This is a genomic window from Actinosynnema sp. NPDC053489, from assembly GCF_044544865.1.
GTDB lineage: Bacteria > Actinomycetota > Actinomycetes > Mycobacteriales > Pseudonocardiaceae > Actinosynnema.
This window is the reverse complement of sequence record NZ_JBITXT010000011.1, coordinates 112,709-222,871: the sequence shown is the minus strand read 5'-3', so window position 1 is coordinate 222,871 and position 110,163 is coordinate 112,709. Positions and strand designations below refer to the sequence as shown.

General features: G+C 72.8%; 112 protein-coding genes, 1 tRNA gene and 2 pseudogenes (2 of these 115 only partly in view). 59 read left to right on the top strand and 56 right to left on the bottom strand.

Annotation, left to right across the window (positions count from 1 at the left end; all coding sequences use genetic code 11):
* The 6 genes in view from ACIGNX_RS25190 to ACIGNX_RS25165 are tightly spaced (at most 51 nt apart) and all read right to left on the bottom strand, a layout consistent with a single transcriptional unit that may run on beyond the window.
* Window positions 1-742: the 5' portion of a sensor histidine kinase gene (locus tag ACIGNX_RS25190; protein ID WP_396543150.1), read on the bottom strand. The gene continues 635 nt to the left of window position 1, outside the view; 742 of the gene's 1,377 nt are visible here — the first part of the coding sequence; the start codon lies at window positions 740-742; its stop codon lies off the left edge, out of view.
* A complete protein-coding gene (locus tag ACIGNX_RS25185; RefSeq protein WP_396543149.1) occupies window positions 739-1,428 on the bottom strand; it encodes a response regulator transcription factor in 690 nt (229 codons plus the stop codon). Before ACIGNX_RS25185 ends, ACIGNX_RS25190 begins: the two co-directional genes overlap by 4 nt.
* Before the next feature lie 51 nt (window positions 1,429-1,479).
* Window positions 1,480-2,100: a trimeric intracellular cation channel family protein gene (locus ACIGNX_RS25180; RefSeq protein WP_396543148.1), complete on the bottom strand. Its 621-nt coding sequence runs from the start codon at window positions 2,098-2,100 to the stop codon at window positions 1,480-1,482.
* Window positions 2,101-2,111: 11 nt separating this feature from the next.
* Entirely contained in the window at window positions 2,112-3,242 is a 1,131-nt protein-coding gene (gene eis / locus ACIGNX_RS25175) for an enhanced intracellular survival protein Eis (protein ID WP_396543147.1), read from the bottom strand.
* 9 nt (window positions 3,243-3,251) lie between these two features.
* Window positions 3,252-4,085, bottom strand: a complete 834-nt coding sequence (locus ACIGNX_RS25170; protein ID WP_396543146.1) for a 3-hydroxyacyl-CoA dehydrogenase family protein — start codon at window positions 4,083-4,085, stop codon at window positions 3,252-3,254.
* Entirely contained in the window at window positions 4,082-4,402 is a 321-nt protein-coding gene (locus ACIGNX_RS25165; RefSeq protein ID WP_396543145.1) for an EthD family reductase, read from the bottom strand. The genes ACIGNX_RS25170 and ACIGNX_RS25165 overlap by 4 nt, the downstream gene beginning before the upstream one ends.
* Before the next feature lie 54 nt (window positions 4,403-4,456).
* Here ACIGNX_RS25165 and ACIGNX_RS25160 point away from each other — a divergent pair, with 54 nt between their 5' ends.
* The gene (locus ACIGNX_RS25160) at window positions 4,457-5,110 is read left to right on the top strand and encodes a histidine phosphatase family protein (RefSeq protein ID WP_396543144.1); all 654 of its coding nucleotides are present in this window, start codon (window positions 4,457-4,459) and stop codon (window positions 5,108-5,110) included.
* Here the strand turns inward: ACIGNX_RS25160 and ACIGNX_RS25155 are convergent.
* Complete coding sequence (locus ACIGNX_RS25155) at window positions 5,107-6,150, bottom strand: MerR family transcriptional regulator (protein ID WP_396543192.1); 1,044 nt, start codon at window positions 6,148-6,150, stop codon at window positions 5,107-5,109. The two genes, ACIGNX_RS25160 and ACIGNX_RS25155, sit on opposite strands and share 4 nt — an antisense overlap.
* Before the next feature lie 75 nt (window positions 6,151-6,225).
* Window positions 6,226-6,573, bottom strand: coding sequence for a hypothetical protein (locus ACIGNX_RS25150; protein ID WP_396543143.1), 348 nt, complete (start codon window positions 6,571-6,573; stop codon window positions 6,226-6,228).
* 85 nt (window positions 6,574-6,658) lie between these two features.
* On the opposite strand from ACIGNX_RS25150, the gene bluB reads away from it, so the two are divergent.
* Both bluB and ACIGNX_RS25140 read left to right on the top strand, forming a co-directional pair.
* On the top strand, window positions 6,659-7,291 hold the full coding sequence (bluB, locus tag ACIGNX_RS25145) for a 5,6-dimethylbenzimidazole synthase (protein ID WP_396543142.1): 633 nt from the start codon (window positions 6,659-6,661) through the stop codon (window positions 7,289-7,291).
* A gap of 116 nt (window positions 7,292-7,407) precedes the next feature.
* Window positions 7,408-8,880 carry a diguanylate cyclase gene (locus tag ACIGNX_RS25140; RefSeq protein WP_396543141.1) on the top strand — a complete coding sequence of 491 codons (1,473 nt, stop codon included), beginning with the start codon at window positions 7,408-7,410 and terminating at the stop codon, window positions 8,878-8,880.
* Between the two features lie 204 nt (window positions 8,881-9,084).
* On the opposite strand, the gene ACIGNX_RS25135 is transcribed toward ACIGNX_RS25140, so the two are convergent.
* Window positions 9,085-9,732 carry a response regulator gene (locus tag ACIGNX_RS25135; RefSeq protein WP_396543140.1) on the bottom strand — a complete coding sequence of 216 codons (648 nt, stop codon included), beginning with the start codon at window positions 9,730-9,732 and terminating at the stop codon, window positions 9,085-9,087.
* A 149-nt stretch (window positions 9,733-9,881) separates the two neighbouring features.
* Window positions 9,882-10,352 (bottom strand): peptidoglycan recognition family protein, encoded by a 471-nt coding sequence (locus tag ACIGNX_RS25130; RefSeq protein WP_396543139.1) that lies wholly within the window; start codon window positions 10,350-10,352, stop codon window positions 9,882-9,884.
* A 349-nt stretch (window positions 10,353-10,701) separates the two neighbouring features.
* Here ACIGNX_RS25130 and ACIGNX_RS25125 point away from each other — a divergent pair, with 349 nt between their 5' ends.
* Window positions 10,702-13,893 carry a penicillin acylase family protein gene (locus tag ACIGNX_RS25125; RefSeq protein WP_396543138.1) on the top strand — a complete coding sequence of 1,064 codons (3,192 nt, stop codon included), beginning with the start codon at window positions 10,702-10,704 and terminating at the stop codon, window positions 13,891-13,893.
* 83 nt (window positions 13,894-13,976) lie between these two features.
* On the opposite strand, the gene ACIGNX_RS25120 is transcribed toward ACIGNX_RS25125, so the two are convergent.
* Window positions 13,977-14,723, bottom strand: coding sequence for an FkbM family methyltransferase (locus ACIGNX_RS25120; RefSeq protein ID WP_396543137.1), 747 nt, complete (start codon window positions 14,721-14,723; stop codon window positions 13,977-13,979).
* Window positions 14,724-14,741: 18 nt separating this feature from the next.
* Complete coding sequence (locus tag ACIGNX_RS25115; protein WP_396543136.1) at window positions 14,742-15,596, bottom strand: hypothetical protein; 855 nt, start codon at window positions 15,594-15,596, stop codon at window positions 14,742-14,744.
* Window positions 15,597-15,797: 201 nt separating this feature from the next.
* On the opposite strand from ACIGNX_RS25115, the gene ACIGNX_RS25110 reads away from it, so the two are divergent.
* Window positions 15,798-15,870: transfer RNA gene (locus ACIGNX_RS25110), tRNA-Arg, on the top strand.
* A gap of 289 nt (window positions 15,871-16,159) precedes the next feature.
* On the opposite strand, the gene ACIGNX_RS25105 is transcribed toward ACIGNX_RS25110, so the two are convergent.
* Complete coding sequence (locus tag ACIGNX_RS25105) at window positions 16,160-17,110, bottom strand: tyrosine-type recombinase/integrase (protein WP_396543135.1); 951 nt, start codon at window positions 17,108-17,110, stop codon at window positions 16,160-16,162.
* A 208-nt stretch (window positions 17,111-17,318) separates the two neighbouring features.
* Between ACIGNX_RS25105 and ACIGNX_RS25100 the strand changes: the two genes are divergently transcribed.
* The 5 genes and pseudogenes from ACIGNX_RS25100 (at window position 17,319) to ACIGNX_RS25080 (ending at window position 21,604) form a co-directional block, all read left to right on the top strand.
* A protein-coding gene (locus ACIGNX_RS25100) for an IS3 family transposase (protein WP_396543134.1) occupies window positions 17,319-18,484 on the top strand; the annotation gives its coding sequence in 2 pieces (ribosomal slippage) (window positions 17,319-17,603 and window positions 17,606-18,484; 1,164 coding nt in all).
* A 48-nt stretch (window positions 18,485-18,532) separates the two neighbouring features.
* Window positions 18,533-18,841 (top strand): annotated as a pseudogene (locus tag ACIGNX_RS25095) (XRE family transcriptional regulator); the annotation flags it as partial.
* A gap of 12 nt (window positions 18,842-18,853) precedes the next feature.
* Window positions 18,854-19,325, top strand: a pseudogene (locus ACIGNX_RS25090) (NUDIX hydrolase).
* A 120-nt stretch (window positions 19,326-19,445) separates the two neighbouring features.
* Window positions 19,446-19,961 (top strand): HEPN domain-containing protein, encoded by a 516-nt coding sequence (locus ACIGNX_RS25085; protein ID WP_396543133.1) that lies wholly within the window; start codon window positions 19,446-19,448, stop codon window positions 19,959-19,961.
* 26 nt (window positions 19,962-19,987) lie between these two features.
* Window positions 19,988-21,604 (top strand): ATP-binding protein, encoded by a 1,617-nt coding sequence (locus ACIGNX_RS25080; protein ID WP_396543132.1) that lies wholly within the window; start codon window positions 19,988-19,990, stop codon window positions 21,602-21,604.
* A 768-nt stretch (window positions 21,605-22,372) separates the two neighbouring features.
* On the opposite strand, the gene ACIGNX_RS25075 is transcribed toward ACIGNX_RS25080, so the two are convergent.
* Window positions 22,373-22,711 (bottom strand): helix-turn-helix domain-containing protein, encoded by a 339-nt coding sequence (locus tag ACIGNX_RS25075; protein WP_396543131.1) that lies wholly within the window; start codon window positions 22,709-22,711, stop codon window positions 22,373-22,375.
* A 164-nt stretch (window positions 22,712-22,875) separates the two neighbouring features.
* On the opposite strand from ACIGNX_RS25075, the gene ACIGNX_RS25070 reads away from it, so the two are divergent.
* Both ACIGNX_RS25070 and ACIGNX_RS25065 read left to right on the top strand, forming a co-directional pair.
* Window positions 22,876-23,106, top strand: a complete 231-nt coding sequence (locus tag ACIGNX_RS25070; RefSeq protein ID WP_396543130.1) for a transcriptional regulator — start codon at window positions 22,876-22,878, stop codon at window positions 23,104-23,106.
* A 190-nt stretch (window positions 23,107-23,296) separates the two neighbouring features.
* A complete protein-coding gene (locus tag ACIGNX_RS25065) occupies window positions 23,297-24,151 on the top strand; it encodes a tetratricopeptide repeat protein (RefSeq protein WP_396543129.1) in 855 nt (284 codons plus the stop codon).
* Between the two features lie 44 nt (window positions 24,152-24,195).
* Here the strand turns inward: ACIGNX_RS25065 and ACIGNX_RS25060 are convergent, their stop codons facing one another.
* Window positions 24,196-25,374 (bottom strand): Fic family protein, encoded by a 1,179-nt coding sequence (locus tag ACIGNX_RS25060; protein ID WP_396543128.1) that lies wholly within the window; start codon window positions 25,372-25,374, stop codon window positions 24,196-24,198.
* Between the two features lie 422 nt (window positions 25,375-25,796).
* Here ACIGNX_RS25060 and ACIGNX_RS25055 point away from each other — a divergent pair, with 422 nt between their 5' ends.
* From ACIGNX_RS25055 to ACIGNX_RS25045, 3 genes are read left to right on the top strand one after another with little or no spacing between them, the layout of a single operon-like run.
* On the top strand, window positions 25,797-26,291 hold the full coding sequence (locus tag ACIGNX_RS25055) for a toxin-antitoxin system HicB family antitoxin (protein WP_396543127.1): 495 nt from the start codon (window positions 25,797-25,799) through the stop codon (window positions 26,289-26,291).
* 40 nt (window positions 26,292-26,331) lie between these two features.
* Window positions 26,332-27,171 (top strand): DUF4097 family beta strand repeat-containing protein, encoded by an 840-nt coding sequence (locus ACIGNX_RS25050; protein WP_396543126.1) that lies wholly within the window; start codon window positions 26,332-26,334, stop codon window positions 27,169-27,171.
* A gap of 37 nt (window positions 27,172-27,208) precedes the next feature.
* A complete protein-coding gene (locus ACIGNX_RS25045) occupies window positions 27,209-28,390 on the top strand; it encodes a cytochrome P450 (RefSeq protein ID WP_396543125.1) in 1,182 nt (393 codons plus the stop codon).
* 72 nt (window positions 28,391-28,462) lie between these two features.
* Here the strand turns inward: ACIGNX_RS25045 and ACIGNX_RS25040 are convergent, their stop codons facing one another.
* The gene (locus ACIGNX_RS25040; RefSeq protein WP_396543124.1) at window positions 28,463-29,005 is read right to left on the bottom strand and encodes a peroxiredoxin-like family protein; all 543 of its coding nucleotides are present in this window, start codon (window positions 29,003-29,005) and stop codon (window positions 28,463-28,465) included.
* Window positions 29,006-29,082: 77 nt separating this feature from the next.
* On the opposite strand from ACIGNX_RS25040, the gene ACIGNX_RS25035 reads away from it, so the two are divergent.
* Entirely contained in the window at window positions 29,083-29,691 is a 609-nt protein-coding gene (locus tag ACIGNX_RS25035; RefSeq protein WP_396543123.1) for a TetR/AcrR family transcriptional regulator, read from the top strand.
* A gap of 200 nt (window positions 29,692-29,891) precedes the next feature.
* Here ACIGNX_RS25035 and ACIGNX_RS25030 read toward each other — a convergent pair whose 3' ends face one another.
* The 3 genes from ACIGNX_RS25030 to ACIGNX_RS25020 form a co-directional block, all read right to left on the bottom strand.
* Complete coding sequence (locus ACIGNX_RS25030; RefSeq protein ID WP_396543122.1) at window positions 29,892-30,203, bottom strand: hypothetical protein; 312 nt, start codon at window positions 30,201-30,203, stop codon at window positions 29,892-29,894.
* Window positions 30,187-30,426, bottom strand: a complete 240-nt coding sequence (locus ACIGNX_RS25025; protein ID WP_396543121.1) for a DUF397 domain-containing protein — start codon at window positions 30,424-30,426, stop codon at window positions 30,187-30,189. The genes ACIGNX_RS25030 and ACIGNX_RS25025 overlap by 17 nt, the downstream gene beginning before the upstream one ends.
* A 133-nt stretch (window positions 30,427-30,559) precedes the next feature.
* A complete protein-coding gene (locus ACIGNX_RS25020; RefSeq protein WP_396543120.1) occupies window positions 30,560-31,435 on the bottom strand; it encodes a helix-turn-helix domain-containing protein in 876 nt (291 codons plus the stop codon).
* A gap of 212 nt (window positions 31,436-31,647) precedes the next feature.
* Here ACIGNX_RS25020 and ACIGNX_RS25015 point away from each other — a divergent pair, with 212 nt between their 5' ends.
* Complete coding sequence (locus tag ACIGNX_RS25015) at window positions 31,648-32,481, top strand: SAM-dependent methyltransferase (protein WP_396543119.1); 834 nt, start codon at window positions 31,648-31,650, stop codon at window positions 32,479-32,481.
* A gap of 63 nt (window positions 32,482-32,544) precedes the next feature.
* Here the strand turns inward: ACIGNX_RS25015 and ACIGNX_RS25010 are convergent, their stop codons facing one another.
* Genes ACIGNX_RS25010 through ACIGNX_RS25000 form a run of 3 tightly spaced genes read right to left on the bottom strand, consistent with a single transcriptional unit; the run spans window position 32,545 to window position 34,651 of the window.
* A complete protein-coding gene (locus ACIGNX_RS25010) occupies window positions 32,545-33,351 on the bottom strand; it encodes an alpha/beta fold hydrolase (protein ID WP_396543118.1) in 807 nt (268 codons plus the stop codon).
* Complete coding sequence (locus ACIGNX_RS25005) at window positions 33,348-34,064, bottom strand: SRPBCC domain-containing protein (protein ID WP_396543117.1); 717 nt, start codon at window positions 34,062-34,064, stop codon at window positions 33,348-33,350. The genes ACIGNX_RS25010 and ACIGNX_RS25005 overlap by 4 nt, the downstream gene beginning before the upstream one ends.
* A 2-nt stretch (window positions 34,065-34,066) precedes the next feature.
* On the bottom strand, window positions 34,067-34,651 hold the full coding sequence (locus ACIGNX_RS25000) for an ArsR/SmtB family transcription factor (RefSeq protein WP_396543116.1): 585 nt from the start codon (window positions 34,649-34,651) through the stop codon (window positions 34,067-34,069).
* A gap of 250 nt (window positions 34,652-34,901) precedes the next feature.
* On the opposite strand from ACIGNX_RS25000, the gene ACIGNX_RS24995 reads away from it, so the two are divergent.
* Window positions 34,902-35,630: a DUF2306 domain-containing protein gene (locus ACIGNX_RS24995; RefSeq protein ID WP_396543115.1), complete on the top strand. Its 729-nt coding sequence runs from the start codon at window positions 34,902-34,904 to the stop codon at window positions 35,628-35,630.
* Between the two features lie 344 nt (window positions 35,631-35,974).
* On the opposite strand, the gene ACIGNX_RS24990 is transcribed toward ACIGNX_RS24995, so the two are convergent.
* Window positions 35,975-37,432 carry an AlkA N-terminal domain-containing protein gene (locus ACIGNX_RS24990; RefSeq protein WP_396543114.1) on the bottom strand — a complete coding sequence of 486 codons (1,458 nt, stop codon included), beginning with the start codon at window positions 37,430-37,432 and terminating at the stop codon, window positions 35,975-35,977.
* Between the two features lie 109 nt (window positions 37,433-37,541).
* Window positions 37,542-37,706, bottom strand: coding sequence for a hypothetical protein (locus tag ACIGNX_RS24985; protein ID WP_396543113.1), 165 nt, complete (start codon window positions 37,704-37,706; stop codon window positions 37,542-37,544).
* A gap of 315 nt (window positions 37,707-38,021) precedes the next feature.
* Here ACIGNX_RS24985 and ACIGNX_RS24980 point away from each other — a divergent pair, with 315 nt between their 5' ends.
* Together ACIGNX_RS24980 and ACIGNX_RS24975 are read left to right on the top strand one after the other, a co-directional pair.
* Window positions 38,022-42,080 (top strand): AAA family ATPase, encoded by a 4,059-nt coding sequence (locus ACIGNX_RS24980; RefSeq protein ID WP_396543112.1) that lies wholly within the window; start codon window positions 38,022-38,024, stop codon window positions 42,078-42,080.
* 138 nt (window positions 42,081-42,218) lie between these two features.
* Window positions 42,219-42,722: a DUF2165 domain-containing protein gene (locus tag ACIGNX_RS24975; RefSeq protein ID WP_396543111.1), complete on the top strand. Its 504-nt coding sequence runs from the start codon at window positions 42,219-42,221 to the stop codon at window positions 42,720-42,722.
* Here ACIGNX_RS24975 and ACIGNX_RS24970 read toward each other — a convergent pair.
* Window positions 42,719-45,115: a LuxR C-terminal-related transcriptional regulator gene (locus ACIGNX_RS24970; protein ID WP_396543110.1), complete on the bottom strand. Its 2,397-nt coding sequence runs from the start codon at window positions 45,113-45,115 to the stop codon at window positions 42,719-42,721. The genes ACIGNX_RS24975 and ACIGNX_RS24970 overlap by 4 nt on opposite strands.
* Entirely contained in the window at window positions 45,112-46,398 is a 1,287-nt protein-coding gene (locus ACIGNX_RS24965; RefSeq protein ID WP_396543109.1) for an Hsp70 family protein, read from the bottom strand. The genes ACIGNX_RS24970 and ACIGNX_RS24965 overlap by 4 nt, the downstream gene beginning before the upstream one ends.
* 220 nt (window positions 46,399-46,618) lie before the next feature.
* Between ACIGNX_RS24965 and ACIGNX_RS24960 the strand changes: the two genes are divergently transcribed.
* The 3 genes from ACIGNX_RS24960 to ACIGNX_RS24950 all read left to right on the top strand — a co-directional run bounded on the left by ACIGNX_RS24960 (window position 46,619) and on the right by ACIGNX_RS24950 (window position 50,849).
* Window positions 46,619-47,545 (top strand): IniB N-terminal domain-containing protein, encoded by a 927-nt coding sequence (locus ACIGNX_RS24960; protein WP_396543108.1) that lies wholly within the window; start codon window positions 46,619-46,621, stop codon window positions 47,543-47,545.
* 107 nt (window positions 47,546-47,652) lie between these two features.
* A complete protein-coding gene (locus tag ACIGNX_RS24955) occupies window positions 47,653-49,464 on the top strand; it encodes a dynamin family protein (protein ID WP_396543107.1) in 1,812 nt (603 codons plus the stop codon).
* Entirely contained in the window at window positions 49,461-50,849 is a 1,389-nt protein-coding gene (locus ACIGNX_RS24950) for a GTPase domain-containing protein (protein ID WP_396543106.1), read from the top strand. The genes ACIGNX_RS24955 and ACIGNX_RS24950 overlap by 4 nt, the downstream gene beginning before the upstream one ends.
* 50 nt (window positions 50,850-50,899) lie before the next feature.
* Here ACIGNX_RS24950 and ACIGNX_RS24945 read toward each other — a convergent pair whose 3' ends face one another.
* The gene (locus tag ACIGNX_RS24945; protein WP_396543105.1) at window positions 50,900-51,715 is read right to left on the bottom strand and encodes a LysR family transcriptional regulator; all 816 of its coding nucleotides are present in this window, start codon (window positions 51,713-51,715) and stop codon (window positions 50,900-50,902) included.
* A gap of 76 nt (window positions 51,716-51,791) precedes the next feature.
* Here ACIGNX_RS24945 and ACIGNX_RS24940 point away from each other — a divergent pair, with 76 nt between their 5' ends.
* Entirely contained in the window at window positions 51,792-52,631 is an 840-nt protein-coding gene (locus ACIGNX_RS24940) for a PhzF family phenazine biosynthesis protein (RefSeq protein ID WP_396543104.1), read from the top strand.
* A gap of 18 nt (window positions 52,632-52,649) precedes the next feature.
* Here ACIGNX_RS24940 and ACIGNX_RS24935 read toward each other — a convergent pair whose 3' ends face one another.
* Window positions 52,650-53,075, bottom strand: coding sequence for a nitroreductase family deazaflavin-dependent oxidoreductase (locus ACIGNX_RS24935; RefSeq protein ID WP_396543103.1), 426 nt, complete (start codon window positions 53,073-53,075; stop codon window positions 52,650-52,652).
* A gap of 352 nt (window positions 53,076-53,427) precedes the next feature.
* Between ACIGNX_RS24935 and ACIGNX_RS24930 the strand changes: the two genes are divergently transcribed.
* Complete coding sequence (locus tag ACIGNX_RS24930) at window positions 53,428-54,414, top strand: LysR family transcriptional regulator (RefSeq protein WP_396543102.1); 987 nt, start codon at window positions 53,428-53,430, stop codon at window positions 54,412-54,414.
* A gap of 160 nt (window positions 54,415-54,574) precedes the next feature.
* Here ACIGNX_RS24930 and ACIGNX_RS24925 read toward each other — a convergent pair whose 3' ends face one another.
* Entirely contained in the window at window positions 54,575-55,387 is an 813-nt protein-coding gene (locus tag ACIGNX_RS24925) for an NAD(P)H-binding protein (protein WP_396543101.1), read from the bottom strand.
* Between the two features lie 95 nt (window positions 55,388-55,482).
* Between ACIGNX_RS24925 and ACIGNX_RS24920 the strand changes: the two genes are divergently transcribed.
* From ACIGNX_RS24920 to ACIGNX_RS24905, 4 genes are all read left to right on the top strand, one after another.
* Complete coding sequence (locus ACIGNX_RS24920) at window positions 55,483-55,857, top strand: winged helix-turn-helix transcriptional regulator (RefSeq protein ID WP_396543100.1); 375 nt, start codon at window positions 55,483-55,485, stop codon at window positions 55,855-55,857.
* Window positions 55,858-56,090: 233 nt separating this feature from the next.
* The gene (locus tag ACIGNX_RS24915) at window positions 56,091-57,140 is read left to right on the top strand and encodes a gamma-glutamylcyclotransferase (RefSeq protein ID WP_396543099.1); all 1,050 of its coding nucleotides are present in this window, start codon (window positions 56,091-56,093) and stop codon (window positions 57,138-57,140) included.
* Window positions 57,141-57,469: 329 nt separating this feature from the next.
* On the top strand, window positions 57,470-58,075 hold the full coding sequence (locus tag ACIGNX_RS24910; RefSeq protein WP_396543098.1) for a DUF4232 domain-containing protein: 606 nt from the start codon (window positions 57,470-57,472) through the stop codon (window positions 58,073-58,075).
* Window positions 58,076-58,846, top strand: coding sequence for an alpha/beta fold hydrolase (locus tag ACIGNX_RS24905; protein WP_396543097.1), 771 nt, complete (start codon window positions 58,076-58,078; stop codon window positions 58,844-58,846). It begins immediately after the preceding gene.
* A gap of 94 nt (window positions 58,847-58,940) precedes the next feature.
* Here ACIGNX_RS24905 and ACIGNX_RS24900 read toward each other — a convergent pair whose 3' ends face one another.
* On the bottom strand, window positions 58,941-59,309 hold the full coding sequence (locus ACIGNX_RS24900) for a hypothetical protein (protein WP_396543096.1): 369 nt from the start codon (window positions 59,307-59,309) through the stop codon (window positions 58,941-58,943).
* A 170-nt stretch (window positions 59,310-59,479) separates the two neighbouring features.
* On the opposite strand from ACIGNX_RS24900, the gene ACIGNX_RS24895 reads away from it, so the two are divergent.
* From ACIGNX_RS24895 to ACIGNX_RS24875, 5 genes are all read left to right on the top strand, one after another.
* On the top strand, window positions 59,480-60,334 hold the full coding sequence (locus tag ACIGNX_RS24895) for a hypothetical protein (protein WP_396543095.1): 855 nt from the start codon (window positions 59,480-59,482) through the stop codon (window positions 60,332-60,334).
* A 139-nt stretch (window positions 60,335-60,473) separates the two neighbouring features.
* Entirely contained in the window at window positions 60,474-60,734 is a 261-nt protein-coding gene (locus ACIGNX_RS24890) for a hypothetical protein (RefSeq protein ID WP_141979330.1), read from the top strand.
* A 1-nt stretch (window position 60,735) separates the two neighbouring features.
* Complete coding sequence (locus ACIGNX_RS24885) at window positions 60,736-60,987, top strand: hypothetical protein (protein WP_396543094.1); 252 nt, start codon at window positions 60,736-60,738, stop codon at window positions 60,985-60,987.
* Between the two features lies 1 nt (window position 60,988).
* Window positions 60,989-63,754, top strand: coding sequence for an FtsK/SpoIIIE domain-containing protein (locus ACIGNX_RS24880; protein WP_396543093.1), 2,766 nt, complete (start codon window positions 60,989-60,991; stop codon window positions 63,752-63,754).
* Window positions 63,751-64,179: a hypothetical protein gene (locus ACIGNX_RS24875; RefSeq protein ID WP_396543092.1), complete on the top strand. Its 429-nt coding sequence runs from the start codon at window positions 63,751-63,753 to the stop codon at window positions 64,177-64,179. Before ACIGNX_RS24880 ends, ACIGNX_RS24875 begins: the two co-directional genes overlap by 4 nt.
* Window positions 64,180-64,186: 7 nt before the next feature.
* Here ACIGNX_RS24875 and ACIGNX_RS24870 read toward each other — a convergent pair whose 3' ends face one another.
* A complete protein-coding gene (locus tag ACIGNX_RS24870) occupies window positions 64,187-64,594 on the bottom strand; it encodes a GNAT family N-acetyltransferase (RefSeq protein WP_396543091.1) in 408 nt (135 codons plus the stop codon).
* A 35-nt stretch (window positions 64,595-64,629) separates the two neighbouring features.
* Between ACIGNX_RS24870 and ACIGNX_RS24865 the strand changes: the two genes are divergently transcribed.
* Both ACIGNX_RS24865 and ACIGNX_RS24860 read left to right on the top strand, forming a co-directional pair.
* Window positions 64,630-65,340: a GNAT family N-acetyltransferase gene (locus ACIGNX_RS24865; protein ID WP_396543090.1), complete on the top strand. Its 711-nt coding sequence runs from the start codon at window positions 64,630-64,632 to the stop codon at window positions 65,338-65,340.
* A gap of 41 nt (window positions 65,341-65,381) precedes the next feature.
* Window positions 65,382-66,389 (top strand): NADP-dependent oxidoreductase, encoded by a 1,008-nt coding sequence (locus ACIGNX_RS24860; RefSeq protein WP_396543089.1) that lies wholly within the window; start codon window positions 65,382-65,384, stop codon window positions 66,387-66,389.
* A gap of 65 nt (window positions 66,390-66,454) precedes the next feature.
* Here ACIGNX_RS24860 and ACIGNX_RS24855 read toward each other — a convergent pair whose 3' ends face one another.
* Genes ACIGNX_RS24855 through ACIGNX_RS24845 form a run of 3 tightly spaced genes read right to left on the bottom strand, consistent with a single transcriptional unit; the run spans window position 66,455 to window position 69,934 of the window.
* Window positions 66,455-67,069, bottom strand: coding sequence for a hypothetical protein (locus ACIGNX_RS24855; RefSeq protein WP_396543088.1), 615 nt, complete (start codon window positions 67,067-67,069; stop codon window positions 66,455-66,457).
* A gap of 41 nt (window positions 67,070-67,110) precedes the next feature.
* Window positions 67,111-68,307, bottom strand: a complete 1,197-nt coding sequence (locus ACIGNX_RS24850) for an amidohydrolase (protein WP_396543087.1) — start codon at window positions 68,305-68,307, stop codon at window positions 67,111-67,113.
* The gene (locus ACIGNX_RS24845) at window positions 68,297-69,934 is read right to left on the bottom strand and encodes an FAD-binding oxidoreductase (RefSeq protein WP_396543086.1); all 1,638 of its coding nucleotides are present in this window, start codon (window positions 69,932-69,934) and stop codon (window positions 68,297-68,299) included. Before ACIGNX_RS24845 ends, ACIGNX_RS24850 begins: the two co-directional genes overlap by 11 nt.
* 16 nt (window positions 69,935-69,950) lie before the next feature.
* Here ACIGNX_RS24845 and ACIGNX_RS24840 point away from each other — a divergent pair, with 16 nt between their 5' ends.
* Together ACIGNX_RS24840 and ACIGNX_RS24835 are read left to right on the top strand one after the other, a co-directional pair.
* Window positions 69,951-70,517, top strand: a complete 567-nt coding sequence (locus ACIGNX_RS24840) for a TetR/AcrR family transcriptional regulator (RefSeq protein WP_396543085.1) — start codon at window positions 69,951-69,953, stop codon at window positions 70,515-70,517.
* Complete coding sequence (locus ACIGNX_RS24835; protein WP_396543084.1) at window positions 70,514-71,968, top strand: glycerol-3-phosphate dehydrogenase/oxidase; 1,455 nt, start codon at window positions 70,514-70,516, stop codon at window positions 71,966-71,968. The genes ACIGNX_RS24840 and ACIGNX_RS24835 overlap by 4 nt, the downstream gene beginning before the upstream one ends.
* Before the next feature lie 169 nt (window positions 71,969-72,137).
* On the opposite strand, the gene ACIGNX_RS24830 is transcribed toward ACIGNX_RS24835, so the two are convergent.
* Genes ACIGNX_RS24830 through ACIGNX_RS24820 form a run of 3 tightly spaced genes read right to left on the bottom strand, consistent with a single transcriptional unit; the run spans window position 72,138 to window position 74,605 of the window.
* Entirely contained in the window at window positions 72,138-73,841 is a 1,704-nt protein-coding gene (locus ACIGNX_RS24830; RefSeq protein WP_396543083.1) for a WXG100 family type VII secretion target, read from the bottom strand.
* Window positions 73,838-74,146, bottom strand: coding sequence for a type VII secretion target (locus tag ACIGNX_RS24825; protein WP_396543082.1), 309 nt, complete (start codon window positions 74,144-74,146; stop codon window positions 73,838-73,840). Before ACIGNX_RS24825 ends, ACIGNX_RS24830 begins: the two co-directional genes overlap by 4 nt.
* Window positions 74,147-74,161: 15 nt before the next feature.
* Window positions 74,162-74,605: a YbaB/EbfC family nucleoid-associated protein gene (locus ACIGNX_RS24820; protein ID WP_396543081.1), complete on the bottom strand. Its 444-nt coding sequence runs from the start codon at window positions 74,603-74,605 to the stop codon at window positions 74,162-74,164.
* A 183-nt stretch (window positions 74,606-74,788) separates the two neighbouring features.
* On the opposite strand from ACIGNX_RS24820, the gene ACIGNX_RS24815 reads away from it, so the two are divergent.
* Genes ACIGNX_RS24815 through ACIGNX_RS24805 form a run of 3 tightly spaced genes read left to right on the top strand, consistent with a single transcriptional unit; the run spans window position 74,789 to window position 77,170 of the window.
* Complete coding sequence (locus ACIGNX_RS24815) at window positions 74,789-75,046, top strand: helix-turn-helix transcriptional regulator (protein WP_396543080.1); 258 nt, start codon at window positions 74,789-74,791, stop codon at window positions 75,044-75,046.
* A gap of 28 nt (window positions 75,047-75,074) precedes the next feature.
* Window positions 75,075-75,986, top strand: coding sequence for an ABC transporter ATP-binding protein (locus tag ACIGNX_RS24810; RefSeq protein WP_396543079.1), 912 nt, complete (start codon window positions 75,075-75,077; stop codon window positions 75,984-75,986).
* Window positions 75,983-77,170 (top strand): ABC transporter permease, encoded by a 1,188-nt coding sequence (locus ACIGNX_RS24805; RefSeq protein ID WP_396543078.1) that lies wholly within the window; start codon window positions 75,983-75,985, stop codon window positions 77,168-77,170. The genes ACIGNX_RS24810 and ACIGNX_RS24805 overlap by 4 nt, the downstream gene beginning before the upstream one ends.
* On the opposite strand, the gene ACIGNX_RS24800 is transcribed toward ACIGNX_RS24805, so the two are convergent.
* Window positions 77,167-78,438, bottom strand: coding sequence for a cryptochrome/photolyase family protein (locus ACIGNX_RS24800; RefSeq protein WP_396543077.1), 1,272 nt, complete (start codon window positions 78,436-78,438; stop codon window positions 77,167-77,169). The two genes, ACIGNX_RS24805 and ACIGNX_RS24800, sit on opposite strands and share 4 nt — an antisense overlap.
* Window positions 78,439-78,519: 81 nt before the next feature.
* On the opposite strand from ACIGNX_RS24800, the gene ACIGNX_RS24795 reads away from it, so the two are divergent.
* The gene (locus ACIGNX_RS24795; RefSeq protein ID WP_396543076.1) at window positions 78,520-79,089 is read left to right on the top strand and encodes a helix-turn-helix transcriptional regulator; all 570 of its coding nucleotides are present in this window, start codon (window positions 78,520-78,522) and stop codon (window positions 79,087-79,089) included.
* Window positions 79,090-79,103: 14 nt separating this feature from the next.
* Window positions 79,104-80,078 (top strand): hypothetical protein, encoded by a 975-nt coding sequence (locus tag ACIGNX_RS24790; protein WP_396543075.1) that lies wholly within the window; start codon window positions 79,104-79,106, stop codon window positions 80,076-80,078.
* Window positions 80,079-80,127: 49 nt separating this feature from the next.
* On the opposite strand, the gene ACIGNX_RS24785 is transcribed toward ACIGNX_RS24790, so the two are convergent.
* The 3 genes from ACIGNX_RS24785 to ACIGNX_RS24775 form a co-directional block, all read right to left on the bottom strand.
* Window positions 80,128-81,441 carry a citrate synthase gene (locus ACIGNX_RS24785; RefSeq protein ID WP_396543074.1) on the bottom strand — a complete coding sequence of 438 codons (1,314 nt, stop codon included), beginning with the start codon at window positions 81,439-81,441 and terminating at the stop codon, window positions 80,128-80,130.
* A 268-nt stretch (window positions 81,442-81,709) separates the two neighbouring features.
* Window positions 81,710-82,648, bottom strand: a complete 939-nt coding sequence (locus ACIGNX_RS24780) for a carbohydrate kinase (protein WP_396543073.1) — start codon at window positions 82,646-82,648, stop codon at window positions 81,710-81,712.
* Complete coding sequence (locus ACIGNX_RS24775) at window positions 82,645-83,241, bottom strand: TetR/AcrR family transcriptional regulator (RefSeq protein WP_396543072.1); 597 nt, start codon at window positions 83,239-83,241, stop codon at window positions 82,645-82,647. Before ACIGNX_RS24775 ends, ACIGNX_RS24780 begins: the two co-directional genes overlap by 4 nt.
* A 113-nt stretch (window positions 83,242-83,354) precedes the next feature.
* Here ACIGNX_RS24775 and ACIGNX_RS24770 point away from each other — a divergent pair, with 113 nt between their 5' ends.
* On the top strand, window positions 83,355-84,497 hold the full coding sequence (locus ACIGNX_RS24770) for an acyl-CoA dehydrogenase family protein (RefSeq protein ID WP_396543071.1): 1,143 nt from the start codon (window positions 83,355-83,357) through the stop codon (window positions 84,495-84,497).
* A gap of 232 nt (window positions 84,498-84,729) precedes the next feature.
* Here ACIGNX_RS24770 and ACIGNX_RS24765 read toward each other — a convergent pair whose 3' ends face one another.
* Together ACIGNX_RS24765 and ACIGNX_RS24760 are read right to left on the bottom strand one after the other, a co-directional pair.
* Window positions 84,730-85,920 (bottom strand): amidohydrolase, encoded by a 1,191-nt coding sequence (locus ACIGNX_RS24765; RefSeq protein ID WP_396543070.1) that lies wholly within the window; start codon window positions 85,918-85,920, stop codon window positions 84,730-84,732.
* A gap of 19 nt (window positions 85,921-85,939) precedes the next feature.
* Window positions 85,940-86,815 (bottom strand): aldose 1-epimerase family protein, encoded by an 876-nt coding sequence (locus tag ACIGNX_RS24760; RefSeq protein WP_396543069.1) that lies wholly within the window; start codon window positions 86,813-86,815, stop codon window positions 85,940-85,942.
* Window positions 86,816-86,883: 68 nt separating this feature from the next.
* Here ACIGNX_RS24760 and ACIGNX_RS24755 point away from each other — a divergent pair, with 68 nt between their 5' ends.
* Genes ACIGNX_RS24755 through ACIGNX_RS24745 form a run of 3 tightly spaced genes read left to right on the top strand, consistent with a single transcriptional unit; the run spans window position 86,884 to window position 88,608 of the window.
* Entirely contained in the window at window positions 86,884-87,438 is a 555-nt protein-coding gene (locus tag ACIGNX_RS24755) for a TetR/AcrR family transcriptional regulator (protein ID WP_396543068.1), read from the top strand.
* Window positions 87,435-88,259: an MBL fold metallo-hydrolase gene (locus ACIGNX_RS24750; protein ID WP_396543067.1), complete on the top strand. Its 825-nt coding sequence runs from the start codon at window positions 87,435-87,437 to the stop codon at window positions 88,257-88,259. Before ACIGNX_RS24755 ends, ACIGNX_RS24750 begins: the two co-directional genes overlap by 4 nt.
* Before the next feature lie 52 nt (window positions 88,260-88,311).
* On the top strand, window positions 88,312-88,608 hold the full coding sequence (locus ACIGNX_RS24745; RefSeq protein WP_396543066.1) for a YiaA/YiaB family inner membrane protein: 297 nt from the start codon (window positions 88,312-88,314) through the stop codon (window positions 88,606-88,608).
* 70 nt (window positions 88,609-88,678) lie between these two features.
* Here the strand turns inward: ACIGNX_RS24745 and ACIGNX_RS24740 are convergent, their stop codons facing one another.
* The gene (locus tag ACIGNX_RS24740) at window positions 88,679-90,061 is read right to left on the bottom strand and encodes an APC family permease (protein ID WP_396543065.1); all 1,383 of its coding nucleotides are present in this window, start codon (window positions 90,059-90,061) and stop codon (window positions 88,679-88,681) included.
* Between the two features lie 72 nt (window positions 90,062-90,133).
* The gene (locus tag ACIGNX_RS24735) at window positions 90,134-90,367 is read right to left on the bottom strand and encodes a hypothetical protein (RefSeq protein WP_396543064.1); all 234 of its coding nucleotides are present in this window, start codon (window positions 90,365-90,367) and stop codon (window positions 90,134-90,136) included.
* A gap of 94 nt (window positions 90,368-90,461) precedes the next feature.
* On the opposite strand from ACIGNX_RS24735, the gene ACIGNX_RS24730 reads away from it, so the two are divergent.
* Together ACIGNX_RS24730 and ACIGNX_RS24725 are read left to right on the top strand one after the other, a co-directional pair.
* Entirely contained in the window at window positions 90,462-91,301 is an 840-nt protein-coding gene (locus tag ACIGNX_RS24730) for a helix-turn-helix domain-containing protein (protein WP_396543063.1), read from the top strand.
* Between the two features lie 12 nt (window positions 91,302-91,313).
* Window positions 91,314-91,580: a DUF397 domain-containing protein gene (locus ACIGNX_RS24725; RefSeq protein ID WP_396543062.1), complete on the top strand. Its 267-nt coding sequence runs from the start codon at window positions 91,314-91,316 to the stop codon at window positions 91,578-91,580.
* Here the strand turns inward: ACIGNX_RS24725 and ACIGNX_RS24720 are convergent.
* The gene (locus ACIGNX_RS24720; protein ID WP_396543061.1) at window positions 91,528-92,814 is read right to left on the bottom strand and encodes an MFS transporter; all 1,287 of its coding nucleotides are present in this window, start codon (window positions 92,812-92,814) and stop codon (window positions 91,528-91,530) included. The two genes, ACIGNX_RS24725 and ACIGNX_RS24720, sit on opposite strands and share 53 nt — an antisense overlap.
* Window positions 92,815-92,919: 105 nt before the next feature.
* Here ACIGNX_RS24720 and ACIGNX_RS24715 point away from each other — a divergent pair, with 105 nt between their 5' ends.
* On the top strand, window positions 92,920-93,882 hold the full coding sequence (locus ACIGNX_RS24715) for a GNAT family N-acetyltransferase (protein ID WP_396543060.1): 963 nt from the start codon (window positions 92,920-92,922) through the stop codon (window positions 93,880-93,882).
* 75 nt (window positions 93,883-93,957) lie between these two features.
* Here the strand turns inward: ACIGNX_RS24715 and pdxH are convergent, their stop codons facing one another.
* Both pdxH and ACIGNX_RS24705 read right to left on the bottom strand, forming a co-directional pair.
* Entirely contained in the window at window positions 93,958-94,614 is a 657-nt protein-coding gene (gene pdxH / locus ACIGNX_RS24710; protein WP_396543059.1) for a pyridoxamine 5'-phosphate oxidase, read from the bottom strand.
* Window positions 94,615-94,663: 49 nt separating this feature from the next.
* Entirely contained in the window at window positions 94,664-95,518 is an 855-nt protein-coding gene (locus ACIGNX_RS24705) for an urease accessory protein UreD (protein WP_396543058.1), read from the bottom strand.
* A gap of 77 nt (window positions 95,519-95,595) precedes the next feature.
* On the opposite strand from ACIGNX_RS24705, the gene ACIGNX_RS24700 reads away from it, so the two are divergent.
* A complete protein-coding gene (locus ACIGNX_RS24700) occupies window positions 95,596-96,102 on the top strand; it encodes a DUF4232 domain-containing protein (protein ID WP_396543057.1) in 507 nt (168 codons plus the stop codon).
* Here the strand turns inward: ACIGNX_RS24700 and ureG are convergent.
* The 5 genes from ureG to ACIGNX_RS24675 are packed head-to-tail and all read right to left on the bottom strand — an operon-like array spanning window position 96,072 to window position 99,725.
* The gene (ureG, locus tag ACIGNX_RS24695) at window positions 96,072-96,752 is read right to left on the bottom strand and encodes an urease accessory protein UreG (protein ID WP_396543191.1); all 681 of its coding nucleotides are present in this window, start codon (window positions 96,750-96,752) and stop codon (window positions 96,072-96,074) included. The genes ACIGNX_RS24700 and ureG overlap by 31 nt on opposite strands.
* Before the next feature lie 4 nt (window positions 96,753-96,756).
* A complete protein-coding gene (locus ACIGNX_RS24690; protein ID WP_396543056.1) occupies window positions 96,757-97,407 on the bottom strand; it encodes an urease accessory protein UreF in 651 nt (216 codons plus the stop codon).
* Window positions 97,407-99,104: an urease subunit alpha gene (locus ACIGNX_RS24685; protein WP_396543055.1), complete on the bottom strand. Its 1,698-nt coding sequence runs from the start codon at window positions 99,102-99,104 to the stop codon at window positions 97,407-97,409. The genes ACIGNX_RS24690 and ACIGNX_RS24685 overlap by 1 nt, the downstream gene beginning before the upstream one ends.
* Window positions 99,101-99,412, bottom strand: a complete 312-nt coding sequence (locus ACIGNX_RS24680) for an urease subunit beta (RefSeq protein ID WP_396543054.1) — start codon at window positions 99,410-99,412, stop codon at window positions 99,101-99,103. The genes ACIGNX_RS24685 and ACIGNX_RS24680 overlap by 4 nt, the downstream gene beginning before the upstream one ends.
* Before the next feature lie 10 nt (window positions 99,413-99,422).
* Window positions 99,423-99,725 carry an urease subunit gamma gene (locus ACIGNX_RS24675; protein ID WP_396543053.1) on the bottom strand — a complete coding sequence of 101 codons (303 nt, stop codon included), beginning with the start codon at window positions 99,723-99,725 and terminating at the stop codon, window positions 99,423-99,425.
* 188 nt (window positions 99,726-99,913) lie between these two features.
* On the opposite strand from ACIGNX_RS24675, the gene ACIGNX_RS24670 reads away from it, so the two are divergent.
* The 5 genes from ACIGNX_RS24670 (at window position 99,914) to ACIGNX_RS24650 (ending at window position 104,407) form a co-directional block, all read left to right on the top strand.
* Window positions 99,914-101,026, top strand: a complete 1,113-nt coding sequence (locus ACIGNX_RS24670; RefSeq protein ID WP_396543052.1) for a citrate synthase 2 — start codon at window positions 99,914-99,916, stop codon at window positions 101,024-101,026.
* 147 nt (window positions 101,027-101,173) lie between these two features.
* On the top strand, window positions 101,174-102,307 hold the full coding sequence (gene serC, locus ACIGNX_RS24665; protein WP_396543051.1) for a phosphoserine transaminase: 1,134 nt from the start codon (window positions 101,174-101,176) through the stop codon (window positions 102,305-102,307).
* A 229-nt stretch (window positions 102,308-102,536) separates the two neighbouring features.
* The gene (gene sepH, locus ACIGNX_RS24660; protein WP_396543050.1) at window positions 102,537-103,436 is read left to right on the top strand and encodes a septation protein SepH; all 900 of its coding nucleotides are present in this window, start codon (window positions 102,537-102,539) and stop codon (window positions 103,434-103,436) included.
* 160 nt (window positions 103,437-103,596) lie between these two features.
* Entirely contained in the window at window positions 103,597-103,971 is a 375-nt protein-coding gene (locus ACIGNX_RS24655; protein ID WP_396543049.1) for a hypothetical protein, read from the top strand.
* Window positions 103,964-104,407, top strand: a complete 444-nt coding sequence (locus tag ACIGNX_RS24650; protein WP_396543048.1) for a hypothetical protein — start codon at window positions 103,964-103,966, stop codon at window positions 104,405-104,407. The genes ACIGNX_RS24655 and ACIGNX_RS24650 overlap by 8 nt, the downstream gene beginning before the upstream one ends.
* Before the next feature lie 18 nt (window positions 104,408-104,425).
* On the opposite strand, the gene ACIGNX_RS24645 is transcribed toward ACIGNX_RS24650, so the two are convergent.
* On the bottom strand, window positions 104,426-104,665 hold the full coding sequence (locus ACIGNX_RS24645) for a hypothetical protein (RefSeq protein WP_396543047.1): 240 nt from the start codon (window positions 104,663-104,665) through the stop codon (window positions 104,426-104,428).
* Between the two features lie 92 nt (window positions 104,666-104,757).
* On the opposite strand from ACIGNX_RS24645, the gene ACIGNX_RS24640 reads away from it, so the two are divergent.
* Entirely contained in the window at window positions 104,758-106,521 is a 1,764-nt protein-coding gene (locus ACIGNX_RS24640) for an ABC transporter ATP-binding protein (protein ID WP_396543046.1), read from the top strand.
* A complete protein-coding gene (locus ACIGNX_RS24635) occupies window positions 106,518-108,374 on the top strand; it encodes an ABC transporter ATP-binding protein (protein ID WP_396543045.1) in 1,857 nt (618 codons plus the stop codon). Before ACIGNX_RS24640 ends, ACIGNX_RS24635 begins: the two co-directional genes overlap by 4 nt.
* Window positions 108,375-108,384: 10 nt before the next feature.
* Here ACIGNX_RS24635 and ACIGNX_RS24630 read toward each other — a convergent pair whose 3' ends face one another.
* Window positions 108,385-109,050, bottom strand: a complete 666-nt coding sequence (locus tag ACIGNX_RS24630; protein ID WP_396543044.1) for a DUF2537 domain-containing protein — start codon at window positions 109,048-109,050, stop codon at window positions 108,385-108,387.
* A 36-nt stretch (window positions 109,051-109,086) separates the two neighbouring features.
* Window positions 109,087-109,863, bottom strand: a complete 777-nt coding sequence (locus tag ACIGNX_RS24625; protein ID WP_396543043.1) for a TrmH family RNA methyltransferase — start codon at window positions 109,861-109,863, stop codon at window positions 109,087-109,089.
* A 205-nt stretch (window positions 109,864-110,068) separates the two neighbouring features.
* Between ACIGNX_RS24625 and ACIGNX_RS24620 the strand changes: the two genes are divergently transcribed.
* Window positions 110,069-110,163, top strand: the 5' end (the start) of a protein-coding gene (locus ACIGNX_RS24620; RefSeq protein ID WP_396543042.1) for a glutamate-cysteine ligase family protein. It continues 1,405 nt past the right edge of the window; the window shows 95 of its 1,500 coding nt (coding positions 1-95); it begins with the start codon at window positions 110,069-110,071; the stop codon falls past the right edge of the window.

Below are 110,163 nucleotides of genomic sequence, written 5' to 3'. Positions count from 1 at the left end.
GCAGCTCGTGCCCCGCGTCCGCCACGAGCCGCCGCTGCCGCTCCTGCGACTCCGCCACCGCGCCCAGCATCGCGTTGAACCGCTGCGACAGCAGGGCCAGCTCGTCGTCACCGGACACCGGGATGGGCCGCAGGTCACCGGTCAGCGCCACCCGCTCGGTGGCCTCCGTCAACCGCTGCACGGGCCGCAGCCCGGTCCGCGCCACCGCCGTCCCCGCCACCGCCGCGACCAGCACGCCCAGCCCGCTGATCACGAACAGCACCACGGACAGCTTGCCCAGCGTCACGTTCAATGGCTTGGTGGACTGCGCGATCACCATCGCCTGGCCGTCGCCGTACGGCACCGCGATCACCCGGAAGTCGGTGCGCAGGTCGGTCCAGATGTTCTCCAGCCGCGTCCCGCGCGCCACGTCGAGGTCGGCGGGCTGGGTGGGCGGCGCGACCGTCCCCTTGGGGTAGAAGATCTGCCCGTCCACGTCCAGCACGCCGATCCGGATGTCGCCCGCGGCCAGGAACGCGCCGGGGATCTCGGTGACGTCGTTATTGACCTTCGGCGCGTTCACCGCGGCCTGGGCGCGCTGCCGCAGGTTCTCGTCCATCTGGTCGTGCAGGTTCTGGCTCACCGTCATGTACGCGCCCAGCGACACGAGGGCGACGGCTCCGGCCACGCAGAACGCGGCCAGCAGGGTCACCCTGGCGCGCAGCGACACCCGTTGGAGCCGCCCGTTGGCGGCACCGATCACGGAGGGGTCTCCCGCAGCACGTACCCGACACCGCGCACGGTGTGCAGCAGCCGGGGCTCGCCCTCGGCCTCGGTCTTGCGCCGCAGGTAGCCGACGTAGACCTCCAGCGCGTTGCCGGAGGTGGGGAAGTCGTAGCCCCAGACGTCCTCGAGGATGCGGCCGCGGGTCAGCACCTGCTTCGGGTGCGCCAGGAACAGCTCCAGCAGGGCGAACTCGGTGCGGGTGAGGCTGATCGGCCGCTCGCCGCGCCGCACGTCCCGGGTGCCCGGGTCCAGCTCCAGGTCGGCGAACCGCAGCACCGCGCCGGCGGGCTCCTGGGCGTCGGACGCGGCACGCCGCAGCAGCGCGCGCAGCCGGGCCAGCAGCTCCTCCAGCGCGAACGGCTTGGGCAGGTAGTCGTCGGCGCCCGCGTCGAGGCCCGACACCCGGTCCGACACGGCGTCACGGGCGGTGAGCACGAGGATCGGCAGGTCGTCGCCGGTGCTGCGCAGCCTGCGGCACACCTCCAGCCCGTCGAGCCGGGGCATCATCACGTCCAGCACCATGGCGTCGGGGCGCTGCGAGAGGACGGACTCGAGTGCCTGCTGGCCGTCGCCGGCAAGGTCGACCTGGTAGCCGTTGAACTGCAGTGAGCGGCGGAGCGACTCACGCACGGCCCGGTCGTCGTCGACAACGAGGATGCGCATGGGGTCAGTCTTGCCCCTGGTCCTGAGAGCCGCCTGAGAAGCCGGTGTGAGCTACCCGTCAAGTCCGGGACCCCTGCGGGCCACCGGGGCGTTCCACCGCCGCCACAGCGCGAGCAGCCGCAGGCCCACGATGGCCGCCGACCCGACGAGCGCGACCGGCGCGGCGGGCAGCCGCAGGTGGTCGCCGAACGCCACCACGACCGCGCCGCACAGCGCCGCCACCGCGTAGATCTCCCGCCGCAGGACCAGGGGGATCTCCCGCAGCAGCACGTCCCGCAGCGCGCCGCCGCCGATGCCGGTGGTCATGCCGACCAGGCACGCGGCGTACGGCGGGGCGCCCAGCCGGAGCGCGGTCGCGGTGCCCGCCGTGACGAACAGGCCCAGGCCGACGGCGTCCAGCAGCAGCACCGCCCGCCGCAGCTTGGTCACGGTCGGGTGAAACCGGAAGACCACCAGTCCGGTGGTCGCGGCGACGGCCAGGTACCGCCAGTTCACCAGCGCGGCCGGCGGGTGCACGCCCAGCAGCACGTCCCTCAGGACGCCGCCGCCCAGCGCGGTGGTCAGCGCCAGCACGATGACGCCGAACACGTCGAGCCGCGCGTGGACCGCCGCCACCGCCCCGGAGGCGGCGAACGCGGCGATCCCGACCAGTTCCAGGACGGCGAGGAGCACGGCTGACCAGGTTAGAAGGAATCCGCCAGACGCGGGATGCCGGGTGCTCCGACCAGCCGGTCGAGCAGCGCGCCGTCGCCGTCGAGCAGCCCGGCGCGGCGCAGCGCGTGGCTGTCGTGCATCCCGCTGAACCACGGCCCGAGCGCCCGCGCGCGCAGCCGGACGGCGCCGCTGCCGCCGGGCTCGACGCGCACCCCGCCCTCGTCCACCACGAGCCGCTGCCGCCCCGCGTGCCACGGCGCGTGCTCGTCGACCACGTCGAGGTCGACCGCCGCGGGCTTCAGCCACCGCGCCGCGGGCCACCCCCGGGCCGCGACGGCCGCCGGCAGGTCCACCACGCGCAGCAGCCACGTGGAGGCGGTCACGGTGTACTCGATCGCCTGGTTCGTCAGCAGGCCGGTGACGGCCGGGTCGGTGACCCGGACGACGGCCCTGTCGAGCACGCCCGCCCAGCTGCGCAGCTCGCGCAGCAGCCCGAGCTGGGTGGCGAGGTCGCGCCCCACCAGGTCGAGCACCCGCAGGCCGCGCCGGTCGCGCCGGGCGGTGAGGTAGCCGCGCAGCTCGCCGTCGTGGCCGGGCACGACCGTCGCCACGTCGAGCCCCAGCACGTCGGCGACGTCCACCCCGGGCGCGCCGCGGTCCACGAGCCCGTTCACCGTGGACGCCAGGTCGACGTAGCACGCGTGCAGCGCCGGGAGGTCGCCCGCGACGGCGGGCCGGGACGCGATCCGCTCCCCGGCGGGCAGCCGGTCCAGCGGGAACTCCAGCTCCTCGTGCACCCCGCCGGCGTCCCACCCGCGGGACCGGTAGACCGCCGGCGCGGTCGCGAACAGCGCCGACACGACCTGGCCCCGGTCGCGCATGTCCCGCAGCGCCGCGTCGAGCAGCGCGCCGGCCACGCCCCGCCCGCGGGCCCACGGGTCGACGGCCACGCCCGCGACCCCGCCCATCGGGACCGGCTCGCCGCCGTGGAACTGGTGGAAGTCCTTGATCGCGAGCACGCCCGCGACCCGCCCGTCCAGCTCGGCCAGCAGCCCGCGCCGCCCCGGCCGCAGCGACGGCTCGCCCAGGCCGCCGAACGCCACCCGGCGCAGCCGGTCGGCCTCGGCCACGTCGTCCTCGGTCAGCTCGCGGATCCGCACCCGTCCTGCTTACCAGGTGAAGAACCCCTGGCCGGTCTTGCGCCCCAGGTGGCCCGCCGCGACCTTCTCCCGCAGCAGCGCCGGAGGCTCGAACCGCGGGCCCAGCTCGGCCGCCAGGTGCTCGGCGATGGCCAGCCGCACGTCCAGCCCGACGAGGTCGGTCAACCGCAGCGGGCCCATCGGCCACCCGTAGCCCAGCCGCATGCCGGTGTCGACGTCCTCGGCGCTCGCGACGCCCTCCTCCAGCATCCGGATCGCCTCCATGCCGACCGCGACGCCGAGCCGCGACGTGGCGAACCCGGGCGCGTCCCGGACCTCGATCACGGTCTTGCCCAGCTCCTCGGCCCAGCCGCGGACCCGCGCCACCACGTCGGCGGCCACCCCGGCGTGGTGCACCAGCTCGACCAGTCGCTGCACGGGCACGGGGTTGAAGAAGTGCATGCCGAGCACCCGTTCGCCGGGCAGCCCCTCGGCCAGCGCCGAGATCGACAGCGACGACGTGTTGGACGCCAGCACCGCGTCCGGGCACGCGTCGGCCGCCGCGGCGAGCACCCGGCGCTTCAGCTCCAGGTCCTCCGGCACGGCCTCCACGACCAGCTCCGCGCCGCGCCCGACCCGCTGGTCGAGCCGTTCGACCACCACCAGCCGGCCCATCAGGTCGTCCGGCGCGGCGTCCAGCCTGCCCCGCTCGGCGGCCTTGGCCAGCGACGCGCCCACCGCGGACCGCGCGGCCGCCACCCGGTCCGCACCCGCCTCGACCAGCACCACGTCGTGCCCGCCGGCGAGCAGCAGGTGGGCGACGCCCGCGCCCATGGTGCCGCCGCCGATCACCACCGCGATCATCGCTCGACGACCTCCGCGGCGAACATGGCCACCAGCTCCACGCCGCCGATCTCGCTCAGGTTCGCGCCGGCGGCCTGCCACTCGGGCGACGCGAAGGCGTCCCTCATCGCGTCGGCGGACTCGAAGTACATCTCGGCCACGAGGTGCGGCTCGTGCTCGCCGAGGAAACCGGGCACGAACACGCGGGACACCTTCGCCACCTCGGCGCGCAGCAGCCCCGGCGTGCGGTCGACCAGGGGCAGGTGGGACTCGAAGTACGCCTCGTCGAACGCCTCGACGTCGGCCGGCTTCCGGTACAGGGCGACGTACTTGATCATGTGACACCTTCCGTCCGGTTTCGCCCCGAAATGTAACACCGGCACGATGGAGGGGTGCGGATCATCCTGCTGCGCCACGGGCAGAGCCTCGGCAACGTCGACGAGCTGGCCTACTGCCGCGTACCCGACCACGCCCTGCCGCTGACCGACCTGGGCGAGGCCCAGGCCCGCGCCGCCGGGCCGCGGGTCAAGGAACTGCTGGGCGGCGGCCCGGCGGCGGTCTACGTCAGCCCGTACGTGCGCACCCGCGCCACCCTGCGCAACCTCGACCTCGGCGACCTGGTCGAGCGCACGGTGGCCGAGCCGCGGCTGCGCGAGCAGGACTGGGGCAACCTCCAGGACCCCGTCCAGCAGGAGGTCCTCAAGCACCAGCGGCACGCGTTCGGGCACTTCTTCTTCAGGCTGCCCAACGGCGAGTCCGGCGCGGACGTGGACGACCGGCTGGCCGCGTTCCTGACCGACCTGGAGGGCCGGATGCGGGAACCCGGGCACCCGGCCACCGCCCTGGTCGTGTCGCACGGCCTGACGATCCGCCTGCTGTGCCGCCGGCTGTTCGGCTGGAGCATCGAGCTGTTCGAGTCCCTGTCGAACCTGGAGACGTGCGAGGACCGGGTCCTCACGCACGACGGCACGGCGTGGCGGCTGGACCGCCCGTTCGACCAGTGGCGCGCCTCGCCGGACGGGGAGGCGCAGGGCCCGATCGGCTAGGCGGGCACCACGTCGGCGACGACGCACACGACGTTGTCCGGGCCGCCGCGCGCGTTGGCCAGGTCGACCAGCCGCCGCGTCGCCTCCTCCGGCTCGGCCGCCGACGCCAGCACGTGCCGCAGGTCGGCCTCCGGCACCACGGTGTGCAGGCCGTCCGAGCACAGCAGGTACCGGTCGCCGGGCAGGGCGTCGTGCAGCGCGAGGTCCGGCTCGACGGCCCCGCCGCTCAACGCGCGCACCAGCAGCGACCGCCGCGGGTGGCTGACCGCCTCCTCCTCGGTCAGCCGGCCCTCCGCGATGAGCGACTGCACGGCCGTGTGGTCGTGCGTGATGCGGAACCACCCGTCGCCGCGCAGCAGGTACACCCGCGCGTCGCCGACGTGCACCAGGCCCAGCCGCGACCCGGACAGCACCATCGCGGTCAGCGTCGTGCCGCTGCACCCGTCGGCGGGGTTGGCCGACAGGTACTCCCCCACCGCCGCGCCGGCCCGCTCCACGGCGTCGGCCAGCGCGTTGAGCAGCTCGCCCGCCGGGATGGCGGTGTCCAGCGGCGCGAGCGTGTCGATGGCCACCGAGCTGAGCGGCTCGCCGCGCGCGCCGAACCCGTCGGCCACGGCGAGCAGCCGTTCGCCGGCGTAGCCCACGTCCTGGTTGGAGTCGCGGACGAGCCCGCGGTCGGTCCGCACCGCGTACCTCAACGTGACGGTCATGGTCGTGTCCTCCCCTGAGAGCTGTTCGACGAGGAGGGAGGCGAGGCTCCGCCGCGCCGCGGTGTCGGCCTCGACCTGCGCCCAGTACGCGCGCACCTCGGCCGCCGCGTCCGCCGGCGCCAGCCCGCACACCCCTCGGATGCGGGCCAGCGGCATCCCGAGCCGGCGCAGCCACGCCACGAGCCGGGCCCGCTCCAGCTGGTCCGGCGAGTACCGCCGGTAACCCGACAGCGGGTCGACCCGCGCCGGCGTCAGCAGGCCCAGCTCGTCGTAGAGCCGCAACGCCTTCGGCGACAACCGGGCGGCCCGCGCGAACGCGCCGATGGTCATCAGCTCCACGGTCCACCCCTCCCCGGCCGGGCGTCCCGGCCGAGACCCACCGTGCCCCTTCACCCGGGGTGAAGGTCAACCCGCGACGGGATCCACAGCGGCGGGATCCACAGCGGCGGGATCCACAGTGGAGGGGCGGTCGCGCACCAACCCGCTCAGCGACGCCGTCGCCGCCACGGCCAGCACCGCCAGCGCGGGCCAGTCCGCCACCAGGTGGCCCCCGTCGCCGACGACGAAGCCGCCGTACAGGCCCCAGCACTGCGCCGCGGCCAGCGCCGCGCCCGCCACCGTCGTCCACCAGGACACCACCGCCACGACCACGACGAGCAGGACCAGGGCGAACACCGGCCACCCGGCCGCCACCGCCGTCACCACCACGCCACCGGCGAACCCCAACGCGGACCCGTGCACCGTTCCGACCATGACCGGGGATTCAACGCCCGGTTGAGACGGACGCCACCCCCGGCCGGACCAGGTTCACCGGAAGGCGTGAGGCACGATCGTTCGAATGAGCTTCTACGACGTCCTGCACCGGCGACGGGACACCAGGGGCGAGTTCACCGGCGCCCCGATCCCGCCCGACGTGCTGCGCCGGGTGCTCACCGCCGCGCACGCCGCGCCCAGCGTGGGCCTGTCCCAGCCGTGGGACTTCGTGGTCGTGCGCGACGAGCACACCCGCCGCGCGTTCCGCGACCACGTCCACGCCGAGCGCAGCGTGTTCGCCGCCGAACTGGACGCCCGCCAGGCCGAGCTGTTCGCGCGGATCAAGGTCGAGGGCATCCTGGAGTCGACGCTGGGCGTGGTCGTGACCTACGACCCCGACCGCGGCTCGCCCGCCGTGCTGGGCAGGCACGCCATCGCCGACGCGGGCCTGTACTCGGTGTGCCTGGCGATCCAGAACCTGTGGCTGGCCGCCACCGCCGAGGGGCTGGGCGTGGGCTGGGTCAGCTTCTACCGGGAGGACGTGCTGCGCCGCCTGCTGGGCATCCCGCACCCGGTGCGGCCGGTGGCCTGGCTGTGCGTCGGCCCGGTCTCCTGCCTGCCCGGCACCCCGGACCTCGAGCGGCACGGCTGGCGGCACCGGCTGCCGCTGGAGGAAGTCCTGCACGAGGAGCGGTACACGCGGCGTTCCGGCCGGTAGCCTGTGGTAGCCGTGCCGGCGGCGAGCGGTCCCCGCGTACCGCCTCGCCGAGTCGGAATGGAGTGTCAGCAGGAGTGGAGCAGCGAGATCGCCTGGTAGCGGATCAGGTTCCGCGATTGGACCTCGAGGTCAAGGCGTTGCTGAACGCTGGCCGCCTGGCGGAGGCCAACACCCTGTTCGACCAGGTGGTCAGCCGCGTGCCCCCCGGCGCGGACCGCTGGCAGCGCTCCGCGGTGCTGGTCGGCCGGGCCAAGCTGGCCTGGCGGCTGGGCCGCATCCCGCTCGCCCTGGAGCTGGCCGCCGAGGGCTGGACCGACCTGGACGGCGAGCACGGCGACAACCCGGCCGCCGCGCAGGCCATGCACGCCCTGGCCTACCTGCTGGAGGGCATCGGCAACCGGCGGGCCGCCGTGGACATGCTCCGCCTGTCCGTGCAGGTGGCCCGCCGCGCCGCCGAGACCGAGCCGGCCGCCACCGAGATCCTGTCCCACTGCCTGCAAGGGCTGGGCGGCACGCTGAACTTCCGCGCCATCTCCTCCGACCCCGACCGCGCCCCGGCGATCTTCGAGGAGGCCCGCGGCCACCTCAAGGAGGGCCTGGTGCTCGCCAAGGACGAGCAGATGCGCCGTGCCCTCCTCGCCGCCTACAGCCGGTCGCTGGCCGGCGTCGGCGAGCTGGAGGAGGCCGAGGAGAACGCCCGGGAGGCGCTGCGCCAGGCCAAGGGGGCGGGCGACAAGTGGACCTCCGCCGTCGCCGGCTGGGTCCTCGCCGTCGTGCGCCGGGAGCAGGGCGACCTGGTCCAGGCCCGCACCCTGGCGAGCCGCGCGGTGGCCGCCTCCGAATCGATCAACGACCCGTCCCTGCTGCTCCGCTTCTCCCTCGACCTGGCCGACATCTGCGCCGAGATGGGCGACCACGTCGGCGAGGCGGCGGCCCTGCGCTGCTCCGTGGCCGCCGGCCGCACCGCGACCGAGACCCTCCAGGAGGGCCTCGGCCAGGCCCTGGAACAACGCCGGGTTGCCGTCCAGGCGCAGCGGATGGCCGTCGCCGCCCAGGAAGCCGCCGCCCGCGACCCGCTGACCGGCCTGGCCAACCGCCTGGGCCTGGAACGAGCCGCCGCCGGCCTGCTGGAGAGCACCGCCGCCCGGGGTCGCGTCCCGTGGCTGGTCCTGGTCGACGTGGACCGCTTCAAGGGCGTGAACGACGACGCCGGCCACGCCGCGGGCGACGCCACGCTGCGCGAGATAGCCCAACTCCTGCGCCGCGAGTGCCGCGCCGCCGACCTGGTGGCCCGCTGGGCGGGCGACGAGTTCGTCGTCCTGCTGAACGACGAGGGCACCAGCGCCGAGGTGGGCCCGACCGTCGCCGAGCGCATCCGCGCCGCCGTCGACGGCCACGACTGGACCGTGGTGCTGGGCCCCACCCGCCGTCCCACGGTGAGCATCGGCGTCGCCGCCGGCCCGGCCAAACTGGACCAGCTCTTCGCCGCCGCCGACATGGCCCTGTACCGCGCGAAGCGCCACGGCCGCAACCGCGTCGAAGTCGAACCCCACCTGATCACCCCGGGCCCGCTCCCCCGCAACAACTGACCCCACCAGCCACATCGGACCCGCAGCCGGCCGCCGAGGCTCGATGTGACATGGGTTCGGGCGCCACAGGCAGGCCGAAGCCGGGCAGGCTCGGCGGACGCTCTTCCCACCGCGCCTGCCCGGCTTCGGCCTGCCCGGGGCACCCGTAAGGGCCCCGTGTCACATCGAGCCGGACTCAACCACCGAGCCGAACCCGGACCCGGATCACGCGATCAATCCTCCGCGAAACGCGACCAACGCCGCCTGCACGCGGTTCACCGCTCCGATCTTGCCCAGGACCGACGACACGTACCCCTTCACCGTCGCCTCGGACAGGTGCAACGTCCCACCGATCTCCGCGTTGGACATCCCCTGTCCGATCAGGACGAGCACCTCGCGCTCCCGTTCGGACAGCGACGCGAGCAACCGCCGCGCCGGCTCGGCCGCCCGCTCACCGTCCGCGACGGCCGCGAGCACGCGCGCCGCCACACCCGGGTCGAGCACCGCGCCACCCACCGCGAGGTCGCGCACGGCCCGGACCAGCTGTTCCGGCTCGGTGTCCTTCAGCAGGAAGCCGGAAGCGCCCAACCGCAACGCCTCCGACACGTACTCGTCCACGTCGAACGTGGTCAGCATGGCGATCTTCGGCGGGTCCGGGATGGCGCGCAGCCTGCGCAACGCCATCAACCCGTCGGAGGACCGCATCCGGATGTCCAGCAGCACGACGTGCGGGCGGTGCCTGCGTGCCAGGTCGGCCACCAGGTGCCCGTCGTCGCACTCGGCCACGACCTCGATGTCGCCTGCGCTGCCGAGGATCATGCGAAGGCCGGACCTGACGAGGTCTTCGTCGTCGGCCAGCATCACCTTGATCACGACGCCTCCCCGCGTTGGCGTTTCGTGCTCGTACCCGTCAAGCGTCGCGCACGAACACGCAAGCTGACGTTAATTCACCGTTATCTCACCACGGGAGGACGCGGGATCAGCCTGTTCACAGTTGCCAGGACACCTCCGAGCGGCACCGCCTACGCGCCCAGGACGCGGGCGACTTCCTGACGCAACCGGGGCAGCAGGGCGTAGAGGCGGTCGCCCGGGCAGAGGGTGTCGCGGTAATCCCGGTGGCCCTGGATCTCCGTGGGCGGGATGCCGTACTGCTCGCACGTGTAGACGCAGAAGGACACCAACGAGTCCCATTGCAACTTCGGCGGCTCCACGTCCATGTAGAGCCCTTCGTTCTCGATCCCGATGGCGGCGGTGTTCTGGCCGGGGCAGTGCGCGCCCACGACGACCCGGTCGCCGGCCCGCAGCGCGGCCAGGCTGCCGTGCCTGCCCTCCAGCAGGAAACCGCCCCGGCTGTTGGTGAAGTGCTGGCCGGAGTCGATCCAGCCGTTGGTGTCCATGTGCAGGTCCTGGATCCAGTGCGCGTTGGCGTACGCGGCCGCCTGCGAGTAGTCCGTGACGTTCGCGGAGGCGGTGTGGTGGATGAGGATCCGCACGGGCCGCTCGTTCACAACGCTCGTGGGTTGCGACGGCGGTCGCGCCCCCCAGTCGGCGCAGCCGCGGATCGGCAGGACGGGGGAACCGAGTGCCGGAGGAGCGCCCAAGCCCACGAGCACCCCCGCGCCGGCCAGTCCGGTGAGCAGCGATCGACGTCGCATCATGTGAACCATTGGCTCAATCACCTTCAATCACGTCAACAACCAACACCCATTCAGCGCACTCGCACCCGCGTCCGCACCTCCGTCCGCACCCCACTCCCGCCCACGAACGCGAAGACCTTTCGCGAATCTGCGCCCTGCCAGTAACGTGCGTCACACGATCCCTGCCTGGAAGGAGCTTCGCGTCATGCGGAGAGCCGCCCGATCGCTGGCCGTGGCCGCACTCCTGGCCGCCGCGGCCGTCACCGCCCCCGCCGCCTCGCACGCCGAGACCGCCCCCGTCCGGACGACGGCGTTCGCCCCGGACGACTACTGCCTCGGCCAGTGCCGCGACGTCCTGCCACCCGGGCAGAACGGCAACGCGACGCTCACCGACATCCTGGCCCACAAGGCGTTCGGCACCCGCCCCGCGCACTCCGCCGACCAGCTGGGCCGCTACGACTCGCTCGCCTCCGGCTACGGCGGCCTGACCAACGACCAGCTGGGCGCGTTCTTCAACGACGCCTCGTTCGGCGTGCCGGCCGACCAGGTCGAGAGCACGATCCGGCCGCGCTCGGACGTGACCATCGTGCGCGACAAGGCCCTGGGCGTGCCGCACATCTACGGCACCACCCGCTCCGGCACGGAGTTCGGCGCGGGCTACGCCGCCGCGCAGGACCGGCTCTGGCTGATGGACCTGTTCCGCCACCTGGGCCGCGGGCAGCTGTCCGGGTTCGCCGGCGGCGCGGAGGGCAACCGGGCGCTGGAGCAGAGCTTCTACAACCAGATCCCCTACACCGAGGCCGACCTCCAGGCGCAGATCGACCAGGTCGCCACGCAGGGCCCGCGCGGCGCGCAGGCGTTGCAGGACGTGAAGGACTACATCGCCGGCATCAACGCCTACCTCACCACCTCGGTGAACAACCGGACGTTCCCCGGCGAGTACGTGCTGACCGGGCACGCCGACGCGATCACCAACTGGAACGACATCGCGCCGTTCCAGCCGACCGACCTGGTCGCGATCGCCGCCGTGGTGGGCGGGCTGTTCGGCGCCGGCGGCGGCGGCGAGGTGCAGAACGCGCTGGTGAAGCTGGCCGCGCAGAACAAGTACGGCGCGACCGTCGGCGACCAGGTCTGGCGCTCGTTCCGCGAGCAGAACGACCCCGAAGCCGTCCTCACGCTGCACGACGGCCGGCGCTTCCCGTACGCCACCACGCCGTCCTCGCCGCAGGGCGTGGCGCTGCCCGACGGCGGTGTGGTGACGCCGGAACCGATCGTCCACGACCAGACCGCCGCCCCGCAGTCCACTGTGGACGTACCGGCCGAACTCCGCCCCCTGCGGGGACTCTTCGCCGACGGCGTGCTCCCGCGCGACCTGCTCACCAAGAAGCACGGCATGTCCAACGCGCTCGTGGTGTCCGGCGCGCACACCGACACCGGCAACCCGATCGCCGTGTGGGGCCCGCAGACCGGCTACTTCGCACCGCAGCTGCTCATGCTCCAGGAGCTGAACGGCCCGGGCCTGCGCGCCCGCGGCGTGTCGTTCGCCGGCGTGTCGATGTACGTGCAGCTCGGCCGGGGCGTCGACTACTCGTGGAGCGCGACCTCGGCGGGTCAGGACATCACCGACACCTACGCCGTGGAGCTGTGCGAGACGTCCGGCGCGGCGCCCACCGCGAACTCCACCGGCTACCGCTTCCGCGGCCAGTGCCTGCCGATGGAGCGGTTGGAGCGCAAGAACTCCTGGAAGCCCACCGTCGCCGACCCGACCCCGGCCGGATCGTACGCCCTGGTCGTGCACCGCACGAAGTACGGCCTGGTGCAGAGCCGGGCCAAGGTCGACGGCAAGTTCGTCGCCTACACGTCGTTGCGCTCGACCTACCGGCACGAGGTGGACTCGATCCTCGGGTTCCAGGAGTTCAACGACCCCGACGCGATCAGGTCGGCCGCGGACTTCCAGCGGGCCGCCGAGCGCGTCGGGTACGCGTTCAACTGGTTCTACGTGGACTCGCGCGACACCGCGTACTTCAACTCCGGCGCGAACCCGGTGCGCAAGGCCACCGTGGACCCGCACCTGCCGGTGAAGGCGGAGACCGCCTACGAGTGGGAGGGCTGGGACCCCGACCGCAACACGGCGACGTACACGCCGTTCGCGCAACACCCGAACTCGGTCAACCAGGACTACTACATCAGCTGGAACAACAAGCAGTCGCTCGACTACTCCGCGTCCGGCTACGGCATGGGCTCGGTGCACCGCGGCGACCTGCTCGACGACCGCGTGCGGGCGCTCATCGGCCGCGGCAAGGTCACCCGGGCCTCGCTGACGCAGGCGATGGCCGAGGCGGGCCTGGCCGACCTGCGCGCCGAGCAGGTCCTCCCCGACCTCCTGCGGGTCATCGACACGGCGGCCGTGACCGATCCGGCGCTCGCCGCCACCGTCACCAGGTTGCGCGACTGGCAGCGGTCGGGCTCGCTGCGCAAGGAGACCTCGCGCGGCAGCAGGACCTACGCGCACGCCGACGCGATCCGCGTCCTCGACGCGTGGTGGCCGCGCCTGGTGGAAGCCCAGTTCAAGCCCGGTCTGGGCGACCCGCTCTACGCCGCGCTGACCGGGGCGCTCCAGGTGGACGAAGCGCCGTCGGACACCCACGGCGCGGCGCCGCACAAGGGCTCGTCGTTCCAGAACGGCTGGTGGAGCTACGTGGACAAGGACCTGCGCGCCGTCCTCGGCGACCAGGTGGCCGGTCCGCTGCAGAACCGCTACTGCGGCAACGGCGACGTCACCGCGTGCCGCCAGGTGGTGCTGAACAGCCTCGCCGCCGCGGCGGCGACGCCCGCGACCACCGTGTACCCCGGCGACTCGTCCTGCGCGGCCGGAGACCAGTGGTGCGCCGACACGATCATCCACCGCGCCATGGGCGGCATCACGCAGGACAAGATCGGCTGGCAGAACCGGCCCACCTACCAGCAGGTCGTGCAGTTCCCGTCCCGCCGGGGCACCGCCGTGGCGAACCTCGCCGCCGGCGCCACCGCGACCGCCAGCAGCCACGAGCGCGGCTGGTTCGGCTCACCGCCCGGGAACGCGGTAGACGGCAGGCCGGACACCCGGTGGGCCAGCGACTGGTCGGACGGGCAGTGGTTGCGGGTCGACCTGGGCTCGACCCGCCCCGTGGGCCGAGTGGTGGTGTCGTGGGAAGCGGCTTATGCCAAGGCGTATCGCATAGAGCTGTCGGTCGACGGTCTGACGTGGAAGACGGTGTACACGACTTCGGCGGGAGATGGCGGCCAGGACCTTGCGTCATTCCCACCCGATGCGGCACGATTCGTACGAATGACGGGTATCCAACGGGCGACCGGTTACGGATACTCGGTCTACGAACTTGAGGTCTACGGCACGTAGACCGGCCCACAGGAAGACCCCGGTCCACCCCCAGGGACCGGGGTCTTCCGCTGTCCGGGGCCGGTCGTGCGGCTGACCAGGCGTTACCGGGCCGTGAAGAGGTAGTTGCGGGTGCCGTCGTCCACCTGGTCGACCAACCGCCACGCGTTGCCGCGCCAGGCGTGCATCCGGTAGCCGCGCTCGGCGAGCCAGTCCCGCACGTCGTGGGCGCGGTAGCCGAAGCGCCGCACGTGCCGTTCCTCGATCTCCAGCAGCAGCTTCGGCCGGAACCGCTCGATCGTCTCCTCGCCGCCCTGGAGCACCCGCAGCTCCGCGCCCTCGACGTCGGCCTTGACGAAGTCCAGCCGGTCGACGGCGTTGGCCGCGCAGAACCGGTCCAGCGTGTCCGTGCGGACCAGGACCTCCAGGTGCTCGGCGAACTCGACGTTCGACCCGAGGCCGTCCGCGCCGGAGGTGAGGAACGAGCGACCGGTGACCGGCGTGCCGTGGCGGACCGGCACGCTCATCACCTCGCGGCCCTCGCTGACCCCGAGGGCGACCGAGTGCCGCACGACGTTGCGGCCCTCGCGCGGGCGCAGCAGGAACGACAGCGCGGGGTGCGCGAACACCAGCGGCTCGATGCTGTGCACCGTCCCGTGTGGACCGACCAGGCGGGACAGGGTGACGGTGTAGAGGCCGAGCGCGGCGCCGACGTCGACGCACACGTCACCGGGCCGCACCACGTCGCGCAGGCCGATCAGCTCGGGTTCGACGAACGGCGTGAGCCGGGCGAGGACGCGCAGCGCGCCGGCCACGGCCGCGCCGCGCACCTCGGTCAGGTTGTGGGTCACGATCACCAGGTTAGGGAATCAGGGCAGCGGCTTGGCCCCGTTCTGGTTGTGCGGGAGCTGGGGCGGCAGGCCGACCTGCTCGGCGAACTCCGCGGCCACCGTCGAGCCGCCGTAGATGCCCAGCGCCTTGGCCAGGTGGAGCCGGACGTCGGCGCGGTGCCCGTCGTCCAGGCGCGGCAGGGCGCTCTCGAACGAGGTGACCAGGGTGTCCGCCCAGTGCTGGTCGCGGCGCTGCGAGGCGATGCCGACGAGCTCGGCCAGGTGCCTGCTCAACTTGACCGCCTGCTCCACCTCGTAGCCGTTGCGGATCAGCCACCAGATCGTGGCGCTGGACAGGTCGGTCAGCACCTCGTCGCGGAGGTACTTGATCTCGGCCCGCTCGGCGTCGCGTTCGGCTTGCCGCATCGTCGTGGTCTGGAGCAGCTCGATGTGCTTGCGCGCCATCGCCAGGTCGTGCTCCTCGACGGTCAGCTCGATCGCGTCGGCCCGCGCCCAGACGTGCGTGCCCTCGACCTGGCGCTCGGCCGCCAGTTCCGCGCCGAGCTGGTGCTGGAGCGGGGCGTGGTGGACGAGCATGGCCCGTTCGGTGAGGGCCTTGGCGCGGTGGATGATGTCGTTCACGGCGGCGCTGCGCGGCGCGTTGTGCCGCATGCCGGTCGTCAGGTCGACGCGCCAGTGGATCGTCATCTTGGCCCGGAAGTCGAGCCCGTAGACGGCGCTGGGCAGCGGTGACTCGAACGGGAGCTCGTGGGAGGTCGAGGCCGGGACGAAGGTGTACTGCTCGGCGTCGGGGCGGGCGCGGAGCCGCCGCCACCAGGCGCCGAGGGAGCCCAGCGGGCCGGGACGGAAGTCAGGCCAGGGTCGGCTGCTCATGCGGGTGCTTTCGCGTAGGGAGGGGATATGCCCCTTCTGTACCCCACCGGGCCGGGACGGAGAAGACGGGGTGGCCCACTTCGCCCGTACAGCCGACCCGGGGAGCCGGAACCCCTGACGGAAGGTGCACGGCCCTAGGCCCACCGAGTGACAACCCCGCCGCCGTGGGCCCACCGGCCGACCGGGTAGGCTGACCCCCGCGCCCTCGTAGCTCAGGGGATAGAGCATCGGTTTCCTAAACCGTGTGTCGCAGGTTCGAATCCTGCCGGGGGCACTCACCTTTCGCCGGGTGAATCAGGCCCTGAGCTGCGACAACGCGCTCGGGGCCTGATCTTTTCCGTCAGTCGCCGTCGGCTGGAATCTGCCCCCGTCTGCCACCGCTCGCGAAACCACTGCGAAACGGGATCGGCCCCCTGGGGCGGTTCCCAGGGGGCCGATGTGAGACCTTGGCTACTCGTTACTGAACAGGTCTTCGATCAGCTTGTTGATCGTCTCCCGCTGCCCGTCGATGCACTTCGCGTAGACCCTGAGCAGCACGTCCACCGAGTGCCCGGCACGCTCCGCTACTTCGGTGGCCGCGACGCCCCGTTCAGCCAGAGCGACACTGCGGCGTGCCTCAGGTCATAGGGCCGTCCAGCCAGCGGAGAGGCCGCCTGAGCAGGCGTCAGGGCGTACCGGCGAGCCTCCTCCCACACCCGGTAGTAGGTGGACGAGGACACCACCCCGCCACCCGGCGAGCGGAACAGCCGCCCGTCCGGCCCGGTCCCGAACCGGTCGAGGTGATCACGCAGGATGCGGACGAGAACCGGCGGGATCGGCACCGGCCGGACCTCCTTCACCCCTCGATGCTTCAGCCCACGCCGGTCGTGAACCTCTCGGGAGTCCGTCCACCGCTTCCCCGCCGCCGGCCGCGACTCGCCGAGCATCAGGAGGCCCCAGCCTTCCCGAGGCAGGGTGCAGTCATCCTCTCGGAGCGCCAGGCCCTCAGCGGGCCGAGCAGCCGCGTAGTAGCCGGTCGCGAAGAACGCCGCCAGGTGCGCGCCCCGCTCCTGGTTCCGCCGCCCGACGTAGGTCACCGCCGTCAGCAGCCGGGCAACCTGCACCGGGTTGGCCACCACCCGAGGGTCAACCTGCTCGACCACCTTCGCGACCTTGCGCTTCACCCTGGTCAGCGGGTTGTCCGGGATCAACTCCCGCTCCACGGCGTAGGCCAGGAGGTTGAACAGCACCGCCCGTTTCCGCTGGTAGACCGTCGCAGCCGCCGCCTTGCCGTCGAGCTTGGCCGCCAGCGCGTCCAACACCCCACGAACCGCCACCGCGTCCGTCAGGTCCACCAGCGGACGTGAGTTGCGGACAAGCCAGTCAGCCGCTTCCTGAACCGCCGGCGGCACCTCAGCATCCCGCGTGGTCGGAGGCAGCAGGTAGCGCGTCAGCACGCCCCGCAGCTCCGCCACATCCGGCCGTCCCACTCCATCCCGGACGAACGCCGCACCAGCCGTAGCCAGCGCCTCCACGGTGCTCCCCCCGAGTCGTAGCCGCCGCGTCCGGCCACTTCATATCCATGTAGGACTGCGAGAACTCCAGGAAGGACAACGAGTTCCGCCGCTTCAGCTCCGACACCGGAAGCCCTGACTCCACGTCGAACGGCTCACCCGGGTCTGCTGCACGGATTGGTGACATCTGAGTTGGCTTGCCGTGATGGTGAGCTGGGAGGATGTCGCTGTGCCCAAGCCCTACCCCCGGGAGTTCCGCGAGGATGTCGTGCGGGTCGCCCGTGACCGCGAGCCCGGTGTGACCGTCGAGCAGATCGCCAAGGACTTCGGGGTCCATCTGGTGACCTTGTTCAAGGGGCTGCGCCAGGCCGAGGTTGACGACGGCGCCAAGCCGGGTGTGAGCCGCAGCGACTCGGCCGAGCTGCGCGAGGCGCGTAAGCGGATCAGGCTGCTGGAGCGGGAGAACGAGGTCCTGCGCCGCGCGACGGCGTACTTGTCGCAGGCGAACCTGCCGGGAAAAGGCTCTACCCGCTCGTGAACGAGCTCGCCGCGGACGGGATCCCCGTCGCGGTGGCGTGCCGGGTCTTGAACATCGTTCGACAGCCGTACTACCGCCGGCGTGCCAGGCCGGTCACCGCCACCGAGCTCGAGCGGGCTCATCGGGCGAACGCGTTGTTCGACGCCCACCGCGACGATCCGGAGTTCGGCTACCGGTTCCTGGCCGACGAGGCCCGCGACGCCGGTGTGTCGATGGCGGACCGGACCGCGTGGCGGATCTGCTCGTCCATGGGCTGGTGGAGCGCGTTCGGCAGGAAACGCGGCCGCAACGGCGCGAAGGCCGGTCCGCCGGTCCACGACGACCTGGTCCGCCGCGACTTCACCGCCACGGCGCCGAACCGGCTGTGGCTGGCCGACATCACCGAACACCGCACCACGGAGGGGAAACTGTATCTCTGCGCGATCAAGGACGTCTATTCCAACCGGATCGTCGGCTACTCCATCGACTCCCGGATGAAGTCCCGCCTCGCCGTCACCGCGCTCACCAACGCTCTTGCCCGCCGTGGTGACGTCGCCGGCTGCGTGGTCCACACCGACCGCGGCTCGCAATTTCGATCCAGGAAATTCGTCCGCGCACTTGCTCGTCACGGCCTGTCCGGCTCGATGGGCAGGGTGGGCGCGGCGGGCGACAACGCAGCCATGGAGAGCTTCTTCGCGTTGCTGCAGAACAACGTTCTCGACCGACGCACCTGGCCCGCCCGAGACGCCCTCCGGACCGCGATCGTCACCTGGATCGAGCGCACCTACCACCGTCGCAGACGCCAAGCCGCGCTCGGCCGGTTGACCCCCATCGAATACGAGACAATCATGACCACGCCAGCCAGCCAGGCTGCGTGACTACCACTGTCACCTACTTGTGCAGCAGACCCCCCGGCGAGTCGGGAGGTCGCGCGTCGAAGCGAGGAGGAGCAGCTAGGCAAGAGCACGCTCGGCTCACGCATCCGGAACGCTCTCGCCTTCTACCGCCCACTTCAGAGCGTTGAGGGCATCGAGGTGCGCTTCCACAAGACGACGCTCTACAACTCGATCTTCCGGTTCGATGACGAGATGGTCGTGAACACACACGTCTACGGCTTCCAGGGCGCACACGCCCCAGCCCTGCACCTACGCCGACTCTCTGCGGGCGACCTCTTCGAGACCTACTCTGAGAGCTTCGAGCACGTCTGGAACCTGTCCAAGCCAGCAACGTTCTAGGGAGCCACCCACATGGCCCGCGTGGACTACTTCCACGACCCGAACGCCCCGAAGGCCAATAGCCTTCATCCGGCCGTCAGCGCATTCGTGCAGGATGACAAAGGTCGCATCCTTATGATTCGTCGCACAGACAACGACTTGTTCTCCATACCAGGAGGTCAGCAAGAAGTTGGTGAAACACTATCACAAAGTGTAGTTCGTGAAGTTTTGGAGGAAACCGGAATTGAGGTCGAAGTCGCTGATCTAATCGGCCTATATTCTGATCCTGCACATGTTATCGCTTATAGCGACGGAGAAGTGCGTCAAAAGTTCTCAATCTGCTTTCGCAGCCGTAGCGACAGGAGGCACCATCCGTACAAGCTCCGAATCGAGAGAGGTGCACTGGGCACACACAGAGCAACTGGATCGAATGAACATCCACCCGTCGATCCGTTTGCGCATTGAACACGCGTTGTCTCCACGCACAAAGCCATACTTTACGTGAGTTCGGATCGGGGAAGCAGGATCGGAGGTGCCCATTATGAACGATGCTCGCTTTGCGTGCCGGCCGAGGTTGATCTTCTGCTATGCTGACCGGCTACGCTCGCCACCGAAGGGGTTTCACGTGCCAGCCTTGACACCAGCCGATCAGGTGGCGCTGCACATCTCCACCCTCAAGAAGGCCGGAGTACAGAGCTACACGGCTGCCAACCCTAGCGGTCGGCACCCCTTCCCGTTGCCGTTGTTGATGAAACAGGTCGTATCGGATCGGCTCATGCTGGCAGGAGAACAGCTCGGCGTGGGGGACCACATGCTCAACAACCAGCAATTCCGGTCTTCGATCAGCCGTCATTACTATGCGATGTACCATGCAGCTCGCGCAGTGGTGTTTGCCGTAGAACAAGGGGACGACTACGAACGCCACAATGAGCTGCCGCGTCACCTCCCACAGGGGATGCCGAACGTAGCGAAGCACGAGATCTCGCTAACAGAGGCTCGACTATTGCGCAATCAAGCGGACTACGACCCCTACCCGGTTAGCGCTGCCGACTGGGAGACCGACGCTCGCGCACTTGCCGCCACCGCAGCTCAGTTTGTCAACGATTTCGAGAGCTTCGCCATCACGAACGGATACGTGTGATGCCCACATTTGATTACCATGAAGCGATGAGGCGCATTCTCACGGACGCCGGGGTAACGGTGGTTAAAATCGACGAGCGCTCTTTTCCAGGCGAGCGCTGGCTGATCGCTTTCGTACCGGAGGAGTTTCTGGCGTTCGCTCAAAGCCTTGCCGGAGACATTGAGCAGCAGCTCAATACCTCCCTAGCTGATGAGTCATACTCTTTCGCCGTCACTTTTCGCCCGCAGAAGACTGACGTCGAGGTTCCCGATAAGGCCACCGAAGGTGGCCGCCTAGCACAACCGAACGTAACTCAATTGATTCAACTCCTTGAAGCTCGGTCACGGACCTCGGATGCGCTACCTAGTCTTTCCTACGTAGAGGACCCTCGAGCCAGCCTGGCCGCTGTCGCCGCCTCTCGGCACCATTTGATCTACGGAAGGCGCGGGGTTGGAAAGACCGCCCTTCTACTAGAAGCGAAAAGAATCGCAGAAAGGGATGGCCATGTAGCGGTATGGATGAACGCGCACACCCTGCGCCATCTCGATGCCGCGAGCGCATTTACCGTAATTGCTGACTCTATCCTCGATGCCCTCCAAAAGCAGTCCGGCACGTCACAATCTCCTACTATCAAGCGACTCGAGCAAGAGCATGAAGAAATCCGAGCCCTGTATAAAGAGCGCAGTATAGACAACCGCGCCGTCGCCGTTCGACTGCCTGCGATCAACCAAGCCCTGCGCGGACTACTACGCCAAGGAATTGCCCGGCTATACCTCTTCCTTGACGACTTCTATCTGATGCCTTCTGCGGAACAGCCGCAACTGCTAGATCATATCGCTGGGATGCTGCGCGACTGCGACGCCTGGATCAAGGTAGCTAGCATCGAGCGACTGACTCGACCCTTCGAGCCATCCACAAAGGTTGGTCTCGAAATTCCACATGATGCATCGAAGATTGACCTTGATGTAACTTTGGAAGATCCGGCCGCCGCTCAATCCTTTCTCGAGGCCGTACTATCGAATTACGTTACAGCGGCGGGCATTCGACAGCCTTCGTCGATTGCGAAGCCAGAGGCTCTTGGGCGCTTGGTCATTGCCTCTGGCGGTGTTCCGCGCGACTACTTGAACCTATTCGCTTCGTCTATCGTATTCGCTAGGCAATCTCGGCCACAGGCACGGGAGATCGGCAGAGAAGACGTTGCGAAAGCTTCCAACGAATCATCGCGCAGTAAAAAGCGCGACTTGGAACAAGATGTTTCTTCGGAAACGTCTAGCACTCTCCTTTCTGCCCTGGAGAAACTTTCCAGCCAAGTCAAGGCCCAGGGCTACGCGTACTTCCGAGTCGACATGGCGGAGCAAGACAGGCCGGGCTACGAGATACTTGCACAGCTAGTCGACCTTCGGTTCACCCACTTGATCCAGGCAGGACTTTCAGACCAACACAAGGCTGGCAAGAAATATGAGGCCTACATGTTGGACCTTAGCGAGTACGCAGATGTTCGTCTCAAGCGCAGCCTGGAAGTCCTGGACCTCGAGACAGGAAAATGGGTTCGTCGACTTACAGGAAAGGCGGGCACTAAGCAAAAACTGGCCGGCACTCAGCTTCGCGACTATCTTCGGCGCTCACCTCTCGTTCATCTTGATTCGATTGATACACCTCGTTAGGTTGCCGAATCTGGCTCTACGGGATCAAGGCGCGCCGCCTGCGGCCGCGCACGGCCGGGCGGTCCTCACGTGGCACCGACTCTCCGCATCACGGCACGCCGGGCTCCCGCTTCGCTCCGCCCGGTGGCCGTGCGCGGAGTCGGTGCACGTGGACCGGAGGCGGCGCGCAGTGTGACGGCGAGCTGGAGGCCCAGGACTTCGGAGGCGTGCCGGTCGGGACGATCGCGCGGTTACCCGGCTAGCGCGGGCTGAGCGCGGTGATCGGCTGCCGCGACGGCTTCGCCGTCTTGCTGACGATGAGGTGGGTCGGCTTCGAGCACCAGGACGAACCCCGGTGCGAAGCACGAAGCCACTGCGAAACGAGGTGACGACAGCGCAGGCTGGAGCGATGCTCAGGTGCAGGTCACGGGGTACGGCGTGTGCGCCACGGGCCTTCCTAAACCGTGTGTCGCAGGTTCGAATCCTGCCGGGGGCACTCACCTTTCGCCGGGTGAGTCAGGCCCTGAGCTGCGGCAACGCGCTCGGGGCCTGTCCCTTTCCCTCACCTGGCACCCGCTCCGTCACGGAATGGCCTCGGATGGCGGACGGGGTTGGTTGCCACTCGTTTCGCGGCGCGCCGAGGTCCACCGAGCTTCGGGTGAGCAACAGGTAGTCGAGCCTCCGGTCGCCGATCTCGATCTGCTCGCCCTCGAAGTCGAGCGGAACCACGCAGTCGGCCCGGGAGGAACGGGGACCGGCCCGAGTGGACGGGCCGGTCCGGAGCGTGGGTCAGGACTCGGCCGTGCGCTTCAGCCTCCGGCCCAGTTCGGCCAGCAGTTGGTGATCCGTCAGGGCTCCCGGGTCCGGGGTGGAGACGCCGCGCAGGCCCGCCTCCTCCGCCGTCAGCAGCTTGGCGGCCACCATGACCTCCAGCGGGCTCATGTCGAACGCCTTGGCCACCACCCTCGCGGTGTCGAGGGTCGGGCGCTCGCCCTTGCGCCACGCGGTCAGGCGGCTCCGGTCGAAGCCCGTCTTCTCCGTCAGGTCACTCGTGCTCATCCCGCGGTCGTCCATGTGCCTCTGGACGAAGTCCGACCAGGACGAGTCCGCACTCTCGGCTTTGGTCACGACCACATCGTACGTGCGCGCACGCAACGTTCGTTGGGCGCTCCCCCCAGGCACGACCTGACCTGCACGTTGCCCCAGCACAACATCAGTTGCGCACACAAAACCAACTGCCTACCGTTGCGCGCACAGCACACGCGTTTGGTGCGCACGACACAAGGCAGGCCATGCCGAACACGATCAAGCTCCGCACCGATGTCTTCACCAGAGCCGCGCGCCTCGCCGGCTACCGGTCGGACTACGCGCTCGCCAAGGCGATGGACGTCAACCGCTCCACCGTCGCACGCGTCCTGAGCGGTGACCTCCAGCCCGGCCCCGCGTTCATCGGCGGCGCCCTCACCGCGCTCGCGCCGATGCAGTTCGACGACCTCTTCGAGATCGTCCCCACCCAGCGGTGATGACGGACCGTGGTGTCGCCGTCCCGCGCACGTGTGACCCGTTCCGCCGAGAGTCCGCCACTTCAGCGGTGTCCCGACTCACCCGTTTGGTTGACACTCGTGATCAAGTGACGTCGCACAGCGATGAGACCAGTGGTCCACCACCTGGAGGTCGGTCCACCGACCCGGGGACGCGGAAGGATGGCACGAGGTGAGCGACGAGCCACGGCACGCGGTCGCGCGGTTGCGCCAGGAGCTGCGGACCACCGGCCACGACTGGTTCGACGCGCACCGGGACGAGGTGCTGGCGGCGTTGCGCGACGCGGTGGCCGAACCCGAGACGGCGGTCGCCCTGTTCGCCGACGTCTGGCCGGCGGTGCCGCCCGAGACCGACGAGGGGTGGGCGCGGCAACTGCTGGACGTCGGCACCGACCTCGCCGCCGCGCTGCCCACGTCCCTCCTGCTGGCCACGGGCTTCCGCCGCGCCGCCGAGCACCTGCGCGCGAGGGGCGCGCTGCGGCTCGCGGCCGTCGCCGGCATGCGCGAGCTGGCCGTGCACCGCCTGCGCGACGACGACCCGGACGCGACGGCCGCCGCGCTGCACGACCTGGCCGCCACCTACCGCGCCCAGGGCCGCATGCACAAGGTCGTCGGGTGCGCCGACGAGGTGCTGGAGCTGTACCTGCTGCACGACGACCGGCCGGGCGCGGCACGGGCGCTCGCGCACCTCGGCGCGCTGATGGTCGAGGTCGGCCGGTTCGACTCGGCGATCAAGTACCTGTCCCGCGCGGACCGGCTGTTCGAGGACCTCGCCGCGGACCCCGCCGAACGCGCGCGCACCCTCACGCTGCTCGGCCGGGCGTTGTGGCTGTCCGACGACCGCGCCACGGCCCACCGGCGCTTCAACCGCGCGCTCGGGCTGTTCCTCGGCACGGACGACGACGCCGCCCAACGGGTGCGCGACCTGGTCGCGGAGCTGGAGTCGACCCCGGAACCGGTGCGGCGGGGCGACACCGACCCGGATCAGCCGGCCGAGCACGGGGCGGACCGCCACCTGGACCCCTGAGCGGCGGTGGGAGCGGGGTGGTCGTCGTCGGTCCTCCCGGGAGGTCAGGCGGTGGTGTCGGGGTGGTCGGTCAGCAGGCGCAGCACGTCGCGGCACAGGAAGACCCTGCGGTAGCCCAGGAATTCCCACGGCACCAGGACGTCCAGCTCCACCAGGCGCGAGGTGAGGTCGGTGGCGGCCTTCGCGGTGATGCCGTAGCGCGTGCGCAGCGACCTGTTGTCCACCACGGGGAAACCGATCAGCTCCGCCGCCACCAGCGGCAGCTTCCCCTTGCGCGGCAACCGCACGGCGTACTCGGCGGCCAGGTCCGCCAGGTGCTCGATCAGCCGCAGCTGGGCCAGGGCCTGCTCCCGCACGGCGATCGCGAAGAAGTCGACCCAGCGGTCCACCCGTCCGGTGTCGACCACGGCGCGGATCTGGCGCTGGTACTCGACCAGGGCCGTGTCCAGCCACACCGACAGCGGCAGCACCTGGTCGCGCACGAGGCCGGACCGCACCATCTCCAGCGTCGAGAACGTGCGCGCGACGTGCCCGTTCGCCGTCGGGAACGGTTGCAGCACCTCGAGCTGGTAGTGCGCGAGCGCGATCTTGGCGATCCTCGGCTGCTCGGCCTCCTCGCGCACCCACGTCGACCACTGCTCCAGCAGCGCGACGAGGTGCGCGCCGGTCGCGGTCAGCAGGTACGCGCGCTCGTCGTCGATGCCCAGCCGGCCGGGCGCGTCGCGCAGCACGTCGGTCAGGCGCCGACCGGGCTCGCCGCCGGTCATGATCGCCGCGACCTCGCCGACCAGCTCGGCGTCGACGGTGGCGCCGGCCCGGACGCGCGCCAGGCCGTGCGCGTACGCCTTGAGGAACGGCGCGACGAGCTGGGTGGGCGCGGCGCTGTCGGTGGGCGGCGGACCTCCTTGCGCGGCCAGCAGGTCCGCGGCGAACGTCTCGCGCAGCCCGACGGCCACACCGGACAGACCCGCGGAGCTGTTGGCGTCGCGGACCTGGGTCGAGCGCACCAGGGCGGGTCGCACGCCCAGCCGGTCGGCGGCCTCGTCCAGCCGGCCGAGGGCGTGCTCGGCCTCCGCGCAGCGGCGGTAGGTCGTCACGGGCAGCGTCAGGTCGGAGGGCAGCGGTGGTGGCAGGTAGGCGCCTTCGCGCCGGAGTGCTTCGGGGATGCCGGGCAGCTCGGGCACCGGCGACCACTGCCCGTCGGGCAGGGGGCGGTAATCCATGGGCGGAACCCTGGCACGAGGGCCGACGCCTTGGCAAGACATTCTCGAAACGATGTGAAGTCGTACGTCCGTTCACTACACATCGCGGATGATGGTCCGGCTAGTCCATTCGAGTCACGGACGTGGCGGAAGTCCGCAAAATTACGGGGCGCACCCGCGACAACTGAGTATACGCAGCTCAGAGGGGGTTTGCCTCTGGTTTGACCATTTCCGTCCCCAGGCCGCCTGAGCTGCATTATTCCACCTCTGGGAGAACACCGCTAAAAATGATCAACCGAGCGGTGGGCACCGGAATGGGGCCACCGGTCCCACCACGGCGCCGTTTCACTCGAACGTGTATGAACGGCGGCCGGTCGACCCGCGCCACCCCGTGACACCACGAACGCTTGCGAGTGGCGTCACTGTGGTGCCATAGTGGTGCCATGGACCTGACGCCCTACGTCGACAACCTCCGCCGGGAACTCGCGACGGCCGCCGGGGCGGGTGGCGAGGAGGCACGCGCCCTGGCGGAGCGGCTCGCCGCGCCGCTGGAGTCGGCCACCCGGCTCACGCTGCTGGAAGCCCTTTCCACCGCTATGGACGAGATCACCCGGGAGCTGGCGCCGGGTTCGGTCGACGTGCGGCTGCGCGGGCGCGACCCGGAGTTCGTGGTCACGCTGCCCGATGATGCCACCGTGAGCCACGGTGGTGCCACCGAGCCGCCACCGGTGGTCCCGGAGGAGGGCGCGGTCGCGCGCATCAACCTCCGGCTGCCCGAGGCCCTCAAGCTCCGGGTCGAGGAAGCCGCGAACCGGGAGGGCGTCTCCGTCAACGCCTGGCTGGTGCGCGCGGCCGCCGCCGCCCTCGGGCACGGCACCGCCACCCGCCCCACCGGCCGCAGCGCGTCCGCCCAGCGCTACACGGGCTGGGTCCGCTAGCAGCCCGAACCCCCACCAAACCCGTTCCGAGGGGACAGCCATGCCTTCTTTCGCCACACCCACGCCCATCGCCCTCGCCCTCGACGTGGTCAGCGGCGCGGCCCTGATCACCGCCGCCGACCGCACCGACACCGTGGTCGAGGTCAGGCCCGGAGACCCCGGCAACCCGGTCGACGTCAAGGCCGCCGAGGGCACCGCGGTCGACTTCGCCGGTGGCCGCCTCACCGTCCGCACGCCCCGCCACCGCGGCGTCTTCGGCCGACCCGGCTCGGTCGACGTGGTCGTCCACCTGCCCACCGGCTCGGACGTCGTCGCGCAGGGCGCGCTCGCCGACTTCGACGCCGAGGGCGCCCTGGGCGAGTGCCGCTTCACCACCTCCGCCGGCCACATCCGGCTGCACGCCACGGCCGCACTGAAGGCGGGCACGTCCACCGGTGACGTGGTGGTCGAGCGCGTCAGCGGCCGCGCCGAGCTGTCGACGGGCTCGGGCGAGCTGCGCGTCGGCACGCTCGACGGCTCCGGCACGGTGAAGAACTCGAACGGCGCCACCAGGATCGGCGAGGTCACCGGCGACGTGCGGGTCAGCGGCGCCAACGGCGACATCCTCGTCGGGCACGCCGCCGGCGACCTGACCGCCAAGACGTCCATGGGCGACATCCGCGTCGCGGAGGTCGTGCGCGGCTCGGTCGTCCTGCACACCAGGGCGGGCGAGCTGGAGATCGGCATCCGCGAGGGCACGGCCGCCTGGCTGGACGTCCGCTCCGTCGCCGGTCGCGTCCGCAACGAGCTGTCCGCCGCCGACGCGCCCGCCGAGACCGACGAGCGCGTCGAGGTCCGCGCCCGCACGTCGCTGGGCAACGTCCTCGTCCACCGCGCCTGAATCACCGCGCCTGATCACCGCGCCTGACCAACCAACGATGGGGGAAACCATGTGGGACACCGACCCGCAGCACTTCTGGCTGCGCGGCGAACGGCCCGAGCACACCGTCGTCCACGACGAGGAGCTGGGCTTCTGGAACGTCTACGGCCACCCGGAGTCGGTCGAGGTCCTGGCTGACTGGAGCCGGTTCTCGTCCGACACCTCGCGGCTGTTCCCGGCCGTCGAGGGCGGGACGACCGAGGGCAACATCCTCCAGCTCGACCCGCCGGAGCACCACGAGCTGCGCCGCCTGGTCAGCCGCGCGTTCACGCCGAAGGTCGTGGCCGACCTCGAACCGCGCATCACCGAGCTGACCGGCGACCTGCTCGACGAGGCCACCGGCGACGACTTCGAGCTGGTGCGGGACCTGGCCTACCCGTTACCGGTGATCGTGATCGCGGAACTGCTCGGCGTGCCCGCCGACGACCGGCACCTGTTCCGGGACTGGGTGGACGGGCTGTTCGAGGGCCAGGGCCGGTTGTCGCTCAAGGACGACCGGGCCACCCAGGAGGAGGCGCTGCGCGGCGGCGTCGAGGCGATGCGGCCGATCCTGGACTACCTCGGCGAGCACGCCGCCCAGTGCCGCCGCCGCCCCCGACCGGGGCTGTTGAACGACCTCGTGCGGGCCGAAGTGGACGGTGCGCGGCTGACCGACGCCCAGGTGGTCAACTTCGCGACCATCCTCTTGGTGGCGGGCCACATCACGACCACCATGCTGCTCGGCAACACCCTGCTGGCCCTCGACGCGCACCCGGACCGGTTCGCCCAGGTCCGCGAGCACCGGGGGCTCCTGCCGTCCGCGATCGAGGAGTCGCTGCGGTTCCTCACCCCGTTCGCGGCCGTCGCGCGCACCACCACCGCGCCCCAGACCCTCGGCGGCGTGGAGGTCCCCGCCGACCAGCTGCTGATGCTGTGGGTCGGCGCGGCCAACCGCGACCCGCGCGTGTTCGCCGACCCGGACGCCTTCGACGTCACCCGCGACCCCAACCCGCACCTGGGCTTCGGGCGCGGCGTGCACTTCTGCCTCGGCGCGCCGCTGGCCCGGCTGGAGGGCCGCCTCGCGCTGGACGTCCTGCTGGACCGCTTCCCGCGGCTGCGCACCGACCCCGCCCGACCGCCGGCCTTCTTCGACTCGGTCAACCTCACCGGCGTGCGCTCGCTGCCGCTGCTCATCGACTAGGCACCGCGCCCCGCAGGACCGGTCGAACGCGTGTTCGACCAGTCCACAACTGGGGACAACCCTGTGGACAACTCAGTCCTCGCTGGTCAACGCCCGTGCGTGATCGAGCAGTTCGGTCACCGACCACTGGTCGTAGGCGTGTTGTCCACGCTTCTGCGCGACCACCTCGCCGTCCGGCGCGATGAGGAAGTCGGCGGGCAGGCCGAGCCGACCGCCCTCGGGCCGGGGCGGCGGGCGGTGGCCGCGCAGCACCGGGGCGAGGTCGCGCGCGAGGCCGCGGGCGATCGCGCCCCACGCGCGCGGGTCGAGCAGCGAGCGCGGTGCCGACTCGACCCCGAACTCCGCGTAGAGCCGCTTCGCCGGGTCGCCCACCACCGCGAACGGCAGGTCGGCGACGTGCGGGCGCAGGTCGGCGGCCGAGGAGTGGAACACGACCACCTCGGTGATGCCGTGGGCGGTGATCTCGTCGTGCCGCCGGACGATCGACCGCAGGTGCAGGTTGCACACCGGGCAGCCGGCGAAGCGGCGGAACTGCAGGTGGACCAGGCGGTGCGGGTCGGGCACCCGGACGGTGCCGCCGAGCACGGTGACCCGGTCACGTGCGCTGATCTTCATCGGTCCCCGGGAGGTGCGGTAAGCGTGCGCTGTACGCCTACGCAAGTTATGCGCGTAACTTGTACGCTGTCAAGGACATGCCACGCCCGAAGTCGCTCACCCCGTCCGCGCTCGCCTCCGCCACGCTCGCCGTGCTGGACCGCGAGGGGTTGGCCGCGCTGTCGATGCGCGCCGTCGCCGCCGAGCTGGGCATGGGCACGATGTCGCTCTACCGGTACGTCGCCGACCGCGACGGGCTGGAGGCGCTGGTGGTAGAGCACCTGCTGTCCGGTGTGGACACCGTGCCGCCGAGGGCGTTGTGGGACAAGCAGGTCGCGGTTCTGGTCGAACGGGTCCGCGCGGCGGTCTCCGCGCATCCCGAAGCCGTGCCGCTGACGATGGCGCACCGGCACCGCAGCCCCGGTCTGCTGCGCTGGTCGGAGTCCGTGCTGGCGGTGCTGACGGCGGCCGGGTTCACCGGCGAGCAGCGGGTCGTGGCGATGCGGGCGCTGCTGAGCTACCTGATCGGCGCGATCGGGCTGGAGCACCGCGGGCCGCTGTCGGGGGTGGGCACCGACGCGATGGCCACGATGGGTGAGCAGTACCCGCTGCTGGCCGAGACCGCCGCCACCGCGCGGGCGATCCCGCCGGACGTCGAGTTCCGCCAGGGCCTCGACGTGGTGCTGAGCGGGCTGCGCCGACCCTGAGCGGGAGAGGTGCCGGCGTGGAGGCCGAAGCCGACCTCGGCCTCCACGCCGCAACGCGACGAACACGGAGTTGCGCTCCGAGCGTGGCGTCGACGATTCCGGCGCGGAGTCGACTCCCGCTGCGTCTCCAGGTCAGGTTCGCCGGTGAGAGGGCTCTCCCCTCTCGTCCCGTCCGCCACCGCGGCTCGGACGGGAAGTCCTCACTGGGGCCGGTCGTCGTCGTCCGGGAGGTCCAGCAGCTCTTCCAGCACGTGCGTGGCCGGACCGCGCCGGCGCCACGAGAACCTGCTGGGCGACAGGACGTTCACCTCGTCGGCGGGCATCCGCATCGCCACCACGTCGTCCTCGGTGTGCAGCCGCACGACGTCGATCACCGCGTCGTGGGCCCGGACGCCGACGACCGCGGCGAGCTCTCCCCTGGCGTCGCGCGGGTGCAGGAACTGGAACCCGCGCGCGATCAACTCGCGGAGCTGGAACGTCGTCCGCGAGGCGAGGTCAGTCGACGAGGTCATCGAACTCCCCGTCCCTGGCTCCGGCCACGAAGGCCGCGATCTCCGCGCGCGTGTAGACCAGCGCGGGACCGTCCGGGAACCGGGAGTTGCGCATCGCGACGTCGCCGCCGTCGAGCGCGGCCAGCTCGACGCAGTTGCCGATCGCGTCGCTGTAGGAGCTCTTCGTCCACGTGACGCCGTTCAGGTCGGCCGCGGACATGCCGTTGAGAACCTTGGTGGCCATCGACTCACCCTCCGAGCCAGAGATGCGTGCACCTGCACGTGCATCCGGTTGTGCACGGACCGTAGCATCGGGACGTGCACGGGTAAATGCACGTGCAGATGCGGAGCGTGAATCCCACCCGGTCGGACGACAGCTACAGCTCGGCCCGCCGCTTGGCCAGCATCTGACGGCTCCGGTCGGGCGTCTCGGCGTCCACCGTCAGGCGGTCGAAGACCCGGCTGTAGATCTCCAGCTCCTCGAGTTTGTCGAGGTAGAGCGCACCGGCGAGGTGTTCGAGGTACACGATGTCCGGCAGGTCGGGCTCACCGAAGCGCAGCATCGCGAACGGGCCCTTCGCCGCGTAGCCGGCCAGCGGGAACGGCACGATCTGCAACGTGACCGGGCCTTCCTTGGTGACGCTGAGCAAGTGGTCGATCTGGTTGATCAAGACCTGGCGGCCGCCGATCGCCCGGTGCAGGACCGACTCGTCCATCACCGCCCACACCCGCGGCGCGCCCGGCCGCGCGAGGATCCGCTGCCGCTGCATCCGCAGCGCCACGCGCCGCCGCACGTCCGGCGTCACCAGCTCGGGCCGCCCGTGGCTGGAGATCGCCATCGCGTAGTCCTCGGTCTGCAGCAGGCCGGGCACGAACTGCGTCTCGTAGATCAGGATCCGCGACGCCGCCTCCTCCAGGCCCACGTAGTCCTGGAACCAGTCGGGCATCAGGTCGGTGTAGCGGTGCCACCAGCCCGGCGAGTTCGACCGCCGGACCATGTCGAGGAACTTCGCCCGCTCGTCGGCGTCCTCGACGCCGTACATGGTGAGCAGGTCCTTGACGTCGCGCTCCTTCAAGCCGACGCGGCCCAGCTCCATCCGGCTGATCTTCGACTCCGAGCCGCGGATGGCGTAGCCCGCGTCGGCCCGGCTGATCTCCGCCGCCTCGCGCAGCCGCCGCAACTGGGCGCCGAGCACGATCCGCAGGGCGGTCGGCCCGCTCTCCCGCTCCGGCGTGGACTCGCCCGTCGCCATCGCCGATCCTCCCGACCGTCGTGCCGCCCCACCCGAACAGCGGTTGTGCCCGAGGTGGGCCGGCTCGCATCGTCACCGAACGTACACCCATGATCTTGCCCGGTCAGTCGCACGAGCCGCGTTCGCGCGTTGAGCCCATACCCTTACGCTGACCGGACTGTGACGCGGTGCACAGACATCACTTCCCATCCCCGTAATGCGAGGTCACCACAATGCCGGGTACGTCCTCGGACGCCGCCGCCCCCGTCTACATCGACACGACGAAGGCCAGCATCGCCAGGGTCTACGACGCCTTCCTCAACGGCAAGGACAACTACGAGATCGACCGCGAGGTCCTGCGCCGGGTGCAGGAGGTCGCGCCCGAGGCGGCCACCCTGGCGGTCGACAACCGCAGCTTCCTGATCCGCGCCACGCGGTTCGTCGCGAGCCAGACGGGCATCACCCAGTTCCTCGACTGCGGGTCGGGGTTGCCCACCGCCGAGAACACTCACCAGGTGGCCCAGCGGATTAACCCGGATGCCCGAGTCGTCTACGTGGACAACGACCCTGTGGTGCTCGCGCACGGCCGGGCGCTGCTGGAGGAGAACGACCGGACGCACTTCTCCGCGGCCGACATCTTCAAGCCGCGCGACATCCTCGAGGACGAGGTCGTGCGCAAGCACATCGACTTCTCCGAGCCGCTGGCGCTGTTCCAGCTCGGCACGCTGCACCACTACAACGGCGACTCGCCCACGTCGGCGGAGATCATGGCCGAGTACATCGAGGCCCTGCCGTCCGGCTCGTACGTGGCGATCTCGCACTTCCTCGACCCGGAGACCGAGGAGCACTCGGCCATCGCGCGCCGCATGGAGCAGACGTTCCTGCACTCGCCGATGGGCAGCGGGCGGTTCATCACCATGCGCGCGCTGCGGGAGCTGTTCCACGGCCTGGAGCTGGTCGAGCCGGGCCTGGTGATCTGCGCCGACTGGTGGCCGGACGGGCCGCGGCTCAAGGAGCTGGACGCGGTGAGCTACTGCATCGCGGGCGCGGTGGGCCGCAAGCCCTGAACCCGGCGCGCGCGGCGGTGGTGGACGGGGTTCCCGCCCACCACCGGGTTCTCGCGCGCCCGTTCAGCTCCGGCGCAGGAAGAAGTCGACGAGCACGGGGACCGTCGCCTTCGGTTTGACCAGGTGCGTCTGGCCGGGCAGCACGACCAGCTCGCCGTGCGGCAACGCCGACGCCAGGAACCGCTGCGCGTTGCGCAGGTACTCGGGGCTCTTGCCACCGGCGATCACCAGCGCGGGCACGTCCGCGCCGGACCACCGGTCGGCGGGCGGCGGCGTGCCCCGCTGGAACTCGCCGACGAGCGCGAAGTCGTTCGGCAGCGTGTGCGCGACGGCCTTCAGCCTGCGCCACGGCGGCATGAGCGCGATCAGCGCGACGAACAGCGCGGGCGTGCCCACGTAGCGCATGAACAGCTTCACCGCGTCGCCGCGCCGGCCTTCGGCGACCGCGCGTTCCACCCGGGACGGCAGGTCCGCCGGCATCGGCTCGTGCGTGCCGTCGACCACCATCGGCGACTCGTAGATCGCGATGCGCTCGGCCGCCACGCCCCGGTGCGCCGCCTCGGCGACCAGCGTGCCGCCGGAGGACATGCCGAACAGGTGCGCCGACCCGCCGGCGTGCTCGACCAGCGCGGCGACGTCCTCCACCTCGCGCTCCACGTCGGGTGCCGGGCCCGTCCCGCTCTCGCCCCGGCCGCGCCGGTCGTAGGTGTAGACGGTGAAGTGCCCGGCGAGCGCCCGCGCCAGCGCGGTGGCGGGGCCGAAGGCGCGGTGGCAGAGCGCACCGTCCACGACGATCAAGGCCGGTCCGGAACCGGTGCGGGTGAAGGCGATCCCGGTGCCGTCTTTGGAGACGACGCGTCCGGTGGTCATGACAGGTCCTCCAGCCAGGCCGACCAGGACCGCTCGTCGCGGCCGTCGTCGGCGAACACGTGGTGCATGGCGATCACGCCGCCGGTGACGCCCCGGAAGAAGCGGTACAGCGCGCCGTCCGTGCGGACGCCCGCGGTTTGGCTGTTGGCGAAGTAGACGACGCCGGGCGTGCCGTCGACCGTGACGGCGTCACCGGTCCTCGGCGCGCGGTCGAGGCCGAGCCGGCCGCCGAGCCGCCGCCACAGGGCGGGCCAGTCCGCCACGGGCGGGCCGAAGGCGGTCAGCGGGCGGGCCGTGCGGCCGGCGAAGTGGCGCAGGTAGGTGACCAGGGTCTGCCAGAACATCTCGCCGCCCGCCGTCATGGCCTCGAACTCGTCCTCCCAGTCGTCGCCGGGCAGGAAGCCGCTCGCCACCATGCGCAGGACGGTGCTGCCACCGTCCCGCGCCTCGACCAGGAACTCGTAGGCCGTGAAGCGGCCGTCGGGCTCCTCGTCGCCGCCGTAGGCCAGGCGCTTGCCCGGTTCCCAGGCCGTGATCGGGTGGGCGGGCCGGTAGTCGCCGAACGCCTGCCGGACCACGGCGCCCGGCTCGACCTCGTTGACGCCCATGAACCAGGAGTCGATGCCGGGGCCGGTGGCGATGGCGTCCCAGACCTGCTCGGGCGTGACGCCGGCCAGCTCGACCTCGTTCACGCCCTCGAACGCGTGACCCATCATCACTCCTTCGGGAGACTCGGGTGGACGGCGAGGACGACCCGGTGCGGGCGTCCGCCGGGTGCGTTCTCGTCGTGGTACTTCGCGACCAGCGACGTGACGGCGGTGGCCAGCTCCTCGGCGAAGGCGGCCCGGTCGGCGGCGGAGGCGAAGCGGACCTCGCCGTCCAGCGCGAAGGTGGCGACCCTCTTGTCCGCCTTGGCCGCGCCGGTGATCAGGTTGCCGACGTCGCGGACCAGCCGTGCGGCCAGGGCCAGGAGCCAGCGGGCCGACAGGCGGTCCGGGGAGCGGGCGGGGTCGGGCTGCACGGCGGCGAGCGCCGCGGGCGAGATGACGTAGGACGCGGCGGTGGCGCGCATGACCCGTTCGGTCATGTTGCCCTTGCGGCGTTCCTCGGCCAGCTCGACCAGCCCGTGCTGCTCCAGGGTGCGCAGGTGGTAGTTCACCTTCTGCCGGGGCAGGCCGACGCGTGCCGCCAGCGTGGTCGCCGAGCCGGGTTCGGCCAGTTCGGCCAGCAACCTGGCCCGCACCGGGTCCAACGAGACCTCGGCCACCGCCGGGTCCTCTATCACCGCAACGTCCAACATGCCCCCACCCTCTCACCGACAACTATCCTCGTCAAGACAACAAACCTTGTCGGCCGCGAGAGTCCTACGTTCACGCCGCGAGAGTCCTACGTCCAGGACACGTGAGTTCAACGCTCAGACACGCGTCCGCCGTCGTGAGCGTTGAACTCGGGGTGCCTGAACGTAGGACTCTCGCGCGCTGAACGTAGGACTCTCGCGGTGGTGCGTGGGTGGTGCGTTGGTGGTGCGTGGGGTCGGGGATGGTGCGGGCATGGGGAAACAAGGGCAGGTCAGGCAGGGGAAGCGGTGGTACGCGAGGGCGTGGGTCGCGCCGCTCGCGGTGGTGGTGGCGGCGTTCGTGGCGTTCTCGGTGCCGCCCTACCTGGCGGTGGACCCGGGGTTGTCACGGGTGCCGGCACCGCCGGGGAACGGGTGGCACTTCCCGGTGCTCGTGGCGCACGTGGTGTTCGGGTCGGTGGCGATCCTGACCTGCGTGGTGCAGGTGTGGCCCTGGTTCCGGCAGCGATACCCGGTGGCGCACCGGCGGGTCGGGCGGGTCTACGTGTTCGCCGGGGTGCTGCCCGCCGGCGCCACGGCGCTCGCCATCGGCGCGGTCTCGCCGTTCGGGCCGCTCAACCAGGTCGGCAACGTCCTGATGGGCGCGCTGTGGCTCGCCTTCACCGTCACCGGCTACCGGATGGCGCGGCGGCGCCGGTACGTCGACCACCGGCGGTGGATGATCCGCAGCTTCGCGCTCACCGCGTCGATCATGAGCAACCGGGTCTGGGCCGTCGTCGCCACGATCGCGCTCACCCCGCGGCTCGACACGACGTTCGGCGGCAGCCCGGTCGCGCTGTCCCAGGCGGTCTCCGGGCTGGCCGCGTGGCTGGGCTGGGTGGTGCCGCTGCTGGTCGCCGAGTGGTGGCTGGAACGCGGTGACGCCCGCGCCCGCCGCCGCCGCGTCGAGGAGCGGTCACCGCGGCAGCCGGTAGGCGTCTGAGCGCTGCTCGAAGTCGAGCAGCCGCCGCTTGCCGGTCCGGGCGGCCCGGGCAGCCGACGGACGGCCCAGCCGCCGCGCGAGTTCGCCGCACGTCGTGGTCTCGCCGAACGGGCTCTCGCCACACGGCGCGCTGGAACGGCGTCCCGACCGGGTCGAGGGGCTGCTCGGAGCGCGTCCGCGCGCCGGCGAAGTACTCGGCCGGCTGCGCGACGACGTCCCCGAAGGGTGAGGGGTCTTCGGGGCCGGAACGTCGCGCCGGCCGGCCGGGTACAGCCTGGACGGCACGCCGGGGTGAGCGGGCCGACGGGGCCGTCGACCGCGGTGTGGCTCATGGGGCGTTCCTCTCAGGCGGGCATCCGGTTGACCGCGTGGTCGCCGGTGGCCCAGAGGTGCTGGACGGCGTAGGCGCGCCACGGGCGCCACGCCTCGGCCCGCCGCACGAGCGCGGCGGGCGTGCCGGGCAGGCCGAGGGTGCGCGCGGCGGCGCGGATGCCGAGGTCGGTGGGGAGGAACGCGTCGGGGTCGCCGAGCGCCCGCATCGCGATCACCTCCACCGTCCACGGCCCGAACCCGGGCAGCGCGAGCAGGTCGGCGCGGGCCCGGTCCCGGTCCGCGCCGACGCCGAGGTCGAGGGAGCCGTCGGCCAGCGCCTCGACCAGCGCCCGGAACGCGGTCTTGCGGGCCCGCGGCACGGCGAGCACGGTGGGGTCCAGCGACGCGAGCGCCTCGGGCGTGGGGAACAGGTGGGTCAACCCGACGTCGCCGATCGGCTCGCCGGCCGCGCGCACCAGCCTGGCGGCGTGGGTGCGGGCGGCGGCGGTGGACACCTGCTGCCCCAGCACGGCCCGCACCGCGAACTCGGCGGCGTCCACCGTGCCCGGCACGCGCCGTCCCGGCGCCGCGTCGACCAGGGGCGCGAGCAGCGGGTCCGACCGGAGCCGCTCGTCCACGGCCGTCGGGTCGGCGTCGAGGTCGAGCATCCGCCGGCACCGGGCGATGGCGGTCGACAGGTCCCGCAGGTCGCTCAGCGCCAGCTTGCACGCGACGTGGTCCTCCTGCGGCGCCAACGACACGACGGCGTGCCCGTGCGGCAGCCGCAACGTCCGCCGGTACGCGCCGTCGCGCCACTCCTCCACCCCCGGCACGCCGGTGGCGACGAGGTGGCCGAACAGGTTGTCGGGCCGCAGCGGCGCGCGGAACGGCAGCCGCAGCGACAGCACGCCCGACGTGTCCGGAACGGGCCGGCGGCGGGCGCGCAGGTCCGTCGGCGACAGCGCGAACACCTCGCGCACGGTCTCGTTGAACGCCCGGACGCTGGCGAACCCGGCCGCGGCGGCGACCTCGGTCATCGGCAGCGCGGTGGTCTCGATCAGCAGCCGCGCGGTCTGCGCGCGCTGCGCCCTGGCCAGCGCCAGCGGTCCGGCGCCCAGCTCGGCGAGCAGCAGCCGTTCGACCTGCCGCACGCTGTAGCCGAGGCGGCCGGCGAGCCCGGGCACACCATGGCGGTCGACCACGCCGTCGGCGATGAGCCGCATGGCCTTGGCCACCGAGTCGGCGCGGTGGTTCCACAGCGGAGAACCGGGGGACGCGTCGGGCCGACACCTCTCGCAGGCGCGGAATCCCGCTTGTTGGGCGGCCGCCGCGCTCGGGTAGAACCGCATGTTCCCGACCTTGGGCGCAGCGACCGGACAACTCGGCCGGCAATACACCCCGGTGGTCAGGACGGCGGTGAAGAACCACCCGTCGAACCGGGCGTCTTTCGACCGCACGGCCCGGGCACAACGTTCCGCGTCTTCGTGCACCGCACCAGCATCGGGCAAAGGCCGGCCGCGTGGCCGGCGGAAATCCGACATGGGCGAAAAGCGCCGCACCGCGGTGTGCGGCGCTCCGGCGGGCGCTGCGGGCGGACGGCTAGCGGTGCGCCGGGGCGGCGAGCCGGGCCAGGAGGTCCAGCCCCACCTCGGCCCGCTCGCGCCCGTTCGCGTCCAGGACCGTCCTCAGGATCGGGCAGACCCGTGCTTCACCGGGGACACCCCGGTCCTCACGGGCCGTGACCGGTGGCCGGGTGGTCCGCACGGGGTCAACCCCGGTCGGCATGGCAGGTCGCCGCACCGTTCCACCGACCGGGTCGGTTCGGAGCGCACCGCTGAGAAGACCCCCAGGACTCCTCAGCGGGGAACGAGCTGCCACTCGCGGTAGTTGCCTGCGAAACCACTTGGACCGGTCCCTTCGCACAACCGTCGACGTCACCCGCAACGTCCCGACCACCTTGTCAGCGCAAGTCGTTAGGGTGGACCGAGAAGGGCTACACCGGTCGGCAAACGACCTGTTCACGCGCTCACATCCGGTTTTCCGGTCCGGAACACCGGATCTCTAGGAGGCTCGCCGCGGATGGCTGGTTCCGGTCAGGGGTCGGGTCCCCGTGCCGTGTTCGCCGAGCGGTTCGCGCTGCTCTACGCCGAAGCCGGTGATCCACCTCTGAAGAAGGTGACCGAGTCCGTCAGCCGGGCGCGCCGCACCGACGAGCGCGGCCGACCGGTGCGCGCCACCGCGCAGCGGGTCAGCGACTGGCGACGCGGGCGCAACGTCCCCGCCCGGTTTTCGGCACTCTCGGTAGTGCTTGAAATTTTGATCGGTGAGGCGCGGAAGTCCCGCCCCCAGCCGCCGGCGGCCGGGTTGTACGACCTCGAAGCCTGGCGGGCGCTGTGGGAGGAGGCCCTGGCGAGCCCCGTGTCCGCGCCCGACGACGAGGAGCCGCCCAGTTCCGACGAGATCGGCGTGTGCCCTTATCGGGGATTGGCCGCGTTCCAACCCGAGGATTCCAGTTGGTTCTTCGGCCGGGAACGCAGCACGGCCGCACTCGTATCCCGGTTGGGCAGTGCCGCGGAAACCGGCGGAATCGTGATGCTGGTCGGCGCCTCCGGTGCCGGCAAATCGTCACTGGTGCGCGCCGGCGTCATTCCGTCCATTCGCGACGGCGCGTTGGCGGTGCCGGGATCGACGAAATGGCCGGCCGTCGTCGTCACGCCCGGCGCGGACCCGGTGCGCGAATTGGTCCGGGAGATCCCGGAATTGGCCGACATCCTCGACATGGCGCTCGCCCTGGACGGGATGGACCACGACCTGGTGGCTTCCGGGCACGGTCCCGACACGTTCCTCGGGCAGACGTTGATGGGCGTGATGCGGTTCGCCGGGCAGATCCGGGCGGCGTTCGCGGCCTACGCGGCGCGGCACGGCGGCGACCGCGTGGTGGTCGTCGTGGACCAGTTCGAGGAGGCCTTCACCCTGTCCCCGGACGAGAGCCGGGTGCAGGTGTTCGTGCAGGCGCTGCACGTGGCGTGCACGCCCGCGGTGCCCGGCGGCACGGCCCCGGCGGTGGTGCTGGTGGGCGTGCGGGCCGACTTCTACGGCCGCTGCCTGGCGTTCCCGGAGCTGGCCGACGCGTTGCAGGACCGGCAGATGGTGCTCGGGCCGATGACGTCGGCGGAGCTGCGGGAGGCGGTGTCGCGGCCGGCGAAGGCGGCGGGCCTGCACCTGGAACCGGGCCTGGTCGAGCTGATGCTGCGCGACCTGGGCGTGCGCAGCGGGCGGGCGCAGGCCAGGGCCGGGCAGGGCGCGTACGACGCGGGCGCGCTGCCGCTGCTGTCGCACGCCCTGCTGGCCACCTGGCAGCGCAGGCAGGCGGGCAAGCTGACGATCGCGGGCTACCGCTCGGCGGGCGGCATCCAGGGCGCGGTCGCGGCCACCGCGGAACGGGCGTGGGCCGACCTCGCGCCGGACGCGCAGCAGGTCGCGCGGCCGTTGCTGCTGCGGCTGGTGCGCGTCGGCGAGGACACCCAGGACACGCGTCGCCGCTCCACCCGGGACGAGCTGGTCGAGCAGGCCGCGAACCGGGACGCGGGCGAGGAGGCGCTGGAGGTGCTGGCGCGGGCCCGGCTGGTCACGCTCGACGCGGGTTCGGTGGAGATCACGCACGAGGCGCTGCTGCAGGCGTGGCCGCGGTTGCGGAGCTGGATCGACCAGGACCGGGAGGGCCAGCTCCTGCGGCAGCGGTTGGAGGAGGACGCGGCCACGTGGGCGGCCCAGGACCGCGACTCCTCGCTGCTGTACCGGGGCGCGCGGCTGGAGACCGCGCGGCACTGGGCGGACGCGGCCGGCCCCGAGGGGCTGACCGGCACCGCGCAGGACTTCCTCGCCGTCTCGATGCAGCACCGCAGGCGCGCCGCGTGGGGCAGACGCGCGGCGGTGACGTGCGTGGTCGTCCTCGCGCTCATCGCCGCCACCGCCGCGGTGCTGGCCGTGCGCCAACGGGACGACGCGGTGTTCCGGCAGGTCGTGGCCGAGGCCGACCGGTTGCAGGAGTCGGACCCGTCGCTGTCGGCGGAGCTGGCGCTGGTCGCGCACCGGATGCGGCCCGACGACCGGGACGTGCGGACGCGCCTGCTGGCCACCCAGGCGATCCCGCTGGCGATCCCGCTGACCGGCCACACCGGACCGGTGTACCTGACCTCCTACTCCCCCGACGGCAGGTTCCTGGCCAGCGCGAGCTTCGACCAGACCGTGCGGCTGTGGGACCTGCGCGACCCGGCGAACCCCCGGTCGCTCGGCTCGCCGCTGCCCGGCCACCGCAGCTGGGTCACCTCGGCGGTGTTCAGCCCGGACGGCCGCACGCTGGCCACCGCGGGCAACGACACCACCGTGCGCCTGTGGGACGTCAGCGACCCGGAGCGCCCCCGCTCGCTCGGTGAGCCGCTCAACGGCGGCGACGGCACCGTCTACCTGCTGGCGTTCACGCCGGACTCGCGCACCCTGGCCACCGCCAACGAGAACGGCACCGCGCGGATGTGGGACGTGGCGGACCCGGCCGCGCCCCGGCGGTTGGGCGAACCGCTGGGCGGGCACACCGCGCAGGTGCGCTCGATCGCGTTCAACCGGGCCGGGACGCTGCTGGCCACCGGCGGCGACGACGGGACCGCGGTGCTGTTCGACGTGCGCGACCGGGAACGCCCGGCGCGGGTCGGCGAGCCGCTCGGCGGGTTCGACACCACGGTGCACTCGCTGGCGTTCAGCCCGGACGACCGGTTGCTGGCCGGCGGCGGCGAGGACCACAGCGTGCGGCTGTTCGACGTGTCGACCCCGGCGGCGGCACGGCCGGTCGGCCGCCCGCTGACCGACCACGGCGAGGGCGTGTGGTCGGTGTCGTTCAGCCCGAACGGCCGGGTGCTCGCGTCCGCGGGCGGCGACGGCACCACGCGGATGTGGAACATCACCGACCCGGACCACGTGCAGCCGCTGGGCAGGCCGATGGCCGGGCGCAGCGGCACGGTGTACGCGGTGTCGTTCAGCCCGGACGGCCACAGCGTCGCCACGGGCAGCCACGACGGCGTGGTGCGGGTGTGGTCGTTGCCCGGCAGCGTGCTCGTCGGGCACTCGGCGCGCACCATCGGCCCGCGGTTCACCCCCGACGGCCGGCACCTGGTGTCGGCCAGCGAGGACCGGACCATCCGGGTGTGGGACACCGCCGACCCGGACGACCCGCGGCCGGGCCCGGTGCTGTCGCACGGCAAGGGCGTGTGGTCGGTGGCGCTGTCGAAGGACGGGTCGACGCTGGCCAGCGTGAGCGACGACGCGGTGCGGCTGTGGGACTTCGCCGACCCGGCGCACCCGCGGCCGCTCGGCGGGCCGATCGCGGTCGGCACCCGCTACACCTCCCCGGTGGCGTTCCGGCCCGACGGCAAGGTGCTGGCCACCGGTTCCGACGACTACTCGGTGCAGCTGTGGGACATCTCGGACCGGGAACACCCCAAGTCGTTGGGGCGCGCGCTGGTCGGCCACACCGAGTACGTGTACTACGTCGGGTTCACCCCGGACGGCCGCACGCTGGTGACGGCGAGCGCGGACAAGACCGTGCGGCTGTGGGACGTGGGCGACCCGGCCGCGGCGCGGCCGATCGGGCAGCCGCTGACCGGGCACGACGACGCGGTGCGGGCGGGTGACATCAGCCCGGACGGCCGCACGCTGGCCACCGCGGGCGACGACCGCGCGATCCGGCTGTGGGACCTGACCGACCCGAACCGGGTCGAGCCGATCGGGCAGCCGCTGACCGGGCACGTCGAGGAGGCGGTGGCGGTGGCGTTCAGCCCGGACGGGCGGACGCTGGCCAGCGGCGGCGAGGACCGCACCATCCGGCTGTGGGACGTGCACGACGTGCGGCGGCCCGTCGCGATCGGGCAGCTGCTGGCCGCGCACGACGGCGGGTTGCGCGACATCGCGTTCAGCCCGGACGGCCACCGGTTGGCGTCCACCAGCTCGGACAGCACGATCCGGTTGTGGGACCTCGACCTGGGCCACGTGATCGGGCGGATCTGCACCAAGACCAAGGGCGTGCTGCCGGAGCAGCGGTGGCGCGAGCACCTGCCGCAGCTGGAGTACGACCCGCCCTGCCCGTGACCCCGGACCTGCCGCGACCCCGAACCCCTCGCGACCCCGAACCTCCCGGTGGTCCAGACCGCACGCGGGGCGGGGAACAACCGTGGACTTCCGGTGGATCGTGACTAGGTTCTACAGGTCATGCGTTCACTTGCCCGGGTGGGGAGCCTGCGCGCGGCGATCACGGCGCTGACCGGGATCACCGCGCTCTACATGGGTCTCGTCGTGTTCGGCAACGTCACCGACTACGGGACCAACCACGCGTTCGTGCAGCACGTGCTGGCGATGGACACCACGTTCGGCTCGCCGAACACGTCGTGGCGGGCGATCACGAGCCCGACCGCCGTGACCGTCGCCTACCTGCTGATCATCGCGTGGGAGGCGGTCACCGCGCTGGCGCTGCTGGCGGGCCTCGTCGCCTGGCTGCGCGGCCGTGAGGCGGTGGGGCGCGCGTTGTCGTCGACGGGCTGGGTGATGCAGGCGCTGCTGTTCGGCGGCGGGTTCATCGCGATCGGCGGCGAGTGGTTCGCCATGTGGCAGTCGAAGGACTGGAACGGGCTCACGCCAGCGTTCCAGAACTTCGTGGTCGCCGCGCTCGGCCTGGTCCTGCTGCACGCCGGCCGGCGCGAGGCGGCGCCGGTGCGCGACGGGGCGGCGGTCTAGCCGACGATCCGGCGGAGCTGGTCCAGCAGCTCCGCCCGGCTGGCGCAGCCCAACCGCTGCCTCATCCGGGCCACGTGGTGCTCGACGGTCTTGGCCGAGATGAACAGCCGGTCGCCGATCTGCTTGTAGGTCAGGCCGTTGACGACCAGCTCGGCCACCTCGCGCTCGCGGTCGCTGAGCTTGCCCGCGTCGACCTCGGCGGCGGGCTCCGGCTGCCTGCGGGCGCCCCCGGCGGTGCGGCCCTGGAGCAGCCGCGCGCAGTCCAGCAGCCGCACCATCGCCTGCCGGTCGGACGTGCGGATCGCCGCCTGGCCCGCGAGCCGGGCCGCGTCCCACCACTGGCCGACGGCCTGGAGCCCGCGCGCGGCCTCCTCGACCTGGTCGGCGTCGACCTTGCCCGCGACGACGTCCAGCCAGCTCTCCGCGGCCGTCGACACGATCGCCGCGTACCGGCTGCTCCCGCGGCACGCGGCCAGCGACGCCGCGTGCTCCTCGGCGACGGCGGTCTCCTCGGCGATGATCGCCGCGTGCAGCGCGCTCCAGTGCAGCGGCACGGCCCATAAGCAGGGATCACCCAGGTCCCGCAACAGGTCGCGCGCCGCGGCGAGGTGCGGTGCGAGCCGGTGCTGGTCGCGCAGCCGTGCCGCGGCCGTGGCGAACTCGCCCAGCGGCAGGAACGCGAACAGGTCGACGGGGTGGCGCAGCACCGCCTCGCACGCCTGCTCCCACGTCCGCTTCAACGTGGCCAGGTCGCTGTCGCGCCGGGCCACGCCGATCTCCAGCGCCACCGCGAACAGCCAGTCGCGCGGCTCCAGCGGCCGGCCCGCCTTGCGCAGCGCCACCAGCGCCTCCCGCGCCTGCGCGAGGTTGCCGCGCTGCATGGCGATCCACGCCCGCAGCAGCCGGTGCCGCACGGCCATCAGCGCGCCGCCCGACGAGGTCGCCACCGCCCGGTCGAGCACCGACTCGGCGATGCCCGGCTCGCCGCTGTGCACCGCGACCAGGGCGGCCAGCGCGGCGGGCGTGTCGGGCAGCAGCACGGACCGCCCGGCCGGTTCCAGCAACCCCGCCGCGCGGACCAGGGTGGACAGCGCGGTGGTCGCGGACGACGTCACCGACTCCACCACGCCCTGCGCCATCAGCGCCGCGCCGCCGTCGAGCAGGGTGGGCGGCGCGACGGGCAGCGGCGCGGCGGGCAGCCGTCCCGTGCCGACCTGGCCGATCACCGCGAACGCCGCCGAGGTCGCGCTGGGGGACCAGCGGTGCAGCTCCGTGCCGCGGGCGAGCTGGCCCCGGTGCGCCAGCGCGATCGCGGCCACCTCCGCCGCCGCGCCGCGGTGCCGCGGGTCGCCGCCGGAGAGCACCTGGTCGGCGAGCCGCAGGGCGGCGTCGAGGTCGCCCGCCATCGCCGAGGCCACGGCCCGCCGCACGGCCACGTCGTCGCCCGCCGTGCCGATGGCGCCCAGCAGCCGGGCCGCCAGCCCCGGGTCGCCCGGCAACGCCTCGTCGGCCGCCGCCAGGAACGCCCGCGCCATGTCGGGCCCCGCGACCGGGGTCTGCGCGCCCGTCCCGCCGACCGCGATCAGCGGCCGCACGAGGTCGAGCACCGGTCCGCCGGACCGCAGTTGCAGCTCGGCGAGCCGCTGCCGCACGGCGATCCGCCGGTCGGCCCGGGTCAACGACGCCACGGCCAGCCGGACGACGGGCGGCAGCGCGCCGTCGGCCGCGACCAGGCCGGTGGCGCGGCCCGCCTCGATCACGTCGCCGACCGCGTCGGCGTCGGCGTCGAGCAGCCCGCGGAGCAGGTCCAGCCGCAGCGCCACCCCGGCCTCGGCGGCCAGCAGGTACTTGCGCACGTCGGCGTCGAGCCAGTCGAGGTCCGCCCGGAACGACGCCACCACCTCGGGCGGAACCTCCGCCGCGGTCAGCCCGGCCAGCCGCCGCACGAACCGCGGCACGCCCCCGGTCTGCTGGTGCACGAACTCCGCCAGCCCCCGCGCGGGCGGCGGCAGCACCGCCCGCACCTGCTCCCGGGTGAACGGCTCCAGCGCCACCGCCGGTCGCGCCCGGCCCAGCGACTCCGCCAGCGCCGCGAGCGCGCGCGACCGCGGCCAGGGCCGGTAGGCCACGACGACGTTCCCGTCACCGCGCTCGACGCGGGCGCGCAGGTCCAGCAGTTCCGCGTCGGGCAGCAGGTGCGCGTCGTCGACCACGGCGGCCGACGCGCCGGCGTCCTCGAACGCGCGGGCGACCTCCCGCAGCACGGTGGTCTTGCCGTGCCCGCCGGGCGCCACGACGCCGAGCCGCACCGCGGCACCCGCCGCGATCGCGTCCAGCACCTGCGTGACCGGCTGCGGCAGCAGCACGGGGTGGGCGGTCGTGCTCGGGCTCAACGGCCATCCTCGCTGTCACGGGCCCGACGCGCGCCGGTCGGCACGAGGCCGCGCACGACGCGCTTCACCGTGCGCCGCTCCGGCAGGTCGAGCGGGGTGATGTCGACGGGCGGGCGGGGCGGCGGCGCGGTGAACTCCACGTCCGCCGGCTCCAGGCCGCCCACGGGGAACCGCAGCAACGGGTCGTCGTCGCGGACCAGGACTGAGGTCTCGATCGGCTCCGGCTCGGCGTCGGGCCCCATGACGAGCCGGCGCGCGGCCAGCGCGGCGCCCTTCACCACCGAGGTCTCCGGCGCGGCCTCCAGCACCACGCGGCCGGGCACCGACGCGGCGATCAGGGGGATGCGGGCGCTGCCGCCGACGAGCACGGTCATCTCCACGCCGGTGGCGACCCGGGAGAACACCGAGACGGCCTGCTCCACGTGCGGCCGGATCAGGTCCTCGAACCGGGCGCGGGTGATCGGCACGTCGACCCGCCCGGACGGCAGGTGCACCGGGATCGACGTCTCCACCGTGCCGGACAGCACCCGCTTGGCCGCCTCGCAGTCGCGCCGCAGCCGGGCGAGCAGGCCGCGGGTGCGGGGGTCGTCGGCGACCGGCTCGGCCAGCGCCCGGCCGAGCGAGCCGCGCACGTGCTCGAACACGGCGTCGTCGAAGTCGACGCCCGCGGCCTGGTCGACGCCGTCGACGGTGTGGAGCAGGTCGAGGCCGCGCCCCACCACGGAGGCGCTGAACGCGTGGCTGCCCAGGCTGAACACGCCGAGCGACCCGGCGAAGGACCGGGTGAACGCGTGGTTCTCGGCCGCGGCGACCGGTTCGGGCACCAGCGACGCCTCCACGCCGACCGACCGCAGCGCGCGGTGCACCAGGCCCTTGGCGTAGGGACCCCAGGCGGGCGGGTGCGCCAGCACGACGTGCTCGGGCCGTTCGCCCTCGCGGGCGGCGACCTGGTCGGTGACCCACATGACCAGCAGCGCCGTCAGCTCCTCGGGGGTGAACCGCTCGCCGCCCGCGTCCGTGCCGAGGACCACGGGCACCGCGTCGCCGACCCGGCGGGCGAACCCGGTGGCCGTCCACCGCGGGTCGCCGGGCTCGCCGACCGCGAACGCGCCGTCGGGGGTGAGCTGCAACGACGTCGCGACACCGCCGCCCGGTCCGCCGAGGCCGACCGGTTCGGGTTCGCCGCGCCCGGCGCCGCCCAGCCGGCAGACGGCGGCGGCGGTGCGCGTGGTGCCCACGTCGACCCCGAGGACGTACGGCAACTCGGCGGCCTCCTCACTCACCTGAACGAAGTACGGCCAGTAGGTACACGGACCGCGATGCGGTCACAAGGTCATCCCCTAATCCCCTAGGGAGTGAACGAGAACCACCCCATAGTGGTTGCGCGATCTACGGGGAGTAATCCCCGATGGCCGGTGATCCCCCCGGACCTAGCGTTGTCCGGGCCGGACCCACCCTGCCGGGCCGGCTGCCCGCGCCCTACCTGACCAGGAGATAGCCATCATGGGCTCCAGCCCCACCACGCTGCACGACTTCGTTCTCGACCTGCTCAGCGACCCGACCGCGCTGGCCGACTTCCAGGCCGACGCCGAGGGCACCCTGGCGAGGGCGGGCCTGAGCGACATCAGCGCCCTGGACGTGCAGGAAGTCATCCCGCTGGTGCTCGACTACGTGCCGACCGGGAGCCTGCCCGCTCTCGACGGCTCGCTGCTCGAGGACCTGCCGCTCGACCTGGCCGACGCGGGCCAGGCCGGCGCGATCTTCCGGCTCAAGGCCGTCGCGGACCAGCTCGCGGTGTCGGGTGCCACCGGCGCCGGGGACGTCAAGGCCGCCATCGCCGGCACGCTCAGCGCCGATGCCGACGGCATCACGCTGTTCGGCGGCGTGTCGAGCTGGGACCTGGTCGACGGCGCCGCCTCGGCGAAGCTGACGGTCGCGGGCGACTTCTCCGCGGTGGGCGACGTGACCGACACCCTGGACGGCACGCTGCTCACCGCCCACGGTCAGGTCGGGGACCTGACCTCCACGGCGACCGGCACGCTGGACGGTGCCGCCGCCACCGCGGGTGGGGTCACCGGCTCGCTGCCGGTCGCGGACGGCCTGACCAGCACCGCGTTCGGCGCGCTCGACACGCTGCACGGCGTCGTCGGCGGGGTGACCGGTGGCCTCACCAGCTCCCTGCCGGTCGGCGACCTCGGCAAGGTCGCCGACCTCGACCACGTGACCGACCTGGGCGACTCGCTCGGCGTCACCGCGCACGGCAACGCCGGCGTCGGCAACGCCGCCCCCCTGTCCGGCGTGACCGGCGCCGTCGAGGACGTCGCGGACCACGCGGGCCTCGGCGGCGTGGTGAGCAACGTCACCACCACGGTCGACCACCTGGACCTGCCGGTGGTCGACTCGCTCGGCGTGGACGACCTGCTCTTCTGAGACCGGTGCACCACCAGGGGGCCGGTTCCGTCCGCCGGACGGGACCGGCCCTCGCCGTGTCCCGGACTTCCACCCGGACGGGTTTTACCGGCACACTCTGCCGGGTGATGTCCGCGCCCTGGCTCGACGTGCTCGACGACACGATCCGGGCTTGCGCTGCGCACAACCGGCCTGACCTGGCCGAACGGTTGCGCGACAAGCGCGCCCGCCAGCTGGACCCCAAGCTCCGCGTGCTCGTCATCGGCGAGCCGAAGCAGGGCAAGAGCCAGCTCGTGAACGCGATGGTGAACGCCCCGGTGTGCGCGGTGGGTGACGACCTCACGACCACCGTTCCCACGTTCGTGCAGCACGCGGAAACGCCGTCGGCGGCGCTGGTGCGGGGGGCGTCCGTGGCGAACACGCCCACCGAGCGCATCCCGGTCCCGCTGGACCAACTGGCCAGCCAGGTCAGCGGCGCCGGCTTCCACGGCGGCGACCTGGTGCGCGCCGAGGTCGGCATCCCGCGCGCCCTGCTCGACTCGGGCCTGGTGCTGATCGACACGCCCGGCGTGGGCGACCTGCGGCCCGCGCACACCGCGAGCACGTTCGCCGCGCTGCTCCAGGCCGACGCGGTGCTCATGGTCTCCGACGCCACGGCCGAGCTGACCCGCTCCGAGCTGGAGCTGCTCAAGCAGGTCATGACCTCGTGCCCCAACGTGGTCCTGGTGTTGACCAAGATCGACATCGCGGCGCAGTGGCGGCGCGTGGTCGAGCGCAACCGGGCGCACCTGGCCCGCGCGGGCGTGACCGCGAAGCTCATCCCGGTCTCGGCCGCGCTGCGGCTGCGCGCGGCCAAGACCGGCGACAAGGCGCTCAACGCCGAGTCCGGCTTCCCCGAGCTGCTCGCCTGCGTGCAGCAGGACATCGTCGCCGCCGCCGACCTGCTGGCCCGCCGCTCGGTCGCGGTCACCGCCGCGTCGGCGATCAAGCAGCTCGTCGCGCCGGTGCGCGAGGAGCTGTCCGCCCGCGCCGCGCGGGGCGCGGAGGACACGATCGCCGCGCTCAACGAGGCCCAGCGCCGCGTCGACGAGCTGCGCCGCCGGTCCGCGCGCTGGCAGACCGTGCTGGCCGACGAGATGGCCGACCTGGTCTCCGACATCGAGTACGACCTGCGCGACCGCACCCGCCGGATCCTGCGCGAGGTGGAGCGGACCTTCGACACCGCCGACCCCGCGCTGGGCTGGGACCGGTTCGAGACGTGGCTGGAGGACAGCCTCACCGAGGCCGCGACCACGAACTTCGCCTGGCTGCTCGACCGCTCGGAGTGGGTGGCGGAGAAGGTCGCCAAGAGCTTCCCGGTGGCCCGCGACGACCTGCTGCCCGAGTCGATCTTCCCGGACGACGTGCTGGACCGGGTCGCGCCGATGGACAAGCCGGTGATCGAGAAGTTCGGCCTGGTGCAGAAGGCGTTCACCGGGTTGAAGGGCTCCTACGGCGGCGTGCTGATGTTCGGCCTGGCCACCAGCCTGGCCGGGATGCCGCTGATCAACGCGATCTCGCTGGGCGCGGGCGCGCTGTTCGGCGGCAAGTCGATCATGGACGAGGGCGACCAGCGGCTGCGCCGCAGGCAGGCCGCCGCCAAAGCCGCCGCGGCCCGGCACGTGGACGACTTCTTCACCAAGTTCAACAAGGACTGCCGCGACGCGGCCCGGCACATCCAGCGCAGCCTGCGCAACCACTTCGCCACGCTGGCCGAGGAGCTGCAGGAGACGCTGCTGGAATCGGCCCGCAGCGCCCGGCGCGCGGTGCAGGACGACAACACCGAGCGGGAGCGCCGCAACCGCGACGCCAAGCGCGAGCTGGACGACCTGGTGGCGCTGTACCAGCGCGTGCAGGCGTTGGCGGGGGGTCAGGCGCCGCCGCTGGGGATCAGCGCGTGACGCCCGCCGGCCCGGCGCTGGAGGACGAGGTCCGGGCGCTGGTCGAGGACGCCCTGTCGGTCTACCGGGACAGCCCGCGGGCGGTGGCGTGGCTGCGCGGGCACCTCGCCCGGTTCGACGAGCCGGTGCGGGTCGCCGTCGCGGGCGCGCCCCGGTCGGGCAAGTCCACCGTCGTCGGCGCGCTGATCGGCGAGGAGTTCGCGCCGACCGGCGCGACCACCTGGTACCAGGACGGGCCGCGACCCGCCGCGCACGTCGGCCCGCACGAGGTGCCGGTGCTGCGCCGCGACGGCAAGGCGTTCGTGGACGCGCCCGACGCCGAGCGCGTCACCGTGCACTGGCCGTCGCGGTCGCTGCGCGACCTGACGCTGATCGACACGCCCGCGGGCGCGCCGGTCGAGCAGGTCTACGGCGAGGCCGACGCGGTGCTCTACCTGACCCGGCACATGCACACCACGGACGTGCGGTTCCTCCGGGCCGCGCACGACCACCCGGTCGCCCGGGTCGCGCCGGTGAGCACGGTGCTGGTGCTGTCGCGGGCCGACGAGATCGGCGGCGGCCGGATCGACGCGCTGTCCTCGGCCAAGCAGATCGCCCGCCGCTACCGGCGCGAGGCGGCGGTGACCCCGTTGTGCCAGAACGTGGTCGCGGTGGCCGGGTTGCTCGCCGTCGCCGCGCGCACCCTGCGGCCGGAGGAGTTCGCCGCGCTGGCGGCGCTGGCGTCGTTGCCGCGCGCGGAGCTGGACGACCACCTGCTGTCCACCGACCGGTTCGTCGGCGAGGACTTCCCGGTCCGGCTGGAACCCGCGGTGCGGCGCGGCCTGGTGGACCGGTTCGGCATCTTCGGGGTGCGGCTGACCACGACGTTGATCCGGCAGGGCTTCGACACGCAGGTGAAGCTGACCGGGCAGCTCGTGCAGCGCAGCGGGCTGGGCGAGCTGCGCGACTCGATCGGCGTCTACTTCACCGAGCGGCGCGAGGTGCTCAAGGCGCGGTCGGCGCTGCTGGGCCTGGACGTGGTGCTGCGCGCCGAGCCGCGACCCGGGTCGGTCGGGCTGGCCGCGGCGGTGGAGCGGATCGTGGCCACCGCGCACGACTTCCGCGAGCTGCGGCTGCTGGCGGCGTTGCAGGGCGGCCGGACCCGGCTGCCCGGCGACCTCGACGCGGAGGCGTCCCGGTTGGTCGGCGGGCTGGGCACGAACCCGGTGGTGCGGCTGGGGATGGACTACGAGCCGACCGGCGGCGAGCTGCGGCTGGCCGTGCTGGAGACGCTGGGGCGGTGGCGGGAGCTGGCCGTCGACCCGGCGCTGGACCACGGGCAGCGACGGGCGGCGGCGGTGGTCGTGCGCAGCTGCGAGGGGATGCTGGGGCAACCGGTCGGGTGACCGCGCCCAGGCCGGCGCGGGGTCGGGTTCGGGTTCGGGCCGGCGCGGGGTCAGCCCAGCGCGGCGGCGACGGCCCGGACGGCGGCGGACGGGGTGCGGCGCGGGTCGGTGACCAGGAACAGGGTGCTGTCGGGCAGTTCGCGCACGCGCTGGAGCGTGCCGGCGTCGAGCTGCTCGGCCACCGCCACGCGCGGCAGCACGGTCCGGCCCAGGCCCGCCACCACGCACGACCGCACGGCCTCGATGCTGCCGAACCGGGTGATGCCCGGCGTCGCCGGCAGCTCGCGCACGAACCGGTCGCTGTAGGAGCAGCCCTCCTCCAGCAGGAAGTACCGCTCGTCCGGCACGACGCCGGGCGCGGACACCAGCTCGATCGGCTCCACCCCGATGGCGGTCACCTTCAACCCCGGCGCGACCAGCGAGTCCTCCAGCACCAGCGCCAGGTCCAGCGTGCCGTTGCGGACGCCGGCCAGCGCCTGGCGGGTGCCCGCGGGCGAGAGGTGCACCGAGATGCCCGGCCAGCGCAGCGCCACGTCGGCGATCCGCTGCGGCAGCCGGTAGGCGCACACCGACTCGGGCGCGGCTATCCGCACGTCCCCCTCGACCGCCGTGCTGCCGCGCACCGCGTCGCGCAGGCGTTGCTCGGAGGTCAGCACCTCGCGGGCGTGCTCGACGGCCTGCCGACCCGCCTCGGTCAGCCGGGCGCCGCTGGGCAGCCGGTCGAACAGGCGGGCGCCCAGGTGCCGCTCCAGGGCCTTGACCTGGCTGGTCACCGTGGATTGCACGAGGTGCAGCTCCGCCGCGGTGGCGGTGAAGCTGCCCGTGCGCGCGAGCACCAGGAGGGTGCGCAGGAGGCGGGTGTCCACCGCATCGACAATACCGATCGGACACATCGCAGGGAATCGTTGGACTCGATGCCGTCCGGTGGGGGACGCTGTCGGCATGAATGACGTGCCCGAACCGGCGGTCCTGCGCTACTCCGCCTTCACCACCGACCCCGCCGGCGGCAACCCGGCCGGTGTCGTGCTCGACGCTACCGGCCTGGACGACGCCGGGATGCTCCGGATCGCCGCCGCGGTCGGCTACTCCGAGACCGCGTTCCTGTTCCCCCGCGCGGAGGGGCGCGAGTTCGACGTGCGGTACTTCAGCCCCCTGGTGGAGGTGCCGTTCTGCGGTCACGCGACCGTGGCCTCCGCCGTCGCGCTGGACGTCACCGGCACGGTGCGGTTCCACACCAGGTCGGGGTTGGTCGAGGTGGACGCGGCACCCGGTCGGGCGAGCCTGACCAGCGTGCCGACGTCCTCCGCGCCCGCGCCGGCGGGCGATGTCGCCGAGGCGTTGCGGGCGCTGCGGTGGTCGGCGGAGGACCTGGACCCGCGCTACCCCGCGCACTGGGCGTTCGGCGGGGCGCGGCACCTCGTGCTGGCCGTGCGCACGCGGGAGCGGTTGGCGGACCTGGACTACGACTTCGACGCGTTGGCGGGGTTGTTGCGCGCCAACGACGCCGTGACCGCGCAGCTCGTGCACCAGCGGTCCGAGGACGTGTTCGACGCGCGCGACCCGTTCCCGGTGGGCGGGGTGGTCGAGGACCCGGCCACGGGCGCCGCCGCGGCGGCGTTCGGCGGCTACCTGCGGACCCTCGGGCTGGTCGGGCGGCCCAGGTCGATCACCATCCACCAGGGGGTGGACCTGGGCCGGCCGAGCCTGCTGGAGGTCGCCGTCTCCCCCGACGACCCGCGCGTCACCGTGACGGGGGCGGCGGTGCCGATCCCGGTGGGGTGACGCGGGGTCCGGGCGCGGTCAGGCGCGTTCGAGCACCACGACCGGGATCTCGCGGTCGGTCTTCCGGGCGTACTCGTCGTAGGCGGGCCAGACCTCGGTCATCAACTTCCACAGCTCGGCGCGCTCCTCGCCGGTCGCGGTCCGGGCCCTGGCCCGGAACACGTCGGACTTCACCTGCACCTCGGCCTCATTGCGCTCCAGCAGGTTGCGGTACCAGGCGGGGTGCTCCGGGGCACCGCCGTAGGACGCGACGACCACGTAGGCGTCGCCGTGGGGTTGGTAGATCAACGCGGTGCGGCGGGGTTTCCCGGACTTGCGGCCCACCGTGGTCAGCAGCAGCGTGAAGACGCCGGGCTGCCACTCGTGACCCTGCTCGCCACCGGTCTCGACGTACTTGCGGATGTGCTCGTTCACCCACTCGACGGGGCTGTCCTGTACCGACATGCCCCGAAGCTACCGACAACGCGGCGGGGCCGCCGGTCGTCACTCCGCAATGACGACCGGCGGCCCCGAGCGGGGTGGGGACGTCCGCCTCGCACCCCCGGCGCGCCAAGCCCCGGGCGACTCCCGGCACCCCCGCCCGCGTAAACGGTGTGCCGGGCCGCTCGGCCGCGTCATGGGGGACGCGGCGTGGGACGTGACGGCCGAAGAACGGTCAGTAGATCTGGCTGCGGGTCCGGTGGTGGACCGCGGTGGCTCGGCGCATCCGCATCTCCTCGGCGCTCGACGGGAACTCCGCCAACTATGGCCGCGGCGAGGGCTGGCGGCTCATACGAAAGGGGGATAGAAGAGCGTTATGCCCGAGCTTGAACTACGTCACCTGCGCGCGGTGTGCGCCATCGCCGAAGAAGGCAGCCTCACCAAGGCCGCCGCGCGCCTGGGACTCACGCAGCCCGCGATGAGCGCCCAGCTGCGCACCGTCGAGCGGATCGTCGGCGGTCGCCTGTTCGACCGGACCACCGCCGGTTCCCTGCCCACCGACCTCGGCAAACAGGTCGTCGGCACGGCGAGGCTGGTGCTCGACGAGGTCGACCAGCTGGTCTCGCTGGCGCGGGAGCGGGCCGGTGGCGAACGGCCCGGGCCGCTGCTGGTGGGCGGCGTGCCGACGTTGTTCTTCGGGCACTTCGTCGAGGAGCTGCGGCGGGTGATCCCCTGTTCGGAGGTCCGCACCGAGATCATGCCCGGCGCGTCGGACCTCGTGGAGCTGCTGGTGACCGGTCAGGTGCAGCTCGGCGTGCTGGACCGGTTCGAGGGCCTGGAACGCCGGGAGCTGCGCGGGCTGGAGCTGCGCAGGCTGGTGAGCGAGCCGCAGTTCGTGGCGCTGCCGGAGACCGACCCGCTGGCCGAGCAGGACGACGTGGAGCTCGGGCAGCTCGCCGACCGGGACTGGGTCGCGCCGCCGGACGAGTTCGTCGGCAACCGGCTGCAGATCTTCACGGCGTGCGCGGCGGCCGGCTTCACCCCCCGGTTCACCCACCACGTGAACGAGGCCAACACCGCCCGCAGCCTGGTGGCCAACGGCGCGGTGTCGTTCGCGCTGCCCCAGTCCCGCGGCGGCGACGGGATCGTGATCCGGCCGCTGCGCGGCGCACCGCTGATGGTGGACCTGATGGTCGCCACCCGCCGCGACGGCCCCGCCGCCGGCCGGGCCCACGACGTCTTCGCCGCCGCCGCGCGGGCCTACTGCGCGGTGCTCCCCCGCAACCCGGGTTACGCGAAGTGGTGGGAGGAGCACCCCGAGGCCCACCGGGAGATCGACGCGGCGCTGCTCGCCGGGGGCTAGCCGGGGGGAAGGTGCCCGGCCGCGCGAGACCGGCGGACAGCGGTCGAGCGCGGTCCGGCGGCCGGGCGCGGTCCGGCGGAGCACGGTTCGGCCGGGCGCGGTCCGGCGGACCGCAGTTCGGCGGGGAGCGGTCCGGCGGGGCGGGGTCGGCGACCGGTGGTCACGCCGGGTTCGCGGCGCGCACGGCGTCCTCGATCGTGGTGGCGGGGCGACCGATCAGCTTCTCCAGGTCGGGGCGGACCTCGGCGAGCGCGCCGCGGGCGATGTTGGTCTCGACGTCGGCGAGCAGCTCGACCAGGAACCCCGGCAGGCCGAAGCCCTCCAGCGCGGCCACCCGGTCCGCCGCGGCCACCCGCTCGTGGGTCGTGCCGGCGAGCGCGGCCAGCTCGTCGAAGCTCCACGCCCGCGGCCCGGTCAGCTCGTAGGCGGTGTTCTCGTGGCCGGGCGTGCTCAGCACGACGGCGGCGGCCAGGGCCAGGTCGTCGCGCGAGGCGCTGGCGATGCGGCCGTCGCCGGCGGCGCTGACGATCGGGCCGGGCCCGTGCGGCAGGTAGTTCTCGTGGTACATCCCGTTGCGCAGGAACGTGAACGGGATGCCGGTGGCGCGGATCGCGTCCTCGGTCGCCTTGTGGACCCGGGCCAGGAGGAGCGGCGAGGTGTCCGCGTCGGTGACCGAGGTGTAGACGATGTGCCGCACGCCCGCGTCGGCCGCCGCCCGCACCGCGGCGAGGTGCCGGCGCACCCGGATCTCGTCCGGGCCGTCCACGGACACCATCAGCAGCGTCTCCACGCCGGCGAACGCCTCGGCGAGGGGCCCGTCGAAGTCGCCCGGCCGGACCTCGACGCCCAGGCCCTCGGCCTTGCGCGGGTCGCGGACGGACACGGCGAGCCGGTCGGCGGGCAGGCGGGTGAGGGCGTGGCGCAGGATCAGGGAGCCGAGGTGGCCGGTCGCGCCGGTGATCAAGGTCGTCATGCCGGCAACGCTAGGTCGAGCGCTAACGAATCGTAAGTACCTACCCGTTCATCAGGTACTTACCCGGCGGAGAGCGTGCAGGTAGGTTGGTCGCCATGTACTCGCGAGGTGACGTGTACGACCGCAACTGCCCGTCCCGGACGATCGCCAACCACGCCACCGGGCACTGGGGCAGCCTGGTGCTCGGCAAGCTCCTCGAGGGGACCATGCGGTTCAGCGAGCTGCGCCGGGCGGTCAGCGGGGTGAGCGAGAAGATGCTCGCCCAGACGTTGCAGGCGCTGGAGCGGGACGGGCTCGTGCACCGCGAGGTGCACCCCGTGATCCCGCCGCGGGTGGACTACTCCCTCACCCCGTTGGGCACCCACGCGGCAGAGCGGATCAGCGAGCTGTTCGGCTGGATCGAGCGGAACCTGCCGGACTTCCTGGCGGCGCGCGAGGAGTACGACGCGCGGCGGGCCGAGAACGTGTGACCCTGTGCTCCAGGTCACGTCCAGCCCTCCGACGTCTGAGGTGTTCAGGGTGAGGGTGATGACTTATCGGGGCAACGGACCAGCAGAGAGATCGGACGTATCCCGGCTTCCGCAAACCAACAACCGGTGAATTGGAAGGGTGGTTTGCCAGAATGGGAGCCATGACGCAGCCCTTCACAGACGATAGACACCCGGCCGAGCCCTATCCGGGAGCTCGGCCGGGACACTGCTTCGTGCACCTCGACGGCGCCGGCTGGCCGGTCACGCCCGATCCCGGTGCCGATTCCGGATGGCGGGTCGCCCCCGACGGGCAGGACCTGGACGACTGGCTGGCCGAGCGCGGCGAACCGCCGCTCGCCGGTCGGATGCCGGTGCTGGCGTACGGCTCCAACGCCAACCCCGCCAAGGTGACGTGGCTCCGCGAGGAGCTGGGGCTGACCGGCCCGGCGGTCGTGCTGCGGGCCCGGTGCGAAGGGCTGGCGGCGGTCTGGGCCGCGGGCCTGCGCAAGACCGACGGCCAGCGGCCGGCGACCCTCGCCGCCGCGCCGGGCGTCGAGGAGGAGCACGCGGTGTGGTTCGCCACCGCGGAGCAGTTGCGGGTGCTGGACCGGTGCGAGGGGCGCGGGCTGCGCTACCGGCTGGTCCGCCTGCACACCGGTCGGGTGACGCTGTTCAACGGCGGGGTGGTCGACTCGGTGCTCGCCTACACCGGCGCGGGGACGCGGCGGATGCCGCTGCTGGTCAACGGCAGGCCCGTGCGGTGCGCGGAGGTCGACCAGGCGCGGGCGCGGCGGTTCGGCGGCAGGCCCGCGGACGGCGACGGGCTGGACGTGACGCCGGTGCTCGGCGACCCCTCGCCGGACGACTGGCCGGACCGGGTCTTCGTGTACGGGACGCTCCAGCCGGGGATGCCCGCCTGGCCGCTCGTGGAGCGGTTCGTGAGCGGCGGGCCGGCGCGGGCGTCGCTGCCGGGGACGCTGCACGACACCGGGCGGGGGTACCCGGCGTTCCGGCCCGGGGGCGCGGGGGCGGTCCCGGGGTACGTGCTGCGGGTGGAGCGGCCGGAGGAGGCGCTCCCCGCGTTGGACGAGTACGAGGGTGACGAGTACCGGCGGGTCCGGGTGACGCTGGCCGACGGGCAGGTCTGCTGGACCTACGTGTGGGCGGGGTCGGTGGGCGACATGCCGGTGCTGTCGGGCGGCTGGGTCGGGGCGGGCGCGGGAGGCGCCCCGGGCGTGAGCGCCGCGGCGGGTGTCGAGGCCGAGCGGCGGGTCGGTGGTTGAGGCCCCGACCGGTGCGACCCGGGGCCCTCACGGGCACCCGGCAGGCCAAGGCCGACGGGCCCGGCGGGGCGTTCTTCCCCACCGGGCCCGTCGCACCTGCCGAACGCGTGTGTCGTACCTCCAGGTCCCGTGTGTCGTACCTCCAGGCCGCGTGAGTCCTGCGTTCAGGTCCCGTGAGTCCTACGTTGGCGCACCCCGAATTCAACGTTCGAGGTGTTGGTTGGCATCGGCCGTGCGCCCGATCCGGTGAATTTCTCGCCGATCGACCCAACCGAACGGCCGTTGGGTACGTCCTCCACGTGAGGACCGTTCCCCAGCAGGAGGTGGACATGAGGCGACTCGTGGCGCTCGGCGCCCTCACGGTCGCGCTTGCGGCATGCGGGAGTCCCCGGCAGCAGGAGGTGGCCGGGCAGTCGACGCTGCCGGTGCAGCCGACGCCCACCTCGTCGTCCCCGGCGGCGCCGGTGCCGCCGTCGTCGCCGGCTCCCCCGACCTCCGCCGCGGCCACGCCCGCGTCCGGGCGGTGCAGCGCCGCCGTGCTCGCCGGGACCGTCGAACCGGCCGAGGCGGGCGCCGGGAACCGGTACGGCAAGCTCGTGGTCACGAACAGCGGCTCGACGCCGTGCACCCTCAACGGGTACAGCGGGTTGCAGTTGCTGGACGCCGCGGGCAACCCGGTGCCCACCGACCTCCAGCGCTCGCCCGACCCCGGGCCCGCCCCGATCCTCCTGGCGCCCGGTCGGGCGGCGGCCGCCAACCTGCACTGGACCGTCGTGCCCACGGGTGACGAGCCGGTCGACCGGCCCTGCCAGGCCGAGGCCGCGCGGGCGGCGGCGATCCCGCCCGACGAGACGCAGCCGGTGGACCTCCGGTGGGGCCTGGGGCCGGTGTGCGCCGGCGGGAAGATCGAGATCAGCGCGTTCTACGCTGCCTAGGTGATCGAGTCCAACGTTCCCGGCCACGCCGGGGAGCTCGCGGTCCGCACGTGGCCCAACCTGGACGCCGCCTGGCTCGCCGTCATCGTGCACGGCTTCGGCGAGCACGGCGGCAGGTACGCGCACGTCGCGGACGCGCTGGTGCGGGCCGGTGCGCTCGTCGTCGCCGCGGACCAGGTCGGGCACGGCCGGTCGGAGGGGGAACGGGCGGTGGTCGCCGACCTCGACGGCGCGGTGGCCGACGTCGGCGCGGCGATCAGCTCCGCCGCGTCCGACCTGCCCACGGTGCTGATCGGGCACGGCGAGGGCGGGTTGGTCGCCGCGCGGTACGCGCAGCTGCACCCCCTGGACGCGTTGGTGCTGTCCGCGCCGGTGCTGGGCGCGTGGGAGGGGCTGGACGACGATTCCGGCGAGCCGTTGGACCCCGCGCTGCTGTCCCGCGACCCGGAGGTGGGCAAGCGGTACGCGGCGGACCCGCTGGTGTGGCACGGGCCGTACCCGCGCGAGACGTTGGCGATGGTGGAGCGCGCGCTGGACGAGGTCAACTACGGTCCGGCGCTGGAGCACCTGCCGACGCTGTGGCTGCACGGCGACGCGGACGAGCTGGTGCCCCTGGCCGACACCCGCACGGGCACGGACCGGTTGCGCGGCCTGCTGTTCGAGGAGCGCGTGTACCCGGGCGCGCGGCACGAGGTGTTCAACGAGACGAACTCGGCCGAGGTGCTGGCCGACGTGGTCTCCTTCGCGCGCCGGGTGCTGGAGCTGGGCTGAGCCGGAGGTGCCGGCCGCGGCACCACCCGCGGCCGGCACGCGTCACCGGGTGTGCGGGGCGGCCGACGAGGCGCCGCCCCACCGCACGGGTGATCTAGTCATCATCGTCCGCGCCGTCGTGGCCGTGGTGCGAGTTCGCGTGCGCCGAGGTGTCACCGGTCCACGCACCCTCGTGGCCGGAGAAGGCGTAGTCCTCGAAGTAGCCCGCGTCGCCGTGGTAGGTCCACGCCGCCTGGAGGTAGGAGCCGGCGCCGTACGGGCCGGCTGCCTCGAACACCTGGACGAAGTACGAGTTGCCGTGAGCGTCCGCGCCCGACGCGAGGTCGTAGACGGTGGCGCCGTCCGCGGTGGCGGACGCGGCGTTCTGGTCGAACTCGACGTCGGCCGACGCGATGCCGGCGGCGCCGAGGACGAGCGGGAGCGAGAGCGCCCCGGCGGCGACCAGACGGATGATGCTGCGCATGGTGGAACCTCCTTGGAGTAGATGGCCATGCGCTGACATCGTTACCTCGCACGACGCGCCGCCGGACATCGCCGACCACATCGTGTGAACGGGGGTTGAAGTGGGCAAAAGGGCCTGATCAGCGGACATCACGAGGGGTGGGCGCAAGTCCCTGCTTATGGGTGACATCAATGGCACTCTCACGAGTGCCGCGCGCGTCGTGGACAATTCGGGTCGACATGGTGGGCGAGGACCTGGAGCTGCTGATCACCGCGGTGGTGGCGGCCGACGACGAGCAGCAGGCGCGGGCCGCCTGCGCCGCACTGCTGCGCCAGGTCGGCGGGCGGGTGGTACGGGCCTCCGACTGCTCCGACGAGGAGCCCGGTTGCTGGTCGGTGACGATCAGCCGGGTCAGCGGCGAGCGGGCGACGCAGAACGTGGCGGGCGCGCTGGCCCGCGCGGTGCGCACGTTCGTCCGGCAGCTCGGCGAGCGGTTCCCCACGCCGCGGGTGTCGTGCGAGCCGCCGACGGCGTGGACGGTGCTGGAGGACCCGGTGCTGCTCGACGACCTGGTGCCGGGGGCCGAGCGGTTGCTGGTGGAGGCGTGGGCGGGCGGCGACCCGCAGACCCACTCCGGGGCGCCGGCGGCGGCGGGCGGCCGTTCGGGGGGCGAGCCGGAGCCCGAACGGGGCAGCACGCGGTTGGCGCTGCGCGTGGACGTGGCCACCGACCGGAGCGCGGGCGCGGAATGGCAAGCGCGGGCGGTAGCGAGCCGGGTCGCCAGGAGTGGCAAGATCACCCGGGTGGCTCCCCACGGGCACCTACTGAGCGTGCACATCGACCTCGGCTCAAGCGTTAATTCGCCCACGGTGGCGCTACGCGACGCCGTGGTGTCGTTGGGCCGTTCGGGGTGGACCGACGTCGAGTGGTCCGGTTCCGCGGGCACGATCCGCTGGTCGGCGGCACCCGCGCCGGGCACCGGGATCGCGGCGCTGGAACTCACAGCGACACCGGATTCGGCATTCGTGTGGACGGTGCCCGACTGAGATCCACAACGCTGGCCCGATCGAGTGGATTTGCAGTGCCACCCGGTCAGCCGATCTTGCTTGTGAATCGTGAAACTTTAGGTACTACTTTCAACTACAGGCACTCGAGCGGTTTTGCCAGGAGGGGTCGGGATCCGACATGGCCAGCATCGAAGAGGTCCGCGCCGCGATCGCACAGGCCGTCGAGAAGGCGGGCCAGAGCGTGAACGCGCTGCAACAGGCCGCCGACCTGGCCGAGGACGCGCAGGCCCTGCTCAGCACGGCGACCCAGGGCAGCGTCCAGGCCGACGTCGAGCAGGCGAACGCGCGGTTCGCGGAGGTCGTCAGCGGCGTCACCGACCTGCAGAAGCACCTCGGCGCCGGGATCTCCCAGGCCGAGAGCATCAATTCCAGGTTGTGACGTGACCTCGGTAGGCGAGATCAAGCTCGCTCTCGAGCAGAGCTGCGAGTTCCTCCGGGACGCCTACCGCAGCGTCCGGGAGGCCCAGAACGCGTTGGACGAGGCCGTCGACATCCTGCTCGACGCGAGCGCCCAGCACCACGAGTCCCTGGTGCCCGCCGGGTTCGTGGCCGCCGGGGAGAGGTTCGCCGACGAGCTGGAGCTGATCGTGGGCAGCCTGGAACTGGTCCAACGCCTAGCCGTGGAGCTGTGACGTGAGCAGGCGTGACGAGCGCCGCAGGAGGATCGAGGGCTCCTTCGAGGAGTTCCGCAGGGCGGTCGCCGCCGCGCTGGGCAACGCCTCGCGCGAGCACCGCCTGCTGGCCGCCGAACGGGCCCGCGACATGTTCGAGGTCATCCTGCGCGGCGACGGCGTCGACCGGGCGCTGGCCGACCCGCTGCTGGCGGGCGCGCTGGCGAACCCCCTCTTCGGCGACCTGGTCGCGCAGGCCATGGTCGACCGGGTCGAGGCGTTCCGCGAGTGGTCCGAACGCGGTCCCGACCAGCTCGCGGCGCTGGTGGGCGCCGCGGCCGAGGGCCCGGCGTCGTGGCCGCCGGAGACCTGGCTGGGCACACCGGGCACGGCCGACGGCAGCGACGGCGTGCCCGAGCTGTGGCGCATCGGCACGGGCGTCGTGCGCGGCGCGCCGGAGCCGCGGCGGTTCCCGGTGGCCGTGCCGCTGCTGGACCACTCGCACCTGCACGTGGCGTCGACCCACGAGAGCCGCGCGACGGCCGAGGCGCTGGTCGAGACGTTGCTGCTGCGCGTGCTGAGCCACTTCCAGCCGGGCCTGGTGCACGTGCACGTGTGGGACGTCGGCCAGCTCACCGGCGCGCTGCCGGGCCTGTACCCGCTGACCCGCGCGGGCCTGCTGACCGTGCACGACCCGGCCCGGCTGCACGAGCTGCTGGACGAGCTGTCCGACCACATCCGGCGGGTGCACACGGGCGTGCTGACCGAGGGCCACCAGTCGGTGCGGGCCGCGGGCGGGCGGCGCACCGAACCGTGGCGGGTGGCGGTGCTGTTCGGCAACCGGCAGCCGTTGCGGGAGGAGCACCAGCAGCAGTTGCAGCGGGTGGCGCGCAACGGCCTGGCGGCGGGCATCCAGCTGCTGATCGTCGACATCCCGGTCACGGTCAACTCGCCGATCGAGACCGTGACGATCGCCGCCGACCACAGCGCGACCTGCACGATGACGGGCCGGCACGTGGCGGTGGCGCTCGACCCGCCGCTGCCCCGCGGCCAGGTGCCCCGGGCGTGCGCGGCGATCGCGGACAAGCGCGAGGAGCGCCGCACCCGGCTCAGCACGTTCGCCGACCTGCTGCCGGAGCGGTTCTGGCAGGAGACGTCGGCGGCGGGCGTGGTCGCGCCGGTGGGGTTCCTGGAGGGCGAGCCGGTGCACGTGGGCCTGGGCGACACCTCGCCGCACGCCCTGGTCGGCGGGCCGAGCGGCTCGGGCAAGACGAACTTCCTGTACGCCATGCTCGGCAGCCTCGCCGCCCGGTACGCGCCGGACGAGCTGGAGCTGTACCTGCTGGACTTCAAGGAGGGCGTGTCGTTTGCGCAGTTCGCGCCGGGCCGCAAGGACCCGACGTGGCTGCCGCACGCCCGGCTGGTCGGCGTGAACGTCAACACCGACCGCGAGTTCGGCGTGGCGCTGCTGCAGTTCCTCGCCGACGAGATGCGCCGGCGGGCGGACGCGGCGAAGCGGCACGAGGTGACCAAGCTGGAGCAGCTGCGCGAGGAGGACCCGCACGGCCACTGGCCGCGGATCGTGGCGGTGATCGACGAGTTCCAGTACCTGTTCGGCGAGCGCGACCAGGTGACGGCGCAGGCCACCCAGCTGCTGGAGGACGTGGCGCGGCGGGGCCGGTCGCAGGGCATCCACCTGGTGCTGTCGAGCCAGGACGTGTCCGGCATCGAGGGGTTCTGGGGCAAGTCGGCGATCTTCGAGCAGTTCACCGTGCGCATCGCGCTGCCCAAGGCGCGGCGGGTGCTGGCCGAGCCGCAGAACGACGCCGCGGTGGAGCTGCCGCGCTGGCACGCCGTGGTCAACCACGAGTCGGGCGTGCGGCCGGGCAACGAGGTCGCGCGCGTCCCCGACGCCACCGCGAAGGGCACGTTCGACGCGTTGCAGGCCGAGCTGCACCGGCTGCGCCCGGCGGACCTGGCCGAGCCGATCCTGTTCGACGGCGGCAAGGTGCCGGTGCTGGGCGCGCTGCCGGACTTCCGGGCGCTGCGACCCGGCACCGGGAGCCCGACCGTGCTGCTGGGGCAGGTCATCGACGTGGCGGGCAGCGCGGCGAAGGTGCGGTTCGCCCGCACGCCGGGCCGCAACATCGCGGTGCTCGGCTCGCTGGCCGACGACGCGGCGGCCGTGCTGGGCGGCGCGGCGCTGTCGCTGGCCCGCCAGCACGAGCCGGACGAGGCCCGGTTCACCCTGGCGTGCCTGGCCGAGGACGCCTGGTCGCACGCGGAGCGGCTGGCCAAGCAGCTGCGCGACGCGGGCCACGCGGTGGACCTGTTCGGGTTGGACGGCGTGCGGCGGTTCGTGGACGACACGGCCGCGCGGATCACCGCGAGCATGACCGCGGAGACCGGCGCCCCGCTGCCACCGCACTACGTGGTGGTTTACGCGGTGGACGCGGCGCACACCCTGTTGGAGGCGAAGGACCCGACGACCCGCGCCTCGGGGCTGGACGGGCTGCGGACCGTGCTCAAGCACGGCCCGGAGAACCGCACCCACGTCCTGGGGTGGTGGCGCGGCGCGCAGCGGCTGAAGAACAGCCTGCCGCCGGGGGTCTACGACGACGTCGGCGCGTGGATCGCGTTCGACATCCAGGGGAAGGAGCTGCTGTCGTTCGGGCCGGAGCAGGTCATGGCGTGGTCACCGCGACCGCGGCGCGGCCTGTTCTTCGACCGGTTCGAGCACTCGCGGCCCCAGGTCGTCATCCCGTTCGACACCGGGGAGGAACCATGATCAGCCACGCCTCCGCCGTTCCCGCGCAGCGCACGAACGGGCACGGCGGCCACGAGGTCGAGGCGGTCTCGGCGATCGAGCGGTACCGGGAGCTGATCGCGCTGGCCGGCGAGTCGGTCGAGCGGATGCGCGCGACCGACCGGGCGCGGGTGCGGGTGCTGCTGGAGCGGCTGGCCGCGTCGCAGGACCGGATGGCCGAGGTGATCGACCGGGAGAAGCTGGTCAAGCAGGTCGTCGCGGAGCACTGGGAGGCCGTGGTCGGGCTGCTGTGGGACGAGCGGTGGTTCACCATGACCACGGTGCCCGCGCCGGACGAGTCCGTGCCGCCGCGCGACCAGGACGAGTACGACACCGCCCTCGACCTGGCGTTCCGGGCGCTGGAGGACTCGCTGCAGAAGCGGGCCCTGTTCCGCAAGGGCGCCTAGAAGCCGCCTAGAAGCCCCAGGAGACGGCGACGGTGTCGAAGTCCAGCTCGGCGCCGGTCCGGCGGTAGGTGGCCAGGGCGGGGGCGTTGTCCTTCTCCGCGCCGGTCCACGCGCCGGTGCAGCCGCGCGACCTGGCCAGCTCGATCAGGCCCTCGACCAGCGCCGTGGCGACGCCGCGACGGCGGTGGGCCTCGTCGACGCCCAGCTCGTAGAGGAACATCTCCACGCCCTTGTCGGGGTGGATGGTCTCGACGCCGGACGCGAACCCGGCCGGTTCGCCGCCGACGTAGGCGACGAGCAGGTGGTGCCGGTCGTCGGCGAGGAACGCGCGGGTGGCGTCCTCGCGCGGCGCGTCGTCGAACAGGTGGCTGGCGGCGACCACCTCGTCGACCGTGGTGACCCGGCGGATGTCCATGCGGGCGAGGGTAGCCGTTGGGCGATGATGCGGTCATGCGCGCGCTCCCCACCCCCGCCGACGTCTCCGCCGCCACGCCCGACCCGCTGGTGAGGTGGGCCGCCCAGGCCCTGCTGCCCGGCCGCGGCGGCGCGGCGTGGGCGCACGGCGGGGCGGTCGGCGTGCTGGCGCCGGCGCTGTACCGGTTCGACCGGCTGGTGCTCACCGGTCCGGTGGCCGACGTGGCGGCGTTGCTGCGGGCGCACGTGCGGCCGGACGTGCGGCCCGTGGTGGCGACGGCCGTGGCCGACGAGCTGGGGTGGCCCGTCCGGGGCACGTTCGGGTGGATGGAGCGGTCGGGCGCGCTGGCGGCCCGGGGCCGGGCGCGGTGGCTCGCCGAGGACGAGTGGGACGAGGTGGAGTCGTTGCTGCGCAAGGCGAACCCCGACTCGTGGGCGTGGCCGCGCGAGCCCGGCCCGGCGCGGTGGGCGGGCGTGCGGGCGGACGGGGTGCTGGTGTCCGTGGCCGCGGACGCGTGGGGCGCGCCGGGCGTCGGGTTCGTCGCGGGCGTCGCCACGCACCCGGACCACCGCGGTCGGTCGCTGTCCGCGCAGGTGTGCTCGTTCGTGGTGGGCGAGCTGCTGGCCGAGCGCGGGACGTGCGGGCTGATGGTCGACGCGGCGAACGCGACGGCCATCCGGCTGTACGAGAGGCTCGGTTTCGCCTACCGGAGCGTCACCGCCCTGCGGGATTCAGCTCACACCTGAGCGGCGGAACAGCGCCACGTGACCGCGGTGTTGCACGCGGTATGACGCTGCCGAGCACCGCGCGCGAGATCCGCCTCGCCTCGCGCCCCGTGGGTTTCCCGACGCCCGAGGACTTCGCACTGGCCGAAGTGGCCGTCCCGGCGATCGGCGACGGCCAACTGCTGGTCCGCAACCGGGTGATGAGCGTCGACCCGTACATGCGGGGCCGGATGAACGCGGGCAAGTCCTATGTGGCCCCGTACGAGGTGGGCAAGGCCCTCGAAGGCGGCGCGGTGGGCGAGGTCGTGGCGTCCGAGGCCGCCGGGTTCGAGGTCGGCGACACCGTGCTGCACGGGTTCGGCTGGCGCGACTACGCCGCGGTCGACGCCGCGCACGCCACGAAGGTCGACCCGGAGGCCGCTCCGTTGGCCGCGTACCTGGGCGTGCTCGGCATGCCCGGGATGACCGCGTACGTGGGGCTGCTGGAGGTCGCCGCGTTCCGCGAGGGCGACGTGGTGTTCGTCTCCGGCGCGGCGGGCGCGGTCGGCCAGGTCGCGGGCCAGATCGCCCGGTTGCGCGGCGCGAAGCGCGTGATCGGCAGCGCCGGCAGCGACGCGAAGGTGGCCTACCTGCTCGACGAGCTGGGCTTCGACGCGGCGTTCAACTACAAGGACGGCCCGGTCGGCGAGCTGCTGGCGCAGGCCGCCCCCGAGGGCGTGGACGTCTACTTCGACAACGTCGGCGGCGAGCACCTGGAGGCCGCCATCGACTCGTTCAACGACTTCGGCCGCGCGGCGCTGTGCGGCTCGATCTCGAACTACAACACCACGACGCCGACCGGCGTGCGCAACCTCGGCCTGGCCGTGGGCAAGCGGCTGTCGCTGCGCGGCTTCCTCGTGCTGGACCACGGGGACGTGCGCGAGGCGTTCCTGCGCGAGGTCGGCGGCTGGGTCGCGTCGGGCGAGCTGCGTTACCGGGAGACCGTGACCGACGGCCTGGAGCGGGCGCCGGAGGCGTTCATCGGCATGTTGCGCGGGGAGAACCTCGGCAAGGCCCTGGTCACGCTGTAGGTGGTCGTCGTGGCACGCCGGCGGTGCGCGAGCCGCGCCGCCGGGCCGTGCCGCGCGCGCGGGGGTCAGGGGTGCCGGGCGAAGACCGCGCGGACCTCGGCCAGTGCCGCCGCGCGGTCCGCCTCGTCCTCGTACCAGCCCTTCCGCACGCGGTCGGCGACCACGGCCTCGGGCGTGAACCCGCGACCGAACAGGTAGGCGTCGAGGCAGTAGTCGAACCCCGACTCGACCATCGCGTCCAGGCCGTGCTCCGCGCAGTGCTTGAGGAAGCCGTCGGCCTCCCGCCAGACCTCGCCGTCGAACCAGAACACCCCGCCTGCGTAGTGGATCGTGCGGCCCGTCGCCTCGTCGGTGAGGTTCAGCGACTCGTAGTTCTCGGGACGGTCGCGCACCAGCCGCACGAGGTCCTCCGGCACCCCTCCGTAGAGCGACTCCTGCGCCGCGTAGTCACCCTCCGCGTACAGGTTGAGGTCGGTCTCGTGGTCGAACGTCAGCAGCAGCGCCCGGCCCTCCGGGGTGAAGTACCAGACGGCCGACTGCCCGCCCCGGTCGTTCCACGCCCACCGCTCCGCGTCGTCCACCGCCATCGGCGCCACCTCGGCGAGCTCGCCGACGACCGCGGCGCGGCGCCGCGTCTCGGCCAGGGGCGTCGCCTTGAGGGCCTCCCAGGTCTCTGTCATGCGCGAAGGCTACTGACCTGGCGTGATCCGCGGCGGTTCTGTCACACGACCCGACCATCCGCGGCCACGACCCGGCCCCCGTGCACGACCAGCGTGCGCGGCGCGCGGTCCATCACGGCGGCCGTCACGGTGTCGCCGGGCACCACCACGAGGTCGGCGGGCGCGCCCTCGGTCAGGCCCAGGGCGCGGCCCAGCACGGCGGCGCCGCCCCGGGTCGCGATGTCGACGCACATCTCGACCAGCTCGTCCCGGCGGAACCCGCCGCGGTAGGCGAGCTGCCACGCCCGGTCGAGCATGTCGCCGTTGCCGTAGGGCGACCAGTAGTCGCGGATGCCGTCCTGACCCAGCCCGAGCCGGATGCCGGCCAGCCGCAACCGCCGCAGCGGCAACGGCTCCCGCGCGCCCGGCGCGACCGTCGTCACCGCCACGTCGTGCTCGGCCAGCAGCTCGACCAGTTCGCGCTGCCGTTCCTCGTCCACTGTGGACAGCGCGAACGCGTGGCTGATCGTCACCCGGCCGCGCATGCCCAGCGCGCGCACCCGCTCGCAGATCAGCTCCACCTGGAACGCGCCGAGCGTGCCGGCGTCGTGCAGGTGCACGTCCACCCCGCGCTGGTGCTTCTCCGCGAGCCCGAACACGACGTCGAGGTGCCGCACCGGGTCGCGGTCGTAGCCCGCCGGGTCGAGGCCGCCGACCAGGTCCGCGCCGGCCCGCAGGGCGGCGTCCAGCAGGTCGGCGGTGCCCTTCTCGCGCAGGATGCCGCACTGGGGGAACGCCACCACCTCGACGTGCGCGCGGTCGGCGTGCTCCTCGCGGGCCGCCAGCACGCCCTCCAGCTTGTCCAGCCCCGAGTCCACGTCGACCTGCGCGTGGCTGCGCACGTGCGTCGCGCCGGCGGCGATCGTCCGGCCGAGCGTGTGCGTGGCGCGCTCCGCGACGGACGCCTCCGCGGACCGCCAGTTGCGCCGGTCGTTCTCGATCAGGCCGGCCAGCCCCCCGTCGGCCGTGTGCGGGCGGAACGGCAGGCCGAGCCGCGTGGAGTCGAGGTGCGCGTGCGCGTCGGTGAACGCGGGCAGCAGCACGCCGCCGCGCCCGTCGGCGACCGGCACCCCGGGCGGCGCGTCGAGGTCCGGGCCGAACGCGGCCAAGCGGCCGCCCTCGCAGAGCACGTCGACCGGGGGTGTGCCGGGGGTGCCCGGCCACGGTCGCACGGAACGGATCAGCAGGTCACCGGTCACCAGGTGACGCTAGCCCCGCCGGATCGGTCCCGCCAGCGAGGAGCTTGCCCGGGTTGAGCACGCCGGTCGGGTCGAGCGCCCGCTTCACCGACGCCAGCACGTCGAGCCCGAGCCGGCCGATCTCGGCCTCCAGGTAGGGCGCGTGGTCGGTGCCGACGGCGTGGTGGTGGCTGATCGTGCCGAGCCCGGCGACGGCCTCCGCGGCGGCGGCCTTGGCGACCTGCCACTGGCCGATCGGGTCGGTCGCGTCCCGGGCCGCCAGCACGGTGAAGTACAGCGACGCGCCGGTCTCGTAGGCGTGCGAGACGTGGCACATGACCACGCACCGCCCGAGCGCGTCCACCAGGGCCTCGCGCACGGCGAGGCGCAGCTCGGAGAGCTTCGACCAGTGCGTCGCGGTCTCCAGCGTCTCCACGCACGCGCCGATCTCCATCAGCGCGTCCCGCTGGCGCGGACCGTTGAACCGGCCGTGCCGCCACGCCTCGCCGAGCGACCGGCCCAGGGGGACCAGGTCCCGGCCGCGGACGGCGTCCGCGCGACGACGCCGGACCTCGCGCTCGGACGCGCCGTGCCACCCGAGGACGAGCAGGCACGGCCGCCGCACCCCGCGCGCCGCGAGGTATGCCTTGAGGGCGTTGACCTTCCAGCCGCCCGCCAGCGCCAGCGTCACCTCCGTCTCGTCCACATCGGACAGACGGGTCACGTCGGCGAGCACCCGCCGCTGCGCCAGGTCCCGCACGACCGCCGAACCGCGTTCCCAGCCGTCCACGACGAACCCCTCGTACCGCTCCACCGCGGGCCGCGGCCGCACGCGCAGCGCGACCTCCGTGATGACGCCGAACGCGCCCTCGCTGCCCACGACGAGCTGCCTGAGGTCCGGCCCGGCGGCGGACGCGGGCGCGGCGCCCAGCCGCCACTCGCCCACCGGCGTGGCCAGCCGCACGCCCTGCACCAGGTCCTCGAACCGGCCGTAGCCGGAGGACGCCTGGCCGGCCGACCGGGTGGCGGCGAACCCGCCGATGGTGGCGCGCTCGTAGGACTGCGGGACGTGCCCGGTGGTCAGGCCGTGGGCGGCGAGCAGCCGTTCGGCGCGGGGCGCGGGCAGCCCGGCCTGGAGCACCGCGAGGCGGGACACCGGGTCGACCTCGACCAGCCGGTCCAGCCGGGCCAGGTCCAGCGCGATCACCGCCGCCTTGTCGCCGCGCAGTGCCGTGACGCCGCCGACGACGGACGTGCCGCCGCCGAACGGGACCACCGCCACGTCGTGCTCGACGCACGTCCTCAGCACCTCGACCACCTGCTCCGGCGACGCGGGCAGCACCACCGCGTCGGGCACGGCCAGGTCGCCGTCGCCGCGCTGCCGCAGCAGGTCCGAATAGGACAGACCGCCGGCGCGGCCGAGGCGGGAGTCGCGGTCCACCCGCACGTGACCGGGCCCGACGACCCCGTCGAGGGCGACCCGCGCGGCCTCGTCCAAGGCCGAGGCGGGCACCACCGGGGCGCGGGCCGGCGTGCGGACGTCGCCCAGGCCGATCCGGTCGCGCAGCCACTTCGCCGCGTGCGGCGGGAGCGTGCCGACGGTCGGGGTCCAGCTGCCCCGCAGGGTGTGGTCGAGGTGCTCCGTCACCGCTACAGTGTGACACATGCCGTCTCAACGTCACAGTGATGACGCGCTCCTCGACGCGGCCCGCGACTGCGTGGTCGAGGTCGGGGTCCGCCGCACCACGCTGACGGACATCGCCAAGCGCGCCGGCGTGAGCCGGATGACCCTCTACCGCCGGTTCCCGGACGTGGGCACGCTCGTCCGGGCGTTGATGACCCGCGAGTTCACCTCGCTGCTCGGGCGCGTCGAGGTGACCGGCGACAACGCCCGGCAGCGGCTCGTGGCGCGGGCGATCGCGGGCATCCGGCTGCTGGCCGCCGACCCGCTGCTGCGGCGCGTGCTCGACCTGGACGCGGAGCTGATGCTGCCCTACCTCGTGCGGCGGCTGGGCAGCACGCAGAAGCTCGTCGAGGCGTTCCTGGTGGGGCAGGTCGAGGAGGGTCACGCGGACGGCTCGATCCGGCCCGGCTCGGCCGCCGCGCAGGCGCGGCTGGTGCTGCTGACGACGCAGTCGCTCGTGCTGTCGATCCGGCCCGCCACCACGGACCTCGACTTCGAGGAGCTGCTCGCCGAGCTGGCGGCCTACCTCGACGCGGCGCTGTCGTGAGCACGTCCCTGAACGCCGCCCGCCGGCGCGCGGACCTCGACCACCTGTCGTCGTCGGCGGTGGACGTGCTGGTGGTCGGCGGTGGCGTGACGGGCGCCGGGGTCGCCCTGGACGCGGCGTCGCGCGGCCTGTCGGTGTGCCTGGTGGAGGCGCACGACCTGGCGTTCGGCACCTCGCGGTGGTCGAGCAAGCTCGTCCACGGCGGCCTGCGGTACCTGGCGCGGGGCGAGGTCGGGCTGGCGCACGAGAGCGCGGTGGAGCGCGGCATCCTGATGACCCGCACCGCGCCGCACCTGGTGCGGGCGCTGCCGCAGCTCGTGCCGCTGCACGGGCGGGCGCACGACCCGGTCGTGATGGCGGGGCTGCGGGCGGGCGACGCGTTGCGCCGCCTCGCGGGCACGCCGTCACGCGTGCTGCCCGGGCCGCGGCGCGTGCCGGCGGCGGAGGCGCTGGCGCTGGTCCCGGGGTTGCGCCGGGAGGGGTTGCGCGGCGGGCTGCTGGGCTTCGACGGCCAACTGGTGGACGACGCCCGGCTCGTCGTGGCGCTGGCCCGCACGGCCGCCGGTTTCGGCGCCCGCGTCGTCACCCGCGCGCGGGTTACCTCGCTGAGCGGGCGCGGGGCGCACGTGGAGGACACCCTGACCGGCGCCTCGCTGCACGTGCGGGCGCGCGCGGTGGTGAACGCGGCGGGCGTGTGGGCGGGCGACCTGGTGCCGGACGTGCGGCTGCGGCCGTCGCGGGGGTCGCACCTGGTGCTGTCGGCCGGTGCGCTCGGGCTGTCGGGCACGGCGCTGACCGTGCCGGTCCCGGGTGCGCGCAACCGCTTCGCGCTCGTGCTGCCGCAGCGCGACGGGCGCGTGTACGTGGGGCTGACCGACGAGCCGGTGGACGGCCCGATCCCGGACGTGCCGACCGTGCCGCGGTCCGATGTGGACTTCCTGCTCTCGGTGGCGTCCTCGGTGCTGGAGCGACCGCTCACCGCGGCCGACGTGCTCGGGTCGTTCGCCGGCCTGCGCCCGTTGCTGGACACCGGCGCCGGACCGAGCGCCGACCTCTCGCGCCGGCACGCCGTGCTGACCCGCGACGGCGTGACCACGGTGGTGGGCGGGAAGCTGACCACGTACCGCCGCATGGCCGCCGACGCCGTGGACGCGACCGGGCTGACCGCCGTCCGCTCCCGGACCGCGCGCCTGCCGCTGGTGGGCGCCGGCCGTCCCACGGGCCCGCCGCACCTGGCCGCGCGCTACGGCGCGGAAGGCGCCGCCGTGGCGTCGGTCGGCGAGGTCGCCTGGGCCGTCCGCCACGAGGGCGCGCTGACCCCGGACGACGTCCTGGACCGCCGCACCCGGACCGGTCTGGTGCCGGCCGACCGTGCCGCCGCCGAACCCGCCGTCACCGCCGAGGTGACCGCCGAACTGGCCGCCCAGGCACCCAAACGCCCCGAGCGTTGAACTCACCCACCCTGAACGTAGGACTCTCGCGCCCCGAACGTAGGACTCTCGCGAGAGTCGTACGTTCAGGGCTCGTGTGTCGTACGTTCAGGACCCCCGAGTTCAACGCTCAGGTCCGGTCCGGGCACGGAAAAGGGGCCTCCGCGGAGGCCCCTTTCCGTTCTCCAGGTCACTCGCCGATGATCGGCTTCGCGGCCTTCGGCGGCTCCTCGATCAGGGCCTCGCCCTCCAGCCGCACCTTGCGCTGGTGGTCCTTGCCGTCGCCGCCGCCCTGGCCGGGCGCGCCCATCATCGGCGCGCCCATCATGCCCGCGCCGCCCGCGGCACCGGGACGCCCGCCCGCCGCACCGGGGGCGCCGCCCGGGCCTCCGGTCGGCGTGCCCGCCGCGCCCAGCACGCCGGACGAGCCACCGGACTGGAGCGTCGCGCCACCGGCGCCGGGGCCACCCGCGCCCGCGCCACCGGCGAAGCCGCCGCCACCGGCGAACCCACCGCCGCCGCCACCGGCGAAGCCGCCACCGCCACCGCCGCCGAAGCCGCCGGCACCGCTGAAGCCACCGGCGCCACCGGCCGCGCCCGCGTGCGGAACGCCCGGCAGGTCGGTCGACGTCGGCCGCACGGTCGGCACCGTCGGCACGGACGGCGTCGTGGTGCCCGTCGCGTACGTCGTGCCGCTGTTGAACGTCGGCGGCGCGGGCACGCGGCCCGTCGTCCCGCCCGTGCCCGCGGCCGGCACCCACCGGCCCGGCTCCCAGTGACCGCCGCTGCCCGACCCGCCGGACCCGCCGGAACCACCCGTCCCGCCACCGGTCCCGACCGACGGCGGCCGGCTCACCACCGGACCGCTCGGCCCGCCCGGGTACGTGCGGACCGGCTCCGTCGTGCCGCCGCCCTCACCCGGCCCGTACCCGGTGCCGACCGACGGCGGCCGGCTCACCACGGGACCGGCCGAACCGCCGCCGCCCGAGCCGGACGGCACGGTCGTGCCACCGGGGTTGTTGGTGAACCGCTGACCCGTGTCGCGGTGCACCTGGTCGAGCTGCCGCTCGTCGAGGCCGACCCCGCCGCGGGTCAACCGCGGCCCCGAGCCGCCACCGCCGCCGGCGCCCTTGTTGGACGACGTCATCGCGGTGATCGCCTGGAGGATCTGCTTGGCGGTCTGGGCGATCTGGGCGACCGACTTGATCAGGTCGATCAGCTTCTTGAGCGAGTTGCCGAGCTTCTGCAGGAAGTCGGCGAGCTTCTTGGCGTAGTTGCACGCCATCTGCACGATGTCCGCGATCGCCGCGCCGATGGCCGCGCCGAAGGTCAGGAACGACGCCGCCAGCCACTGGATGATCTTCATGACCATCTCGGAGACGGCCTTGCCGATCAGGTCCATGATGGTCTTGCGCACGGTCGCGACCAGCTCGCCCGCGCCCTTGGCGGCGCGCGAGATGCCCTGCGTGGCCTTGGACAGCGTCTCCAGCCCGGCCGCGTGCCGCTTGCTGGCCGCCCGGTACCCGTCGGCGGAACGGCCGAGCCAGGTCCGGGTCTCCTCCACCGACGTGCGCCGGTAGTCCGCGACGATGCCCTCGATCTGCTTGGACGCGGACAACCAGTTGTCCGACATCCGCTGGATCGCCTGCGGGTCGCCCAGCAGCGCGTCGAACGGCTCGCGCAGGAAGTCCACGTGCTGGATGGCCCAGCTGAACCCGGCGGACAGGAAGCCCGACAGCGGGTTGGCCGCGAGGCCGACGATGCCCATGGCGGTGTTGGCCATGCCGAGGCCCGCCTGGACCCAGTCGCCGCGTTCGACCGCCGCGACCGTGCCCTGCACGTCGCCGATCAGGTACGAGGGGTCGCGCCCCTGGCTGGTGGCCTGCCCGCTCATCCCCGTGCCTTTCCGGTGAAGCCGAACGCGTTGTCGAGGTCGACGTTCTCGTAGAGGTCGGCGACCTCGCGGAGGCCCTGGCACATGTCGGCGACGGTCTCCGCGGCCTGGCCGAGGACGTCCTGCGAGGAACCCGCCGTCTTGAGCAGGAACTGCGCCAGGAACGAGCCGAACACGCCGAAGGCGTCGGTCGACAGCGACGGGTCGGCGGTGCCGGCGGCCGACACCATCCGCTGCGTCAACTGGTCGACCGTGCTCGCGTGGGCCCGGATCTCGTCCGGGTTCACGTGGAACGACTGGAACATGGTCTAACCCCCTGCTCAGGCCATGACATCGGGTGGGTTGGTGAAGTAGTCGTCGTCGGGCCTGGTGTCTCGACGCTGCAGCTCCGGCTCCGGTTCCACGGCGTCCGTGCCGTCACCCGAATAGCCGTTGGGCATCTTCGACTTCACGAACTCCAACGCCGGGCTGTCCCCGACGAACTCCGTCATGATCTCGACGACCTTGCCGGCCGCGGCGCGCTGCGCCTGCGCGACGGCGGTCATGATCGCGCCGGAGATCCGCTCGGGGTCCTCACCGCGCAGCTGCGGCCGCAGGATCAGGTCGGTCAACGCGCCCGAGGCGTTGACCGAGACCGTGATCAGGCCGTCCGGCGACGTCGCGCTGCCGCCCACGCCACCGAGCTGCGTCTCGGCCTGGGCGGCGTTCCGCTTGGCCTGCTCGATCTTCTCTCCGTACTGCGCGAGCCACTGGTCCGGCTCCATGTTCACCCCTCACGTGGGCCCCTACTGCGCGGTTCGACCCGTCGACACTCGATTCGGTTCCCGGCGACGTATCGTTTCACCGAAACGTGATTTCCGGGGCGAAGCACCCCGGATACCGCCGTTCGGCCCATCCCGCGAATCGTTTGCTTGCCGTTCTGTTGGGTTTTCGCAACACTTCGTAACATGAGTCCGGTGCGCCGAGGCCCCGGGCAGCCCATCCACAACAGGATCGGGGTGCTGCGGGCCGAACGGGGTATGACCAGGGCGGGGTTGGCCGCGGCGGTGGGGGTCAACACCCAGACGATCGGGGCGCTGGAGCGGGGTGACCACTACCCCAGCCTCGACCTGGCGCTGCGGATCTGCGACGTGTTCGGCCTGCCGGTCGAGGCGGTCTTCAGCCGCACGCCGTTCGAACCGTTGTCCACCCGGGTGTACGGCTAGGCGACCGGGCGCGACAGGAGGAGGGCACGTGGCGGAGGCGGTGCTGGAGGTCGACCGGGTCTCCAAGCGCTACGGGGAGGTCGTCGCGCTCGACGGGATGACCTTCGACGTGCGGGCGGGCGAGCTGTTCGGGTTCGTCGGCAGCAACGGCGCGGGCAAGACCACGGCGATGCGCATCGCGCTGGGCGTGCTGGCCGCCGACTCCGGCGAGGTCCGCTGGAACGGCGCGCCGATCACGTTCGAGACGCGCCGCCGGATCGGCTACATGCCCGAGGAGCGCGGCCTGTACCCGCGGATGAAGGTGCTCGACCAGCTCGTCTACCTGGCCGAGCTGCACGGCGTGGCGACCAACGCCGCCCACCGCTCGGCGGAGGACTGGATCGCCCGGCTCGGCCTGCGCGACCGCCGCGGCGACGAGGTGCAGCGGCTCAGCCTGGGCAACCAGCAGCGCGTGCAGCTCGCCGCGGCCCTGGTGCACGCGCCGGAGGTGCTGGTGCTCGACGAGCCGTTCTCCGGCCTGGACCCGGTCGCGGTGGACGTGATGAGCGGCGTGCTGCGCGAGCAGGCGGCGCGCGGGGTGCCGGTGGTGTTCTCCAGCCACCAGCTCGACCTGGTCGAGCGGTTGTGCGACCGGGTGGGCATCGTGCGCAGCGGCACGATGGTGGCGTCCGGCTCGGTGGACGAGCTGCGGGCGGGCGGCCCGGCGCGGCTGGTGGTGGACGCGCCGCTCGCGCGGTCGGGCTGGGCGGACCACCTGCCGGGGGTGCGCTCGGCGAGCACGGCGGCGGGCCGCACGGTCCTGGAGGTCGAGCCGGGCGTGGACGACCAGGCCGTGCTGCACGCCGCCCTGGGCACGGGCCCGGTGCACGAGTTCTCCCGGCAGCGGGCGTCGCTGGCCGAGTTGTTCCGCAGCGTGGTGACCGAGGAGTCCGCCGCATGAGCACGCTCACCCCCGGCCGGGCGGTGTTCCTGGTCGCGCGCCGGGAGTTCCTGGGCAAGGTCCGCGCGAAGTCGTTCGTGTGGGGCACGGTCGTGATCGTCGCCGTGATGGCGGGGTACGTGCTGCTGCAGTCCGTGCTGTTCGCCGACGCGGGGCGCGACCGGGTGGCGCTGAGCGGGCAGGCGACCGTGCTCGCGGAGCCGTTGCGGGAGACCGCCCGGTCGTTCGGCCGCGAGGTGGAGGTCGTCGACGTGGCCGACCCGGCGGCGGCCGAGGAGCGGGTGCGGTCCGGCGAGCTGGACGCGCTGATCACCGGCGCGTCGGACGACCTGCGGGTGGTGGTGGAGGAGTCGCTGGGCGACGCGCTGCGCAACTCGCTCGACCTGCTGGTGAAGCAGCAGGTGCTGGACGCGTCCTTCGCCGAGGCGGGCGTGGACCCGGCCGAGGTGGCCCGCAACCTCGACCGGGCGCGCGTCGAGGTGGTGGCGCTGGAGCCGCGCGACGAGCGGCGCGGCGAGCGGTTGGCGGTCGGGCTGGTGGTCGCGGCGCTGCTGTACTACTCGCTGCTGGTCTACGGGACGATGGTGGCGCAGGGCGTGGTGGAGGAGAAGTCCAGCCGGGTGGTGGAGCTCCTGCTGGCGACGCTGCGGCCGTGGCAGCTGCTGCTGGGCAAGGTCACCGGGCTGGGCCTGGTGGGGCTCGCGCAGCTCGTGGTGATCGGCGCGGTGGGGCTGGTGCTGTCGTCGGTGTCCGGGGTGCTGGACGTCGCGGGCGTCGCCGGCGGCGCGCTGGCCACCGGGGTCCTGTGGTACCTGCTCGGGTTCTTCCTGTACGCCACCGTGTTCGCCGCGGCGGCGTCGCTGGTGTCGCGGCAGGAGGAGGTCCAGTCGGTGCTGACGCCGATCAGCGCGTCGATCGCGGTGGCGTTCGTGGTCGGCATCAACCTGATGATCACCGACCCGACCGGGATCGCGGTGACGGTGCTGTCGCTGCTGCCGCCGTTCGCGCCGATCCTCATGCCGGGCCGGATGGCGATGGGCGTGGCGCCCCCGTGGCAGGTGCTGCTGGCGGTGGTGCTCGCGCTGGTCGCGGCGGCGGCGATCACGTGGCTGGGCGGCAGGGTGTACTCGAACGCCGTCCTGCGCACGGGCGGGCGCGTGCGGCTGCGGGACGCGTTGCGCTAGCCCTTCACGGCCTCGTAGCGCGCGAGCGCTTCCCGGCGCTCGTGCGCGTGGTCCACGATGGGGTCGCGCGGCCGGTGCACGGCCTTGCCCGGCACGTGCCGCAGCTCCGGGACGTACCGGCGCACGTAGTCGCCGTTCGGGTCGAACTTCTCCCCCTGCGTGACGGGGTTGAACACGCGGAAGTACGGGGCCGCGTCCGTCCCGGTGCCCGCCGCCCACTGCCAGCCGTGCTGGTTGGACGCGAGGTCGCCGTCGACCAGGTGGCGCAGGAAGTGCCGGGCGCCCCACCACCACGGCAGGTGGAGGTCCTTGACGAGGAAGCTCGCCACCACCATCCGGACGCGGTTGTGCATCCAGCCCTCGGCGAGGAGCTGGCGCATCCCGGCGTCCACGAACGGGTAGCCGGTGCGGCCCGCGCACCACGCCTCGAACCGGCCCCGGTCGGCGTCCAGCACCATGCGGTCGAACGCGCGGTTGTAGTTGCGCCGCGCCGAGTCCGGCTGGTGCCACAGGACGTCGGCGTAGAAGTCGCGCCAGGCCAGCTCGGTGCGGAACGCCGTCGCGCCCGCACCGCGCCCGAGGTCGGCGAGCAGCGTGCGGGGGTGCACCACGCCCCACTTCAGGAACGCGGAGAACCTGCTGGTGGCGTCGAGGTCCGGCCGGTCCCGGCGGGCGGCGTAGTCGGGCAGCTTCTCGTCCCGGAACGCCTCCCACAGCTCCCGCACGTCCGGCAGCGCGTCGCCCGGTTCGAGCGGGTCGCCGAGGTCGGACCCGATCCAGTCCACGGTGGAGGCGTCGGTCTCGGCCGGCGTGTGCCAGCCGTGGTCCAGCCAGGCCCTGAGGAACGGCGTGAACACCCGGTAGGGGGTGCCGTCGGCCTTGGTGACGCGGCCCGGCGTGACCGCGTAGGGCGAACCGACGCGCACCAGCTCGACCCGTTCGGCGACGGCCGCGTCACGCCTGCGCCCGTACGGGCCCGCGTCGGCGGAGACGTGCACGGAGGACGCGCCGACCCGCGCCGCCACCCGCGGCACGACGTCCACCGGGTCGCCCGGGACGACGACGAGCCGCCCGTCCAGTTCGGCGTCCAACGACCGCAGGCACCGGTGCAGGAACTCGACCCGCGGCCGGCCGGACGCCCCCAGCAGCACCGGGTCGAGCACGAACAGGGCCAGCGCCCGGGACGCCCGCGCGGCGGCGGCCAGGAGCGCGGGGTGGTCGGCGGTGCGCAGGTCCCGCCGGAACCACACCACGGTCGAGGAGTCCACGGACCGACCCTAGGAGCGCCGCCGGCGGCCCGCACGACGAGCGCGTTGCCATTAGTCGATTTCGACTGTTAGATTTCGACCATGCCACGCCGAGCGCTCGACAACCCCCTGGTGCTCGCGGTGCTGGGCCGCCTGCTGGAGCAGCCCGCGCACCCGTACCAGCTGCTCACCGACCTGCGGACCCGCGGCGGCGACCAAGCCGCCGTGATCAACCGCGGCACGCTCTACGACGTCGTGGAGGCCCTGGCCGCCGCCGGCTGGATCGCGCCGCGGGGCACCGAACGCGCGGGCAACCGCCCCGAGCGGACCGTCTACGCGCTCACCGACCTCGGCCACTCCGAGCTGGTGCGCCGGCTGGACGAGCTGATCCGCACCCCGCACCGCGAGTTCACCCGGTTCCTCGGCGCGGTCGCCCACCTCGGCGCGCTCGGTCCGGACGGCGCGGTCGCGGCGCTCGCCGAACGCGCGCGCCGGCTGACCGACCGCATCGCGGCCGACGAGCGGCGCCTGGCCGACGTGCTGGCGGCGGGCGTGCCCCGGCTGCACGTCATCGAGGCCGAGTACGCCCTGGCCCAGTCCCGCGCCGAGCTGGCGTGGCTCGGCTCGGTCGCGGACGAGATCCGCGCCGGCTCCCTGACCTGGCCCCGTTGACGAGAGGCGGCACCGTGCTCTTCGGCATCTACCCCGGCGGCGTCGCCGGTGACGACCTGGGCGGCCTGGCCGCCGGCGCGCCCGACGACCCCGTCCGCGTCACGGCGGCGCTGGAGGCGTTGCAGGGCGCACCCGGCCGGCCGTTCCTGGTGCGCGCCTACACCCCGTTCGACGACACCACCACGGTCGGCGCCGCGCACCCCACCGCGGCCCCCGCCGACGCCGCCCGCTACGCGCGGGACGGCCGCCGCCTCGACCTCGTCGCGCAGTACCGGTCGGCGTCCGGCGACGTCGCGGGCTACTGCGCGTTCCTGCGCGACCTCGTGGCGCAGTACGGCGCGGTGACCCACACGCTCCAGGTCACCGAGGAGCCCAACGTCACCGGCAACCCGATCCTGGACGGCCACTACCCGCGCGTCGTGGACGCGATCGTCGCCGGGGTGGTCGCGGCCGGCGAGCACGCCCGCCGCCTCGGCCACCACCACCTGAAGGTCGGCTTCAACACCACACCGCTGTTCGGGCCGTCCGCGACGTTCCTCGCCGAGGTGGCCGAGCGGGGCGGCGGAACCTTCACGGCGGCGGTGGACTACGTGGGGCTGGACTTCTTCCCCGACGTGTTCCAGCCGGTCGCCGCGGCGGACCTGGCGGACGGCGTCGCCGGCCTGCTCGCGCACCACCGGCACGCCGTGATGGACCCGGCCGGGCTCGGGCACGTGCCGCTGCACATCACCGAGCACGGCTGGCCGACCGGTCCGGACCGCCCGCCGCACCGGCAGGCCGAGGTCGTGGACACCGTGGTGCGCACCGTCGCCGCCCACGCCCGGCGGCTGCGCGTCAGCGGCTACACGCACTTCGCGCTCCGCGACGCCGACAGCGCGAACCCCGGCCTGTTCCACCGCTTCGGCCTCACCGCGGACGACTACACGCCCAAACCCGCGTTCGAGACCTACCGGGCGCTCGTCGCCGAACTGGGTGACCGGACCCCGTGACGGCGAAGGCCCGCGCCGGGAACCGGCGCGGGCCTTCGCGGAACGGTCGTCAGCGCTGGTCGAGCGGCACGAACGAGCGCTCCGGCGAGCCGATGTAGACCTGCCGCGGGCGGCCGATCTTGGTGGCCGGGTCGTTGATCATCTCGCGCCAGTGCGCGATCCAGCCGGGCAGCCGGCCCAGGGCGAACAGCACGGTGAAGAACTTCGTGGGGAAGCCCATCGCGCGGTAGATCAGGCCGGTGTAGAAGTCGACGTTCGGGTACAGCTTCCGCTCGACGAAGTAGTCGTCGGCGAGCGCGGTCTCCTCCAGCGCCTTGGCGATGTCCAGCAGCTCGTCGGACGCGCCCAGCTTGCCGAGGATCTCGTCGGCCGTCTTCTTGATGATCGCGGCACGCGGGTCGTAGTTCTTGTAGACCCGGTGGCCGAAGCCCATCAGGCGGACGCCGTCCTCCTTGTTCTTGACCTTCTTCACGAACGCGGCGACGTCACCGCCCTCGCGCCGGATCTTCTCCAGCATCTCCAGCACGGCGGAGTTCGCGCCGCCGTGCAGCGGGCCGAACAGCGCGTTGATGCCGGCCGAGATGGACGCGAACAGGTTCGCCTCCGACGAGCCGACCAGCCGCACGGTCGAGGTGGAGCAGTTCTGCTCGTGGTCGGCGTGCAGCACGAACAGCAGGTCGAGCGCCCGCACCAGGTCGGGGTCGACGTCGTAGGGCTCGGCCGGGAAGCCGAACGTCATGCGGAGGAAGTTGTCCACCAGGCCCAGGCTGTTGTCCGGGTAGAGGAACGGCTGGCCCACGGACTTCTTGTAGGCGTAGGCCGCGATGGTGGGCACCTTGGCCAGCAGGCGGATCGTGGAGATCTCGACCTGGTTGGCGTCGAACGGGCTGAGGCTGTCCTGGTAGAACGTCGACAGCGCGGACACCGCCGAGGACAGCACGGGCATGGGGTGGGCGTCACGCGGGAAGCCGTCGAAGAACCGCTTCAGGTCCTCGTGCAGCAGCGTGTGCCGGTTGATCTTGGAGGAGAAGTCCTCCAGCTGGGCCTGGGTCGGCAGCTCGCCGTAGATCAGCAGGTAGCTGACCTCGATGAAGTTCGACTTCTCGGCGAGCTGCTCGATCGGGTAGCCGCGGTAGCGCAGGATGCCCGCGTCACCGTCGATGTAGGTGATCTCGGACGAGCAGGACGCGGTGTTGACGAATCCGCTGTCCAGCGTGACCAGGCCGGTGGTGGCCAGCAGCTTGCCGAGATCGATACCGGGCGCACCCTCGGTGGCCGGTACCACCTTCATCTCGTGCTCTCCGCCCGGATGGCGCAGCGCGACGGTACGGGTGTCGTTCGGCGCAGTCGTCGCGTCGGGCATGCAGAGTCCCTCTCACGCTAGGGCGGGGTGGCTCATGCGGGTCTCGCACGCACGCGCGCGGGCGTGGGATCACCCCGCACCGCAGCACCACCCCGTTGGGGTCCTGTCAGTTCTCCCACGCTAGTCAGAGGACGACCCTCCGCACAGCCGCGGTGTGAACCGATTCTGCGAGGTGGGACCGGCATCACATCCGGATGCATGGGTGGCTAGCGTGCATCCACCACCGTAGCCCTTTTGGGCTGTTTCTCCACCTCAAGAGGGGTGAGAGCTAGGTCATCTCCAGCTCTCGTTTGAACGGGGGCTCGGCGCCGGCGCGGGAGCACGTGACGGCCGCCGCCGCGCCCGCGTAGGCCAGCGCCCGGCGCCACCGCTCGGCGTCCAGACCCCGGACGGCCTCGGCGGACAGGGCGTCGTGCGCGTGCAGCCAGGCCAGCAGCGCGCCCTGCACCGTGTCGCCCGCGCCGATCGTGTCGACGACGTCCACGGGCGTGGGTGGGACGCGGATCACGTCCCCCGCGGCGGTCAGCACGGCCAGCCCGTCGCCGCCGCGCGTGAGCACGACCGCGGCCGGGCCCGCGCCGCGCCAGTCGCGCACGACGTCCAGCACCTCGTCCTCCGACGAGTCCTCCGGCAGGTCGGCCAGCCACCGGGCGTCCTCGACGGACAGCTTCAGCAGGCCCACGTGCGGCAGCCACGAGTCGTACCGGTCGCGGTAGGCGACGGGGTCGTGGATGAGGCTCGCCCGCACGTTCGGGTCGAGGACGGTGAGCGCGCCGCGCTCGGCCTCGCGCCACAGCACCCGCTCGTAGGTGCTCGCGCCCGGCTCCAGCACCAGCGACAGCGTGCCGAAGGACACCGCGCGCGTGCCGGCGGGCAGCGGGCCCGGGTCGGTCACCTGGCGGTCCGCCGTGCCCTCGACGTAGAACGAGTAGCGGGCCGAGCCGTCGTCGGCCAGCCCGACCACGGCCAGCGTCGTCGGCTGGTCGCCGCGCTGCACGAGGTCCGTGCGCACGTTCGACGCGTGCAGCCGCTCCAGCAGCCGGTCGCCGAACAGGTCGGTCGACACCCGGGACAGGAAGCCCACCGGCGCTTCCAGGCGCCCGGCGGCGACGGCCACGTTGTAGGGCCCGCCGCCCAGCCTCGGCGCCAGGTCGCCGCCGGGCGTGGGCACCAGGTCGACCAACGCCTCTCCCGCAACCACGATCACGACTGGCTCCGTTCTCTCCGCAACCCGTCCAGCAGCAGTTCGCCCAGCGCGGTGAACGCCTCGGCGTCCGACACGCCCGCGCGCCGGGTCAGCACCCCGGTCTGGATGCCCTCGATGAGCAGACCGGCCATCTCGGCGATCAGGGTCGCATGCACGTCCCGGAACACCCCGTCGCGCACACCCTCCTGGATGAACTCGCGGATGCGCTCGGCGGCGGCGCGGGCGTTGCGCTCGTACGTGCTGCGTGTGGGCGCGAACGCCGACACGTCCTCGATGAACCGGGCCGACGCGCGCCGCAGCTCCTCGGCCGCGCCGGCCAGGTACGTGCCGACGCGGGCCCGGACGTCCTTGACGTCGGCGATGCGCTGCTCGATGCGCTCGGCGGCGCCCTTGAAGTACCGGCCGACGACCTTCACGGCGAGCTGCTCCTTGCTCGCGGCGAGGGTGTAGAGGGTCGATTTGGAGCAGTGCAGGCGCGCGGCGAGGTCGTCCAGCGTGAAGTGCGCGAACCCCTCGGCGAGCACGAGCGACTCCAGCCTGCCCAGCAGCTCCACCTGCCTGGGCGTCGGCGGTCGGCGCGCGATCGAGGTCATGGGCGGCAACTCTGTCACAGTGCCTGGCTCCAGTACTGGAGTACGTCCTACAGTACTGGTGAGCGTACCCCGCCGTGTTGTGCCCGTGCCGTGCCGTGATCCGGAGGTCGACGATGCCCGCCGAGCGCCTTTTGCCCACCACCGAGGCCGAGGACCTGCTGGCCCTGGTCCGCGAGATCGCCCGCGAGGAACTCGCGCCGCACGCCGCCGAGGCCGAGGAGCACTCCCGGTTCCCGCGGGAGGCGTTCCGGCTGCTCGGCAAGACCGGGCTGCTGGGGTTGCCGTACCCGGAGCGGTTCGGCGGGGGCGAGCAGCCGTACGAGGTGTACCTCCAGGCGTTGGAGGAGGTGGCGTCGGCGTGGATGTCGGTCGCCGTCGGGCTGTCGGTGCACGTGATGTCCAGCTACGCGCTGGCGACGTTCGGCACCGAGGAGCAGCGGGCGCGGTGGCTGCCCGACGTGGTCGGGGGCGACCAGCTCGGCGGGTACGCGTTGTCGGAGTCGCACGCGGGGTCGGACGCGGCGGCGCTGTCGACGCGGGCGGTGCGTTCGGGCGACCACTACACCGTGAACGGGACCAAGGCGTGGATCACGCACGCGGGCGTGGCCGACTTCTACACGTTGATGGCGCGCACGTCCGACGACGGCGGGAAGGGCATCAGCTGCTTCTTCGCGCCCGGTCGGGCCGACGGGCTCACCGCCGCACCGCCGGAGCGCAAGATGGGCCTCACGGGGTCGGTCACCGCGCAGCTGTCGTTCTCCGGCGTGCGGCTCGACGCGGACCGCCTGATCGGGGCGGAGGGCGACGGGTTGCGGATCGCACTGTCCGCTTTGGACTCCGGTCGGCTCGGGATCGCCGCGTGCGGCGTGGGCCTGGCGCAGGCGGCGCTGGACGAGGCGGTGGCGTACGCGAAGCAGCGGACCCAGTTCGGGCGTCCGATCATCGACTTCCAGGGGCTGGAGTTCCTGCTGGCGGACATGGCCGCCGCCGTGGAGTCGGCCCGTGCGACGTACCTGGAGGCGGCGCGGCGGCGTGACCGGGGGCTGCCGTTCCACCGCCAGGCCGCGATCGCGAAGCTGGTGTGCACCGACACGGCCATGAAGGTGACGACGGACGCCGTGCAGGTGCTCGGCGGCGCGGGCTACACCCGCGACTTCCCCGTGGAGCGCTACATGCGCGAGGCGAAGGTCCTCCAGATCTTCGAGGGCACCAACCAGATCCAACGCCTGGTCATCGCCCGCACCTTCCGCCCCTGACGGCGAGAGTCCAACCCTCAACCCTCGAGAGTCCAACCTCCAGCACGCGAGAGTCCAACACCCAGAGCGCGAGAGTCCAACGCTCAGGGCACCTGAATTCAACACTCGGCACCGGCGGCCCGTCGCGAGCGTTGAATTCGGGGTCTCTGAGCGTTGGACTCTCGCGCTCCGAACGTTGGACTCTCGCGCCTTGAACGTTGGACTCTCGGCGTCCGAGCGTTGGACTCTCGGGTCAGGGGTGGTGGAAGGGGTTGGTGACGATTTCCTCGCCGTCGGAGTAGCGGTAGACCTCGCGGCCCTCGACGAACACCTTCAGGGCCCGGCTCATCACGTCCAGCGGGTCGCCCGACCAGATCACGACGTCGCCGTCCAGGCCCGGGCGCAGGGAGCCCACGCGGTCGTCCAGGCCCATGATTGCCGCCGGGTTGGTGGTGATCGACTCCAGGCCGACGCGCGGGTCCAGGCCCTCCTTCACGGCCAGCGTCACCTGGTGCACGAGGAAGTGGATCGGCACGACCGGGTGGTCCGTGGTGATCGCGATCCGCACGCCCGCCCGCGCCAGGATGCCGGGGTTGCGCAACGACCGGTTGCGCACCTCCACCTTCGACCGGGTCGTGAACAGCGGCCCGATGATCACCGGGATGTCCCGCTCCGCCAGCAGGTCCGCGATCAGGTGACCCTCGGTCCCGTGGTTGACGATGAGCCGGTAGCCGAACTCGTCGGCCAGCCGCAACGCCGTCGCGATGTCGTCGGCGCGGTGGCAGTGCTGGCACCACGGCAGCTCGCCCGACAGCACCCGCGCCAGCACCTCGGACGTGGTGTCCCGGTCGAACGGCCCGTCGGCCGCGTCACGCCTGGCCGCGTAGTCCTGCGCCTTGGTGAACGCGTCCCGGATCACCGCCGCCACCCCCTGCCGGGTGGACGGCAGCTTCTTCTGCTCCCCGTACACCCGCTTGGGGTTCTCGCCCAACGCGCTCTTCACGCTGACGGGGTGGCGCACGAGCATCTCGTCGGCCGTCCGCCCCCAGCACTTCACGGCCACGGTCTGGCCGCCGATGACGTTGCCCGACCCGGGCTTGACCACCGCGGTCGTGACGCCGCCGGCCAGGGCGTCGGCGAAGCCCTGGTCGGCGGCGTTGATCGCGTCCAGCGCCCGCAGCCGCGCGCCGTTGGGGTCGGTCATCTCGTTGGTGTCCTGCCCGGCCCAGCCCTCGCCCTCCTCGTGGACGCCGAGGTGGCCGTGCGCCTCCACGAACCCGGGCAGCACCCAGCCGCCCGCCGCGTCCACGACCGGGACGCCGTCCGGCACCTCGACGTCCGCGCCGACGGCGACGATCTTCCCGTCCCGGATCAGGACCGTGCCGCCGTCGACCGGCTCCCCGGCCACCGGGACGACGTACCCACCCGTGATAGCGACGTTCATAGTTAGCGACGCTAACGGCCTACGACAACGGGCGCAAACCCCACCGGCCGGCCCACGACTCGCCGGGCTCCAGCCACAGCAGGTCGACCCCGCTGTTCAACGCGTCCGGCGGGCACGTCATCGGCTCGACGGCCACCGCGCGCCCCCGGCCGGGGAAGTCGTCGGGCGTGTAGACCTGCACCCACTTGAAGTCCGGGTCGGCCCACAGCTCGACACCGCCCGCCGGCCCCTTCAGCACGTGCCGCACCAGCCCGTCCACCGGCACGCAGCCGCCGAACGCGGTGTCCAGCTTCACCCCTTCGAGCAGCCGCGCCACCCGGAAGTCGTACTCGGTTCCCTCGACGGGGGTCGCCGGGCCGTTGGGGATCATGGTGTCGGCGTCCACCGGCAGCACGGTGGTGGCGGCCAGCGACAGCGACGTCTCGTCGGTCAGCGACGCGCCGGCCCGCGGGTACGGGTGCGTGCCCACCCCGAACGGGGTGCGCTTGTCCCCCACATTGGTGACGCCGTGCGAGACGGTCAGGCCGTTGTCGTCCAACGCGTACGTGATGGTCGTGCGCAGCTCGACGGGCCAGCCGAGACCGGCGACGGGCGTCTCCAGCGAGATCAGCGACCCGGTGTGCTCCACGGTGGTCCAGATCGCCCGGCGCACGAGGCCGTGGATGGCGTTGCCGCGCGCGGGCTCGCCGATCTCCAGCTGCTGCTCCTCGCCGTCGAGCACCCAGCGGCCGCCCGCCGTGCGGTTGGGCCACGGCACGAGCACCGCGCCGCTGCCCATGGGCGGTTCGTCGTCGTACGTCTCCACGTACGGCACGCCGCCGACCTCGTAGGACTTCAGTCCCGCACCCTCGGGTGCGATGACGGCGCGCGCCGCGCCGTGGGCGATCTCCAGCATGGGTCAGGAGCGTATCCGAGCGGCTCTCCGCTTGACGTAGTTACTAGACCGGTCTCTATAGTAAAACCATGCCACGACGGACCGACACCCGACAGCGCGTGGTGCGCACGGCGGCCGAACTGTTTCGGGCGCAGGGCTACCACGCGACGGGGCTCAACCAGGTGCTCGCCGAGGGCGGTGCGCCCAAGGGCTCGCTCTACTTCCACTTCCCCGGCGGCAAGGAGCAGTTGGCCGTCGAGGCGGTGGCGCTGGCGGGCGAGGAGCTGCGGGACGCGCTCGCCGGCGTGCTCGCCGCCGAACCCGACCCGGTGAAAGCGCTTGCCCGAGCGGTGGACCTGCTGGGCCGCGAGCTGCTGGCTTCGGACTTCCGCAGCGGGTGCCCGGTCGCCACCGTCGCGCTCGACACGGCGGCGGACAGCGAGCCGATCCGCACCGCCTGCGCGGACGCCTACGCCTCGTGGCAGCGGGTCATCGCCGCGCACGTGGGTGACGACGACCTGGCCACCGTCGTGCTCGCCGCCATCGAGGGCGCGCTCCTGCTGGCCCGCACCCGTCGTTCGCTCGAACCCCTGCACGCCGTCGCCGCCCGCCTGGGCGCGCTCCTGGGAAGGCCGAGACCATGAAGGCGCACCACCTCAACTGCGGCACCATGCGCCCGTTCGGCGGGAAGCTGGTGACCGGGCGCGGCTCCTACCTCGAAGCGGCCGAGCTGGTCTGCCACGTGCTGCTGCTGGAGACCGACGACGGGCTGGTGCTCGTCGACAGCGGCCTGGGCGTGGACGACGTGCGGCGGCCGGACGAGACCCTGGCCCGGTGGTGGCGGTGGATGAGCCGGCCGGTGCTGGACGAGTCGGAGACCGCCGTGCGGCAGGTCGAGGCGCTGGGGTTCGCCGCCTCGGACGTCACCGACGTCGTGCTCACCCACCTGGACCTGGACCACGGCGGCGGCCTGCGCGACTTCCCCGCCGCGCGGGTGCACCTGTCGGCGGAGGAGCTGGCCGCGGCGACGCGCCCGGGCAAGTCGGGCAACGACAAGGTCCGCTACCCCGACAACCAGTGGCGGCACGGCCCGCGCTGGGTGCCGCACGAGGCGACCGGTGAGACGTGGTTCGGCTTCGAGGGCGTGCGCGAGGTGCGGCCGGACGTGCTGCTGGTGCCGCTGTTCGGGCACACGCACGGGCACACGGGCGTGGCGGTGCGCCTCGGCGACCGGTGGCTGCTGCACGCGGGCGACTCGTACTTCTCCCACGGCGAGGTGGAAACGCCACCGCACTGCCCGCCCGGGTTGACGTTCCTGCAGAAGCGGATGGAGGCCGCCCGGGAGCCTCGGCTGGCCAACCAGGCGCGGCTGCGGGAGCTGGTGCGCGAGCACGGCGGCGTCGTGGACGTCTTCAACGCCCACGACCCCGTGCACCTGCGCCACCACCGAGGCGTCACGGCTTGATTGAGTAGGGGTACTCATGACAGGGGCCGCTCCGGTTGGCGACTCTTCGTCCATGACCTCGACCGCGAAGCCCCACTCCCCCACCACCACGGCGTTCTACGCGCAGGCGGTGGTGTCGTTCGCCGTCTCCCTGGCCGCCGTCGGGCTCGGCGTGGCCTACCTGCCGGTCGACGGCTGGGTGCGCGCGTTCCTCGCCCTGGGCCTGCTGTTCACCGTGACCTCCGCCTTCACCCTGGCCAAGTGCGTCCGCGACCGGCAGGAGGAGACCTACGTCGTGAGCCGGGTGGACCAGGCCCGGCTGGAGAAGCTGCTGGCCGAGCACGACCCGTACCGGGTGGAGGCGGCCTGACCGGTGGCCGGGCGGACGACGGCGGCGCCGGCCGTGCCGCGCCGCCACCTCGTCTCGCCGGTCGGTCGAGCTACTCGGCGAGCTTCTCCGGGTCGAGCGTCGTCCTGCCGTGCGCCAGGCGGTTGATCAGCCACAGCACCACGCCGGCCGCGAGCAGGTAGAGGGCGATCTCGTAGTCCGCCGAGGCGCGGCCCGACAGCGGGCTCGCCAGGTACGCGCACGTGATCGCGCCCAGCACCGGCACCCACGTCGGCGCGCGGAAGTGGTCGTGGTCGACCTCGTCCTTGCGCAGCACCAGGACGGCGACGTTGACGATGGTGAAGACGACCAGCAGCAGCAACGCCGTCGTGCCGCCCAGCTTCGCGATGTCCGCCGTGGACACCAGGATGATCGCCACACCGGACGTGAAGACGATCGAGACCCACGGCGTGCGGCGGGACCGGTGGACCGCCCCGAACGCCTTCGGGATGATCCGCTCGTTCGACATGCCGTAGATCAGCCGGCTGGCCATCAGCATGTTGATCAGCGCCGAGTTGATGACCGCGAACAGGCCGATCAGCGAGAACACCCACAGCGGGAAGCCGGGCGCGCCGACCTGCACGACCCGCAGCAACGCCGACGAACCGGCCTTCGACAGCTCGTCGGCGGGGATGAGCAGCGACGACGTGATGGCGACCAGCACGTAGACGACCGCGGCGACCACCATGCCCCACAGCATGGCGCGCGGGAAGATGCGGACCGGGTCCCGGCACTCCTCGGCCATGTTCACCGAGTCCTCGAACCCGACCATGGCGAAGAACGCCAGCGCCGTGGCGGACGTGATCGCCACCAGCGCGCTCTGGTCGGGCGCCGGGTCGACCTGGGTCAGCCGGCTCGCGTCGCCGTCGCCGACCAGCACGGCGTAGAAGCCGATCGCGATGATGATCAGCAGGCCGGACAGCTCGATGCACGTCAGGACGACGTTCGCCTTGACCGACTCCGACACGCCCCGGAAGTTGATCACGCCGAGGCCGACGATGAACAGGATCGCGACCAGCGTCGCGGACACCGTGAAGGTGTCGGAGAAGAACTCCTTGATCACGGACTGGAGGTAGGTGCGCCCGAACGCGAGCGCGGCGGAGGACGCCGACGTGATGCCGGAGCTCATGACCGCGAACGCCACCATGAAGGTGAGGAACTGGACCTTGAACGCCCGGTGGGTGTAGAGCGCCGCGCCGGCCGCCCGCGGGTACTTGCCGACCAGTTCGAGGTAGCTGAACGCGGTCAGGAACGCCACCACGAACGCGATCAGGAACGGCAGCCACAGCGCGCCGCCGACCTTGCCGGCGACGTTGCCCGTGAGGGCGTAGATGCCCGTGCCGAGGATGTCGCCGACCACGAAGAACAGCAGCAGCTTGGGGCCGATGGCCCGCTTCAGTTCCGGTTGCCCCGGTGCGCTCGTCGCTTCCGCCATGCCGCGTGAGTGTGCCGGACCACATCGCGGGTCGGGTAGGGGAACCGGCACACCCCGGGCACTTCCCGCGGTTCAGCTTCGGGCACCCGCGCGCAGGTCGGCCTCGCCCCGGGCGATGGCCTCGTCCAGCGCTTCCCGGAACGCGGCGATCTGCGCGGCCTCCAACCGGACCCCGTCCACGCCGGTCGGCAGGAACACGTCGATCCCGCCGTCCTGCACTTCGAGGCTGAGCACGTCCTCCTTGTCCGAGTAGCACCGCAACAACCACTCGCGCTTCGGCGACGTCACTTTGATGATCGGTTCCATGCGCCAACATTTGCAGCGTTGCTATAAAAAAAGCAATAACTCGATGGAGTGAGTCTTCTTGCGATGCAATTTGCACTACCTCTAACTTGACCGCATGGCACGCCGCGCCGGAACGTCGGTCCGCTCCCGCCGACTCGCGCACACCCTCAGGAAGCTCCGCACCACGGCCGGTTTCAGCATCGAGGCCGTCGCCGAGGCGGTGGGCATGTCCGGGAGCAAGATCAGCCGCATCGAGACCTCCGAGCTGGGCGTCTACCTGGACGACCTGGAGAAGCTGCTCGACTGCTACCGGGTCGGGCGCGGGCAACGGGTCGAACTCCTCGACCTCGCCCGGCACGCCGGACAACGCGGCCTGTTGCGCATGAACAACCAGAAGTTGCCCGGTGATTGGCAGACCTGGGCCGATTTCGAGGACGAAGCCGGCTCCCTGCTCAACTACGAACCACTGGTCGTCCCGGGCCTCTTGCAGACACCGGAATACGCCCGCGCCTTGATCAGGGCCACCGGGCACGCCCTGACCGACCCGCAGGTCGATTCCCTGGTGGCCAGTCGAATGTCACGTCAAGGGCTGCTCAGCCGCAGTGTGCCGCTCAAGTTGAGCGTGATCATCGAGCAGAGCGTCTTCGAACGCCCGTTCCACGACCCGGGCGCGCAACGCCGCCAGATCCGCCACCTCATCGACGCCGGGGAACGCCCCAACGTCACGGTGCGGGTGATCCCGACCGACGCCGAGTTGCACGCCGGGCTCAGCGGGCCGTTCGTGATCCTGGAGTACGACGACGACCCGAGCCTGGTGCTGTTGGAGAACAAGGTGTCGAGCCTGTTCATCGACGAGGACGAGCAGATCGAGGTGTTCGAGGCGACGTGGGCGGCGCTGCGGCGTTTGGCGTACACGGAGGAGGAAACGCTGGATTACCTCAAGGGCCTCGCGTGAAACGATGGGTGCATGACCCCGTGGCGTAAGAGTTCGCACAGCAACAGCAGTGCCAACTGCGTCGAGGTGCTGTGGCGCAAGAGCTCTCGCAGCAACAGCACGGCGAACTGCGTCGAGGTGCTGTGGCGCAAGAGCTCCCGTAGCGCCAGCACGGCGAACTGCGTGGAGGTCGCCCACCTCCCGGCCCGGGTGGCGGCGCGGGACTCGAAGAACCCCGCGCCGACCGTCACGGTGCCGGTCGCGTCGTGGGAGCGGTTCCTCCGACGGCTTCGGGCGTGAACCGGTAGCGCCGGATCGCCGGGATGGCGAGCACCGCCAGCGCCGTCCCGACCACGACGAGCACCCCACCGACCGCGGTGGCGGTGCCGGGGCCGACGGCCGCGCCCGCGGTGCCGTGCAGCAGGTCCGCCAGGCGCGGCCCGCCGGCGACCACCACGATGAACACGCCCTGCATCCGGCCGCGCATCTCGTCCGTCGCCGCCGACTGGAGGATGGCGCTGCGGAACACCATGCTGATCATGTCCGCCGCGCCGCCGACCGCCAGGAACACGACCGCGAGCCACAGGGCGTGCGACAGGCCGAAGCCGATCATCGCCACGCCCCACGCCACGACCGCCAGCACGACCCCGACGCCGTGCCGCAGCACGCGGGACGTCCAGCCCGAGGTCAACCCGCACAGCATCGCGCCCAGCGGGATCGCGGCGAACAGCAGACCGAGCGCCGGCCCGCCGCCGGCCGGGTCGCCGAACGTCTTCTCGGCCATCTCCGGGAACAGCGCCCGGGGCATCCCGAACACCATGGCGATGATGTCGAGCAGGAAGCTCGCCAGCAGGATCTTCCGCACGGCCAGGTAGCGGAACCCGTCGACCACGTCCCGCAGCCCGGCCCGCCGCGACGTCCCGCTCAACGGCGGCAGCGGCGGCAGCTTCCAGACCGCCCAGATCGTCACCGTGAGCGCGATGGCGTCGACCAGGTACAACGTCGACAGGCCCACGACGGGCATCAGCGCGCCCGCGAGCATGGGCCCGAACACGCCGCCGAACATCATCACGGTCGAGCCGAGCGCGGTGGCGGCGGGGATCTGCTCGGCGGGTACCAGGCGGGCGACGGAGGCGGTGCGGGCGGGCGCGTTCGCGGCGAAGAAGACCTGTTGCAGGCCGAGCAGGGTGATGACCAGCCAGACCGAGTCGACGTGCAGCGCGGCCTGCCCCCACAGCAGCACGGAGGTCACCGCGATGCCCGTGTTGGTGACGACGAGCAGCTTGCGCCGGTCCACGACGTCGGCGATCGCGCCGCCGTACAGCCCGAAGACCAGCAGCGGCACCAGCGCCACGCCGGCCGACGCGCCCACCCAGCCGGACGAGCCGGTGAGGTCGTACACCTGCTTGGGCACCGCGACCGCGGTCAACTGGCTGCCGATGGCCGTGACGACGGTCGAGAGCCACAGCCGCCGGTACGCCACGACCTTCAACGGCCGCGTGTCGATGGCGATCTTCCCCAGCACTCTCCGCACGGTGGTTAGCGTACGTGAACTAACGAGTCCGTCACCGAGACGTGGAGCACCGTCCACTCCGTAAAACGGGCGACAACCGCGGACGCGGCCAATACCGTGCGCCCGGTGCACCCCGAACTGACGTGGCGGCCGCTCACCCGCGAGGACGCCCGGGCGTCCGCCGACCTGCTCAACGCCATGGAGGCCGTCGACCGGACCGGCGAGAACTACACCGAGGAGGACACCCTCCAGGAACTGGTCGACCCGTACGCGGACCTGGAGCGCGGCAGCCTCGCGGCCTTCGCCGGCGAGGTGATGGTCGGCTACGCGAAGGTGCGCTTCCGGCCGGTCGCGGCGGAGGTCCACCGGGTGTTCCTCGACGGCGGCGTCCACCCGGACCACCGCCGCCGGGGCGTCGGCACGAGGCTCCTGCGCGCCGGGGTGGAGGCGGCGAGGGCGCTGCACGCGCTGCACCACCCGGCGGCGAAGCTCGTGGTCGACGTCCACAAGGCCGAGCACGTCGCGGGCCTGGCCGAGCTGGTCCGCGCGCAGGGCTTCACGCCGGTCCGCCACTACCGGCACCTGGAGCACCCGCTCGGCGACGCGATCGGCGACGCGGCGCTGCCCGACGGGCTGCGGGTGGAGCCGTGGTCCGAGCCGGCCGACGAGGACTTCCGCCGGGTGCGCAACCTGGCGTTCGAGGACCACTGGGGCGCGACGCCGATGCCGCCGGACCACTGGCGGAACAAGGTCGTCAACCAGACGTTCCAGCCGGCGGCGAGCTTCCTGGTCCGCGACGCGGCCGGCACGCCGGTCGCCGTGCTCGTGACGATGTGGTGGGAGGCCGACACGGCGGCCACCGGGGTCCGCGACGCGCGGTTCATGGTCGTCGGGACGGTCCGGGAGCACCGCGGGCGGGGCATCGCGAGCGGCCTGGTCGCGCACGCCCTGCGGGCCGTCGCCGACCAGGGCTACGACCGGGCGAGCGCGAGCGTGGACTCGGCGGCCCCGCCCGGGGGGTCCGGCCTCTTCGAGCGGGCCGGGTTCACGCCGACGATGCGGTACGTGCGGTGGGCGCTGGAGCCCTGAGAATCGGAACCCCGGGAACGGGACAAGCCCCGCGGCGCAGGACCGCCGCGGGGCTCGTCGGGGAAACGGGTGCGCCTACGGCGCGACGCGCTGGACCTCCCAGCCGTCGCGGCCGAGGCGGAAGCGGAGGCGGTCGTGCATGCGGTCCCGGCGGCCCTGCCAGAACTCGACCTCCTCGGGCCGGATGCGCCAGCCGCCCCAGTGGGGCGGCACGGGTACCCGGTCGGCGTCGGCGAACTGGCGCTCGACCTTGTTCAGCGCGCTCTCCAAAGTGGAGCGACCGCTGACGACCCGCGACTGCGGCGACGCCCACGCGCCCAGCTGCGACCCGCGCGGGCGGCTCGCCCAGTAGCTCGCGGTCTCGGCCGGGCCGACCTTCTCGACCGTGCCGCGCACGTGCGCCTGCCGCTGCATCGCGAACCACGGGAACGTGGCCGAGGCGTACCGGGTCGCCATCAGGTCGTGGCTCTTGGCGGAGGTGTAGTTGGTGAAGAACACCAGGCCCCGCTCGTCCAGGCCCTTGGCCAGGACGGTGCGCGAGGACGGGCGGCCCTGCGGGTCGGCGGTGGCGAGGACCATCGCGTTCGGCTCGGCCAGGCCCGCGTTGCCCGCCTGGTCCAGCCACAGCTGCAACTGCTCGTGCCAACTGGCCGCGAGGTCGCTCTCTGTGAGCGAGCCCTGTTCGTAGGACACGCGCATCGACGGCAACGCGATGTTCGTCGTCTCCGACATCCCGACCTCCCGGAGCGTGCTTCGGCCTGGCCAAAGGCACTTGTGGCACCTAGCGATCCGCCGACGGTACGGGTTTCCCGGCCGGCGCGAAACCGCCCGAGTGGTGATGACCGCCACCCGATCCGTGACTTTCGGTGTGACCCCCGCCTCGGAATCGAGCAAGGGATCGAGTCAGATTCCACCCCGGGTGCCGCGCCCGCGCTTCGTCCAGGGCCCGTTCCACGGTGACCGCGTCATCACCCAGGGCGGTGCTCAAACTGCCGCCGCGGGCCAGCGGCACGAGTGACCACCAGTCCTCCGAAATCGCTCCCGGGAGGTCGTCGTCCCAGCACAGGAGCTCGGTGCCGAACACCCGGCGGCCCGCGAGGCCGGCCGGGCTCGCGTCCACTTCGGGTGTTCCCAAATGAGATGTCTGCTTTATGACGGGCCCGTTTCGGCGAACGTCGAGCGTGGTGGTGAGCGAACCCGGTCGTTCGTTCGACCGACCGAGCACGACGATTTCCCGGGCGCGCAGTCGGGAGCCCTCCCCCATTCGCGCGCGGAACACCGATTCGTGGTGGGCACGCGCGGTGACCACCGTCGGTTCCGGCAGGTAGGAGAGTGAAGCGCCGTCACCCAATTCCACGTCGACCAGCGCGCGGCTGCCGCCGGGGTGCTGCCCCGGCAGCGCGACCGTGGCCGCGACCCCGCGCAGCTCCAGCGCCGCGCCGACACCCACGGTGACGCGCAGTTCCAGGTCGTCGCCGCCCAACGGCGCGGTGACCGCGCTGACGAGGTGCACCAGGGCCACCTCCGCGCGCCCCGGCCGGGGCATCAGCCGCAGCGGTGCCATCGACCGCACCTCGCGCACGAACGTTCGCCCGTTCGGGTCACGTTCCACGACCAGGTGAGCCCGCGCCCTCATCCGGGCAACCCTTCCGCGCGCCGCCACGTCTTCCCAGTGGGTGGACTTTCCACCCGCGAATCTCGGGGGAGATCGTCATGAGGAAATTCGTCGCCACGATCGCGGTGGCCGCCGCCGTGCTCACCTTGGGGGGAACGGCCGTCGCGCAGGCCGCCGACGTCACCACGTGCAGGTCCGCGAACCTCGCCATCGGGTTCGGCCGCGTCGAGGGGGCGGCCGGCACCGTGTACCGGGAGGTCGTGCTCACCAACCGCGGCTCGGGCTCGTGCGTGCTGCGGGGCTTCCCCGGCGTGTCCTACGTGGACTCCGCCGGCAACCAGGTCGGCGCGGCGGCCGTGCGCGTCGGCGAGCGCGGTCCGCTGCTCACCCTGTCGCCCGGCGCGGCCGCGATCTCGGACGTCGGCTTCGCCCGGGTGGACAACTTCGACCCGGACGCGTGCCGCAAGACGCCCGTGTGGGGCATCCGCGTGTTCCCACCGGACGAGACCGCGCCGCTGTACCTGCCGATGACCGACCAGTACGGCTGCGCCGGGGACGTCAGCGCGTTCGGCGCTCAACTGACCGTCGCGAGCGTGCGGAGCTGAGCGCGCACCCAGTCGGCCACCGCGGGTGCGTCCGGTGTGTCCACCAGGGACTGGCTGATCACCGGTAGCTCGCCGCGCATCCGGTGGGCGTCGGCCGTCATGACGCCGAGGTCGGCGCCCACCAGCGGCGCGAGGTCGGTCTTGTTGATCACCAGCAGGTCCGCGGTGGTCACGCCCGGGCCGCCCTTGCGCGGCACCTTGTCGCCGCCCGCCACGTCCACCACGAAGATCTGCCGGTCCACCAGGCCCCGGCTGAACACGGCGGTCAGGTTGTCGCCGCCGCTCTCGATGATGACCAGCTCCAGACCGGGCACCCGGTGCTCCAGCAGCTCCACCGCGTCCAGGTTGGCGGTGATGTCGTCGCGGATCGCGGTGTGCGGGCACGCGCCGGTCTGCACGGCCTCGATGCGCTCGACGTCGAGCACCCCGGCGGCGCGCAGGAAGTCGGCGTCCTCGGTGGTGTAGATGTCGTTGGTGACGACGGCGAGGTTCACGCTGCCGCCCAGCGCCCGGCACAGCGCCGCCGTCAACGCGGTCTTGCCGCTGCCGACCGGGCCGCCGATGCCGAGGCGCACGGCGCGGTGGGCGTGGTCGTGCGGGTGGTGCGGGTCGTGGCCCGCGTCGGCCGGGTCGAAGTTCACCGGGTGCACGTGGTCAGCTGACAAAGAGACGCACCTCTTCCGAGTGGTGGCGGTCGTGGGCTTCGGCGAGCAGGTCGAGCCCGGGCGCGCCGGGCGCGGGCAGGTCCCCGGGCGGGGTGCCGGCGTGGTCGGCGGCCGTCGCGGCGATCGCGTCGATCAGGGGCGCGAGCCGCGCCAGCACCGCGTTCACCCCGAACGGGTCCAGGCCCAGCAGCCGGATCGCGCCCGTCGCCGGCCCCGTCACGGCGTGGTAGGCGACGGTCTGCGCGGCCTCGAACGGCTCGCCCACGAGCACGCCCACGATGACGGGGTGGTGCGGCCGGGGCGTGGCCCGCAGCAGCTCCGCCAACGCGGCCGTCGGCCACGCCCGCCGGGCCGCCCGCGCGATCCCGCGCCCCTGCACCCGCGAGGCGTTGCGCTGCGCGGGCGACGGCGTGCGGGCGTCCAGCTCGGCGTCCAGCTCCGCGTACCGGCCGCGGGTGGCGGCGGAGGCGAACACCGCGCCCAGCGCGCCCGCCGTGCGCAACCGCCCCACCAGGAACGACCGCAGCGACGCCTCGTCGGTCACCAGCCGCCGCGCGACGGCCTCCTCCAGCCCCCCGGAGTGCACGTGGCCGCCCCCCGGGAACCGGGAGTCGGCGAGCATCAGCGCCGCGAGGTTCATCAGAACAGGAAGTAGCGCTGGGCCATCGGCAGCTCCGCCACCGGCTGCGGCTCGACCAGCTCGCCGTCGATGCGCACGGCGAAGCTGTCCGGGTCCACCTTCACCCGCGGCATGGCGTCGTTGAGCACCATGTCGGCCTTGGTGACGCCCCGCGTGTCCCGGACCGGCACGAGCGGCCGGGCCAGCCGCAGCACGTCGGCCAGGTCCGCGTCGACGGCCTCCCGGGAGACGAAGTGCACGCTGGAGCGCGCCGCCGACAGCGCGCCGAACATCGGCCGGGCGAACACCGGCTGCGGGGTCGGGATGGACGCGTTCGCGTCACCCATCGCCGCGTGCGCGATGAACCCGCCCTTGAGCACGACCGACGGCCGCACGCCGAAGAACTTCGGCTCCCACAGCACCAGGTCGGCGAGCTTGCCCACCTCCACCGACCCGACCTCGTGGTCGATGCCGTGCGCGATGGCCGGGTTGATCGTGTACTTGGCCACGTACCGGCGGGCGCGCAGATTGTCCGGCATCCCGCCGCGCCGCCGCTGCATCACGTGCGCGGTCTGCCACGTGCGGATGATCACCTCGCCGACCCGGCCCATCGCCTGCGAGTCGGAGCTGATCATGGAGATCGCGCCGAGGTCGTGCAGCACGTCCTCGGCGGCGATCGTGGTCGGCCGGATGCGGCTCTCCGCGAACGCCAGGTCCTCGGGCACCGACGGGTTGAGGTGGTGGCACACCATCAGCATGTCCAGGTGCTCTTCGAGCGTGTTCACGGTGTGCGGTCGGGTCGGGTTGGTCGAGGACGGCAGCACGTTCGGCTCGGACACCACCTGGATGATGTCCGGCGCGTGCCCGCCGCCCGCGCCCTCGGAGTGGTAGGCGTTGATCGACCGGCCCGCGATGGCGGCCAGCGTCGACTCCACGAACCCGGCCTCGTTCAGCGTGTCCGTGTGGATCGCCACCTGCACCCCGGACTCGTCGGCCACCCGCAGGCACGCGTCGATGGCCGCGGGCGTCGTGCCCCAGTCCTCGTGCAGCTTGAACCCGCCCGCGCCACCGGCCAGCTGCTCGCGCAGGGCGTCCTCGCGGGTGGTGTTGCCCTTGCCGAGCAGCAGCACGTTCACCGGCAGGTGGTCCAGCGAGGCGAGCATCCGGCCCAGGTTCCACGCGCCGGGCGTGACCGTGGTGGCCTTCGTGCCCTCGGCCGGGCCCGTGCCGCCGCCGATCAGCGTGGTCAGGCCGGACGCGATCGCCGTGTCCACGATGCCGGGGGTGATGAAGTGCACGTGGCAGTCGATGCCGCCGGCGGTGAGGACCTTGCCGTTGCCGGACACGATCTCCGTGGCCGGCCCGATGACCAGCGCCGGGTCCACGCCGTCCATGGTGTCGGGGTTGCCCGCCTTGCCGATGCCGACGATCCGGCCGTCGCGCACGCCCACGTCGGCCTTCACCACGCCCCAGTGGTCCAGCACGACGGCGCCGGTGATCACCAGGTCCGGCGCGCCCTCCGCGCGGGTGGCCACGCCCTGGCCCATCGACTCGCGGACCACCTTGCCGCCGCCGAAGATCACCTCGTCGCCGGCGCCGGCGCCCCGGCTGCGGTCCTCGGTGACCTCGATGAACAGGTCCGTGTCGGCCAGCCGCACCCGGTCGCCGACCGTCGGCCCGAGCAGCTCGGCGTACCGGCGGCGGTCCACGCCGGTCACCGGTCCAGCTCCCCGGCCCACTCCGGGCGCAGGCCGGGCACGCGCCGCGCGCCGGCGATCGGCACCAGCACGACCTCCCGCTCCACGCCCGGCTCGAACCGCACCGCCGTGCCCGCCGGGATGTCCAGCCGCTTGCCCCACGCGGCCTCCCGGTCGAACTTCAGCCCCGGGTTCGCGGCGGCGAAGTGGTAGTGCGACCCCACCTGCACCGGCCGGTCCGCCGCGTTGACCACGACGAGCGTGGTCCGCGGCCGGCCGGGGTTCAGCTCGACCGGCTCCTCGCCGGTGACGATCTCGCCAGGGACCACGGGCTGCTCCTCACACGATCGGGTCATGCACGGTCACGAGCTTGGTGCCGTCCGGGAAGGTCGCCTCCACCTGCACGGACTCGATCATCTCGGGCACGCCGCCGAGCACCTGCGCGCGCGTCAGCACGTGCCTGCCGCTGTCCATCAGCTCGCTGACCGTCCGGCCGTCCCGCGCGCCCTCCAGCACGTGGTCGGTGATCAGCGCCACCGCCTCCGGGTAGTTCAGGACCACGCCCCGCTCCAACCGGCGGCGCGCCACGTCGGCCGCGACGTGGACCAGCAGCTTGTCCCGCTCGTGCGGCGTCAGGTGCATGGTCGGTGGTCTACCACGGGAAACCCGGCCGCGCCCCGAACCGAAACAAGGGCTTAACGAGCGACACCGCTTCTGAATCGGTTCCTTGATCGTGACCGACGACACGCGCGGCCGTGATTGCCCGCCGGTTCGAACGGGAGCAAGGTTGCCCCGACTCTTCACTCCCGCCAGAGCAAGGAGCGCACAGCGTGGTGCAGACCGAGGACGACGGTTTCCGGCCGGGCCTGGAGGGCGTGGTCGCCTTCCGCACCGAGATCGCCGAACCGGACCGCGACGGTGGCGCGCTGCGCTACCGCGGCGTGGACATCGAGGACCTGGCCGGGCACGTGACGTTCGGCAACGTGTGGGCGCTGCTGGTCGACGGCCGCTTCGGGCCCGGCCTGCCGCCCGCCGAGCCGTTCCCCATCCCCGTGCACACCGGTGACGTGCGGGTCGACGTGCAGGCCGCGCTCGCCATGGTCGCGCCCATCTGGGGCTACCAGCCGCTGCTGGACATCACCGACGAGCAGGCCCGCGAGCAGCTCGCCCGCGCCTCCGTCATGGCCCTGTCCTACGCGGCGCAGTCCGCCCGGGGCATCGGCCGCCCCGCCGTGCCGCAGCACCGCATCGACGAGTGCACCACCATCACCGAGCGCTTCCTCACCCGCTGGCGCGGCGAACCCGACCCGGCCCACGTCAAGGCGCTGGACGCCTACTGGGTGTCGGCCGCCGAGCACGGCCTGAACGCCTCCACGTTCACCGCCCGGGTCATCGCCTCCACCGGCGCGGACGTCGCGGCGGCCATGTCCGGCGCGATCGGCGCGATGTCCGGCCCCCTGCACGGCGGCGCGCCCGCCCGCGTGCTGCCGATGATCGAGGAGGTCGAGCGCACCGGCGACGCGCGGGCGTTCGTCAAGGGCGTGCTCGACCGGGGCGAGCGCCTGATGGGCTTCGGCCACCGCGTGTACCGGGCGGAGGACCCGCGCGCCCGCGTGCTGCGGCGGACGTGCCGGGAGCTGGGCGCGAGCCGCTACGAGGCCGCGGACGCCCTGGAGCAGGCCGCCCTGGCCGAGCTGCGCGAACGCCGCCCCGACCGGGCGATCGAGACCAACGTCGAGTTCTGGGCCGCCGTGATCCTCGACTTCGCCCAGGTCCCGCCGCACATGATGCCCGCGATGTTCACGTGCGCCCGCACGGCGGGCTGGTCGGCGCACATCCTGGAGCAGAAGCGCACCGGCCGCCTCGTCCGCCCGTCGGCCAAGTACGTCGGCCCCGGCCCCCGCAAGCCGTCCGAGGTGCAGGGCTGGGAGCGGATCGCCTGACGACCCGGGCGAACTGGGCGTTTCCACCCCGGGTGGGGTGACCAGGGACACCCGCCTGTCACCGCCCGGCCACGCTGCTGCAACACTGGTGACCCCGGCAACGGCGCCGGTCGTGCCGACCCCCTCCCCGTAACCGGAGGCTTCGCGATGACCCAGACCGCCGACCCGACCACGTTGGTCCTGCCCTCCGACCTGCTGCCGTCCGACGGCCGGTTCGGGTGCGGGCCCTCCAAGGTCCGCCCCGAGGCCCTCGCGGCGCTCGCGGCCGAGGGCGCCGCGCTCATGGGCACCTCCCACCGCCAGAAGCCGGTGAAGTCCCTCGTCGGCTCGGTCCGCGCGGGTCTGCGCGAGCTGTTCTCGCTGCCCGAGGGCTACGAGGTCGTCCTGGGCAACGGCGGCACGACCGCGTTCTGGGACGCCGCCGCCTTCGGCCTGGTCCGGGAGCGCGCCCAGCACTTCACCTACGGCGAGTTCTCCTCCAAGTTCGCCAAGGTCACCAACGACGCGCCGTTCCTGGGCGAGTCGATCGTCGTCAAGGCCGACCCGGGCAGCGCGCCCGGGATCACCTACGCCGAGGGCGCCGACCTGGTCGGCTGGGCCCACAACGAGACCTCGACCGGTGTCGCGGTGCCCGTGTCCCGCCCCGCGGGCTCCGACGGCGCGCTGGTCGCCATCGACGCCACCTCCGGCGCGGGCGGCCTGCCCGTCGACCCGGCGGACTTCGACGTCTACTACTTCGCGCCCCAGAAGTGCTTCGCCTCCGACGGCGGCCTCTGGATCGCCCTGATGTCCCCGGCGGCGCTGGAGCGGGTCGCCGAGATCGGCGCGTCGGGCCGCTGGGTCCCGGAGTTCCTGTCGCTCACCACGGCCCTGGACAACTCCACCAAGGACCAGACCTACAACACCCCGTCCCTGGCCACCCTGTTCCTGCTCGACAACCAGATCCAGTGGATCCTGGGCAACGGCGGCCTCCAGTGGGCCGTGGAGCGCACCGCCGACTCGTCCTCGCGCCTGTACTCGTGGGCCGAGTCGACCTCCTACACCACCCCGTACGTGGCGGACCCGGCCCACCGCTCCCAGGTCGTCGGCACGATCGACTTCGACGACTCGGTGGACGCCGCCGCGGTCGCCAAGGTGCTGCGCGCGAACGGCGTCGTGGACGTCGAGCCGTACCGCAAGCTCGGCCGCAACCAGCTCCGCGTGGCCATGTTCCCGGCCGTCGAGCCGACCGACGTCAGCACGCTGACCAAGGCCGTCGACTGGGTCGTCTCCCAGCTCTGACCGCACCGGGGTGCCGCCTGCGGGCGGCACCCCGCCCGGCACTTCGGAAAGCCGCACCCACCTCATCCACCGACCCCCGAGGTGAACCTCGGGGTAACGGACGTGCGAACCCCGCCGACATACGGCAAGATCACACGAAGATATCGGTGACGCGGCGAGTCTCCACCGTCAAGGCGGCACGCCGCATTAACGTGAGTACTCGGCGAGGTGAGCCATCCGGGAGGCCATGATGCGAGCGTTGCGAGTCATCGGGCTCGAAGACGACGGCAAGTCCGTCATCCTCGAGGACCCGGATCGCGGCGAGCGCTTCGTGCTCCCCGCCGACGAACGGCTGCGCGCGGCGGCACGCGGCGACCTGACCCGGCTCGGCCAGATCGAGATCGAGGTCGAGAGCCAGATGCGGCCCCGGGAGATCCAGGCGCGCATCCGGGCGGGCGAGTCCGTGGCCCAGGTCGCGGCGGCGGCGGGCCTGCCGGTGCACCGGGTCGAGCGCTACGCCTACCCCGTGCTGCTGGAGCGCTCCCGCACCGCCGAGCTGGCCCAGCGGGCCCACCCGGTCCGCGAGGACGGCCCGGACGTGCAGACCCTCGGCGAGGTCGTGGCGCACTCGTTCGGCCTGCGCGGCCAGGACTACGCCGACGTGAGCTGGGACTCCTGGCGCGGCGAGGACGGCCGGTGGGTCGTGCAGCTGCACTGGACGGCGGGCCGCTCGGACAACCTGGCGCACTGGGCGTTCCACCCGGGCGCGCAGGGCGGCACGGTGACCGCGCTGGACGACGGGGCCATGGAGCTGATGGACCCGAACCCCAACCGCACCCTGCGCACGGTCCGCCCGGTGACCCAACTGGCCCGCCAGGCCCTGGAGCTGGAGAAGCAACCGGAACCGGAGATCCTCGTCCGCGAGGAGCCGGCTCCGCCGCCCCCGCCTCCGGCGGCCCCGGAACCGCAGCCGACGCCGGAACCGACCCCGGCCGCGGCCGAGGAACCGGTCCCCCAGCAACCGGCCGCCACCGCGACCAAGCAGCAACCACCCCGCAAGGACCCACCTCCGAAGCGGGGCAAGAAGAACCACCCGATCGTGCCCTCCTGGGAAGACGTCCTCCTGGGCGTCCGCTCCACCAGGGGCTGATCCAGGCACGTCCGGGGAAGCCGACCCACCAGGCCCGGTGTGACACGGGTGCGGGACGACGTGTCGTCCCGCACCCGTATCGCGTCGAGCCGAACAGCACCCCGAGCCGCGGCACCACCCACGCGTTTACCGCGCGTAACCGCCCGGGTATCCGCCGGCCATGCTGGGACGACTGGTATCCGGAGCCGCCCTGGGCGCAGTCCTGGGAGCCGCCTGGTGGGGTCTGCGCGAGTTCATCGCCTCGGGGGCCGTCTGCTCCACCGACGACTGGGACTGCCTGGCCCTGGGCCTGCTCGCCATGCCGGTGAGCCTGGTCGTCGGCATCCTCATCGCCTGGCCGGTCCTCCGGGCCGCCCACCAGGACCGCCCGCTCGGCTTCGCCGCCGTGGGCGTCACCTTCACCGCCGTCCTGACCCTGCTGACCGTGTGGGTCTCGATCCCGGCGGGTTCCGTCGCCGCCGGCGCCATCGGTTTCGTGCTGGCCGCCCCGGTGACAGCGCGGCACCCCGTCGGCCACACTTCCGCCCGTGACTGACGCCACCGGTCCCCGGACCCACCGCCCGACCGCGGGCGGGTTCGCGATGAAGGTGCTGCTGCGCGTCGTGATCTCGGCCTTCGTCGGTTCCGCGCTGCTGGTCGCCTGGATCTGGGCCTACCGCAGCGGCGTGCTCGACCGGGTGGTGAACGAGACCACGTTCGGCGAGTTCATCCTGCTGGTCGTGATCGGCCTGCCGATCGCGCTGCTGTTCAGCGCCCTCCTCGCGGGCCCGGTCCTGTGGCTGCTGAAGGTGCGCCCGGTGTGGCCGATCATCCTGGTCGGTCCGATCCTGCTGGGCCTGGCGCACTACTTCCGGCTCCCCGACCAGCTCACCGGCCTGGGTGACCGCTGGACCGTCCTGACCCTGCTCGCGGGCGCGAGCTACGGCGTCGCCGGCCTCCTCACCGCCCCCGCCCTCCTCCGCAAGCGCTGACGCCCCACCCGGCCGCCGTCAGCCGGGTGTCGGCACCGCGTCCAGCACCTCCTCGTCGAACCCCTCGAACCGGCACCACTCGACCGCCTCCTCCCGGCTGATGGGCCGCGCGCCCTCGGGCCGGGGCCCGCCGGCCACGTCCCACCCGTCGGGCGCGAGCACGTGCAACCGACCGCCGCGCACCGCCAGCAACCGCCCGCGCGGGAACGCCATGGTCGCCTCGGCTCGCAGGAACGCCACCTCCACCTTGACCTCCACCTCACTCGAGACTGCAGGGTCGAAGACGCGAAAACAGGATGCCGATCGTCGGTCACCCTTCGTACCGTCGGGGGTGGACCGGAGGGGGACTCGTGTCGGAAGACCGTACTTCCACAGCGGCCACGCTGCGCAGGTTGTGGCCGTACCTGAAGCCCGTTCGCACCCCAGTCGTGCTGGCGATGGTCGCCACCATGCTGGCGATGCTGTGCGGGCTGGGCATCCCGCTGATCACCCAACGCATCGTGGACGGCCCGATCGCCGACCGCGACCTGGGCGCGTTGCCGCTGCTCGTGGGCGTCGTCGTGGCGCTGGGCTGCGCCGAGGCCGGCCTGTTCTACGCCCGCCGCAAGCTGATCGCCGGACCGGCGTCGGACGTCGAGGCGCGGATGCGGGCGCGGCTGTACCACCACCTGCAACGCCTCCAGGTCGCCTTCCACGACCGCTACCAGTCGGGGCAGCTGCTGTCCCGCGCCACGACCGACCTGACGCAGGTGCGCCGGTTCGTCGGCTTCGCGGTGATCTTCCTGGTGGTGAACACGCTGGTCGTGCTGACGGGCCTGGGCGTGCTGTTCTGGCTCTCGCCGGTGCTCGGCCTGGTCGTGCTGGCCTGCACGCTGCCGCTGATCGCCCTGTCGTACCTGTTCGAGTCGCGGTTCAAGGTCGTGGTCCGCCGCGCGCAGGACCAGTCCGGCGACCTGACGACCGTGGTCGAGGAGTCCGTCCTCGGCATCCGGGTGCTGAAGGCGTTCGGCCGCGGCCCGCACCTGACCAAGCGGTTCATCCGGCAGGCGCGCGAGCTGCGCGACACCGAGATCGCGAAGGTGCGGATCTTCGCCGCGCTGTGGGCGGTGCTGATCGTGCTGCCGGAGCTGGGCATCGCGGGTCAGCTGGCGTTCGGCTCGATCGGCATCGCGAACGGCTCGGTCACCGTGGGCACGCTCGTCGCGGCCGTCACGGTGAGCGCCTACCTGCGCTGGCCGATCGACTCGATCGGGTGGTTGTTGGCGGAGACGAACTCGACCGCGTCCGCGCTGGAGCGGTTCTTCGAGGTCATCGACGCCGAGGTAACCGTGACCAGCCCGCCGGAGCCGCGACCGCTCACCTCCCCGGTCCGCGGTCACGTCCGGTTCGAGGGCGTCGGCTACCACCACCCCGGCTCGGACCGGGAGGTGCTGCGCGGCCTCGACCTGGAGATCCTGCCGGGCGAGACGGTCGCGCTGGTCGGGGCCACGGGCTCGGGCAAGACCACCGTCACCGCGCTGGTGCCCCGGCTGGCCGACGTCACGGCGGGCCGCGTCACGCTCGACGGCGTCGACGTGCGCGACCTCGACCTGGGCGAGCTGCGCCGCGTGGTCGGCACGGCGTTCGAGGAGCCGATCCTGTTCTCCGCGAGCGTCACGGAGAACGTGGCGCTGGGGGCGCGGGACGTGGACGGGGCGCGGGTGCGGGAGGCGTTGCGGGTGGCCAGGGCGGAGGAGTTCGTGGACGCCCTGCCGTGGGGCGCGGACACGCGGATCGGCGAGCAGGGCCTGTCCCTGTCGGGCGGTCAGCGGCAGCGCCTGGCCCTGGCGCGGGCCGTCGCCGGCCACCCGGCGGTGCTGGTGCTGGACGACCCGCTGTCCGCGCTGGACGTGCACACCGAGGCGGAGGTGGAGGCCGCGCTGCGGCGCGTGCTCAAGGGCGTGACGGCGCTGGTCGTCGCGCACCGCCCGAGCACGGTGCAGCTGGCCGACCGGGTGGCGATGCTGGCCGACGGCCGGATCGCGGCCACCGGCACGCATGCCGAGCTGCTGGCCGGCAACGAGGCATACCGGAACCTGTTGTCCACGATGGAGGACGAGGAGGTGGCGGCGTGACCGCGACCGACCACCAGCCGAACCCGGGCCAGGACGTCGACGAGGAGGCCTGGCGGGGGGTCGCCGCCGAGGACGTCGAGGACCTGGATCACGCCACCGGCGTGAAGCTCCAGGCCCGCTCCCGCCGCCTGCTCGGCGAACTGCTCCGCCCGCACACCAGGGCCGCGATCCTCGCGCTGGTGATCGTGGTCGCGGAGAACGCGGTGAACCTCGCCGGCCCGCTGCTGATCGCGGCGGCGATCGACTCCGGCGTCCCGGCCGCGCTCGACGGCCGCCCCGGGGCGCTCGCCTGGTGCGTCGGCGGCTACGTGGCCGCGGCGATCTCGGCGACGCTGCTGCGCTGGTCGTTCGTCCGGCTCACCGGGCGCATCGGCCAGGACGTGCTGCTGGTGCTGCGGGAACGGGTGTTCCGGCACGCGCAGCGGCTGTCGGTGTCGTTCCACGAGAAGTACACCTCCGGCAAGGTCATCTCGCGGCTGACCAGCGACGTCGACTCGCTGCAGGACCTGGTCGAGGAGGGCCTGGACGGCTTCTTCACCTCGATGCTGTCCCTGCTGGGCATCTCGGTCGTGCTGCTCTACCTCGACGTGCCGCTGGCCCTCGTCGTGCTGTCGGGCTTCCTGCCGCTGATCCTGCTCACGCGCTGGTTCCGCCGCCGTTCCGGCCGGGCCTACCGGCACACCCGCGGCGCGATCGCGAAGATCATCGTGCAGTTCGTGGAGACCATGAACGGCATCCGCGCGGTGCAGGCGTTCCGGCGGGAGCGGCGCAACGAGAAGATCATGGGCGAGCTGAACACCCGGTTCCGCGACGCCAACACCGACGCGATGGGCGTGATGGCGGCGTTCACCTCGCTCGTGCGGGTGATCGGCAACGTGTCGCTGGCCGTGATCCTCGCCTGGGGCGCGGTGCGGGTCGCGAACGGGCAGCTCGAACTGGGCGTGCTGGCCGCGTTCACGCTCTACGTGCGGCGGTTCTACGACCCGTTCGACCAGCTCGCCATGTTCGCCAACGCCTACGCCTCGGCCACCGCGGCGCTGGAGAAGATCTCCGGTCTGCTGGAGGAGCGGCCGCAGGTCCGCGAGCCGGAGGAGCCCACGCCGCTGGGCGAGGTCAAGGGCGCGGTCCACTTCGACGGGGTCGAGTTCCGCTACTCCGACTCGACGCCGGTCGTGCTGCCGCCGTTCGACCTGACCGTGCCCGCGGGGCAGACCGTGGCGCTGGTCGGCGCGACCGGCGCGGGCAAGTCGACGCTGGCGAAGCTGGTGGCCCGGTTCTACGACCCGTCGGCGGGCGCGGTCCGGCTCGACGGGGTGGACCTGCGGTCGGTGGCCGACGCCGAGCTGCGGCGCGCGGTGGTCATGGTGACGCAGGAGAACTTCCTGTTCGACGGGACCGTGCTGGACAACATCGCGCTGGGCCGGCCGTCGGCGACCCGCGAGGAGGTCGAGGCGGCGGCCCGGGCGGTGGGCGCGGAGGAGTTCATCCGGGCGCTGCCGGAGGGCTACGACACCGACGTGCGCAAGCGCGGTGGGCGGCTCTCGGCGGGGCAGCGGCAGGTGGTCGCGTTCGCGCGGGCGTTCCTGGCCGACCCGGCGGTGCTGGTGCTCGACGAGGCCACGTCGAGCCTGGACGTGCCGACGGAACGCGCGGTGCAGCGCGCGCTGGAGACCGTGCTGGCCGAGCGGACGGCGTTCATCATCGCGCACCGGCTGTCGACCGTGCTGATCGCCGACCGGGTGCTGGTGCTCGACGGCGGCCGGGTGGTGGAGGACGGCGCGCCGGAGGAGCTGATCGGCGGGCGCGGCCGGTTCGCCGCGCTGCACACGGCGTGGCGGGACTCCCTGGCCTAGGGCGCCTGGCCTAAGGCGCCAGAACGGTCGTGAGCAGGAGGGAGAGCCACGCGGCGAGGACGCCGGCCACCACGCCGTAGGCCACCCACCGCCACACCGGCACGTTGCGCGCCAGCCACACCGACGGGGTGATGCCGCCGACGACCAGGACGTTCGCCAGCAGCGCGAGCCACGGACTGGTCTCGCCCAGCCCGACGGACAGCGTGTAGACGGTGAACGCCACCACGGCGGCGACGATGAAGCTGACGGTGAGCCCGGTGCCCCAGGGGGTCGGCTCCTGGGGTTCCGCCTCGCCGTCACCGTGCCCGGAGGGGTGTTCGGGGTCGTCTTCCGAGCCCTCCGGGGTGGCGTCCCGCGGGCCGCCCTCGGGTCGGTCCGCCTCGTCGGCCGGGACGACCACCACCTCACCGGTGACCGGGTCCGTGTACTCCACCGGAGTGCCCATGTCCGCCGCCAACCTCCCCGCCAACTGACGTCCCCGCCTGGTCACGAGGGCGCTCGCCGCATCGTCCGAGGGCGTCTCCGCCCGTGCCACCGCGTCCGCCACCTTCGCCCACTCGTGCAGCGCGTCGGCGAGACCGGCTCCGAGCGGGAGGGTGTGCGGGTCGACTTCCCGCTCGCCCGCGTCGTCGCGGCCCGCGAGCACGGCCCGGCCGTCCTGCACCCGCAGTTCCACCTGCGTCCTCCTCTGCTCGGTGAGAACGTAGCGCGTTCAGGCGATCGCGTAGAAGGCGATCGCGGCGGCGGTCGCCACGTTCAGCGAGTCCACGCCCTCCGCCATGGGGATGCGGACGGCCACGTCGGCGGCCGCGATGGCCTCCTCGGTGAGGCCGGGGCCCTCCGACCCGAGCAGGACGGCGACCTTGCGGCCGCGCAACCCGGCGTCGGCGAGGCCGGCCGCGTTCGCCCGGGGCGTGAGCGCGGCGACCGCGAACCCGTTGCGGCGCAGCAGGTCGAACGCTTCGGGGAGGTTCGGCGCGGAGGCGAACGGCACGCGCAGCACGTGGCCCATCGAGACGCGGACGCTGCGCCGGTACAGCGGGTCGCTGCACCCCGGGCCGAGCAGCACCCCGTCGATGCCGAGCGCGGCGGCGTTGCGGAACAGCGCGCCCAGGTTCTCGTGGTCGCCGACGCCCTCCAGCACGGCCAGCCGCCGCGCGGAGGCCACGAGGTCGGCCAGGTCCGGTTGGGGCGCGCGGTCGGCGGCGGCCAGCACGCCGCGGTTGAGGTGGAAGCCGACCACCTCGGCCATCACCTCGGCGGACGTGACGTAGGCGGGCGCGGGCAGTTCGCCCAGCGCCTCCACCCGCCGCCGCACGCCGAGCAGCGAGCGCACCGGGTAGGGGGAGGCGAGCAGCCGTTCGACGACCACGACGCCCTCCGCGATCACCAGTCCGCGCCCGCCGGGACGGTCGGGACGCCGGTCGGCCGTCGACAGGTCCCGGAAGTCGTCCAGCCGGGGGTCCGCCGGGTCGTCGATCTCGATCACGCGTGCAGTGTCCCACCTGGTGACAGGTGAGCACCGCTCACAGTTCGTGGCGTGCGAGCGCAAGCCCACGACCAGCACATTCTCGCTCATTGTTACCGCCATGTGACAGAGAGCACCGATTTGGCCGCTGGCGGGCACGGTCGCGCTGTGTCACGGTTGGCCTCCGCTGAGCCCGCCGGAGCAGCCCTACCGATTGGGAGGCGGCATGGGTACTGATGTGTCCAGTCGGACGTTCACCAGGGAGGACCGCCGGCGCTACCGCGAGCGCATGCAGCGGTGCATGGACGCGCTGGGAACCAT

Bases quoted from the DNA above. Each gene is read 5' to 3' on its own strand.
- ACIGNX_RS25185 (WP_396543149.1), bottom strand. From the start codon at position 1,428: ATGCGCATCCTCGTTGTCGACGACGACCGGGCCGTGCGTGAGTCGCTC.
- ACIGNX_RS25170 (WP_396543146.1), bottom strand. From the start codon at position 4,085: ATGATCGCGGTGGTGATCGGCGGCGGCACCATGGGCGCGGGCGTCGCC.
- ACIGNX_RS25165 (WP_396543145.1), bottom strand. From the start codon at position 4,402: ATGATCAAGTACGTCGCCCTGTACCGGAAGCCGGCCGACGTCGAGGCG.
- ACIGNX_RS25155 (WP_396543192.1), bottom strand. From the start codon at position 6,150: ATGACCATCGGCGCGTTCGCGCGGGCCGCCCGGTTGTCGCCGAAGGCG.
- ACIGNX_RS25150 (WP_396543143.1), bottom strand. From the start codon at position 6,573: ATGGTCGGAACGGTGCACGGGTCCGCGTTGGGGTTCGCCGGTGGCGTG.
- bluB (WP_396543142.1), top strand. From the start codon at position 6,659: ATGAGCTTCTACGACGTCCTGCACCGGCGACGGGACACCAGGGGCGAG.
- ACIGNX_RS25125 (WP_396543138.1), top strand. From the start codon at position 10,702: ATGCGGAGAGCCGCCCGATCGCTGGCCGTGGCCGCACTCCTGGCCGCC.
- ACIGNX_RS25115 (WP_396543136.1), bottom strand. From the start codon at position 15,596: ATGAGCAGCCGACCCTGGCCTGACTTCCGTCCCGGCCCGCTGGGCTCC.
- ACIGNX_RS25080 (WP_396543132.1), top strand. From the start codon at position 19,988: ATGAGGCGCATTCTCACGGACGCCGGGGTAACGGTGGTTAAAATCGAC.
- ACIGNX_RS25070 (WP_396543130.1), top strand. From the start codon at position 22,876: ATGCCGAACACGATCAAGCTCCGCACCGATGTCTTCACCAGAGCCGCG.
- ACIGNX_RS25060 (WP_396543128.1), bottom strand. From the start codon at position 25,374: ATGGATTACCGCCCCCTGCCCGACGGGCAGTGGTCGCCGGTGCCCGAG.
- ACIGNX_RS25055 (WP_396543127.1), top strand. From the start codon at position 25,797: ATGGACCTGACGCCCTACGTCGACAACCTCCGCCGGGAACTCGCGACG.
- ACIGNX_RS25050 (WP_396543126.1), top strand. From the start codon at position 26,332: ATGCCTTCTTTCGCCACACCCACGCCCATCGCCCTCGCCCTCGACGTG.
- ACIGNX_RS25045 (WP_396543125.1), top strand. From the start codon at position 27,209: ATGGGGGAAACCATGTGGGACACCGACCCGCAGCACTTCTGGCTGCGC.
- ACIGNX_RS25040 (WP_396543124.1), bottom strand. From the start codon at position 29,005: ATGAAGATCAGCGCACGTGACCGGGTCACCGTGCTCGGCGGCACCGTC.
- ACIGNX_RS25035 (WP_396543123.1), top strand. From the start codon at position 29,083: ATGCCACGCCCGAAGTCGCTCACCCCGTCCGCGCTCGCCTCCGCCACG.
- ACIGNX_RS25030 (WP_396543122.1), bottom strand. From the start codon at position 30,203: ATGACCTCGTCGACTGACCTCGCCTCGCGGACGACGTTCCAGCTCCGC.
- ACIGNX_RS25025 (WP_396543121.1), bottom strand. From the start codon at position 30,426: ATGGCCACCAAGGTTCTCAACGGCATGTCCGCGGCCGACCTGAACGGC.
- ACIGNX_RS25020 (WP_396543120.1), bottom strand. From the start codon at position 31,435: ATGGCGACGGGCGAGTCCACGCCGGAGCGGGAGAGCGGGCCGACCGCC.
- ACIGNX_RS25015 (WP_396543119.1), top strand. From the start codon at position 31,648: ATGCCGGGTACGTCCTCGGACGCCGCCGCCCCCGTCTACATCGACACG.
- ACIGNX_RS25010 (WP_396543118.1), bottom strand. From the start codon at position 33,351: ATGACCACCGGACGCGTCGTCTCCAAAGACGGCACCGGGATCGCCTTC.
- ACIGNX_RS25005 (WP_396543117.1), bottom strand. From the start codon at position 34,064: ATGGGTCACGCGTTCGAGGGCGTGAACGAGGTCGAGCTGGCCGGCGTC.
- ACIGNX_RS25000 (WP_396543116.1), bottom strand. From the start codon at position 34,651: ATGTTGGACGTTGCGGTGATAGAGGACCCGGCGGTGGCCGAGGTCTCG.
- ACIGNX_RS24995 (WP_396543115.1), top strand. From the start codon at position 34,902: ATGGGGAAACAAGGGCAGGTCAGGCAGGGGAAGCGGTGGTACGCGAGG.
- ACIGNX_RS24980 (WP_396543112.1), top strand. From the start codon at position 38,022: ATGGCTGGTTCCGGTCAGGGGTCGGGTCCCCGTGCCGTGTTCGCCGAG.
- ACIGNX_RS24960 (WP_396543108.1), top strand. From the start codon at position 46,619: ATGGGCTCCAGCCCCACCACGCTGCACGACTTCGTTCTCGACCTGCTC.
- ACIGNX_RS24955 (WP_396543107.1), top strand. From the start codon at position 47,653: ATGTCCGCGCCCTGGCTCGACGTGCTCGACGACACGATCCGGGCTTGC.
- ACIGNX_RS24940 (WP_396543104.1), top strand. From the start codon at position 51,792: ATGAATGACGTGCCCGAACCGGCGGTCCTGCGCTACTCCGCCTTCACC.
- ACIGNX_RS24935 (WP_396543103.1), bottom strand. From the start codon at position 53,075: ATGTCGGTACAGGACAGCCCCGTCGAGTGGGTGAACGAGCACATCCGC.
- ACIGNX_RS24930 (WP_396543102.1), top strand. From the start codon at position 53,428: ATGCCCGAGCTTGAACTACGTCACCTGCGCGCGGTGTGCGCCATCGCC.
- ACIGNX_RS24925 (WP_396543101.1), bottom strand. From the start codon at position 55,387: ATGACGACCTTGATCACCGGCGCGACCGGCCACCTCGGCTCCCTGATC.
- ACIGNX_RS24920 (WP_396543100.1), top strand. From the start codon at position 55,483: ATGTACTCGCGAGGTGACGTGTACGACCGCAACTGCCCGTCCCGGACG.
- ACIGNX_RS24910 (WP_396543098.1), top strand. From the start codon at position 57,470: ATGAGGCGACTCGTGGCGCTCGGCGCCCTCACGGTCGCGCTTGCGGCA.
- ACIGNX_RS24900 (WP_396543096.1), bottom strand. From the start codon at position 59,309: ATGCGCAGCATCATCCGTCTGGTCGCCGCCGGGGCGCTCTCGCTCCCG.
- ACIGNX_RS24895 (WP_396543095.1), top strand. From the start codon at position 59,480: ATGGCACTCTCACGAGTGCCGCGCGCGTCGTGGACAATTCGGGTCGAC.
- ACIGNX_RS24890 (WP_141979330.1), top strand. From the start codon at position 60,474: ATGGCCAGCATCGAAGAGGTCCGCGCCGCGATCGCACAGGCCGTCGAG.
- ACIGNX_RS24875 (WP_396543092.1), top strand. From the start codon at position 63,751: ATGATCAGCCACGCCTCCGCCGTTCCCGCGCAGCGCACGAACGGGCAC.
- ACIGNX_RS24870 (WP_396543091.1), bottom strand. From the start codon at position 64,594: ATGGACATCCGCCGGGTCACCACGGTCGACGAGGTGGTCGCCGCCAGC.
- ACIGNX_RS24865 (WP_396543090.1), top strand. From the start codon at position 64,630: ATGCGCGCGCTCCCCACCCCCGCCGACGTCTCCGCCGCCACGCCCGAC.
- ACIGNX_RS24860 (WP_396543089.1), top strand. From the start codon at position 65,382: ATGACGCTGCCGAGCACCGCGCGCGAGATCCGCCTCGCCTCGCGCCCC.
- ACIGNX_RS24855 (WP_396543088.1), bottom strand. From the start codon at position 67,069: ATGACAGAGACCTGGGAGGCCCTCAAGGCGACGCCCCTGGCCGAGACG.
- ACIGNX_RS24840 (WP_396543085.1), top strand. From the start codon at position 69,951: ATGCCGTCTCAACGTCACAGTGATGACGCGCTCCTCGACGCGGCCCGC.
- ACIGNX_RS24830 (WP_396543083.1), bottom strand. From the start codon at position 73,841: ATGAGCGGGCAGGCCACCAGCCAGGGGCGCGACCCCTCGTACCTGATC.
- ACIGNX_RS24825 (WP_396543082.1), bottom strand. From the start codon at position 74,146: ATGTTCCAGTCGTTCCACGTGAACCCGGACGAGATCCGGGCCCACGCG.
- ACIGNX_RS24820 (WP_396543081.1), bottom strand. From the start codon at position 74,605: ATGGAGCCGGACCAGTGGCTCGCGCAGTACGGAGAGAAGATCGAGCAG.
- ACIGNX_RS24815 (WP_396543080.1), top strand. From the start codon at position 74,789: ATGAGTCCGGTGCGCCGAGGCCCCGGGCAGCCCATCCACAACAGGATC.
- ACIGNX_RS24805 (WP_396543078.1), top strand. From the start codon at position 75,983: ATGAGCACGCTCACCCCCGGCCGGGCGGTGTTCCTGGTCGCGCGCCGG.
- ACIGNX_RS24795 (WP_396543076.1), top strand. From the start codon at position 78,520: ATGCCACGCCGAGCGCTCGACAACCCCCTGGTGCTCGCGGTGCTGGGC.
- ACIGNX_RS24785 (WP_396543074.1), bottom strand. From the start codon at position 81,441: ATGCCCGACGCGACGACTGCGCCGAACGACACCCGTACCGTCGCGCTG.
- ACIGNX_RS24775 (WP_396543072.1), bottom strand. From the start codon at position 83,241: ATGACCTCGATCGCGCGCCGACCGCCGACGCCCAGGCAGGTGGAGCTG.
- ACIGNX_RS24770 (WP_396543071.1), top strand. From the start codon at position 83,355: ATGCCCGCCGAGCGCCTTTTGCCCACCACCGAGGCCGAGGACCTGCTG.
- ACIGNX_RS24765 (WP_396543070.1), bottom strand. From the start codon at position 85,920: ATGAACGTCGCTATCACGGGTGGGTACGTCGTCCCGGTGGCCGGGGAG.
- ACIGNX_RS24760 (WP_396543069.1), bottom strand. From the start codon at position 86,815: ATGCTGGAGATCGCCCACGGCGCGGCGCGCGCCGTCATCGCACCCGAG.
- ACIGNX_RS24755 (WP_396543068.1), top strand. From the start codon at position 86,884: ATGCCACGACGGACCGACACCCGACAGCGCGTGGTGCGCACGGCGGCC.
- ACIGNX_RS24750 (WP_396543067.1), top strand. From the start codon at position 87,435: ATGAAGGCGCACCACCTCAACTGCGGCACCATGCGCCCGTTCGGCGGG.
- ACIGNX_RS24745 (WP_396543066.1), top strand. From the start codon at position 88,312: ATGACCTCGACCGCGAAGCCCCACTCCCCCACCACCACGGCGTTCTAC.
- ACIGNX_RS24740 (WP_396543065.1), bottom strand. From the start codon at position 90,061: ATGGCGGAAGCGACGAGCGCACCGGGGCAACCGGAACTGAAGCGGGCC.
- ACIGNX_RS24735 (WP_396543064.1), bottom strand. From the start codon at position 90,367: ATGGAACCGATCATCAAAGTGACGTCGCCGAAGCGCGAGTGGTTGTTG.
- ACIGNX_RS24730 (WP_396543063.1), top strand. From the start codon at position 90,462: ATGGCACGCCGCGCCGGAACGTCGGTCCGCTCCCGCCGACTCGCGCAC.
- ACIGNX_RS24725 (WP_396543062.1), top strand. From the start codon at position 91,314: ATGACCCCGTGGCGTAAGAGTTCGCACAGCAACAGCAGTGCCAACTGC.
- pdxH (WP_396543059.1), bottom strand. From the start codon at position 94,614: ATGTCGGAGACGACGAACATCGCGTTGCCGTCGATGCGCGTGTCCTAC.
- ACIGNX_RS24705 (WP_396543058.1), bottom strand. From the start codon at position 95,518: ATGAGGGCGCGGGCTCACCTGGTCGTGGAACGTGACCCGAACGGGCGA.
- ACIGNX_RS24700 (WP_396543057.1), top strand. From the start codon at position 95,596: ATGAGGAAATTCGTCGCCACGATCGCGGTGGCCGCCGCCGTGCTCACC.
- ACIGNX_RS24690 (WP_396543056.1), bottom strand. From the start codon at position 97,407: ATGAACCTCGCGGCGCTGATGCTCGCCGACTCCCGGTTCCCGGGGGGC.
- ACIGNX_RS24675 (WP_396543053.1), bottom strand. From the start codon at position 99,725: ATGCACCTGACGCCGCACGAGCGGGACAAGCTGCTGGTCCACGTCGCG.
- serC (WP_396543051.1), top strand. From the start codon at position 101,174: ATGACCCAGACCGCCGACCCGACCACGTTGGTCCTGCCCTCCGACCTG.
- sepH (WP_396543050.1), top strand. From the start codon at position 102,537: ATGCGAGCGTTGCGAGTCATCGGGCTCGAAGACGACGGCAAGTCCGTC.
- ACIGNX_RS24655 (WP_396543049.1), top strand. From the start codon at position 103,597: ATGCTGGGACGACTGGTATCCGGAGCCGCCCTGGGCGCAGTCCTGGGA.